This window comes from Halococcoides cellulosivorans, assembly GCF_003058365.1.
Classification (GTDB): Archaea; Halobacteriota; Halobacteria; order Halobacteriales; family Haloarculaceae; genus Halococcoides; species Halococcoides cellulosivorans.
The window spans coordinates 785,524-898,550 of the sequence record NZ_CP028858.1; the positions used below are offsets into that span (position 1 = coordinate 785,524).

106 protein-coding genes, 3 tRNA genes and 1 pseudogene (2 of these 110 only partly in view) are annotated in these 113,027 nt (G+C 66.5%); 51 read left to right on the forward strand and 59 right to left on the reverse strand.

Going from position 1 to position 113,027, the window contains the following annotated elements; all coding sequences use genetic code 11:
- Nucleotides 1–96: the 3' end of a nickel pincer cofactor biosynthesis protein LarC gene (larC, locus tag HARCEL1_RS03775; RefSeq protein WP_108381262.1), read on the forward strand. Its footprint begins 1,155 nt before the window's first position; only the last 96 of its 1,251 coding nucleotides appear in the window; its start codon lies off the left edge, out of view; it ends in the stop codon at nucleotides 94–96.
- Here the strand turns inward: larC and HARCEL1_RS03780 are convergent, their stop codons facing one another.
- The gene (locus tag HARCEL1_RS03780; protein ID WP_108381263.1) at nucleotides 97–1,137 is read right to left on the reverse strand and encodes a nicotinate-nucleotide--dimethylbenzimidazole phosphoribosyltransferase; all 1,041 of its coding nucleotides are present in this window, start codon (nucleotides 1,135–1,137) and stop codon (nucleotides 97–99) included.
- Nucleotides 1,138–1,298: 161 nt separating this feature from the next.
- Here HARCEL1_RS03780 and radB point away from each other — a divergent pair, with 161 nt between their 5' ends.
- Nucleotides 1,299–1,976, forward strand: coding sequence for a DNA repair and recombination protein RadB (radB, locus tag HARCEL1_RS03785; protein ID WP_108381264.1), 678 nt, complete (start codon nucleotides 1,299–1,301; stop codon nucleotides 1,974–1,976).
- A gap of 263 nt (nucleotides 1,977–2,239) precedes the next feature.
- On the opposite strand, the gene phoU is transcribed toward radB, so the two are convergent.
- From phoU to HARCEL1_RS03810, 5 genes are all read right to left on the reverse strand, one after another.
- Nucleotides 2,240–2,920 (reverse strand): phosphate signaling complex protein PhoU, encoded by a 681-nt coding sequence (gene phoU, locus HARCEL1_RS03790; RefSeq protein WP_108384066.1) that lies wholly within the window; start codon nucleotides 2,918–2,920, stop codon nucleotides 2,240–2,242.
- 87 nt (nucleotides 2,921–3,007) lie between these two features.
- Nucleotides 3,008–3,805 carry a phosphate ABC transporter ATP-binding protein PstB gene (gene pstB / locus HARCEL1_RS03795; protein ID WP_233357435.1) on the reverse strand — a complete coding sequence of 266 codons (798 nt, stop codon included), beginning with the start codon at nucleotides 3,803–3,805 and terminating at the stop codon, nucleotides 3,008–3,010.
- A 78-nt stretch (nucleotides 3,806–3,883) separates the two neighbouring features.
- Complete coding sequence (gene pstA / locus HARCEL1_RS03800; RefSeq protein WP_108381266.1) at nucleotides 3,884–5,581, reverse strand: phosphate ABC transporter permease PstA; 1,698 nt, start codon at nucleotides 5,579–5,581, stop codon at nucleotides 3,884–3,886.
- A 25-nt stretch (nucleotides 5,582–5,606) separates the two neighbouring features.
- Nucleotides 5,607–6,527 carry a phosphate ABC transporter permease subunit PstC gene (gene pstC, locus HARCEL1_RS03805; protein ID WP_108381267.1) on the reverse strand — a complete coding sequence of 307 codons (921 nt, stop codon included), beginning with the start codon at nucleotides 6,525–6,527 and terminating at the stop codon, nucleotides 5,607–5,609.
- 55 nt (nucleotides 6,528–6,582) lie between these two features.
- Nucleotides 6,583–7,539: a PstS family phosphate ABC transporter substrate-binding protein gene (locus HARCEL1_RS03810; protein WP_108381268.1), complete on the reverse strand. Its 957-nt coding sequence runs from the start codon at nucleotides 7,537–7,539 to the stop codon at nucleotides 6,583–6,585.
- A gap of 290 nt (nucleotides 7,540–7,829) precedes the next feature.
- Here HARCEL1_RS03810 and HARCEL1_RS03815 point away from each other — a divergent pair, with 290 nt between their 5' ends.
- Nucleotides 7,830–8,834, forward strand: coding sequence for a phosphate signaling complex PhoU family protein (locus tag HARCEL1_RS03815; protein ID WP_108381269.1), 1,005 nt, complete (start codon nucleotides 7,830–7,832; stop codon nucleotides 8,832–8,834).
- A gap of 78 nt (nucleotides 8,835–8,912) precedes the next feature.
- The gene (locus HARCEL1_RS03820) at nucleotides 8,913–9,776 is read left to right on the forward strand and encodes a CheF family chemotaxis protein (RefSeq protein WP_108381270.1); all 864 of its coding nucleotides are present in this window, start codon (nucleotides 8,913–8,915) and stop codon (nucleotides 9,774–9,776) included.
- 25 nt (nucleotides 9,777–9,801) lie between these two features.
- Here HARCEL1_RS03820 and HARCEL1_RS03825 read toward each other — a convergent pair whose 3' ends face one another.
- On the reverse strand, nucleotides 9,802–10,713 hold the full coding sequence (locus tag HARCEL1_RS03825; RefSeq protein ID WP_108381271.1) for a hypothetical protein: 912 nt from the start codon (nucleotides 10,711–10,713) through the stop codon (nucleotides 9,802–9,804).
- A 93-nt stretch (nucleotides 10,714–10,806) separates the two neighbouring features.
- On the opposite strand from HARCEL1_RS03825, the gene HARCEL1_RS03830 reads away from it, so the two are divergent.
- Together HARCEL1_RS03830 and HARCEL1_RS03835 are read left to right on the forward strand one after the other, a co-directional pair.
- Nucleotides 10,807–11,163 (forward strand): DUF5830 family protein, encoded by a 357-nt coding sequence (locus HARCEL1_RS03830; protein ID WP_108381272.1) that lies wholly within the window; start codon nucleotides 10,807–10,809, stop codon nucleotides 11,161–11,163.
- 335 nt (nucleotides 11,164–11,498) lie between these two features.
- On the forward strand, nucleotides 11,499–14,549 hold the full coding sequence (locus HARCEL1_RS03835) for an adenosylcobalamin-dependent ribonucleoside-diphosphate reductase (RefSeq protein WP_108381273.1): 3,051 nt from the start codon (nucleotides 11,499–11,501) through the stop codon (nucleotides 14,547–14,549).
- A 9-nt stretch (nucleotides 14,550–14,558) separates the two neighbouring features.
- On the opposite strand, the gene HARCEL1_RS03840 is transcribed toward HARCEL1_RS03835, so the two are convergent.
- A complete protein-coding gene (locus HARCEL1_RS03840; RefSeq protein ID WP_108381274.1) occupies nucleotides 14,559–16,082 on the reverse strand; it encodes a molybdopterin-dependent oxidoreductase in 1,524 nt (507 codons plus the stop codon).
- A gap of 110 nt (nucleotides 16,083–16,192) precedes the next feature.
- On the opposite strand from HARCEL1_RS03840, the gene HARCEL1_RS13890 reads away from it, so the two are divergent.
- Nucleotides 16,193–16,306, forward strand: coding sequence for an HVO_2523 family zinc finger protein (locus tag HARCEL1_RS13890; protein WP_325047900.1), 114 nt, complete (start codon nucleotides 16,193–16,195; stop codon nucleotides 16,304–16,306).
- Here the strand turns inward: HARCEL1_RS13890 and carA are convergent, their stop codons facing one another.
- Nucleotides 16,307–17,350 (reverse strand): glutamine-hydrolyzing carbamoyl-phosphate synthase small subunit, encoded by a 1,044-nt coding sequence (gene carA, locus HARCEL1_RS03845; protein ID WP_108381275.1) that lies wholly within the window; start codon nucleotides 17,348–17,350, stop codon nucleotides 16,307–16,309.
- A 101-nt stretch (nucleotides 17,351–17,451) separates the two neighbouring features.
- Between carA and HARCEL1_RS03850 the strand changes: the two genes are divergently transcribed.
- A complete protein-coding gene (locus tag HARCEL1_RS03850) occupies nucleotides 17,452–17,865 on the forward strand; it encodes an Lrp/AsnC family transcriptional regulator (RefSeq protein ID WP_108381276.1) in 414 nt (137 codons plus the stop codon).
- 18 nt (nucleotides 17,866–17,883) lie between these two features.
- On the opposite strand, the gene HARCEL1_RS03855 is transcribed toward HARCEL1_RS03850, so the two are convergent.
- The 3 genes from HARCEL1_RS03855 to HARCEL1_RS03865 form a co-directional block, all read right to left on the reverse strand.
- Nucleotides 17,884–18,636: a DUF3307 domain-containing protein gene (locus HARCEL1_RS03855; RefSeq protein ID WP_108381277.1), complete on the reverse strand. Its 753-nt coding sequence runs from the start codon at nucleotides 18,634–18,636 to the stop codon at nucleotides 17,884–17,886.
- Nucleotides 18,633–19,295 (reverse strand): SatD family protein, encoded by a 663-nt coding sequence (locus HARCEL1_RS03860; protein WP_108381278.1) that lies wholly within the window; start codon nucleotides 19,293–19,295, stop codon nucleotides 18,633–18,635. Before HARCEL1_RS03860 ends, HARCEL1_RS03855 begins: the two co-directional genes overlap by 4 nt.
- A gap of 738 nt (nucleotides 19,296–20,033) precedes the next feature.
- Nucleotides 20,034–20,106, reverse strand: a tRNA-Gln gene (locus tag HARCEL1_RS03865).
- Between the two features lie 112 nt (nucleotides 20,107–20,218).
- On the opposite strand from HARCEL1_RS03865, the gene HARCEL1_RS03870 reads away from it, so the two are divergent.
- The 9 genes from HARCEL1_RS03870 (at nucleotide 20,219) to HARCEL1_RS03910 (ending at nucleotide 27,132) form a co-directional block, all read left to right on the forward strand.
- Nucleotides 20,219–21,061, forward strand: coding sequence for an MBL fold metallo-hydrolase (locus HARCEL1_RS03870; RefSeq protein ID WP_108381279.1), 843 nt, complete (start codon nucleotides 20,219–20,221; stop codon nucleotides 21,059–21,061).
- A gap of 36 nt (nucleotides 21,062–21,097) precedes the next feature.
- On the forward strand, nucleotides 21,098–22,303 hold the full coding sequence (locus HARCEL1_RS03875; RefSeq protein WP_108384067.1) for a coiled-coil domain-containing protein: 1,206 nt from the start codon (nucleotides 21,098–21,100) through the stop codon (nucleotides 22,301–22,303).
- A gap of 52 nt (nucleotides 22,304–22,355) precedes the next feature.
- A complete protein-coding gene (locus HARCEL1_RS03880) occupies nucleotides 22,356–23,156 on the forward strand; it encodes a CPBP family intramembrane glutamic endopeptidase (protein WP_108381280.1) in 801 nt (266 codons plus the stop codon).
- 47 nt (nucleotides 23,157–23,203) lie between these two features.
- A complete protein-coding gene (locus tag HARCEL1_RS03885) occupies nucleotides 23,204–23,872 on the forward strand; it encodes an adenylate kinase (RefSeq protein ID WP_108381281.1) in 669 nt (222 codons plus the stop codon).
- Nucleotides 23,873–23,900: 28 nt separating this feature from the next.
- Nucleotides 23,901–24,773, forward strand: a complete 873-nt coding sequence (locus HARCEL1_RS03890) for a DUF106 domain-containing protein (RefSeq protein WP_108384068.1) — start codon at nucleotides 23,901–23,903, stop codon at nucleotides 24,771–24,773.
- A gap of 76 nt (nucleotides 24,774–24,849) precedes the next feature.
- Nucleotides 24,850–25,440: a (d)CMP kinase gene (gene cmk, locus HARCEL1_RS03895; RefSeq protein ID WP_108381282.1), complete on the forward strand. Its 591-nt coding sequence runs from the start codon at nucleotides 24,850–24,852 to the stop codon at nucleotides 25,438–25,440.
- Complete coding sequence (locus tag HARCEL1_RS03900) at nucleotides 25,441–26,304, forward strand: RNA-guided pseudouridylation complex pseudouridine synthase subunit Cbf5 (RefSeq protein WP_108381283.1); 864 nt, start codon at nucleotides 25,441–25,443, stop codon at nucleotides 26,302–26,304.
- A 150-nt stretch (nucleotides 26,305–26,454) separates the two neighbouring features.
- On the forward strand, nucleotides 26,455–26,994 hold the full coding sequence (locus HARCEL1_RS03905) for a flavodoxin domain-containing protein (RefSeq protein WP_108381284.1): 540 nt from the start codon (nucleotides 26,455–26,457) through the stop codon (nucleotides 26,992–26,994).
- Between the two features lie 67 nt (nucleotides 26,995–27,061).
- A tRNA-Pro gene (locus HARCEL1_RS03910) sits at nucleotides 27,062–27,132 on the forward strand.
- Nucleotides 27,133–27,381: 249 nt separating this feature from the next.
- Here the strand turns inward: HARCEL1_RS03910 and HARCEL1_RS03915 are convergent.
- Nucleotides 27,382–28,182 (reverse strand): annotated as a pseudogene (locus HARCEL1_RS03915) (hypothetical protein); the annotation flags it as partial.
- A gap of 385 nt (nucleotides 28,183–28,567) precedes the next feature.
- Between HARCEL1_RS03915 and HARCEL1_RS03920 the strand changes: the two are divergent.
- From HARCEL1_RS03920 to HARCEL1_RS03930, 3 genes are read left to right on the forward strand one after another with little or no spacing between them, the layout of a single operon-like run.
- The gene (locus HARCEL1_RS03920) at nucleotides 28,568–30,328 is read left to right on the forward strand and encodes a type II/IV secretion system ATPase subunit (protein ID WP_108381286.1); all 1,761 of its coding nucleotides are present in this window, start codon (nucleotides 28,568–28,570) and stop codon (nucleotides 30,326–30,328) included.
- Nucleotide 30,329: 1 nt separating this feature from the next.
- The gene (locus HARCEL1_RS03925; RefSeq protein ID WP_108381287.1) at nucleotides 30,330–32,384 is read left to right on the forward strand and encodes a type II secretion system F family protein; all 2,055 of its coding nucleotides are present in this window, start codon (nucleotides 30,330–30,332) and stop codon (nucleotides 32,382–32,384) included.
- A 2-nt stretch (nucleotides 32,385–32,386) separates the two neighbouring features.
- Complete coding sequence (locus tag HARCEL1_RS03930; RefSeq protein WP_108381288.1) at nucleotides 32,387–33,898, forward strand: hypothetical protein; 1,512 nt, start codon at nucleotides 32,387–32,389, stop codon at nucleotides 33,896–33,898.
- A gap of 8 nt (nucleotides 33,899–33,906) precedes the next feature.
- On the opposite strand, the gene HARCEL1_RS03935 is transcribed toward HARCEL1_RS03930, so the two are convergent.
- A complete protein-coding gene (locus tag HARCEL1_RS03935; RefSeq protein WP_108381289.1) occupies nucleotides 33,907–35,382 on the reverse strand; it encodes an ATPase domain-containing protein in 1,476 nt (491 codons plus the stop codon).
- Nucleotides 35,383–36,539: 1,157 nt separating this feature from the next.
- Here HARCEL1_RS03935 and HARCEL1_RS03940 point away from each other — a divergent pair.
- Entirely contained in the window at nucleotides 36,540–42,326 is a 5,787-nt protein-coding gene (locus HARCEL1_RS03940) for a GLUG motif-containing protein (protein ID WP_159077008.1), read from the forward strand.
- Between the two features lie 11 nt (nucleotides 42,327–42,337).
- On the opposite strand, the gene HARCEL1_RS03945 is transcribed toward HARCEL1_RS03940, so the two are convergent.
- From HARCEL1_RS03945 to HARCEL1_RS03990, 10 genes are all read right to left on the reverse strand, one after another.
- Nucleotides 42,338–43,666 carry an anaerobic glycerol-3-phosphate dehydrogenase subunit C gene (locus HARCEL1_RS03945; RefSeq protein ID WP_108381291.1) on the reverse strand — a complete coding sequence of 443 codons (1,329 nt, stop codon included), beginning with the start codon at nucleotides 43,664–43,666 and terminating at the stop codon, nucleotides 42,338–42,340.
- Entirely contained in the window at nucleotides 43,663–44,925 is a 1,263-nt protein-coding gene (glpB, locus tag HARCEL1_RS03950; RefSeq protein ID WP_108381292.1) for a glycerol-3-phosphate dehydrogenase subunit GlpB, read from the reverse strand. The genes HARCEL1_RS03945 and glpB overlap by 4 nt, the downstream gene beginning before the upstream one ends.
- A complete protein-coding gene (gene glpA, locus HARCEL1_RS03955) occupies nucleotides 44,915–46,627 on the reverse strand; it encodes an anaerobic glycerol-3-phosphate dehydrogenase subunit GlpA (protein ID WP_108381293.1) in 1,713 nt (570 codons plus the stop codon). Before glpA ends, glpB begins: the two co-directional genes overlap by 11 nt.
- Nucleotides 46,628–46,776: 149 nt before the next feature.
- A complete protein-coding gene (locus HARCEL1_RS03960) occupies nucleotides 46,777–48,084 on the reverse strand; it encodes a PQQ-binding-like beta-propeller repeat protein (protein ID WP_159077009.1) in 1,308 nt (435 codons plus the stop codon).
- Nucleotides 48,085–48,246: 162 nt separating this feature from the next.
- Nucleotides 48,247–49,581 (reverse strand): outer membrane protein assembly factor BamB family protein, encoded by a 1,335-nt coding sequence (locus HARCEL1_RS03965; RefSeq protein ID WP_108381295.1) that lies wholly within the window; start codon nucleotides 49,579–49,581, stop codon nucleotides 48,247–48,249.
- 77 nt (nucleotides 49,582–49,658) lie between these two features.
- Nucleotides 49,659–55,235, reverse strand: a complete 5,577-nt coding sequence (locus tag HARCEL1_RS03970; protein WP_108381296.1) for a S8 family serine peptidase — start codon at nucleotides 55,233–55,235, stop codon at nucleotides 49,659–49,661.
- A gap of 186 nt (nucleotides 55,236–55,421) precedes the next feature.
- Complete coding sequence (locus HARCEL1_RS03975) at nucleotides 55,422–55,721, reverse strand: hypothetical protein (protein ID WP_233357398.1); 300 nt, start codon at nucleotides 55,719–55,721, stop codon at nucleotides 55,422–55,424.
- 2 nt (nucleotides 55,722–55,723) lie between these two features.
- Nucleotides 55,724–56,017, reverse strand: coding sequence for a winged helix-turn-helix domain-containing protein (locus tag HARCEL1_RS03980; RefSeq protein WP_108381297.1), 294 nt, complete (start codon nucleotides 56,015–56,017; stop codon nucleotides 55,724–55,726).
- A 177-nt stretch (nucleotides 56,018–56,194) separates the two neighbouring features.
- A complete protein-coding gene (locus HARCEL1_RS03985) occupies nucleotides 56,195–56,617 on the reverse strand; it encodes a type IV pilin (protein ID WP_159077010.1) in 423 nt (140 codons plus the stop codon).
- Between the two features lie 137 nt (nucleotides 56,618–56,754).
- Nucleotides 56,755–57,102, reverse strand: a complete 348-nt coding sequence (locus tag HARCEL1_RS03990) for a DUF192 domain-containing protein (RefSeq protein ID WP_233357399.1) — start codon at nucleotides 57,100–57,102, stop codon at nucleotides 56,755–56,757.
- 88 nt (nucleotides 57,103–57,190) lie between these two features.
- On the opposite strand from HARCEL1_RS03990, the gene HARCEL1_RS03995 reads away from it, so the two are divergent.
- Nucleotides 57,191–58,021, forward strand: coding sequence for a deoxyribonuclease IV (locus HARCEL1_RS03995; RefSeq protein ID WP_108381300.1), 831 nt, complete (start codon nucleotides 57,191–57,193; stop codon nucleotides 58,019–58,021).
- A 21-nt stretch (nucleotides 58,022–58,042) separates the two neighbouring features.
- Here HARCEL1_RS03995 and HARCEL1_RS04000 read toward each other — a convergent pair whose 3' ends face one another.
- The 3 genes from HARCEL1_RS04000 to HARCEL1_RS04010 all read right to left on the reverse strand — a co-directional run bounded on the left by HARCEL1_RS04000 (nucleotide 58,043) and on the right by HARCEL1_RS04010 (nucleotide 60,627).
- Nucleotides 58,043–58,591, reverse strand: coding sequence for an SPFH domain-containing protein (locus HARCEL1_RS04000; protein ID WP_159077011.1), 549 nt, complete (start codon nucleotides 58,589–58,591; stop codon nucleotides 58,043–58,045).
- Between the two features lie 89 nt (nucleotides 58,592–58,680).
- On the reverse strand, nucleotides 58,681–59,268 hold the full coding sequence (locus tag HARCEL1_RS04005; RefSeq protein ID WP_108381302.1) for an SPFH domain-containing protein: 588 nt from the start codon (nucleotides 59,266–59,268) through the stop codon (nucleotides 58,681–58,683).
- 69 nt (nucleotides 59,269–59,337) lie between these two features.
- Entirely contained in the window at nucleotides 59,338–60,627 is a 1,290-nt protein-coding gene (locus HARCEL1_RS04010; protein WP_108381303.1) for a receiver/sensor box histidine kinase, read from the reverse strand.
- Between the two features lie 133 nt (nucleotides 60,628–60,760).
- On the opposite strand from HARCEL1_RS04010, the gene HARCEL1_RS04015 reads away from it, so the two are divergent.
- The 5 genes from HARCEL1_RS04015 (at nucleotide 60,761) to HARCEL1_RS04035 (ending at nucleotide 65,723) form a co-directional block, all read left to right on the forward strand.
- On the forward strand, nucleotides 60,761–61,552 hold the full coding sequence (locus tag HARCEL1_RS04015; protein WP_108384070.1) for a class I SAM-dependent methyltransferase: 792 nt from the start codon (nucleotides 60,761–60,763) through the stop codon (nucleotides 61,550–61,552).
- Nucleotides 61,553–61,636: 84 nt separating this feature from the next.
- A complete protein-coding gene (locus HARCEL1_RS04020) occupies nucleotides 61,637–62,587 on the forward strand; it encodes a TIGR00269 family protein (RefSeq protein ID WP_108381304.1) in 951 nt (316 codons plus the stop codon).
- 96 nt (nucleotides 62,588–62,683) lie between these two features.
- Nucleotides 62,684–63,193: a DUF7097 family protein gene (locus HARCEL1_RS04025; RefSeq protein WP_174182919.1), complete on the forward strand. Its 510-nt coding sequence runs from the start codon at nucleotides 62,684–62,686 to the stop codon at nucleotides 63,191–63,193.
- 44 nt (nucleotides 63,194–63,237) lie between these two features.
- Complete coding sequence (locus HARCEL1_RS04030; protein WP_108381306.1) at nucleotides 63,238–63,795, forward strand: GMP synthase subunit A; 558 nt, start codon at nucleotides 63,238–63,240, stop codon at nucleotides 63,793–63,795.
- A 74-nt stretch (nucleotides 63,796–63,869) separates the two neighbouring features.
- Nucleotides 63,870–65,723 carry a DUF2070 family protein gene (locus tag HARCEL1_RS04035; RefSeq protein WP_108381307.1) on the forward strand — a complete coding sequence of 618 codons (1,854 nt, stop codon included), beginning with the start codon at nucleotides 63,870–63,872 and terminating at the stop codon, nucleotides 65,721–65,723.
- Between the two features lie 429 nt (nucleotides 65,724–66,152).
- On the opposite strand, the gene HARCEL1_RS04040 is transcribed toward HARCEL1_RS04035, so the two are convergent.
- Together HARCEL1_RS04040 and HARCEL1_RS04045 are read right to left on the reverse strand one after the other, a co-directional pair.
- A tRNA-Met gene (locus HARCEL1_RS04040) sits at nucleotides 66,153–66,227 on the reverse strand.
- Nucleotides 66,228–66,280: 53 nt separating this feature from the next.
- A complete protein-coding gene (locus HARCEL1_RS04045; protein ID WP_108381308.1) occupies nucleotides 66,281–67,687 on the reverse strand; it encodes a single-stranded-DNA-specific exonuclease RecJ in 1,407 nt (468 codons plus the stop codon).
- 88 nt (nucleotides 67,688–67,775) lie between these two features.
- Between HARCEL1_RS04045 and HARCEL1_RS04050 the strand changes: the two genes are divergently transcribed.
- Nucleotides 67,776–68,084 (forward strand): cyclin family protein, encoded by a 309-nt coding sequence (locus HARCEL1_RS04050; RefSeq protein WP_108381309.1) that lies wholly within the window; start codon nucleotides 67,776–67,778, stop codon nucleotides 68,082–68,084.
- 29 nt (nucleotides 68,085–68,113) lie between these two features.
- Here the strand turns inward: HARCEL1_RS04050 and HARCEL1_RS04055 are convergent, their stop codons facing one another.
- The 8 genes from HARCEL1_RS04055 to HARCEL1_RS04090 form a co-directional block, all read right to left on the reverse strand.
- The gene (locus HARCEL1_RS04055) at nucleotides 68,114–68,590 is read right to left on the reverse strand and encodes a phosphopantetheine adenylyltransferase (protein WP_108381310.1); all 477 of its coding nucleotides are present in this window, start codon (nucleotides 68,588–68,590) and stop codon (nucleotides 68,114–68,116) included.
- Nucleotides 68,591–68,660: 70 nt separating this feature from the next.
- A complete protein-coding gene (locus tag HARCEL1_RS04060) occupies nucleotides 68,661–69,122 on the reverse strand; it encodes a winged helix-turn-helix domain-containing protein (protein WP_108381311.1) in 462 nt (153 codons plus the stop codon).
- Nucleotides 69,123–69,185: 63 nt separating this feature from the next.
- Complete coding sequence (locus HARCEL1_RS04065; RefSeq protein ID WP_108381312.1) at nucleotides 69,186–70,268, reverse strand: glutamate--cysteine ligase; 1,083 nt, start codon at nucleotides 70,266–70,268, stop codon at nucleotides 69,186–69,188.
- 29 nt (nucleotides 70,269–70,297) lie between these two features.
- Nucleotides 70,298–70,942, reverse strand: coding sequence for a fibrillarin-like rRNA/tRNA 2'-O-methyltransferase (locus tag HARCEL1_RS04070; RefSeq protein WP_108381313.1), 645 nt, complete (start codon nucleotides 70,940–70,942; stop codon nucleotides 70,298–70,300).
- Entirely contained in the window at nucleotides 70,939–71,766 is an 828-nt protein-coding gene (locus HARCEL1_RS04075) for an NOP5/NOP56 family protein (protein ID WP_108381314.1), read from the reverse strand. The genes HARCEL1_RS04070 and HARCEL1_RS04075 overlap by 4 nt, the downstream gene beginning before the upstream one ends.
- A gap of 47 nt (nucleotides 71,767–71,813) precedes the next feature.
- The gene (locus HARCEL1_RS04080; protein WP_108381315.1) at nucleotides 71,814–72,131 is read right to left on the reverse strand and encodes a cupin domain-containing protein; all 318 of its coding nucleotides are present in this window, start codon (nucleotides 72,129–72,131) and stop codon (nucleotides 71,814–71,816) included.
- 42 nt (nucleotides 72,132–72,173) lie between these two features.
- Nucleotides 72,174–73,697 carry a hypothetical protein gene (locus HARCEL1_RS04085; protein ID WP_233357400.1) on the reverse strand — a complete coding sequence of 508 codons (1,524 nt, stop codon included), beginning with the start codon at nucleotides 73,695–73,697 and terminating at the stop codon, nucleotides 72,174–72,176.
- Nucleotides 73,694–74,410: an ABC transporter ATP-binding protein gene (locus tag HARCEL1_RS04090; RefSeq protein ID WP_108381316.1), complete on the reverse strand. Its 717-nt coding sequence runs from the start codon at nucleotides 74,408–74,410 to the stop codon at nucleotides 73,694–73,696. The genes HARCEL1_RS04085 and HARCEL1_RS04090 overlap by 4 nt, the downstream gene beginning before the upstream one ends.
- Nucleotides 74,411–74,557: 147 nt before the next feature.
- On the opposite strand from HARCEL1_RS04090, the gene guaB reads away from it, so the two are divergent.
- The 3 genes from guaB to HARCEL1_RS13300 all read left to right on the forward strand — a co-directional run bounded on the left by guaB (nucleotide 74,558) and on the right by HARCEL1_RS13300 (nucleotide 76,744).
- Nucleotides 74,558–76,042 (forward strand): IMP dehydrogenase, encoded by a 1,485-nt coding sequence (guaB, locus tag HARCEL1_RS04095; protein ID WP_108381317.1) that lies wholly within the window; start codon nucleotides 74,558–74,560, stop codon nucleotides 76,040–76,042.
- Nucleotides 76,043–76,130: 88 nt separating this feature from the next.
- Nucleotides 76,131–76,340 (forward strand): DUF7557 family protein, encoded by a 210-nt coding sequence (locus tag HARCEL1_RS13295; protein WP_159077012.1) that lies wholly within the window; start codon nucleotides 76,131–76,133, stop codon nucleotides 76,338–76,340.
- Complete coding sequence (locus tag HARCEL1_RS13300; RefSeq protein WP_159077013.1) at nucleotides 76,340–76,744, forward strand: type II toxin-antitoxin system VapC family toxin; 405 nt, start codon at nucleotides 76,340–76,342, stop codon at nucleotides 76,742–76,744. Before HARCEL1_RS13295 ends, HARCEL1_RS13300 begins: the two co-directional genes overlap by 1 nt.
- A 118-nt stretch (nucleotides 76,745–76,862) precedes the next feature.
- On the opposite strand, the gene HARCEL1_RS04105 is transcribed toward HARCEL1_RS13300, so the two are convergent.
- Nucleotides 76,863–77,405, reverse strand: coding sequence for a CBS domain-containing protein (locus HARCEL1_RS04105; RefSeq protein ID WP_108381319.1), 543 nt, complete (start codon nucleotides 77,403–77,405; stop codon nucleotides 76,863–76,865).
- Nucleotides 77,406–77,517: 112 nt separating this feature from the next.
- Between HARCEL1_RS04105 and HARCEL1_RS04110 the strand changes: the two genes are divergently transcribed.
- The 3 genes from HARCEL1_RS04110 to HARCEL1_RS04120 all read left to right on the forward strand — a co-directional run bounded on the left by HARCEL1_RS04110 (nucleotide 77,518) and on the right by HARCEL1_RS04120 (nucleotide 79,620).
- The gene (locus HARCEL1_RS04110; RefSeq protein WP_108381320.1) at nucleotides 77,518–77,892 is read left to right on the forward strand and encodes a translation initiation factor IF-5A; all 375 of its coding nucleotides are present in this window, start codon (nucleotides 77,518–77,520) and stop codon (nucleotides 77,890–77,892) included.
- Nucleotides 77,892–78,713: an agmatinase gene (gene speB, locus HARCEL1_RS04115; protein WP_108381321.1), complete on the forward strand. Its 822-nt coding sequence runs from the start codon at nucleotides 77,892–77,894 to the stop codon at nucleotides 78,711–78,713. Before HARCEL1_RS04110 ends, speB begins: the two co-directional genes overlap by 1 nt.
- Before the next feature lie 61 nt (nucleotides 78,714–78,774).
- The gene (locus tag HARCEL1_RS04120; RefSeq protein WP_108381322.1) at nucleotides 78,775–79,620 is read left to right on the forward strand and encodes a hypothetical protein; all 846 of its coding nucleotides are present in this window, start codon (nucleotides 78,775–78,777) and stop codon (nucleotides 79,618–79,620) included.
- Nucleotide 79,621: 1 nt separating this feature from the next.
- Here the strand turns inward: HARCEL1_RS04120 and HARCEL1_RS04125 are convergent, their stop codons facing one another.
- From HARCEL1_RS04125 to HARCEL1_RS04150, 7 genes are all read right to left on the reverse strand, one after another.
- Nucleotides 79,622–81,298, reverse strand: a complete 1,677-nt coding sequence (locus HARCEL1_RS04125) for a PKD domain-containing protein (protein ID WP_108381323.1) — start codon at nucleotides 81,296–81,298, stop codon at nucleotides 79,622–79,624.
- An 87-nt stretch (nucleotides 81,299–81,385) separates the two neighbouring features.
- On the reverse strand, nucleotides 81,386–81,559 hold the full coding sequence (locus HARCEL1_RS13305) for a hypothetical protein (protein ID WP_159077014.1): 174 nt from the start codon (nucleotides 81,557–81,559) through the stop codon (nucleotides 81,386–81,388).
- Nucleotides 81,559–83,547, reverse strand: coding sequence for a ferrous iron transport protein B (feoB, locus tag HARCEL1_RS04130; protein WP_108381324.1), 1,989 nt, complete (start codon nucleotides 83,545–83,547; stop codon nucleotides 81,559–81,561). The genes HARCEL1_RS13305 and feoB overlap by 1 nt, the downstream gene beginning before the upstream one ends.
- On the reverse strand, nucleotides 83,544–83,768 hold the full coding sequence (locus HARCEL1_RS04135) for a FeoA family protein (RefSeq protein WP_108381325.1): 225 nt from the start codon (nucleotides 83,766–83,768) through the stop codon (nucleotides 83,544–83,546). Before HARCEL1_RS04135 ends, feoB begins: the two co-directional genes overlap by 4 nt.
- Nucleotides 83,769–83,878: 110 nt before the next feature.
- The gene (locus tag HARCEL1_RS04140; protein ID WP_108381326.1) at nucleotides 83,879–85,318 is read right to left on the reverse strand and encodes a cellulase family glycosylhydrolase; all 1,440 of its coding nucleotides are present in this window, start codon (nucleotides 85,316–85,318) and stop codon (nucleotides 83,879–83,881) included.
- A 218-nt stretch (nucleotides 85,319–85,536) separates the two neighbouring features.
- Nucleotides 85,537–87,291, reverse strand: coding sequence for an endo-1,4-beta-xylanase (locus HARCEL1_RS04145; protein WP_108381327.1), 1,755 nt, complete (start codon nucleotides 87,289–87,291; stop codon nucleotides 85,537–85,539).
- A gap of 175 nt (nucleotides 87,292–87,466) precedes the next feature.
- Nucleotides 87,467–87,904, reverse strand: coding sequence for a type IV pilin (locus HARCEL1_RS04150; RefSeq protein WP_159077015.1), 438 nt, complete (start codon nucleotides 87,902–87,904; stop codon nucleotides 87,467–87,469).
- A gap of 134 nt (nucleotides 87,905–88,038) precedes the next feature.
- Between HARCEL1_RS04150 and HARCEL1_RS04155 the strand changes: the two genes are divergently transcribed.
- The 5 genes from HARCEL1_RS04155 to HARCEL1_RS04175 all read left to right on the forward strand — a co-directional run bounded on the left by HARCEL1_RS04155 (nucleotide 88,039) and on the right by HARCEL1_RS04175 (nucleotide 91,469).
- The gene (locus HARCEL1_RS04155; RefSeq protein ID WP_108381329.1) at nucleotides 88,039–89,307 is read left to right on the forward strand and encodes a saccharopine dehydrogenase family protein; all 1,269 of its coding nucleotides are present in this window, start codon (nucleotides 88,039–88,041) and stop codon (nucleotides 89,305–89,307) included.
- Nucleotides 89,308–89,480: 173 nt separating this feature from the next.
- Nucleotides 89,481–89,702 (forward strand): hypothetical protein, encoded by a 222-nt coding sequence (locus HARCEL1_RS04160; protein WP_174182920.1) that lies wholly within the window; start codon nucleotides 89,481–89,483, stop codon nucleotides 89,700–89,702.
- Nucleotides 89,699–89,932 (forward strand): hypothetical protein, encoded by a 234-nt coding sequence (locus HARCEL1_RS04165; protein ID WP_108381331.1) that lies wholly within the window; start codon nucleotides 89,699–89,701, stop codon nucleotides 89,930–89,932. The genes HARCEL1_RS04160 and HARCEL1_RS04165 overlap by 4 nt, the downstream gene beginning before the upstream one ends.
- A gap of 125 nt (nucleotides 89,933–90,057) precedes the next feature.
- Entirely contained in the window at nucleotides 90,058–90,714 is a 657-nt protein-coding gene (locus tag HARCEL1_RS04170; RefSeq protein ID WP_233357401.1) for a carboxypeptidase-like regulatory domain-containing protein, read from the forward strand.
- Nucleotides 90,715–90,959: 245 nt separating this feature from the next.
- The gene (locus HARCEL1_RS04175; RefSeq protein ID WP_159077016.1) at nucleotides 90,960–91,469 is read left to right on the forward strand and encodes a universal stress protein; all 510 of its coding nucleotides are present in this window, start codon (nucleotides 90,960–90,962) and stop codon (nucleotides 91,467–91,469) included.
- A 165-nt stretch (nucleotides 91,470–91,634) separates the two neighbouring features.
- Here the strand turns inward: HARCEL1_RS04175 and heR are convergent, their stop codons facing one another.
- Nucleotides 91,635–92,447 carry a heliorhodopsin HeR gene (gene heR, locus HARCEL1_RS04180; protein ID WP_159077017.1) on the reverse strand — a complete coding sequence of 271 codons (813 nt, stop codon included), beginning with the start codon at nucleotides 92,445–92,447 and terminating at the stop codon, nucleotides 91,635–91,637.
- Between the two features lie 321 nt (nucleotides 92,448–92,768).
- On the opposite strand from heR, the gene HARCEL1_RS04185 reads away from it, so the two are divergent.
- Entirely contained in the window at nucleotides 92,769–93,059 is a 291-nt protein-coding gene (locus HARCEL1_RS04185) for a hypothetical protein (protein WP_108381334.1), read from the forward strand.
- A gap of 29 nt (nucleotides 93,060–93,088) precedes the next feature.
- Here the strand turns inward: HARCEL1_RS04185 and HARCEL1_RS04190 are convergent, their stop codons facing one another.
- A complete protein-coding gene (locus HARCEL1_RS04190; RefSeq protein WP_108381335.1) occupies nucleotides 93,089–94,123 on the reverse strand; it encodes an NAD(P)/FAD-dependent oxidoreductase in 1,035 nt (344 codons plus the stop codon).
- Nucleotides 94,124–94,288: 165 nt separating this feature from the next.
- Between HARCEL1_RS04190 and HARCEL1_RS04195 the strand changes: the two genes are divergently transcribed.
- A complete protein-coding gene (locus HARCEL1_RS04195) occupies nucleotides 94,289–95,317 on the forward strand; it encodes a DUF4352 domain-containing protein (RefSeq protein ID WP_159077018.1) in 1,029 nt (342 codons plus the stop codon).
- A gap of 15 nt (nucleotides 95,318–95,332) precedes the next feature.
- On the opposite strand, the gene HARCEL1_RS04200 is transcribed toward HARCEL1_RS04195, so the two are convergent.
- Entirely contained in the window at nucleotides 95,333–96,001 is a 669-nt protein-coding gene (locus HARCEL1_RS04200) for a helix-turn-helix domain-containing protein (protein ID WP_108381337.1), read from the reverse strand.
- A gap of 59 nt (nucleotides 96,002–96,060) precedes the next feature.
- On the opposite strand from HARCEL1_RS04200, the gene HARCEL1_RS04205 reads away from it, so the two are divergent.
- Nucleotides 96,061–97,428: a cytochrome P450 gene (locus HARCEL1_RS04205; protein ID WP_108381338.1), complete on the forward strand. Its 1,368-nt coding sequence runs from the start codon at nucleotides 96,061–96,063 to the stop codon at nucleotides 97,426–97,428.
- Nucleotides 97,429–97,470: 42 nt separating this feature from the next.
- Here the strand turns inward: HARCEL1_RS04205 and HARCEL1_RS04210 are convergent, their stop codons facing one another.
- A complete protein-coding gene (locus tag HARCEL1_RS04210) occupies nucleotides 97,471–98,400 on the reverse strand; it encodes a hypothetical protein (protein ID WP_108381339.1) in 930 nt (309 codons plus the stop codon).
- 148 nt (nucleotides 98,401–98,548) lie between these two features.
- On the opposite strand from HARCEL1_RS04210, the gene HARCEL1_RS04215 reads away from it, so the two are divergent.
- On the forward strand, nucleotides 98,549–99,736 hold the full coding sequence (locus HARCEL1_RS04215; protein WP_108381340.1) for a redox-regulated ATPase YchF: 1,188 nt from the start codon (nucleotides 98,549–98,551) through the stop codon (nucleotides 99,734–99,736).
- A 79-nt stretch (nucleotides 99,737–99,815) separates the two neighbouring features.
- Nucleotides 99,816–100,262, forward strand: a complete 447-nt coding sequence (locus tag HARCEL1_RS04220) for a pyridoxamine 5'-phosphate oxidase family protein (protein ID WP_108381341.1) — start codon at nucleotides 99,816–99,818, stop codon at nucleotides 100,260–100,262.
- Between the two features lie 78 nt (nucleotides 100,263–100,340).
- Here the strand turns inward: HARCEL1_RS04220 and HARCEL1_RS04225 are convergent, their stop codons facing one another.
- The 6 genes from HARCEL1_RS04225 to HARCEL1_RS04250 form a co-directional block, all read right to left on the reverse strand.
- Nucleotides 100,341–100,613: a hypothetical protein gene (locus tag HARCEL1_RS04225; protein WP_108381342.1), complete on the reverse strand. Its 273-nt coding sequence runs from the start codon at nucleotides 100,611–100,613 to the stop codon at nucleotides 100,341–100,343.
- Between the two features lie 30 nt (nucleotides 100,614–100,643).
- A complete protein-coding gene (locus HARCEL1_RS04230; RefSeq protein ID WP_108381343.1) occupies nucleotides 100,644–101,114 on the reverse strand; it encodes a hypothetical protein in 471 nt (156 codons plus the stop codon).
- Nucleotides 101,111–101,662: a hypothetical protein gene (locus HARCEL1_RS04235; protein WP_233357402.1), complete on the reverse strand. Its 552-nt coding sequence runs from the start codon at nucleotides 101,660–101,662 to the stop codon at nucleotides 101,111–101,113. The genes HARCEL1_RS04230 and HARCEL1_RS04235 overlap by 4 nt, the downstream gene beginning before the upstream one ends.
- Nucleotides 101,659–102,384, reverse strand: a complete 726-nt coding sequence (locus tag HARCEL1_RS04240) for a DsbA family protein (RefSeq protein ID WP_108381344.1) — start codon at nucleotides 102,382–102,384, stop codon at nucleotides 101,659–101,661. Before HARCEL1_RS04240 ends, HARCEL1_RS04235 begins: the two co-directional genes overlap by 4 nt.
- Nucleotides 102,385–102,447: 63 nt before the next feature.
- Nucleotides 102,448–102,978 carry a peptide-methionine (S)-S-oxide reductase MsrA gene (msrA, locus tag HARCEL1_RS04245; RefSeq protein ID WP_108381345.1) on the reverse strand — a complete coding sequence of 177 codons (531 nt, stop codon included), beginning with the start codon at nucleotides 102,976–102,978 and terminating at the stop codon, nucleotides 102,448–102,450.
- A 102-nt stretch (nucleotides 102,979–103,080) separates the two neighbouring features.
- Nucleotides 103,081–103,665, reverse strand: coding sequence for a 50S ribosomal protein L15e (locus HARCEL1_RS04250; RefSeq protein WP_108381346.1), 585 nt, complete (start codon nucleotides 103,663–103,665; stop codon nucleotides 103,081–103,083).
- Between the two features lie 239 nt (nucleotides 103,666–103,904).
- Between HARCEL1_RS04250 and HARCEL1_RS04255 the strand changes: the two genes are divergently transcribed.
- The 4 genes from HARCEL1_RS04255 (at nucleotide 103,905) to HARCEL1_RS04270 (ending at nucleotide 105,815) form a co-directional block, all read left to right on the forward strand.
- Nucleotides 103,905–104,327 (forward strand): prefoldin subunit beta, encoded by a 423-nt coding sequence (locus HARCEL1_RS04255; RefSeq protein ID WP_108381347.1) that lies wholly within the window; start codon nucleotides 103,905–103,907, stop codon nucleotides 104,325–104,327.
- Between the two features lies 1 nt (nucleotide 104,328).
- The gene (locus tag HARCEL1_RS04260; RefSeq protein ID WP_108381348.1) at nucleotides 104,329–104,565 is read left to right on the forward strand and encodes a DUF3194 domain-containing protein; all 237 of its coding nucleotides are present in this window, start codon (nucleotides 104,329–104,331) and stop codon (nucleotides 104,563–104,565) included.
- 72 nt (nucleotides 104,566–104,637) lie between these two features.
- Nucleotides 104,638–105,087: a bifunctional nuclease family protein gene (locus HARCEL1_RS04265; protein ID WP_108381349.1), complete on the forward strand. Its 450-nt coding sequence runs from the start codon at nucleotides 104,638–104,640 to the stop codon at nucleotides 105,085–105,087.
- A gap of 50 nt (nucleotides 105,088–105,137) precedes the next feature.
- Complete coding sequence (locus HARCEL1_RS04270) at nucleotides 105,138–105,815, forward strand: HAD family hydrolase (protein WP_108381350.1); 678 nt, start codon at nucleotides 105,138–105,140, stop codon at nucleotides 105,813–105,815.
- Here the strand turns inward: HARCEL1_RS04270 and HARCEL1_RS04275 are convergent.
- Nucleotides 105,812–107,344, reverse strand: coding sequence for an alpha-isopropylmalate synthase regulatory domain-containing protein (locus tag HARCEL1_RS04275; protein ID WP_108381351.1), 1,533 nt, complete (start codon nucleotides 107,342–107,344; stop codon nucleotides 105,812–105,814). The genes HARCEL1_RS04270 and HARCEL1_RS04275 overlap by 4 nt on opposite strands.
- A gap of 196 nt (nucleotides 107,345–107,540) precedes the next feature.
- On the opposite strand from HARCEL1_RS04275, the gene HARCEL1_RS04280 reads away from it, so the two are divergent.
- On the forward strand, nucleotides 107,541–108,290 hold the full coding sequence (locus HARCEL1_RS04280) for a cobalt-precorrin-7 (C(5))-methyltransferase (RefSeq protein WP_108381352.1): 750 nt from the start codon (nucleotides 107,541–107,543) through the stop codon (nucleotides 108,288–108,290).
- Between the two features lie 7 nt (nucleotides 108,291–108,297).
- Here the strand turns inward: HARCEL1_RS04280 and HARCEL1_RS04285 are convergent, their stop codons facing one another.
- The 3 genes from HARCEL1_RS04285 to HARCEL1_RS04295 all read right to left on the reverse strand — a co-directional run bounded on the left by HARCEL1_RS04285 (nucleotide 108,298) and on the right by HARCEL1_RS04295 (nucleotide 110,086).
- Nucleotides 108,298–108,483, reverse strand: coding sequence for a hypothetical protein (locus HARCEL1_RS04285; protein WP_108381353.1), 186 nt, complete (start codon nucleotides 108,481–108,483; stop codon nucleotides 108,298–108,300).
- Nucleotides 108,480–109,274, reverse strand: a complete 795-nt coding sequence (locus HARCEL1_RS04290) for a creatininase family protein (protein WP_108381354.1) — start codon at nucleotides 109,272–109,274, stop codon at nucleotides 108,480–108,482. The genes HARCEL1_RS04285 and HARCEL1_RS04290 overlap by 4 nt, the downstream gene beginning before the upstream one ends.
- Nucleotides 109,275–109,348: 74 nt before the next feature.
- Nucleotides 109,349–110,086 carry a beta-ketoacyl-ACP reductase gene (locus tag HARCEL1_RS04295; protein ID WP_108381355.1) on the reverse strand — a complete coding sequence of 246 codons (738 nt, stop codon included), beginning with the start codon at nucleotides 110,084–110,086 and terminating at the stop codon, nucleotides 109,349–109,351.
- 280 nt (nucleotides 110,087–110,366) lie between these two features.
- Between HARCEL1_RS04295 and HARCEL1_RS04300 the strand changes: the two genes are divergently transcribed.
- Entirely contained in the window at nucleotides 110,367–111,479 is a 1,113-nt protein-coding gene (locus HARCEL1_RS04300) for a glutamate-cysteine ligase family protein (RefSeq protein ID WP_108381356.1), read from the forward strand.
- 80 nt (nucleotides 111,480–111,559) lie between these two features.
- A protein-coding gene (locus HARCEL1_RS04305; RefSeq protein WP_108381357.1) for a DEAD/DEAH box helicase crosses the window boundary here: on the forward strand, nucleotides 111,560–113,027 show its 5' portion. 1,385 nt of this gene lie beyond the right edge of the window; only the first 1,468 of its 2,853 coding nucleotides appear in the window; it begins with the start codon at nucleotides 111,560–111,562; its stop codon lies beyond the right edge, outside the window.

Here is a 113,027-nt window from a genome sequence, read left to right on the forward strand (position 1 = left end):
GCCGAGTACGACGACGCGCTCCGGATCGCCCGCGAGACCGGCCGGCCGGTGCGGGCGGTTATGGCGCTCGCCGAACGGGCCTGCGATCGGTCCTGATCACTCTCCGACTCGTCTCGCGTGCTCGGCAGCGGGATGGCCGTCCGGGACGTCCGCGAGCAGTCGGTCGTAGACGGTGGCGATCCGGTCGTGGAGCGCACACATGTCGTGATTGGGGTGGGAGGCGACGAGCGCGAGTGCGCCGCCCATCCCGACGCCCTCTTTGGCCTCACCGCGAGCGAACGCCGCCATCGCCGGATGGTCCCGGCTGTCGAACTCGGGGTCGGTGACCGTCAGCGACAGGTCGAAGGCGTCCGCGAGTCGTTCGACGTCGGCCGACGGATCGTCGGCGACGAACACCGTCGTCCACTGTGAGAGGTCGTCCTCGACGCCGAACTGTCGGACGAGCGCCGCGACGGCGCTCATCTGTGTCCCACCGCCGAGTCGAACGGTCGTCCCCGACTCGATCGCTCCGACGGCGAGCCCCGCGAGTCCGGCCAGCACTGGATCGCCAACGCACCGGACGGCGTCGAGTGGGTCGCCTGCGGCACCACCCTCGGAGAGGTCGCTCGCGTCGAGGGCGTCCGCGACGACACGCCGTTTGAGAGCGATCGGGTTTGCCGGGAGTGACGAGGACACTGGGGTCGGCTCACCGAGTGCGGTCAGGACGGCCATCGCCGTCGTCGTCCCGCCGGGAACGGTCTCCGCGAGGACCACCTCCTCGTCCGGGAGCGACCGTCCGAAGGCCCGGGCGGTCTCGAATTTCTCCCGCGCGTGGGCGACAGCGATCGGCTCGCGGATGTCGCGCCCCGCGTCGCCAGGGAGGGCGACCGTCGATGCGGTCGTCGGACTCGCCGTCCCGGCATCGACGACGACCGTCTCGAAGCCGAGGAGTTCGGCCGCCGCCCGAGTGACGACCGCCGGTGTCGGACAGCCCGACGGGCTCACCGGGACGACAGACGCTTCCGTCGGTTCGCCGTCGCTGAGGATCTCGGCGTCGGCACTCGGGGTCTGGACCACGAGCTCCGGGGTCGCTCCTGCTGCACTGATTCCGTCGATGCGTGCGGTGGCCGTCGAACCGATGGTGAGGACGAATTTCATGAGGGATTCGGGACTGCGCTCGCAGTCGTTCCGTGGGCTGTCGTGACTTGTCCGAACGGATAGGCGGTCCGATTCGCGCGGTGGCGGCGGGTCGACAGGTGTTTCGAGCGCTGGGCCGACCGAGTGCGTGGGCTTTTCCCGCCGCCGACCGATCGTCCGGTGTGTCCGGGCCGATTCCGACCGGGTGTGCCCCGATCGACGACCTCCTCGGCGGCGGGGTCGAACGCGAGGCCGTCACGCAGATCTACGGGCCGCCCGCCAGCGGGAAGACGAATCTCGTGCTCTCGACGGCGGTCGAGGTCGCGAGCGGCGGTGATCGCGCCCTGTTGATCGACACCGAGGGGGTCTCGGGCGACCGTCTCGCCCAGATCGCGGGCGACGATATCGAGTCCGTTGCCGACCGGATCGTCGTCTCGGAAGCCATCGATTTCGAGGCCCAGCGCGAGGCCGTTCGCGACGCCGAAGAACTCGCCGGGCAACTCGAAGTTATCGCACTCGACAGCGCGACGGGATTCTATCGGCTGGAACGCGACGCCGACGACGAGGGCGAGACGCTCCGCGACGTCACCCGCCAGATCACCCATCTCCTCGGTCTCGCCCGCAAGCACGACCTCGCGGTCGTCGTCACCAACCAGGTGTACAGCGATCCCGACGGCGACCGTCCGCGCCCGCTCGGGGGCCACACGCTCGAACACTGGTCGAGCGCCGTGCTCCGCCTCGAACGATTCCGTGGTGGGAATCGTCGGGCGACCCTGGAGAAACATCGATCGAGCGAGACCGGCGAGAGCGTGCGCTTCCAGATCACCGATTCGGGACTCGACGGTGTCGAGGAAGTCTGAATGGCGCGGTGTGGTGTTGCGGTAGTGGTCCGTTTGTACGGCGGCCGCGAGGCGGCTGAGCCGCCTCGCAATCGCGGCGCGGAGCGCCGCGCGGCCGCCGTTTCACCGAGCGTGAGCGATCGCGAGGCTCGAACGAAGTGAGAGCCTCGGAAACGCGAACGGCGCAGCCGTGAGCAAAGCGAACGCTCGGGTCTTTTTCGCCCACGTTTTTCAAGGAGTGGTTCGCGAGCGAAGCGAGCGAACCCGACGCAGAAAAAGGTGGTTTAGTAGATAAGCTCGTCGTCGTTCTCGATCATATACAGCGTCCGGGCGGCGATGTTGACCGCGTGGTCTCCGACGCGTTCGAGGTCCCGAATCGTCAACAGGAGTCGCGAGACGTCGTTCATCAGGTCCTCGATGTCTTCGTCCCCGACCTCGACGTCGACCTGGCGCTCGATGAGGTCGCGGACGACGATGTCGGAGGCCTCCGCACAGCGCTCGTCGACGGCGTCGTCGCGCTTCGCGAGGTCGCGACACAACTCGACATCGTCGGTCTCGTAGGCGATCATGGCGTCTTCGACCATGCTGACGACCTCGTCACCGATGGCCTGGACGTCGACCCCGGGGTAGGCGTCGCGGTCGGCTTCCAGGGTGTACTCTCCGAGGTTGGTCGCCAGATCACCGATCCGTTCGAGGTCGGTCAGAATCTTGAACGACGCCGCGATGAATCGCAGATCGCCCGCGACCGGTTGCTGGAGCGCGATCAGATCGACACAGCGCCGTTCGAGGTCGAGATACAACTGGTTGATCTCCTCGTCGCCGTGGATCAACTCCTGGGCGGTCTCTTCGTCCTTTCGCTGGAGGGCATCGAGCCCCATCTGGACCCGGTCGAGAACGACCTCGCTCATGTACAGCACGTCCTCACGGAGGTCAGCGAGTTCGTCTTGATATCCTTCGCGTGGCATATGTTGGCGACTGTCGGAGACGACCATGTAAGTTTCTGTCGGCCCGCCAGTGGAATCTGCCTGGCGTATCGACGGGTCGTCGCCTCGTCACCCGAACTTGCCCGTGATGTAGTCCTCGACGCGCTGACTCTCGGGGTTCTCGAAGATCGTGTCGGTGTCGTCGTACTCGACGAGTTCGCCACCGGTGAGAAAGACCGCGGTGCGGTCGGAGATCCGCGCCGCTTGCTGCATGTTGTGGGTGACGATGACGACGGTGTACTCCTCGGCGAGTTCCTCGATGAGGTCTTCGATCTTCGCGGTCGCGATCGGGTCGAGCGCGCTCGCGGGTTCGTCCATCAGGATGACGTCGGGGTCGACTGCGATCGCGCGGGCGATACAGAGTCGCTGCTGTTGCCCACCGGAGAGTTCGAGCGCGCTCGCGTCGAGTTGGTCCTCGACTTCCTCCCACAGCGCGGCCCGCCGGAGCGCCTGCTCGACGGCCTCGTCGAGGTTCTCGGTCCGGTCCTGAATGCGCAGGCCGTACGCGACGTTGTCGTAGATGCTCTTGGGGAACGGGTTGGGGTGTTGAAAGACCATCCCGATCTTGCGCCGGAGTGCGACCGGGTCGACGTCATCGTCGTAGACGTTCTTGCCCCGGAAGGACAGATCGCCTTCGACGCGAGCGGCGTCGATCAGGTCGTTCATCCGGTTGATACACCGGAGATACGTCGACTTGCCACACCCGGACGGACCGATGAGAGCGGTCACGCGACGCTCCGGAATCGACATCGAGACGTCGTCCAGCGCCTGGACGTCGTCGTAGTAGACGCTGAGATCGGTCGTCTCGATGACGGTGTCGGCGGGGTCGGCGTCGGCGGTCGGGTCGCCGACGGTCCGGTCGGCCATCGCCGCTCCGCCGTCGTCGGTCGTGTCGGTACTCGATCGGCCAGCGAATCGGTCTGCGGGATCGTCTGATGTCATGGGTCAGTCGAATTTGTGTCGCAAGACGATCGCGGTCGCGTTCATCACGAGCAGGACGACCAGGAGCGTCACCACGCCGGCGGCGAGGACGCCGTACCGGAACTCTTCTGCCGGTTCGAACGCCCAGGTGAAGATCTGCCTGGGCATCGCACTCCCCAGGTCGAACACGCCGTTCGGTGCCATCCGGACCGAGGCGGCGATCCCGACCAACAACAGCGGTGCAGTCTCACCGATCGCACGCCCGAGTGCGAGGATCGTCCCCGTCAGGATGCCCGGCATCGCTTTCGGCAAGACGACCGTCCGGACGGTCTGCCAGCGCGTCGCGCCCATGCCGTAGGCGGCCTGACGCGTCGAGTCGGGGACGGCCTCGATGGCCTCCTGAGCGGCGATTACGACGATCGGGAGGATCAGGAGTCCGACCGTCAGCCCACCGACGAGGATCGATCCGCTGGGGAACTGCACCCAGTTGATGAACACGGCGAGTCCGAGCAGGCCATAGACGACGGACGGAACGCCCGCGAGGTTCGCGATGTTGATCTCGATCAGCGTCACGACCGTTCCGGCCAGGCCGTTGCTCGGGGCGTACTCTTCGAGATAGATCGCCGCGCCGACGCCGACGGGGAAGGTCGCGACGATGACGACGATCAACAGCATGACCGACCCGACGAGTGCGGGGTAGATCCCCGCCTCCGCGGCGGTCGTCGAGGGGGCGTTCGTGAGGAACTGCCAGTCGAGCCAGGTCTCGGGCCCGGCCAGGCCGAGGACAGCCGTGATCGCCGTGCCAGTGACCGCACCGGCGACGAGGGCGACCGGAATCCAGAGCCCCGCGAGGCCGGATCGCCGGCGAACGACTCCCTCGACGTAGACGCCCATCGGGACGACCGTCGTCGTGGCGGCGACGAGCCAGATCGTCGGATCCGTTCCCGTCGGGATCGCCAGGACGGCCGGCGCGACGGCGCCCGCGAGAAGGCCCACGCCTGCGATCAGCCCCTCGCGGCGCGACTCGCGACTGCGGCCGAGGTACCAGCCCCCGAGGGCAGCGATTGGAAGCGTGAGTGTCGCGATGATCTGGAGCGGTTCGATCGGAAGATACGGCGCGGAGAGGATCAGTTCGGGAAGACTCGCGAGGCGGAGGGTGAGTCCCGGAACGGTGACGGAGACGCCCGGGAGCGCGATCTGTGTCGGATCGGGGCCGAGCAGGCGAGCGATGGCGACCGGTGGTGTCCCGAAGACGATGACGACGGTCGCGATCGCACCCCCGATCGCGCGTTCGAGCGAGGCCGACGGTCGAACGCGGGCGTGGCCGGCGAGGAGCGCCCCCGTGACGGCGACCGCGACGACGAGTGCGAACCACTCTCTGACGGGGAACACCTCCGCGAAGACGACGAGTAGACCACCCGCGACGAGCAGGCCGACGACCGGGAGTCCCGTCGTGGTGTAGGCGACCTCACCGGCCCGGGACTCGGACCGATAGAGGTAGGCACTCACCGCGAGGGTCGGGACGGCGAGCGTCACGAAATAGACCAGATGCCATCCCGGGTCGGCCGTCAGTGGTGCGAACGCGTCGTTGGCAACGTACAACAAGAGTACGAGCACCGAGACGAGGCCGACGGAGGTCGCTCCCAGACAGAGCGCCTCGAACATTCGGCCTCGTGTCTGGCTGACCTGCGTCGAGTCGCCGTACCAGTCTGCAGCGGCCATCAGGCACCCCTCCCTGTGGCGTCGCTCATTCGTACTCCTCCCGGTAGTGAGCGGCGATGCGGTTGCTCGCCAGGTTCATCGCGAACGTGATGACGAACAGCGTGAGACCAATCGCGAACATGCTGTCGTAGATGACGCCGGCGGCATTCTCGGCGTTGACGAGGTGGATCATCGCGGCGGTCATCGGCTGGTTCGACTGGAAGAGATTCGAGAGCGGGGCGGTGATATCGAGTAGTTGGGGGCTCTGGCCCATCGCGACGGCGACGATCATCGTCTCGCCGATCGCTCGCGAGATGGCGAGGATGTACGACGAGAAGATGCCCGAGACCGCTGCCGGAACGACGACGGTGGTCGTGACCTCGAATTTCGTCGCGCCGAGGCCGTAACTCGCCCGGCGAAGCGAATCGGGCACCGCGCTCATCGCGTCTTCGCTCAGGCTGGAGACCATCGGGATGATCATGATCCCGACCATGATCGACGCGCTGAGCACGTTGAACGTATCGACGGGAATCCCGAACGCCGCCAGGAACGGTGTGACATAAACCAGCGCGAAGTAGCCGTAGACGACCGTCGGGATCCCGGCGAGGATCTCCAGAGCGGGCTTGAGGACTCCCCGCGCCCGCTCGCTGGCGTACTCGCTGAGGTAGATCGCTGCGGCGAGACCGATCGGAAGCGCGACCGCCGCCGAGAGTACGACCACGAGGAGCGTCCCCGAGAGCGCGGGCAAGACGCCGAGTTGGCGCTGATCGATGATCCACTCCGTCCCGGTCAAAAAGGCGATCGGGTCGTAGGCGGCGAAAAAGTCCAGCGCACCACGCACGAGCACGACCACGATGCCGAGTGTCACGAGGATCGTGAGAGCCGCGCACGCAAAGAGGGCGTATCGGTAGAGACGCTCCCGTCGAGCGCCGTCGGGTGGAGTCGTGATCGCCCGTTCGGTACTCATCGACGGTCCCTCCCGTGGGGGTCGGTCATCGTCGGACGATTCCAGTCCGGTCCCGTCATGGTCGTTCGCGAAGCAGTTTCGAGAGGTTCTCGTCTCTGATCGACTCGCTCACGGGCACGTATCCGACCTCGCTGACCCAGTCGGTCGCGGCCCGTTCGAGATAGAAGGCGACGAACTCGAAGACGGCGTCCCGGGCCAGTGCGTCACGATCCACGTAGATGAACAGCGGGCGGGTCATCGGATACGTGCCCTCGACGGCGTTGTCCAGGGTCGGTGCCCCACACCCGTCGCCGCCGTCGACCGGGACGGCTTTGACCCGGTCGCTGTTCTCGGTGTAGTACGCGTACCCGAAATATCCCATCGCGTGGGGGTCGTCCTCGATCCCCTGAATGATGATGTTGTCTTTCTCGGTCTGTTCGTGGTTCGGGGTGTGATTCAGATCCTCACCGACGACGTGGTTGTCGAACCAGTCGTACGTCCCGGAGGTCGGCGCCGGCCCGAACAGTTTGATGGGTTCCTCCGGCCACTCCGAGCGGACGTCAGACCACCGCTCGGCCCCGCCTTCGCGCCAGATTTTCGAGAGTTCCTCGTATGTGAGACAGTCCACCCAGTCGGCGTCGTTGTTGACCGCGACGGTCAGTGCGTCACGGCCGACCTGGAACTCGACGGGGTCGATATCGTTGTCGGCACAGTTCGATCGTTCCGCGTCGGTGATCGGCCGGGAGGCCCCGTTGATGTCCGACGTACCGGGACAGAAGTGGTTCTTGAACCCGCCACCAGTCCCGGTCGAGTCGACGGTGACGTTGACCGGGTGCTCCTCCATGAAGCGCTCGGCCATCAGATCGGAGATCAGATACACCGTACTGGATCCCTTGACGACGACCTGTCCAGTAGGGTCTGACCTGTCCGATCGGACGTTTCTGACACAGCCACCGAGCGCCCCCAGTCCACCGGCCCCGAGTCCGAGGAGCAACTCGCGGCGGCTGACCGAACACGCGATCTCGCGTGCCATCGTCGAACCTGAGACGAGAGTCGAATAAGTATGCTACTATTATAGCTCATATCTCTATATAGTTATATATACTTCTATTTCTTCTCGTCTTCGAGACAGTCGATGGCCATCGAGGCAACGGACGTGGCAGTCAATTCAGTACGTCTCTGTACCGGAGTACACCGATCTGAACGGTCTCAAAGGTCCACGAAACTGGGATGTGGGAATTTCGCCATCCCGACGGTGGGCGATTCGCAGATGGAGTATATAGAAATGAGTGGATTTACGTTTCTCGTCCGACATCGACGCTTATGGAGACGCGGAAGGTCCAACTGACGGGTGGGTCGACGTACACTGTCTCGCTTCCCAAAGAGTGGGCGACCGCGAACGATGTCGAAGCGGGGAGTGAAATCCAGTTCTATCCGGAAGACGAACGGCTGGTCTTGAGCCCCGAGCGTAGTGACGACCAGTCGACAGGGTCGTTCGACGTGGGGTCACGAGACGGCGCGGCCGCACTCACGCGCGTGGTCATCACCATGTACGTCAGCGGGTTCGACGAGATCCGTCTGACGGCCGACCGACTCACGGCCGATCAGCGCCAGGTCATCCGCCAGGCGACACAGGGGCTGGTCGGCCTGGAGATCATCGAGGAGACGCCCGAGCGTGTCGTCCTCCAGGATCTCCTCGACTCCTCGGAACTCGAAATCGAAAACTCCCTGGAGCGAATGCGTCTCGTCGCACTCACGATGGTCCGGGACGCAGTGACCGCACTCGTCGAGCGCGACGAGGGCCTCGCACGCGACGTGATCGACCGTGACGACGACGTCGACCGACTCTGGTTTATGGTCTCGCGGATATTCCGGACGGTGTTGCGCAACCCTGCCGCGTCGACGACGGTCGATCTCGACCGGGAGACGGTGTTCGATTACCAGTCCGGGGCCAGACAACTCGAACGCGTCGCTGACCACGCGACGAAGATCGCCGGCGTCGCCCGTGACGTCGAGACAGTCCCCGAGTCCGTCGTCGCAGACCTCCAGGCCCTCGAAACGGAGGCGACCGATCTCTGTGAGACGGCGGTCGACGCCCTCCTCGAATCCGACACCGAGGCTGCGACTCGCGAGGCCGAATCGGTCCTCGAACGACTGCCCGAGGTCACCGATCGGGCCCGCGATGTGAGCAACAGCGTCGTCGAAGTCGACGACTCCGAGCGCGCCCAGCGCCTCGGTCTCGTCGTCGACTCACTCTCTCGGACCGCCGATTACGGCGGTAACGTGGCCGAGAGCGCGTTTCTCAGCGCGACGCCACGCCCGGAGTAGCACTCGCGGAGCCACTCGACTCACGGGAAATCGGCCCAGTTCTTTACATAGCGACGGACCGTAGCTCTGAGGACAGCGATGGCAGAGGGCGAATCGAAAATTGCCGAGCACAAGGGCCAGGTGATGCACGCCGTACGCGAGGGGCGTGAGGTCCACGACGCCGAGTGGCGACCGGTCCGGATCGTCCTCACGACCGAGCGCCTCGTTCTGGTGGGCGAAGAACAGACCGCCATTCCGCTCGACGACGTCGAACGCTCCGAAGATCGGTACGACGTCAATCAGGCCGCCGCGACGACGGCCACCTACACCGCGATTTCGGTCGGTGAGGACGTCTATCTGATCGACGCGACCGAACAGCAGTCCTTCGAGACCGACTACTTCCAGGCGCTGATCGACGGCGAGATCATCCGCGCGAAACATCCGGCGATCGTCGGCGGCGTCGTCCAGGATTCGCCCTGGTCGAAAGCGAAAGTGAAGATCACCGACGAGGCAGTCAAACTCGCCCTCGCAGACGGTTCGCGAGCGGTGATCGGGCGTGACGACATCGGTGACGTCGAGACCGAGACCCGAGAGATCGACGGCGAACGACGGGAGGTGTTCGAGGTCGAACACACCGATCCGGAGGGCCGGAGTGTCGAGACTCACGTCACCGGCGCGGATCGCCACCTCGCGGTGCTCGAAACCGTGCTTCGACAGGGCGTCGAACAGATCGAAGCGAATCTCGATCTGAGTGGGATCGAAAAACGGGTCGTCATGGCGTTGCACTCGGGGGTCTCGTCGTTCGATCTTCCCGAGTTCGTCGACGCCGACGTCGAACGCGTCGAGGAAATCTTCGATCAGTTGATCGAGTACGACGTCGTCGAGGTCGACCGTGAGCGCACGGAAGTCGAATTGACGCCGGAGGGGCGGCGTGTCGCGGGCGAGACGATGGGCGAGCAGTGAGTCGAGGGCCGCCTCGATCGACCGCTCACCCGAGTAGGGCCGGGAGGAGATCGCTGAACAGGTGCGCCGCGATCGCCAGGACGACGACGCTCGCGATCACCTGCGAGGCCGCGTGGACGGTTCGGCCCCACGCCTTGGTCATCTTGAACAGCGATCCCGCACCGCCGCCGATCAGCGCCATCGTCGAGACGATCGCGACCGCGTAGGCCAGCACCGCCCCGGCGACGAGCGTCCAGTGTTCGCCCATCGCGACCGTGACGAACGCGATCATCGACACCGGTGGTGAGAGCGTAAAGAGTGCGCCGACGGTCCCGATCTTCAGATAGCCCAGCGCACCGTGATCGTGAGTGTGATCGGTGTCGTCGGGGTGTGCATGATCGGTGGATTCGAAATGCGCACTGCCGTCGGCGTGATCGTGATCGACGGACCGATCGGACAGCCAGCGAGACACCCGGCCCGGAAGGTGGACGTGCGTGTGAGCGTGGCGCTCGCCGTCGTGGTCGTGATCGTGTCGGTGGACGAGCGTGCGCGCGCCACTCGCGCCGAGATACAGGCCGAGCGCGGTGAGGACGACGCCGACGAACACCAGGCCCACCTGTTCGTACACCGCCGGGAACTCCGTGGTCCCCAGAACGGCGGTGGCGACGGCGATCCAGACGACCACCAGGACGACGTGGCCCGTCGCGAAACACCCGCCGACGAGCGCCGAGAGCTTCGGATCGCCCGCTTCGTGTGTCAATGCGGTGATCCCCGCGACGTGGTCGGGTTCGATGGCGTGGGTCACGCCCAGCGTCGCGGCGGCCGCGAGCAACCCCACTTCGAGGTGGCCCGCCCACAGTCCGGCCACGACCACGATCGCGGCTACTGCCACCCCTGCGATCCCGATCACCGACGGCGTCGGAACGCGACTACCTCCCGTGGTCGATCCGTCTGTCATCGACCGATCTGTCCGCCGGAGCGGGGGTAATACTTTCGATACTGCTCGTAATATCGGGGCTGGACTTTTGATCGGCCGTCCTGTAGCGGACGTATGGACGCCGATCCGGTCGAACTCGGGGTCGACCTCCTCGCGAACTCCGAGGACGACCGGCTCTCGCTGTCGGCGGCGGTCGACCGACTGGAGGCGATCACGTCCGACCCCGCGATCACGCGCGAGATTCTGGATACCGCGGCGATGCGTGGGGTCATCGACCGGGAGGATGCTATCATTCACGTCACGTCGGGGTCGTTCGTTCGTCTTCAGCGCCAGGTCGTCCGACGCGACGGCGAGTATTCGTGTCGGCGCTGTGGCGCGGGCCTCTCGACGGGCCACTTCGTCGAGTTGGAATCGGGCGATCTGGGCCCGTTCGGGCCGGATTGCGTGCGGAAGATCCTGGGTCGAGACTGAGTGGGGGCCCGCTCAAACCCGGGCGCTCCAGTCGGATTTCGAGACCGATCCCCCGATCGTTTCCGCTCTAATCGGCCCGACGTGGTGGAGTGTCGCGGACGCGCTCACACTTTCACTCCGGTCCCATCTCGTTTAACATCCGGGCCGCCCTGCGCACTGTCGTTCACGAGGACCATCGAATCCGTCTCGAACCACCAGCGGTATAACCCGCTGTGTCCACCCCCACGACACCCACTTCGCAGCATGATGATCCACCCCAGAATTCACCATTCGGTCCGTTCCGACCGCAACGCTTTCGAATCGACGACTGACGCTCTCGCCGGGAGGACCGACGCGTGAGCGAACAGTCCCACTCCGCGGCGGAGGTCACCCTGCCGATCAAACGCACCGAGGGTGACACGCTCGCAGAGCGTTTGACCGACAACGCCTACCACAACATCCTCCCCGCACGGTATCTCCGCAAGGACGCCGAGGGCGACCTCGTCGAACAGCAAGAGGACCTCTTCGACCGCGTCGCGAAAAACATCGCCCTCGCGGAGGCCGTCTTCGAGGCCGAGAAACGCGACGAGACCGTCACCGTCACGCCCGACCAGATCAAGCCCGACCACCCCCGTCGGGACGAACTCGCCGCCGAGGTCTTCGGCGCGGGCGTCGGCGTCGAGGACGACGCCGAGACCGCCCTCTCGGTGTACAACGTCAACAAGTTCGCCTACGAGACGATCGTCCCCGAACTCCCCACCGAGATCCGCGAGCACGTCGAATCGATCGCCGAGGAGTTCCAGGAGTTGATGGAACACCTCTCCTTCATGCCGAACAGTCCGACCCTCATGAACGCCGGCGACGAACTCCAGCAGCTCTCGGCGTGTTTCGTGGACTCTCCCGACGACGACATGGAGGACATCCACGAAACTGTCAAAGAAGCGGCAGAAATTTTCCAGAGCGGGGGCGGAATGGGGTATGCATTCTGGCAATTGCGCCCGTACGGCGACTCTGTCGGCAGTACGGGTGGCGTCGCGTCCGGTCCGATCACGTTCATGCGGACGTTCGACCAGGCCTGTGAGACGATCGCTCAGGGCGGGGCCCGACGCGGGGCCCAGATGGGCGTCATGCGCGTCTCACACCCGGACGTCATCCAGTTCATTCACGCGAAGAACAAAGACGTCTCGCTGGCGCACACCCTGCGCCTGAACGACCCCGACGACTTCACGCACACCTCCTTCGCGGACGCACTCGACGAGGCCCGCGAACTCATCGACGAGGACGGCAAGGTGCCCAAACACCTGCGCAACGCCGTCGAGGGCCACCTCTCGAATTTCAACATCTCCGTCGGGATCACCGACGACTTCATGGAGGCCGTCAAAAACGACGCAGAGTTCACCTTCACCAACCCGCGCACGGGCGAGCCCCACGTCGCGACTGCAGAGACTGCCGAACTCTACGAGATGTTCGGACTCGGCGAGTACGTCGAGACCGGCGAGGTGCTCTCTGTCCCGGCGGTCGAGCTGTGGGAGGACATCGTCGAGGGCGCTCACGAGAACGGCGAACCCGGCGTGATCTACCTCGAACGCGTCAACGAGGAGCATTCGTTCGACGTCGAGGAATATTCCGACCACAGAATCCTTGCAACAAACCCCTGCGGCGAGCAGCCGCTCGAAGAGTACGAGGCCTGCAATCTGGGCCACATCAACCTCTCGACGGTCGCCGCCCAAGACGCCCCGGACTGGCGGGTCTGGTCCGAGCGTCACGCCGACGAGTACGCCGACCGCGAGGCCGCGATCGAGGCGTATCTCGACGAGGCGCTGGACACCGCAGAACTCGATCGGCGCATCGAGATGGGGACGCGCTTCCTCGAAAACGTCGTCACCATGTCGGATTTCCCGGTCGACGAGATCGACGAGACGGTCCGCGCGATGCGGAAGATCGGGCTGGGAATCATGGGCCTCGCCCAGTTATACATCCAGCTGGGCGTCGAGTACGGTAGCGAGGAGGCCGACGAGATCGCCCGCCAGGTGATGACGACGATCAATCACGGCTCGAAGTGGGCCTCCCACGAACTTGCCGAGGAGCGCGGCTCCTTTGCCGACTGGGACGAGTCGAAATACGCCGATCCGACGGCGTACGCCGACTGGTTCGAACACTACGTGGGCGAAGACGCCGCTGAGTGGGCCGACGGCTTCGAGATTCGCAATCACAACACGACGACCATCGCGCCGACCGGGACGACGAGCATGGTCGGCAACACCACCGGTGGGTGTGAGCCCGTCTACAACGTTGCGTACTACAAGAACGTCTCCGACGACGTCCAGGGCGACGAGATGCTCGTCGAGTTCGACGACTACTTCCTGCGTGTCCTGGAGGCCAACGACGTCGACGTCGAGGCGGTCAAAGCGGAAGCCCAGGAACAGATGGCCGCAAACGAATTCGACGGCGTCACCGGCCTGACGACCGTGCCCGACGCCATCGGAGAACTGTTCGTCACGACGGGCGACCTCTCCCCGCGTCAGCACGCTTCGATCCAGTGTGCGCTCCAGGACGGCGTGGACAGCGCCATCTCGAAGACGGTGAACGCGCCGAACGACTCGACCATCGACGACGCCCGGTCGGTCTTCGAGTGGGTGTACGACCACGGCGGGAAAGGCGTCACCTACTACCGTGACGGGACGCGCTCGAAGCAGGTGCTGACGACGCGCGCCCAGAACGCCGAGTTCGCGGATATGGACCCCGAGGAGATCGTCACCCAGATCGAGGACATCTTCGGGGGCCTCGCTGAGTTCCTCGACGACGAGGCGGTCCGGGAGGCAATCGAGGCCGACGTGGAGGACATGCTCGGCGCGGACGGTCAGTACGCCACGAAACGGCCCCGGCCGGACGTGCTCCACGGCGTGACCCAGCGCGTCGACACGGGATACGGCAAGCTGTACGTCAACATCAACGAGGACGATCAGGGCCGGCCGTTCGAGTTGTTCGCGAACATCGGCAACTCGGGCGGGTTCACCGCGTCGTTCACCGAGTCGCTCGCAAAGACCGTCTCGACGGCGCTCCGCAGTGGCGTCGACCCCCACGAGATCGCTGACGAACTCCAGGGGATTCGCTCACCCAAGGTCGCCTGGGACAAAGGCGAGCAGATCCAGTCGATTCCCGACGCGATTGGGACGGCGATGCAGCGGTATCTCGACGACGACATCGAACGCGCGTATCCTCAGCAACGCACGCTCGAAGAGACGGCCGACGACGAGGAGGACGCGACTCAGACGACCGCGGAGGCCGACCAGCAGGCGATCATCGACAACGGCGAGAGCCCCGAGTGTCCCGACTGTGGGTCGATGTCGCTGTACTACTCCGAGGGCTGCAAGACCTGCGAGTCGTGTGGCTGGTCGGAGTGCTGAAGCGCTGATTTAGCGGCCCGAGAGGTCTTCTCGAACCCATCCGAACGACCCGGAGTTCGGCAGTCCGGGGTTCTCGCGGGGCTGGACGGTGCCGTCCGCGGTGACCATCCGAACTTCGACGACGTGCTCGTCGGACGGTGGCTCGTAGGTGTACGCCCACTGCCGCCAGGCGTCGTGTGGCGCGCCGGACTGCGGGCCGATGACGTCTTCTGGCAGGTCGAGTGACTCGGATAGCTCCGCTTCGGCCCACGTGTCGCCACCGTCGATCGACACGTCGACGCGGCTCACGCCGCGTGTGCCGGCGTACGCGTGACCGCCCAGCAGTCGCGTCCCGTCGGCCCGGTCGCGCGTCGTGTGGAGTTTCGCGACGGGGTGGACCGGGCCGGTGCCGTTCCAGCCCCGCTGTTCCCAGTAGCCAGCGCTCGCGGTGTCGAGAAACTCTATTTCGGTGATCCACTTGGTGTTCACCTCGCCCCAGCGGTCGGGAACGAGTGCTCTGAGTGGCGCGCCGTGGCCGCGTGGCAGGGCGTTGCCGTTCATGCCGTAGGCGAGCAGACTCTCTTCGAGTGCCGGCAGGGGAAACTGCACGAAATAATCGTCGGCGCCGTGGAGCATGACACAGTCACAGTCACTACTGATTTCGACCTGGTCGAGGAGTTCCGTGACCGGAACGCCCGTCCAGAGGGCGTTGTCGTGTTTCTCGCCGTTGAGCGGGTCGCTCACGCAGCGGAGTGTGACGAAGCGGTTCTCGGCGGGCATCTCGAGGATGTCCTGGAAGTCGACCTCGACGGGGTCGTCGACTTCGCCGGTCAGCGACAGCGACCACGCCTCACGATCGACGTCCGGGTCGACAGCGCCGATCGACACCTGGTAGAAGTCCTCACTGACGAGCGGATCGAGCCCCTCATACGCGAGTTCGCGGTCCTCGGCGGCCGCAAGCGACGCCTGGATGGCGTCGTGGTCGACGTTCGATCCGGGGACCAGATCGGGACTCCCGTCGCCCGTCGATCGCGTCTGTCCGACGAGGTAGCCAGTCAGACCGACGCCACCGCCCGCGACGGCGGCGAGCACCGTTCGACGGCTGTCCGAGACCTCCTCGTCCGTCGGCCACCCCCAGCGGATCGTGAGGCCCACCGCGACGACGAGTGCTGCAGGGAGTGCCGCGGCCACCGCGATCAGCGGCGCACCGGTCACGCCCGTCGCGAGCAGCCAGGTCCCGACGCCCGTCACGCCGACGGCGAGGGCGTCTCGCACGGACGGCTCGTCGGGGATCGCCAGACGGACGAGCACCGACAGGACTGCGATCGTGAGTGCCGTCGCCATCAGAAAGTTGATCTCCTGGCCGAGGCTGCCGAACGTCTCGATCGCGAAGCCGACGATCTGACCGGGCATCGCCCCAGAGATCGCCCGCTCGACCGGGGCGACCAGAAAGGCGGGCTGGCGGCCCACCGCGGCGTACGACCCCGCGACGGCGGCGATGGCGGCGATCACCGCCGTCCCATCGCGTGCGCCCGGGCTGAGATTCGGTGGCATACCTCACTCATGGGACTCGACTCGAATAACCGTTGTTCGAACTCCGTTCAACATTCGTCCCGACTGGCCGCGACCCCAACGGTCAGGCCTGTGGCGGTCGACGCACAGCCATGACCGCCGGACCGCGGTGTCCAGCCTGTGATCGCCGGCTGATCGGCCGGCACTGCAAGTACGTCTGTCCGACACACGGTGTGATCTACGACTGCAGCGATCCGTTTCGCTGATCAGTTCGCGAGCGCGAGCACGTCGTCGAAGAAATCGAGCGAGTCGTTCGGGCCGGGGTGGGCCTCGGGGTGATACTGCCGAGTCAGAATCTCCAACTCGTCGTTTTCGAGGCCCTCGGGCGTGTCGTCGTTGACGTTGACCTGCGTGACGTTCAGCTTCGGACCAGGTTCGTCGACCGTATAGCCGTGGTTCTGGGTGGTCATAACGACGCGGTTCGAGCGGAGGTCACGCACGGGCTGGTTGACGCCACGGTGGCCGAACTCCATTTTCGCGGTCGCACCACCGAGCGCCTCGGCGACGACCTGCTGGCCGAGACAGATGCCCGCGAGCGGGAGGTCGCCGACGTAGGTGTCGACCAACTCGGCGGCCGCCTCGTAGGTCGCGGGGTCGCCCGGCCCGTTCGAGACGAACAGGACGTCGGGGTCGAGTGCGTCGATGTCGTCCTGGGTGGCATCGTAGGGCAGGACGTGCACGACGGCGTCCCGCTCGACCAGTGAGTCGACGATCGATCCTTTCGCGCCGCAGTCGAGCAGCGCAATGCGCGGCCCGTCGCCCGACTCGTTGTGAACGGTTGCCTCCTCGACGGAGACCTGCGCGCCGATGTCGGTGTGATCGGACATGTGCTTGCAGGCCGCGAGTTCGTCGAGGGCGGCCCCGCGCGAGGCGTCCGGCCCGGCGGAGATGCCACACTTCATCGCGCCCTCGTCGCGGATCTCGGTGACGACGTCGCGGGTGTCGAGGTGATCGACGGCGGGGACGCCCTCCGATTCCAGCCAGTCGGCGACGTCGTCGGTGAACTCGCGGGCGAGCGCTGCCCGCGGGTGGACGCGATCGGACTCGAAGCGCTCCTCCCGAACGCCGTAGTTCCCGATCAGCGGGTACGAGAAGGTGAGGATCTGCTCCTCGTAGGAGGGATCCGTCAGGCTCTCCTCGTAGCCGGTGTATGCGGTCGTAAAGACCAGTTCGCCACGGGCACGTCCAGGTGCACGCGAGCGGGCTTCGATCACGCGATCCCCTTCGATCGCTACGTACGCGGTCGTCATTGCGAGACGCGTATGCCAGAGCGCCGGATAAGCGTTGCTTTCGAAGTAGCGTTTCGAATTTCGAAATCCTGAAGTACGATCTCGGGAAACTTCGACCCTCGATGGACGAGGTCGACCGCGAGATCATATCGATCCTTCGCGAGGACGCCCGGACGCCGTACACCGAGATCGGCGAGCGCGTCGGCATCTCCGAGGGGACCGTCCGCAACCGCGTCGATCGACTGCTCGAGGACGGCGTGATCGAACGGTTCACCGTCGCGACGCGGACGGGCAACGTCAAGGCGATGATCGAACTCGTCGTCGGCATCGACGTCGATACCGACGCCTGCTGTGATCGCCTGGCCGACTGGGGGGAAGTCGATACCGTCTGGCAGGTCTCCGGGGAGTCCGACATCGTCCTCGTGGTGGACTGTCTGGACACCGACGGCGTGAACGATCTGATCACGCGAGCGCGTGAGCTGGAGGCCGTCCAGTCGACGAAGACGCGATTGATCCTCGAAGAGCGGATCGGGTAGCGCCCCGAGTGTAATCGCTCACACCAGACGGGACACGACTGCGACGAGGACGAATGCCACCAGGACGCTCGACAGCGTTCCCACGAGGAAGTACTCGGCGAACGCTCGCTGCTTCAACTCTTCGAACCGGGCGACCGACTTCGCTGCGACGACGAGCGCGACCGCTTGCCACAGTCCGGCCAGACCGAGTGTGAGCACGATCCATCGCTCCAACGTTCCGATGAGTGACCCGACCTCCAGATCGTTTCCCTCGGACTCGGGCCCGTCGTCCGGGAGGATGCCGTCGACGATCGTTTTCCCGCCCTCGTGGGCGAAGACGAATGCGGACAGATACACTGCGCCGGTCGTGACCGTGGGCCAGGGAACGCTCGTCGCGCCGAGGGCAGCGACCACGGGAGCGTTCGCCCACGCCGCGGCGTCGATCAGCGCCCATCCCGCGACGAGAACGAGGAGGTGCGCGCCCTGGTCTCCGAGGAACAGACGGAGCGACGACCCCGTACGCTTTCGGATTCGACCCGACACGGCGTCGATGACGAGATGAGAGCCGACGACGAGGACGAGGAGCGCGACCGCCTGTCGATTCAAGAGTGGGCCGATCGCGACGACGTGGGTCACGGCGACGATTCCGACGTGTGTGAAAAGTGGTCCGAGTCCGAAGTCTCGATCCGCGAGGTCGTCCGTCTGGAAGACGAACTCACCGAGCATGTGGCCCACGAGGAGCAATCCCAGGGCCGTTCCCGCTGGACCGAGGCCGATCAACCACTCGCTCATGGCGTCTCACCGTCGGAACTGCATCGGAGGACCGTCCCCAGCGATCGCTCCACGGCCCGCACCTCCTGGACGTGCCCGGCGTCGATCGACTCGCTGACGGTGGATTTCGCGACGTCGTAGCGATCGGCGACCGCCGTCTGTGTGTCCTCCTCACTCAGTGCTCTCGCGAACTGGGCCTGTCGATCGGTCCAGTCTTCACGGACGCACTGGACCAGGTCGACCATCGTATTCACGTGGTCGTCCACAGCGGGTGACCACCCGGCCACGCGGATCCACGCCCCCTCCTTTTGTGCCGCTTTGATCGCATCGCGGGCCCGGTGGAAGCACGGGCCGTCCATCCCGATCGTCTGGTCGGGATTGATCGCCGTGTCCAGCGTGCCGGTGCCGATGCCGAATCGAAGTCCGACCGGGTGGAACCGATCACTCGCCGCGACCGCCGCGTCGATGGCATCGGTGACGTCGGTGAGGAGGACCTGGAACTCGTCGCCGGTCGTCACGGTGAACTGGGACGCGATCGAATCGCTCGAAACCCGATCGCTGAGCGACGCGACGACCTGCTCGAACTCCTCTTGAACACCACTGCGGTCGTCTAACTCTCGGGACCCACGGATGTCCCCGATCAATGCCACGAACTGCCTGTCGTCGGTGTCTTCACTCATTTGTTCGCCCTATTGGCCGAATTCGAATTCAGTTCGGCGTTATGGCCTAACCCACTTGGCTGTTGTGTCTGCACTCGGAGTTCGGTCGTACTGGCGAACAGCGCATGGGTTCGGTTTGAGAGGCGAATAGGGGTCAGCGTTCTCGAACAGTTCGGCCGGTCTATCGTTCGAATCTGCCGGGCAGCATTGAGATACGGTCTGCATACGGCGAGCGCGAGGCGGCTCTTCCGCCTCGATATCGCGGCGCGTAGCGCCGCGCAAGCGAGCCGTTTCACCGGGCGCGAGCGGTCGCGAGGCTCGAACGGAGTGAGAGCCTCGGAAACGCGAACGGCGATAGCGCGGAACGAAGTTCCGCGGACCATTCGAGCGGGCGCGGCCCGCTCGAATAAGCCGTGAGCACAGCGAGCGCTCGGGTCTTTTTGGTCGAGATTTGTCAAGTCGAGCGGGACCGAAGGTCCCGCTGACCGTGCGAACGGCGGCTTCGCCGCCGTGAGCAGAGAGTGGTCGCCGCAGGCGACCCGACGTGGTTCGAAAGAGCGCTCCGCGCTCTTTCGTCATCACGAGAGAGCTTCGCTCTCTCGAACGACAGAAAAAAGGTCGTGTATTAGTCCCGGGCGGATTCGAACCGCGGTCACTTCACTCGCTTCGCTCGTTTCGTTCCCTGGTTCAGAATCCGCCCGGGCTCAATTCTCGCTCTCTCGGCTCGCGGTTTCACCGCTCGCCGTCGGTCGCTCGAATTAGTCCCGGGCGGATTCGAACCGCCGTCAGTGGCTCCAAAGGCCACTATGATTGGCCACTACACCACGGGACTCCATTCGACCGTTCGTCCCCCCGGGCTTTTATCCGTTCGGATCGTGCGATCGCCCCACACCACCCGACCCACCGGTCGAAACCGTTAGGCCCGTGCTGGCCGACCCGCCGGCATGGCCCACGAACTCGGCACCAGCGACTGGGGCGACTGGCTGCTCGATCGCATCAGATCGGCCGATCCCGTCGGCGTCGCGGTCTGGTATCTCGGCTGTAACGGCCTCGTCCTGAAAGCCAGTGACGGCACGACCGTCTTCGTCGACCCGTACTGCGGGTTGGGCGATCCGCCACGCACCGTCCGGATGCTCCCCGTCCCGTTCGACCCCGACGCGGTGAGGAGTGCCGACGCCGTCCTCTCGACCCACGAACACTCGGATCACGTCCACGGCCCGACCGTCGGGCCGATCCTCGCGAATACGGCAGCACACTTGTACGGCCCACCGGCGGCGACCGCACGCACGCGTGAGGAATCGTGGGGCGAGACCTACGGCCTCGCGAACGCCCGCTCGACCGTCGAGGCTGGCGACACCATCTCGGTCGGATCGCTGACGATCAACGTCGAAGAGTCACACGATCCCGACGCCGAGACGCCCGTGGCGTACGTGATCGAACACGACGCAGGGACGATCGTCCACCCCGGCGACGGCCGCCCCTCCGAGGCGTTCGACGCGATCGGAGACCAGTACGACCCCGATCTGGGCGTCGTCGCCGTCGGGTCGAGTGGCATGCTCGACAAACCCGACGGACCCGAGTACACCCGGTGGTACAACGATCCCAACGAGTGTGCCGAGGCGGCCAACCGACTCGGACTCGACTGTCTCGTGCCGACGCATTTCGACGTCTGGCGGGGGCTGACGACCGATCCGACTGTCCTCCACGACCACGTCCGGTCGTTCGACGCACCCGAGCGCGTTTCGATCCTGGAGATCGGTGACCGAATCGACCTCCCCAATTCGTAGGTAACTTTAATACCAGTCCCGGGCCGAATGTATATCATGAGTGATTCCGAGTCGTACGATCCCGTGACCGTCTCCTCGGACGGCGTGACGGTCGCCAAGCGATTCGAGGCCGACGAGTTCCCCGTTCCCGCGATCGCGTTCCGGATCGAATCGCACCGCTCCGAACCCGTGACGCTGGAACTCGTCGACACGGTCCCAGAAGAGGTCGCCGTCGAGGACCTGGGCTTCCATCCGGAATACGGCAGCGAACACTGGACGATCGACAACGACGAGATTACCTTCGAGCGAGAGATCGACGCCAACGACGACTACACGACGGTCTACGGCATTCGAGCGACCGGGACCGACAACGTCGAGCAGTTCCTGACCGAACCGACCATTCGGTCGATCGACCCGCCTCTGGAGGACGACCCCGACGACATCGTCGACTCCGGAACGGGGACCGACGTGGTCAAGGAGGTCATCTCGGGCGACAGCGACGTGGTCCCGGGCCTGGACGATGACGACGACGAGATCGAGACGCTGGATCTGGCCGATCCCCAGGGTGAAGACGCCGAATCCGACACCGACGACGCTGAGGCCGAGACGGAGACGACGACCGAGTCGGCCGATACCACGTCCGCGGAGACCTCGTCGGAGGAGACGGCGTCCGAAGAGGAGACCATTCAGTCGGTGGCGGCCGCGCTGGCCGCCGAACTCGAGCGTGGTGCGGTCGCGGACCCAGTCAAAGAGACGCTCGCTCGCGAACTCGGTGGGTCGTCCGCCTCGCCGGGCGAGGGGAGTACCGACGCCCGGATCAAACACCTGCAAAGCGAGGTGAGCGACCTGCAGGCCTACACCGACGCGCTCGAAGAGTTCCTCGACGATAACGGCAAGGGTGACGAACTCATCGAAGAGATGCGCGAAGAGGTCGATTCGTTCAGCGCCGACCTCGACGACCTTCGGGCCGGACAGGACGAGTACGAGAGCCAGATCGACGATCTGGAGAGCACGATCGATCAGATCCAGTCGACGAGCGATCGGCTCGAATCCGACATGACCGAGATTCGCGACCGGGTCGACGACGCTCACGACGAGATCCAGACGCTTCACGAGGAGATCGAAGACATGGACGGCGTCGACGACCGCGTCGAGGAGATCGAGTCCCGGATCGACGACGAGGTCGCCGCGCTCGAATCCGATCTCGACGACATCCAGGAGTGGCGCGAGCAGTTGACGTCCGTGATGGGTGCCGGCGAATAGCGTCGTGTGGGGCGACCGGCGGACTTTTTTGCTCGACGGTCGGGGAGTGGGTATGGTGACACTCGGTCCGCGTGAACGCGAGCGACTGGTGGCGCTCGGCTGGGGGACCCTCGCCGTCGTCGTCGCGACGATTCTCGTCGGCGTCGTCTTCGCCTGGAGTCAGTTCCTCGGTCTCGTGACAGACCTCGGGACTGCACCGCTCGCGCTCCCCAGCGTCGTGCAGTTCACGCTGCTCATCGTCGTCGCGGAACTGCTGGGATACGGGGTCGCGTCCCTCCTGATCGTCGTGGTGAGTCGACGGCTCGATCGCCCGCTCGTACGGGTTCGCGTGCCGACGCTGTTCGATCTCGCGCTCGTCGCGGGCGGGTCGGTCCTGTCGATCGCAATACTGTATACGTTCTCCTTTCTGATGCTCTGGCTGGGCATCGACGCCTCCAGTCACCAGATCGCAGAGATGGGCCAACGCTCGCCCTATATCTTTCTCGTCGGTGCCGTCCTCTCGATTCCGGTGATCGGACTGGCCGAAGAGCTGTTCTTCCGGGGGGTCGTCCAGGATCTGCTCGGGGAAGCGACGCCGACGTCGGTCGCGGTCGTCGTCGCGTCGGTGCTTTTCGCCGTACCGCATCTGTTCTCGTATCTGCCCCAGGGCGGCGCGCTCACCGTCGCGGACTACCAGGCGGCGGCCGTGAGTCTCGTCATGCTGTTCGTGATCGGCCTCGTCCTGGGGGCGATCTACGAGATCAGCGACAACGTCGTCGTTCCGACGGTGGTCCACGGCGTCTTCAACGGCTATCAGTTTCTGCTCGTCTTCGTCGTCACGATCGCGGGGCTCGATCAGTTGGCGCTGCTGTAGTCCCGGAGAGCGTAAGGTGGATAACCCGCGGTGGCCAACCCGCGACTATGTCTTCACCACACGTGCTCTTGTTGGGGCCGCCAGGGGCCGGCAAAGGCACTCAGGCGCGACGCATCGCAGACCGATTCGACGTCGAACACGTCACGACCGGTGACGCGCTCCGGTCGAGCAAGGAGATGAACATCTCGCATCTCGACTGCGAGTACGACACGCCCGGCGAGTACATGGACCAGGGCGATCTCGTCCCCGACGCCGTCGTCGACGAGATCGTCGAGCAGGCGCTTGCCAGCGCCGACGGGTTCGTCCTCGACGGCTACCCGCGCAACGACGATCAGGCCGAGGCACTCGAATCGATGACCGATCTCGACGCGATTCTCGCGCTCGACGTGCCCCGGGACGTGCTCGTCGAACGGCTCACCGGCCGGCGGGTCTGTGAGGACTGTGGGACGAACTTCCACGTCGATTTCGACCCGCCCGACGCGGAGGGCGTCTGTGACGAGTGTGGCGGTGCGGTCGTCCAGCGCGAGGACGATCAGCCCGACTCGGTCCGGAACCGCCTCGACGTGTTCGCGGAGACGACGGCCCCGGTGATCGACCGGTATCGCGATCGCGAGGCGTTCGTCGATATCGACGGTGACCGCACGCCCGACGCGGTCTGGGCGGACATCGAGTCGACGATCTCCGAGGCGATCGGGGCCGTCGAGGGACAGCGTTGAGCGACCGATGAGCGACACCTCGGGGCCGATGGGAGCGACGACGCGGACCGTCGAGCGTCTGGCATCGGAGAGTTCGGACCTCGAAGCGGCCATCGAGACGGTGCTCGACGTGGCCGACGACAAGGGCGTCGTGACGTGGGGGGACGTGAGCGACGACATCTCCTCGGGGACGTGGGGTCGACTGATCGAAGAGGGTGTGCTCGTGGACGCGGACGGATCGGGCTTCGTCATCGGGGATCCCGACGGCGTTCGAGAGGCGCTCGACGACGCCGACGAACCCGACGACGACGAGGAGGAGAGTTCCTGGACGGTCTACGACAAGGCCGCGCTGGTCGCGATCGTCCCGCTCTTTATCGGTTACTCCTGGGAGCCCATGCGGAACGCCGTCGGCACCGTCATGGACGTGCCCTTCGGGTTCATGGCCGCCAACATGCCGTTCTATCTCGTCATCATGGTGATGGCGACGCTCACGGGTCTGTATTCCGCTCTCCTCCAGGACAACCTCGCCGGCGACGCCGACATGAGCGAGCAGCAAGAAAAGATGAAAGAGCTCAAAGAGCGCCGCAAGCGCGCCAAAGAACGCGGTGACGACGAGGCGCTCAAGGAGATCCAACAGGAGCAGATGGAGGCGATGGATCTCTCCGCGATGAAATCCCAGATGCGCCCGATGCCGTGGATCATGGTGTTGACGATCCCCGTGTTCCTCTGGCTGTACTATCAGGTCGGGAAGATGGGCACTCCCGACGGGCCCGTCGCGGTCTTTCCGATCGTCGGTGAGGTGGCGAGCTGGGAGGCCAGTATCGTCGGCCCGATCCTGGTCTGGTTCTTCTGGTATTTCCTCTGCTCGATGAGCTTCGGGCAGATCCTCCGGAAGGCCCTCAACGTTCAGACCGGGGCCTGACCCCCACCGATCGTCACCGCGCAGTCGTCGGCGCGCACAACGCAATCCCTTTTGTGGTGGATCGACCAGACCGAATATGTTGATCACCGTCTCTGGGCTCGCCGGCAGCGGCAAGAGCACGCTCGCCGGGGCGCTGGCCGACGCGCTCGATTGCGATCACGTCAGCGGGGGCGATCTCTTTCGCGAGGTGGCCGCCGAGCGCGATCTCACGCCGCTCGAACTGAACAAGCGCGCCGAAGCCGACGATTCGATCGATCTCGAACTGGATCGACGTCTCCGCGCGACCGCTCGCGACCGCGATCACGCCGTCGTCGAGTCCCGCCTCGCGGGCTGGATGGCCGCCGACCACGCCGATCTGAAGATCTGGCTGCAGGCCTCCGAGTCCGTCCGCGTCGACCGTATCGCCGAGCGCGAGGACAAGTCTGTCGCGACCGCTCGCGAGGAGACGCGCGCCCGGACCGAGAGTGAGGCCCAGCGGTATGCCGATCTTTACGACATCGACATTCAGGACCTCTCGATCTACGATCTGACGATCAACACCGCCCGGTGGGGCCCCGCGGCGACGACCGATCTCGCTGTCGCCGCCGTCGAGGCCTACGACGCCGACGCCGACGAGGGTCGCACGCCGATCGAGGACGTCACGATCGCGACGCGACTCGACGCATAGATGCTCCGAGCCCCGCCCGCCGAGCGCGCGCCACGCGATCGCCTGCAGTTCGGCGTGATCAATCTCGACAAGCCACCCGGGCCTTCCGCGCATCAGGTCGTCGCGTGGATGCGCGACTTCGCGGGTGTGGATCGCGCGGCCCACGCCGGGACGCTCGATCCGAAGGTCACGGGCTGTCTACCGATCCTGCTCGGTGACGCGGTCCGCCTCGCCCGCCTGTTCGACGACGCCGCCAAGAGCTACGTCGCAGTGTTGGAGGCACACGACCGCCTGCCCGAGGACCTCCAGAGCGCGGTCGCATCGTTCGAGGGTGAGATCTACCAGAAGCCACCGCGGAAGAGTGCCGTCAAACGCGCCATGCGCACCCGTGAGATCCACGCGATCGACGTGCTCGACCGCGAGGACCGCCGCGCACTTCTGCGGGTCGATTGTGCGAGTGGCACCTACGTCCGGAAACTGTGTCACGACCTCGGGTTGGCGCTCGGGACCGGCGCGCACATGGGCGACCTCCGGCGTGTCGCCGCCGGCGAGTTCGACGACCGCGATCTGGTGACGATGCACGATTTCGTCGACGCGCTCGCCGCGGCCGAGGACGGCGATTCCGACCCGCTCGATCGGATCGTCGCGCCGGCGGAGGTCCTGCTCGACGATCTCCCGACGGTGACGATCGCCCCGAGTGCGGCCCGCGAGGTCGCCGAGGGCGCGCCGGTGTACGCCCCGGGCGTGATCGACGCCGAGTCCGCCGGCGACGCGTTGGTCGTCTGTGCGACCCCCGCGGGCACGGCGGTCGCGCTCGGACGGCTCGTGGGTGATCCCGACGCTGACTCGGGGGTCGTCGTGGAGTTGGAGCGGGTGCTCGTCTGAGGCCCGAACGGGCGTCGATCGATCACAACAGTGATCGCTTCTCCGGCAATATTTCGTCGCGATGGACGTCTCGATCAGTTCCGACGATCGGCGGCCGAGGGTGCCGACCGACCCCGATGATCGGTGGATATCGACCGGGGGTGACCGGTGATGGCCGAGATCGCGATCTGCTATGCCACCGTCGAGGGCCAGACCGAGCGCATCGCGTGCCGGATGGCCGGGCAGTTCGAGGCGCGTGGACACGAGCCAACAGTCGTGAACGTCGACCGACTGCCCGAGGGGTTCGATCCCGCTACGTTCGACGACGTGATCGTCGCTGCCTCGGTGCACTTCGGCGACCACGCCGCGGTGGCCCGGTCGTTCGTCGCCGAGCATTTGGACGCGCTGGACGCCGTCCCGTCGGTGTTCGTCTCGGTCAGTCTCGCCGCTGCGGAATCCGACGCCGAGGGACAGGCGACCGCCGAGGAGTACCGCGAGACGTTTCTCGCGGAGACTGGCTGGTCGCCCGAGTACGCAACGAGCATCGCCGGATCGTTGCGCTATCCCGAGTACGGACTGCTCAAGCGGCTGCTGATGCGATTCAAACTAGGCCGGGAGGGCAAGCCGACCGACACCAGCCGCGAGTACGAGGCGACAGACTGGACGGCCCTGAATCAGTTCACCGAATCGATCGCCGACCGTGTGGCGTGACCGAATCCGGCGCTGATCGACGGAAAGCGACAGCCTTAATCAAACGCCCGGCATCGAATGGAATGGCGGGACCGTAGGGTAGCGGTATCCTCGGCGCATGGGGTGCGTCGGACCCGTGTTCGAATCACGGCGGTCCCATACCACCTTTTTACTGCGGTGGGTTCGCAAGCGAACCCACCTTGCAAAAATCTGGACCAAAAACACCTGAGCGCTCACTTCGTTCGCGCTCAGTGAAACGGCTCGCTTGCGCGGCGCTACGCGCCGCGATATCGAGGCGGCAGAGCCGCCTCGCAGCCGCCGTATGCGGACCGCACCGTTCCGCACCGGACCGTTCCGCTGCGCGACCCAACGCCTCCGTCCGCGTCAATTGGCCGGTGGTGACTCGACCGGTTCATCCTCGCTCTCAGCGAATTCGAGATTCTCGTGCTTGTACGTGTAGACCCTGATGTCCTGGTCGTCGCAATACGAGGCCAACAGCGCCGCCGGGATGTTCTCGAGGGCCATCGGGGTATCATCGAACGAACTCGGGAACGCTACCCTGACAGCCTCGCCGTTGATCTCCTGCCCGTACAGTTCGACCTGCGTCTCGGGTGGCAACACCTCGACGACGATGGCTTCCGAGGCATCCGAGTCGCCTGCCTTCTGGACTCTGTCGCCCGGTTCGAACGGATTCGAGGGCTTCTGGTTGAGAAACGCGGTGTTCGGTCCGAGGTCGTTCAAATCGTTCATCGGGCGCGTCGGGATGTGCCGAAGCTTGTCCGGCTCGTCCCCTGAATACTCCTCCTGGGTCTCGACTTTCGAGACCAGCGTTCGGACGAACTCCCACCCGATCAGGATGAGACTGTCCTCCTTGTCGCGATGCCACGCCATCACGATGATGTCGTCGTCGGTGTCGCCCTCGACGAGCGTCTGGGGCCGAAACGCCGACACGTCTCGGGAAGTTTTCACGTCGATGTCGTACCCGAACACGCGGAAGTCGTGGCTCGTGTAGTTTTCCTCGTTGCACCGTCGAATGGCGTCCTCGTTCGCCCACTCCCACATCTCCGTCGGTAGATACTCCCGACAGAACTGCTCGAAGGCGAGTTCGCCGAGGTTCCCGACGCGCTTGACCCTTTTATCACTCTCGTGTTGTTTGGCCTGGTAGTCCGCTCGCGTGCGATCGATTTCGTCGGGAGAGAATTCGTACACGTCTCGTGCGATACACCAATATGATATGAAACTACCTGATCGAACCGAATTTGTATTCGCGACTGGTGGGCTCTCAGAACTATGCATCTCATCCTGCTTGATATAGTGAATTGGGCGGGATTGCTCCCGATATGCAGTGCAGTCGTTGACCGTGGATCGCAGCTGATCACACCTTTCAATGACAGAAGACTATTCCCTCTCCAACACCTTTAATTCTGTATGAACTGGGCCGCCTCCACTGAAGCCCGCTCGTTGCGGGTGAACGGTCGAGAGCGTGGACTGCGGTCCGTCTCGTCTCGGCGACGCCCTTTGCCTACTTCCCACCTGGCGGGGCCACTGCTCGTCGCCTCGACCCACGGCCGGTGGCCAGGCCAGAGGGCCCGAAATGACCAATAGCGGGGACCCGCCCCAGGAAACCGACTCGGACGCCGTTCCATACACCGACGTCGAGTCCGCCGCCGAGGCCCACGCCGAACTGGACCGGGACCCCCGAACGGCGACCGCACCGACGGACTCGCCCGACGCGGATCGCGTCCAGGAAGACGTCCTCGATGCGGTTCACGCACACTTCGAGCCACGGGCGGACTTCGAGGACGCTATCGGCCCGCCCGACCCGTCGTTCGTCGACGCGGAGTGGTTCGATTTCGGCTATCTCGACGGACTCGAAGAGGTCGAACGCACCTGGGTCAACGAACCGTACGCCTACGTGACGGTCCTGTTCGACGAATCGACCAACACGAATCGGTATCACGTCGTCGAACCGACCTTAGACGAGTTCGAGGAGTTCGTTCGCGAGGACCTCGTCCGCGCACTGCGGACCGAGTTGATGTACACCGAGATCGACGGCGATCTGGACCGGGAGACCGTCTTCGATGCGGAAGCCAAGCGGATCATGCACGAGCAGGCCGAAACGGTCTCGAACGGCTCCCTCCGGAAGATCCTCTACTATCTCCACCGCGATTTCGTGGGCTCTGGGAAGATCGACCCGATCATGCGCGACCGCGACGTCGAAGACATCTCCTGTGACGGGGCGGATCGACCGGTGTTCGTCTACCACAACGGGTTCCGCGACCTCGAAACGAACCTCTCGTTCGGGGATCAGCGACTCAACGCGTACGTCATGCGACTCGCCCAGCGTGCGGGCAAACAGCTCTCGGTGGCGGACCCGCTGGTCGATGCGGCGCTCCCGGACGGGTCACGGGCCCAACTCACGCTCGGTGGCGAGGTGACGACTCACGGGTCGAACTTTACCGTCCGGAAGTTCGCGGAGGTGCCGCTCACGCCGATCGATCTGATCGAGTGGGGCACCTTCTCGCTCGAACAGATGGCGTTTCTCTGGCTCGCCGTCGAGAATCACGCTTCGCTGTTCTTCGCGGGCGGGACGGGGTCGGGGAAGACCACGAGTCTGAACGCCATCTCGCTGTTCGTCCCGCCCGAGAGCAAGGTCGTCACTATCGAGGACACCCCCGAGATTACCCTACCGCACGAGAACGCGATCCAGAGTGTCACGCGCGAGCCGATCACCGCTGGCGGGAGTGGCGCGATCGGCATGTACGAGTTGCTCCAGACTGCGCTCCGGCAGCGCCCGGAGTACCTCGTCGTCGGTGAGATCCGCACCGAGAGTCAGGTCGCACACACCTTTTTCCAGGCGATCGCGACGGGCCACACCGCCTTCACGACCTTCCACGCCGACTCGATCCGGGGACTGTTGAGTCGCCTCCAGAACGAACCGCTCGATGTCCCCAAGCAGATGATCGGGAACCTCGATCTGATCTCGCTGCAAAAACAGGTCCAGATCGACGGCAAGCGCGTCCGCCGGACCAGCCGTCTCGTCGAGGTCGTCTCCGAGGACGTGAGTGCCCGCGACGTGTTCCGGCGTGACGCCGCCACCGATACGATCGAGCAGGTCAACGAGTCGGCCCTGCTCGCGAACATGGCCGACGAACTGGGCTGGCCGGAGGGCCGTATCGAGCGGGAACTGCAGCGTCGCGAGGAAGTCCTCGAATATCTGCTCGACGATGGTGTGACCGACTACGACGCCGTCGCACGGACGATCCAGGGGTTCATTCGCGACCCCAGACACGTCCTCGAACGGGTTCGAGCGGGGAGTTTCGACCCCGACGACCTGCCCGAGGAGGCCGAGTGACGTGCGCGAACACGAGGGGTCCGAGGAGACGGACTCCGAGTCTGGGATGGTGCCCGAAGCGGCGATCAGCCAGCCTTGGAGTGATGAGCGCGACGCCACCGCGACGGACGCCAGCGAGATCCGGGCGGCGTACGGCATCGTCCGCGCGCACTTCAAGACCAACCCGGATCGATATCGACTCCACCAGCGCCTCCTCAAGCAGGCCCGGTACACGGAGACCTACGACGTCTATCACGCACGGTCGATCAGACTCGCCGGTCTCGGGGCGGGTCTCGGCGCAGTCGTCGTCGGGGCCGTCGTCGCGGTACTCGTGGTGACGGGCCTGTTTCGGGGACTGCTCGAACCGGTGTTCGCACTCACCCAGCCGACGTTGGCCCTCTTTGCAGCCTCGCCGCCGTTCGTCACGGCGGTCGTCCTGTCGCTATTCGTCGGCGCGTCGGTTGGCCTGGCGGTCGTCGTCGCTCGGGCGATCCGCCCGAAACAACGACTCGAACGACGACGGCGGAACATCGATCACAATCTCCCCTACGCCATCATGTTCATGTACGCGCTGTCGCGCGGCGGGATGAACGTCGTCGAGGTGTCGCGACGCCTCGCGGACGCCGAGGACATGTACGGCGAGGTCGCCAACGAGTTCGAGGCGATCGCCCGCGAGATCGACCTGTTCGGGAACGGCCCGCTCCAGGCGCTCGAAAACGTCCAGGCGATCACGCCCAGCGAGAACCTGCGACGGTTTCTCGACGACCTTCACGGCGTGCTGGAATCCGGTGGGGACCTCGACGACTTCCTCGAACGCGAGGCCGAGCGCCACACCGAGACTGCTCAGGCCGAACAGGCGGCGTTTCTCGACACGCTCGGGACGATGAGCGAACTGTTCGTCGTCGCCTTTGTCGCGGCTCCACTGCTTCTCATCGTCGTCTTGATGGTCGTGAGCTTTCTCGGGGCCGATACCCTCGCGATCATCGGCGTGCTCATCTACGTCGCCTTCCCGCTCGGGATGGCTGGATTCTTGCTCGTCGTCGATCGCCAGTCACACGGTGACAGCGTCGTCACACCTCTCCGCGAGACGTGGGCACCGCCTGCGCCGAGCGATCGCGTCGCAGACGACGATCGATTCGAGACGTACGACCAGCAACCGTTCTGGAGTGGACTCCGGGCGTTCGTCACCAGTCAGGTCGCGTCGATGCACCGTCGACCGCTCCGCACGCTCTGGCTGACGGTGCCCGTGGCCCTCGCGATGGGCACACTCGCGGTCGTATTCGGGCCCGCGATGCCGAGCCTCGATGCGTTCGTCGACACGCCAGTCGCGACGACGACGGGCCTCGTCGTCGTGCCAGTGGTGGTGGCGCTGGTGCCGCTGACAGTCCTGCACGAACGGAATCGACGGCGGTCGAAGCGCGTCGCCCAGCGACTGCCGGACGCGCTCGACGTGCTCGCGAACGCCAACGAGATGGGGATCGGCCTGGTCGATGGCTGTGGGCTGGTCGCCCAGTGGGGCGAGGGCCGCCTCGCGACGGAGTTCCAGCGCGTGCGCAACGACCTCGCGTGGAACCACGACATCGAGCGCGCACTGCTCGCGCTCGCGAATCGGATGGCGGTGCCCCAACTCACCCGGACGATGACGCTGATCGCCATCGGGAGTCGCTCCAGTGGTGACCTCTACAACCTGCTGGAGATCGCCGCGACCGACACCCGGTCCCGGGCGGACCTCGACCGCGAGCGCCGCCGGCAGGTCTCGGCGTACGTCGTCATCGTCGTGATCGGCTTTCTCGTCTACCTCGTCGTCATCCTGATGGTGAGCGTGAGCTATCTCGAACCGATCGGCGAACTCACCGCGGGCGTCGCCGGTGGGCCCGACGCCCCCGAGATGTTCTCGGGCGTCGGGGCTGCCCCGGTCGGGACCTACCGAATGTTGTTTTATCACTCGGCGCTCATCCAGGGCTTCGGCAGCGGCCTGATCGCGGGCAAACTCGCCAACGACGACGTCGTGAGTGGCCTGCCGTACGCGCTCGGACTGGTTGGCCTGACGGTCCTCGCCTTCGTGGTGGTGATCTGAGCGTGCGGTCGAGAGTCCTGGGCGCTCGCACCGATCGCGCCGTCTCGCCGGTCGTCGGGGCGGTCCTGCTCTTTGCGCTCGCGATCGCGCTCCTCGCGATCGTTCAGACGGCCGTCGTCCCCTCGCTCAACGCCCAGGCCGAGTTTCAACACCACGAGCGCGTCCAGGTAGACGTCGTCGCGCTGGACGGCGCGACCGACCGGGTCGTCGCGAGCGGCATCGGTGAATCCGTGCCCGTCGAGGCGGGCTTGCGATATCCGCCCCGGATGTTCTTCGTGAACCCGCCGCCCGTGACGGGGACGGTCCGGACGACCGAGCCGGAACCGCTCGCCATCGCGAACGCGTCGGCCGACGGCGCGGCGGGTGCGTACTGGAACGGGACGACCCGAACGTTCGACACGCGGTCGCTCGTCACCATGGCGGAGTATCACGAACACACTGCCGGGGCGACGGTGTACGACTCCTGGTCGGTGTCCAATCGCCTCACCAACGACACTGTCGTGGTGAGCGGCGACAGTGTCGTCGACGGTCGACGGGTGACGCTGACCACGCTCGACGGCGATCTCTATCGGACCTCGACGACGACCGAGACACTCGATCTCGTCCCGACGAGCGCGCCCGCCCGGACGGTGACGGTCCGGGCCACCGACGGGCCGATCACGCTGACGCTCCCAACGGAACTGACCGAGACCCAGTGGACGACCCTGATGGACGACGAGATCGACCGGACGGGCGATCGTACGAACGACCGGTACGTCAGCGAGGTTACCTGTGACCGATCGCCGCCCGATCCCTGCGGGCAGGTGACGATCACGCTCGAAGACGGAGCGCGGTACGAACTGCAACTCGGCGCGGTGGCCGTTGGCGGGAACGGAACCCACGCGACCCCGACCTACGCCGTCGATATCGCGGGTGACGAGACGAGCGTCTCCGAAAACGGCACGCGAAAACTCGTCGTCGAAACCCGCGATCAGTTCGACAACCCCGTCAGCGGCGTCGAGACGACCGCGACCCTCGACGGGCCCGGCCGACTCCGGACGCTGGAGTCCGCGACCGGCGCGGACGGCCGGGCCGCCCTCGTCTACGAGGCCCCCGAGAACGTCGCCGCCACGACCGACGTGTCGGCGACCGTGGGATTCGGCGAGCGGCCTCGCGAGCGGGTCACGTTCGATCTCCGCGTGCTCGATCTGGACGGCTCCGGGCAACGCTCGCCCACGGCGACGATCACAGCCGTCGATGACCGCTCCGCCGGCAATCAGGACCGATACGACGTGACTGCCGACCTCGCGGACGCAGACGGTGACCTCGACCGGGCGGTGTTCGAACTGCGCACCCCCGACGGCACAGTCCTCGACGACGCGACCACTCAGATCGGTGGCTCCTCGGCGACTGTCTCCGAGACCCTGCGCGTGACCGCGGTGGATCGCCACGACGAGTATCGCATCGTCGTCCGAGCGGTCGACGCGGCGGGCCACACCGCGATCGACGACCGTCTCGTGGACGGCAGCGGCTGATCGCGCTCTCACTCCATCGGCTTATCGCCGGCGTCGTCGACGAACTCGGGGCTCCCCTGGAGGATTCCGCGGAGATTCGTCAACGGGTCGCCCACCGTGATTCCGTGTTCGGTGATGTCGAACGCTCTGAGCGTCCGTTCGAAGCCGCTCATCCGCTTTTTCAATACGCCGATGGCCTTGCGCAACTCGCCGTGGACCTCGAGATACCGCAAAAAGACGATGTTGTCGGCGATATAGCTGAGGTTCCGCTCGGTCGCTTTGAATTCGCCGGTGATGTTCGTGACCTCTTCGACGAGGATGACGGTGACCCCCATGTTCTTGAGGTACCGACAGAGGGTGTGGAGCTCCTTCACGAGTTCGTCATTGTCGCCCCTCAAAGAGAGTCGGTAGCCGGCGGTCCCGTCGATCATGACGATCCGGGCATCGCGGTCCTCGACCTCCTCGCGAACCATGTTCGCGAACTCGTCAGAGGACATCGACATCGCCTCGATCTCCTCGAACTGCAGCGTCCCCCGGTCGAACATCTCTGTGACGGGAATGTTTATGGCGTTACACCGACCCGTGAACGTCGCGAGAGATTCCTCGAACTCGAAGATGACCGACCGCTCGCCCCGTCCGGCGGCCTCTTTCATGAACTGCGCACCCAGGGTCGTCTTCCCGACGCCCGTCGGCCCGCTGATGATCGTGATCGTCCCGCGTTCGAGTCCACCGTTCAACACCTGATCGATGCCGGGCACGCCCGAGGGCAGCTGGTCGGGGTCGAACTCCCGGCGGTGCGCGCTCGGTTTCAACTTCGGGTAGACGACGAGACCCTCGTCGGTCATCCGGACTGCGTGTCGCCCACCGTCCATGTCCGAGCCACGGATCTTCGCGACTTCGATCGTCCGTCCTGAACTGGTATGCTGGAGGTTGATCACGCCGTGACTGATGAACTGGAGGTCGTCGTCGGGCGTCATCGAACTGATCTGGGAGGTGAACAGGACGGTCGCATCCTGCTCTTTGAGCAACTGCATGAACCCCGTCACCTGCTTGCGAAACTCCTGGTCGTCACCGATCAGATAGCGTAACTGCGTGACGGGATCGACCAGGACCCGGTCCGGGTCCACGTTCACGACGCGGTCGCGAATCTCTGCGGTGACGGAATCGTCCTCGACTTCGTCGGCCTCGAAGACGTCGTACGACTGGTCCTCGCTGAACACCTCTGCGGTCGGCGACAGGTCGAGAAACTCGACCTCGCTGAGATCGAACCCCAGCGATTCGGCGTTGCGGGTGATATCGTCTTCGTCCTCTTCGAGATTGACGTACAGCGTCGACTCGCCGTTTTCGATCCCCTCGGTGAGAAAGTGCAGCCCCAGCGTCGTCTTGCCGGCCCCGGGTTCGCCACGGATCATGTACCCGCGACGGGGGACGAGGCCGCCGTGGAGGATGCGGTCGAGGCCGTCGATACCAGTCGAGACGCGGTCTGCGCTGGCGCTGTCGGTCATGGGTGGCGGCCGACCGGGTGTGCTGATCCGCGATCGATCGTGTGCTCCATTCCCACACTGTTATGCCGACAGTGACAAGAAGATTGGGGCGGGGTGGGGCGTCTCGGAACGATACCGATCGGACGGCGACCTGGACAGTGTCCCGTCCCACGGTTCGATCTGGACGGTGGTCCTGAGGCCCATCGGCGCCGATCCAGGTGCGTCATGTACACCACGTGCGATGGGTCTCTCCCCCGTGATTCGGTGTCGGTTCGTCCACCGACGTGGGAAGGCTCGATGGTATCCAATCGGGCGGTCGACACACCCGGCGAGTAGACTTATGCCATATTGGGTAGACTACGTGTCATGGCATTCATTCGTAACGATCGGTGTGTTTCGTCGCCTGGCCGCACTCGTGTCCATCCTCGTCAACCGATCGGCGCGCGGACTGGAGAGGGGCGATGACACCGCGTTCGCACGTGCTGTCGGTGGTCCTGGTGGTCGCCGTGGTCGCTGGCGGACTGGCGGTCGTGCCAGCGGCCAGCGCGGCCCAGGTCGACGTCGCGGCGAGTGACCTGCCAGGGTCGGGGACGAGTAGCGATCCCTACCAGATTTCCAACGCCTCGGAACTCCAGGCCATAGAAGACGATATGGGGGCGCATTACGAACTCGTCTCGGATATCGACGCATCGGGAACGAGCGAGTGGAATAGTGGGGCCGGATTTGACCCGATCGGGAACTACTCCAATCCCTTCACTGGAACGTTCGACGGGAACGGTCACGAGATCAACAATCTAACGATTAGTCGCTCTGGGCAAGACCATGTTGCTCTGTTCGGAAGTATTGAAAATTCAATAGTGACAGGAGTAAAACTCGAAAACGCCGATGTTACGGGTGATTTTCGAGTCGGTGTCTTGATTGGATATACAAAGTCTGGTACCGTTTCGGAGGTCACGGCATCAGGGACAGTTCAGGGAAGTAGTTATGTCGGCGGAATCGCCGGATATCATAACGGTGGGGAGGTCATTGCCTCGAACTCGACTGCAACTGTGGTGGGCGGAGACTATTCAGGCGGCCTCGTCGGGATCAATTTTGGATTCGTCAATACCTCGTTCGCGACGGGGGCTGTCGATGGCTCACAAAACGTGGGTGGAGTCATCGGACGAAATCTCGGCACAGTGAATACGTCGTACGCGACTGGGAGCGTGACTGGCACCTCGATGGTGGGTGGCTTGCTGGGCTCCGTCTACGGCGGCACGCAAACCAGATCCTACGCGACTGGCACTGTCTCAGGTGACTCTGACGTGGGCGGCCTCATCGGGTATTTCGACAGCGGAACGACGTCGAACGCCTACTGGGACGTGAACACGACCAGCCAGTCGTCGTCGGCCGGCGGAACTGGCCTCACGACCGCCGAAATGACCGGGACCGGTGCCGATGCGAACCTGGCTGGATTCGACTTCACGACCACGTGGGACACGAATGCGGTGGACACAGCCAACGGGTACGTGCTCCCGTATCCCACACTGACGGCCAACACGCAGGATCCGGCACCGAGCCAGACCCTGTACGCAGGCGGTGCAGGCACTGGCAGTGACCCCTACGACATCGCGAACTGGACCCATCTCGACAACGTGCGCCAGAACCTCGACGCGAACTACACCGTCGTCGCCGACCTCGACGAGACCACGTATGGCTACGATTCGGTGGCGAACGGATCCGCCAACGGCGGGCAGGGCTTCGCCCCGATCGGGAACGCCACCACGGGATTCAAGGGAACGTTCGACGGCAACGGCTTCACCATCGAAAATCTGACAATCAATCGATCGAGCCAAAGCGACGTTGGCCTGATTGGGTACGCTGATACCGGTGGGACGATCACGAACACGAGTCTCGTCGCCGTCGACGTCACGGGGTCAGGGGACGTGGGGAGTCTCGTCGGACACGCCTCGAGCGCCACGGTGACTGCGAGCAACGCGACCGGGGCCGTCACCGGGACCGGGAGCCAGTACACCGGTGGTCTCGTCGGGTACGCACAGTACAGCACGGTGAACAGGTCCTACACGGCTGTGAACGTCACTGGCCAGAACAACGTGGGTGGTCTCGTCGGCACCACTGCCGACGAGTATACAGTGATCGAACAGTCCTACGCGACCGGGACTGTGTCCGGCGACACCTGGGTGGGTGGCCTCGTCGGCGTCAATCGCGGCCCGACGAACGAATCGTACGCGATTGGCACCGTGACTGGTTCCAGTGACGTGGGCGGCATCGCCGGTCTGAATTACGGCACGATGAACGAGACCTACTGGGATGTCAGAGCGACGGGACAGACCACCTCGGCGGGCAACGCGACCGGACTCAGTTCGAGGGCGATGACTGGCCCACGCGCCTCGACGACCATGGCGGGCCTGAACTTCACGGCGACGTGGCAGACCGCCCCAGATAGCGCAACCAACGGCTACGTCGTTTCCTACCCGACGCTGCAGACCAACACACAGTCGCCGGCCCCATCCACGACGCTGTACGCCGCCGGGGACGGTACCGAGAGCGATCCGTACGACATCGCGAACTGGCATCACCTCAATAATACGCGCGAGAATCTCGCCGGCAACTTCACGCTCGTCGCCAACCTGACTGAGACGACCGACGGCTACGACTCGGTGGCGAACACCTCGGCCAACGGCGGTGCCGGATTCGCCCCGATCGGATACTACATCGACTCGGTGGACAACGATCCGTTCGCTGGGTCCTTCGAGGGCACCGGCTACGCGATTTCGAACCTGACGATCGATCGACCGACAGAGAGTCAGGTCGGTCTGTTCGGCGCTACAGGCACCAGCGCCACGATCACGAACGTCACTCTCGACGCGGTCAACGTCACTGGGGACCAGCAGGTCGGTGGCCTCCTCGGAGACAATGACGGCACGATCGACGATTCGGACGTTCGTGGCACCGTCACTGGCGTATTCAAAGTCGGTGTCCTCGCCGGCGAGAACGCCGGTACGGTCCGCGACTCGTACGCGACCGGCGATGTCAGTTCGAGTAATCGAATTGTCGGTGGGCTCGTCGGGTACAACACCGGACCGGTGACGACCTCCTATGCGACGGCGAACGTCACGGGCACCTACGCGGACGACGCCGGTGGCCTCGTCGGACAGAACGACGGCCCGGTGAACGAGTCATACGCTGTCGGGAACGTTTCCACTGGCGGCAGTAACGTCGGGGGCCTCGTCGGGAGCAACTACGCCACGGTGACTGACGCCTACTGGGACGTGAACACGACCGGCCAGACCACCTCGGCTGGCGGGACGGGGCTCACGACGCGCCAGCTTACGGCGAACACCAGCCTCGCCGGCTTCGAGTTTACGAACACCTGGAGCGTCGTGAACACCTCCGCCCAAGTTTCCTATCCGTACCTGCTGAACAACACGCAATCGCCGGCACCGGGCCTCCAGCAGGCGCCACTCTACGCTGGCGGCTCGGGCACTGCGGGCGATCCCTACGAAATCGCCACCTGGGGGCATCTCAACAACACGCGCGAGAACCTCGACGCGAACTACACCGTCGTCGCCGACCTCAACGAATCGACGACTGGCTACGATTCGGTGGCGAACGGATCCGCCAACGGCGGGGCCGGGTTCGCTCCGATCGGCGATTCCAGCACGCCATTTACCGGGACGTTCGACGGCGACGGATACATCATCGCGAACCTGACCATCGACCGGTCGAGTGAGAATTTCGTCGGTCTCTTCGGCAACGTGAGCAGTCGTGGAGCGATCGAGAACACCACTCTGGACAGCGTCTCCATCACCGGTGGGCAAGAGACCGGTGGTCTCGCTGGCCGACTGTACGGCACGGTGAATCGCTCGTCGGTTGACGGCACTGTCGACGGAACCGACTGGGTCGGCGTGGTCGTCGGCACCAACTACGGAACGGTGACCGACACGTACACGACGGGGTCGGCCACGGTGTCGACCCAGGACGTCGGCGGCCTCGTCGGCTGGAACGACGGAACGATCGAGGACTCGTATGCGAATAGCACCGTGACTGGCCCGGCGTCGTATTCTGATTCCGGGACTGGTGGGCTCGTCGGGCAGAACAAGGGGACCGTCGCACGATCGTACGCGACGGGTGGTGTGTCCACCGGCGCCGGTGACGTCGGGGGCCTGGTCGGGGTCAGCTCCGGCACGACGACCGATTCGTACTGGGACGTGAACACGACCGGTCAGGACAGTTCGGCTGGCGGGACGGCGCTGACGACCGCCGATCTGACCGGCTACTCCGCGCCCCACACCACGGCCCTTGACTTCGCGACCACGTGGGCGGTCGTGACCGACGGCGGCACCGCTTCGTACCCGTATCTGCAGGCCAACTCCCAGGCTCCCCGGCCAGGGCTGCGGACGCTGTACGCTGGCGGTTCGGGCGCAGACGCCACTCCCTACGAGATCACCGACTGGTCCGAACTCGACGCGGTCCGGGAGAATCCCGGCGCGAACTACACCGTCCTCGCCGACCTCGACGAGACCACGGCGGGCTACGATTCGTTGGCGAACGGATCCGCCAACGGCGGGCAGGGCTTCGACCCGATCGGCACCGACACAGACCGGTTCCTCGGCACGTTCGACGGCCAGGGCCACACGATCGCGAATCTGACGATCGACCGGTCGAGCGAGGATTACGTCGGTCTGTTCGGGGCCGTCGGGAAGAGCGGCGAGGGAACGGTCGTGGACCTCCATCTCGCGGCGGTGAACGTCACCGGTGACCGCTACGTCGGTGGTCTCGCTGGCGGGCACGGACGCGCAGTCCTGACGATCGAGACCGTTTCTGTCTCCGGGACGGTCGACGGGACCCGGTGGGTCGGCGGCCTCGTCGGTGCCAATCACGGCCTGATCGACACTGCCACTGCGACGGCGACGGTCGACGGGACGCGGTATATCGGTGGTCTCGTCGGGTCGAACGGCGGGACGGTGACCGCATCCGCAGCGAACGGTTCGGTCGAGGGCTCGACCGAGGTCGGTGGGCTCCTCGGAGCGAACGGTGGCACGGTGAACGAATCCCACGCGACTGGCCCCGTCACCGCGACCACTAGCGTCGGTGGTCTCGTCGGATCGAACACCGGCACGGTGAACACGTCGTACGCGACGGGGACGGTCTCGACGCCGTCGGGGAGTTCGAACCCCATCGATATCGGTGGCCTCGTCGGAACGAGCCCCGGCGGTCACGTCGAGCGCTCGAACGCGAGCGGACTCCTCGAGGCCCCGAACGCGACGCGCGTCGGTGGCCTCGTCGGATCGACCGTGGCCGAGGGTGGCCCGAAGACGGTCCTGCTGTCGAACGCGACCGGTGACGTCTCCGGTGGCGACACCGTCGGCGGACTGATCGGGACCAACGAGGGCGATCAGGTCACCGAGAGCTACGCGACGGGTGCCGTGACTGCGAGCAACGACACCGCCGGTGGCCTCGTCGGCATGAACACCGACTACGACGGAGCGAGTCTGTACAATGCGACCGTCTCGGACACCTACGCCACGGGTGCCGTGTCGGCGGGTGGCACGGACGTCGGCGGACTCGTCGGCAACAACACCGTCACGGACGGCGGCGAGAGCGTGATCGACGACTCCTACGCCGTCGGGGCCGTCTCCGGGTCAGCGTCCGTCGGCGGCCTCGTCGGCACGAACGATGGGACGGTCGCCAACGCCTACTGGGACACCCAGACGACCGAGCAAGACAGCTCTGCCGGTGGCACCGGACTCTCGACGGCGGATCTGAAAGGCTCGGCCGCGTCGGAGAACACGAATCTCGACTTTACGACCACGTGGGCCGTCATCTCCGGCGACCAGATCTCCTACCCTTATCTGTCGAACAACACCCAGTCACCAGCGCCTGGCCTGGGAGCTCCCCCAACCGAGGAGTCTGACGACACTGGGTCCAGTCGGACGGGACCGATCGTCATCGAGGATCCCGGCGACCAGACTGACCGTGGCGACCGTCGCGTCGTCCGGTCGAGGGTGGAACGTTCGGCTCCGGATGCGGCGTCGGTGACGGTGCCCGACGGATCCGCAGGAGCGACGGTCTCCGTCGACGGGAGCAACGAGACTGGCGAGGTCGAACCGCTCGCCCGGGCCGGGAACGTCTCGGTCGATGCCCTCGAACTCGACGTCGAGACCGACCGTGATCTCTGGCTGAACGTGACGACCTACGAGAACGACCGACGGCCGATCCGCGCGAACGGATCGAGTCCCGATTCCGCGTCCGCGGTGAGCGACGCGGCGCGAGCGTTCGAATCCGAGACGGGCACGGTTTCGGCGGGCTACGTCGAGGTGGCGCACAATCTGAACGAGGGCGACGTCTCAGAGGTCCGATTTAGCTTCACGCTCTCGAAGTCACGCCTCGACGCGCTCGGTGTCGACCGGGAGAACGTCACCCTGTATCGACAGGGCCCCGACGGCTGGGCCGACCTGCCGACGGAGTTCGTCGAGACGAGTGGCGACGAACACCGCTTCGCGGCGACGACACCCGGCTTCTCGGTGTTCGCGATCGGGACGGGCGCTTCGCAGTTCGAGGTGCGTGACGCCGCACTCGCCGAGTCGACGATCGAGGCCGGCGAAACGGCCGACGTCACCGCGACGGTCGAGAACCGCGGCGGGTTCGAGGCATCGACGACGATTCGCGTGACCGCGGACGGTGAGGAAGTCACGAGCGAGTCGATGACGCTCGACGGTGGCGAATCCACGTCTGTGGCGTTATCCTTCGACCGACCCGAGGGCGAGTACGACGTTGCCGTCGCGAACCAGTCGCTCGGCACACTCGTCGTCGAGGGCGTGGCGACGGCCGACCCGGACGACGATCCGACACCTGGCGGCGAGGGCCAGGGTGGTCGTCCGCTCCTCCCGATTATCGCGCTCGTCGTGCTCGTGGCGGTCGCTGTCGCCGTGGTCTACCGTCAGACTGATATCGGTGAGTGACGACCGGCGCGTCACACCAGCACGCGTTCGAGCATCTCGAAGGGGTGGACGACTTCGTGGTCGGTGCCGTGGGCCATCTGCATCGCACACGTCGGGCACTCGGTCATCCCGCGGTCGGGGTTGGCAGCCTCGATGTGCTCGAACATCTCCCGACCGACATCCATCGACGTCTCGTAATGCTCTGCTTTCCAGCCGTAGGTCCCCGAGATGCCCGAACACGAGTCACCCACGTCGACGACCTCGATGCCCTCGACCGCGTCGAAGACCTCCTCGACCTGCCGGTCGAGGCCCTGATTGCGCGAATGGCAGGGCGCGTGATAGGCCAGGCGCTCGCCATCGAGCGACCCCTCGATTTCGGCGGCCAGATCCTCGTGAATTCGCAGGTATTCGAGGGCGTCGTAGGTGTGTGCCGCGACGCGATCGACGCCGTCGAGATCGAACAGATTGGGGTACTCCTCCCGGAGCGCGAGCGAACACGACGTGCACGTACAGACGATGTCGTACCCCGCGTCGATCGCCTGGCCCAGACTGTCGACGTTCACCCGGGCGTGGCGACGGGCGTCGTCCAACCGTCCGTTCGCGAACATCGGCGTCCCCGAGCACTTCTGTCGCGGGACCGTGACCTCGTAGCCCAGCGACTCGTACACCCGAACCATCGCCTTGGCGACCCCGGTGGTGTTGAAATTCGAGTAACAGCCGTGGAAGTACGCGACGCGTTTGGCGTCGCCGTCGGAACTCTCCGCCTGCCCTCCACGCGCCTCCCGCGCTCGCCGTTTCGAGGTGGCTTCGCCACCTCGCTTTTTCCACCAGTCACGGAACGTCTGCGTCGCGAAGTCGGGAAACTCCCGTTCGCTCGGAATCTTCAGGGTCTTCTCCATCGCCCATCGGACCGCACGATTCCCCATCACCAGGTTCGCCGTCCGGGGAAACCACGACGCCAGACGCGCCGATGTCCGGTAGTTGGCGAGGATGCGATTGCGGACCTTCTCGATCGAGAGCGGTTGCTGTTCGCGGACGTACTCGGCGCGAGTCTGGTTGTGGAGCGCCGCGAACGGCACGTCCGAGGGACACGCGTCGTCACACCGCAGGCAGTTCGAACAGTCGGTGATCGAGTCGTCGATCGCGTCCTCGTCGGCGTTGAGGCGGCCCTGTTCGGGCCCCTGGAACTTCGGGCCGGGAAAGTCGTCGTCGACGGCGGCGACCGGACACTCGGCGTCGCAGGCCCCGACTTTCGTACACGCGTCGGTCGAGAGCCGGCGATCCTGAGTGCGTTCGCGATGCGGTGTGCTGTCGTCGTTCGGCCGGTCCCCGGGCCGACCAGCATCGTCCGCGTCGCTCATGCGAGCACCTCCCGGGCAGCGGCCGTTCCGGCAGCGTACCCCGTCGCGATCGAGACGCCACTACCCGAGAGCTCGGCGGCTGGGTCGAAGCCCCCGAGCACCGACCCCGCGGCCCGGAGGGTGTCGTACTCGGGCGTTCCCGACCGATCGAGCGGGCGAAGTCGATCGTCGACGGTCACGCCCGCCCGCGCGAAGGCGTGGTCGCCGAACGGGTCGGCCGCGGCCCAGGTCGGATCGTCGGGCTGGGCGACGTGACAGTCGAAAATCGACTCGCAGAGACGTCCGTCGTCGGTGATCCCACCGCCGGCGACTCCGCCCGTCGCGAGCACGACCTCGTCGGCGGCGTACGGAATCCGCTGGCCCGATCGATCGACGGAGACCCGGTCGATCGATCCACGCGTTGCGTCGAAATCGACCACTGGACGACCGGTCTCGACCCGGGCACCGGCGGCCTCGACCGCTGCGTAGAGTCGTCGCTCCAGGCGGCGGCCGAGCACGCTCGGCGGGCCCATCGGCACCTCGAAGACCGTCGCGTCGAGGCGGTCTTCGAGGGTCGCGCGCACCGCCGCGGCCTCGTCGATCCCGAGCACGGCGGGCAGGCCGATTCGCTCGGCGTCGCCGACGTGGGGCGCGATCGCGTCGGCGAGTGCGGCCCGAATGGAGCGCCCCTCGACGCGCTCGTTGCGATCGAGCAGGTGGGCGAACCGCCGCGCCGTCGGGTCGTCTCGGACCACGACGGGGAATGCGACGGTCGCGGCCCGCGCGTCGAACGCACACGATCGCGTGACGCTCGCGGCGACCGTCTCCGCGTCGAACGCCGTCTCCCGCTCGAACCCGACGAACAGTGTCGCGCGGTCGTCGCTGGCCAGCCCCGGCGCGACGCTCGCGGGGTAGCGTGCGGTCGGCTTGCATTCGCCGCCGTAGGTGACGACGAGCGCGTTCCGATCGGTGTGACCTCCGCAGTACGCCCCGCCGAGCGCGTCGTCGATCATCGCGAGGCCGCTTCGAACGGCTGATTCGCCCACTATCGAATACGGGTGCTCGGCGGGGAGGTCCTCCATCGCCGCGAATGGATCGACGACCGGTTCGTCGCTCTCGGGGAGCGACCCCAGCACGTCGAGCAGGCCGCTCGCGTGATGCAGCGTGGTCTCGGCGGCGCTCACGAGGCGCACGTCGACGCCCTCCCGCGCAGCGGCGAGCGTCGCGGTGAGCCCCGAAATCCCGCCGCCGATCACCAGGACCTGCTGGTCAATCGCCATCCTGGCCCTCCCGGTCGTGGTCGTTCGTCGGCGGCCCTCCTATTGTGTCGGGCGGACCGGCGTCGAAGGCGTCGAACGCTGTCGATCCCGTCTCGATCGGATCGCCGTCGTGGTGCATCGTCATGGCGTGCATGGCGTAGGTGATCGCGGCCTGTTCAAGCTGTTCGCCACGGAGTTCGTGGCGCTGGCCCGCCCAGCGCTCGTCGCGAAACGCCGCGAGCGCATCGCGAGCGCGGTCTGGGCCGGTCGTGCGGGCGAGTTCGCTCGCGAGGCGGTGTCCACAGAACCCGCCCTGGCAGGTGCCCATGCCTGCCCGGGTGCGGATCCGGACGGCGTCGAGGTCTGGGGCCTGCTCGATGGCGTCGCGGACTTCCGCGCGCGTGACGGCCTCACAGGAACAGACCACGGGATTGGGGCCGTCGGTGTCGAGCACGGCCTCGGTTCGGGAGCCCAGGCGCTCGGCGCTCCGGCGGGCGACCGGCGAGCGCAACTCGAACCGTTCCATCGCTCGATCGAGGTCTGCCGGGTGCTCGCTGCCCGGGAGCGCTCGCTCGGCGGTTCGGCACGCGGCACCGATCCCAAAGCGGTCCGCGAGGTGGTCGACGACCGCTTCGGCCATCAGCCGATAGGTCGTCAGCTTTCCGCCGACGATCGTCGTCAGGCCCGGACGGCCCTCATCGGCGTGATCGAGTACCGAAAAGCCCCGCGAGACGTCACTCGGGTCCTCGGCCGCCGCGGACTCGCCGTCCACCGGCCCGTCGCTCGGTTCGTACAGCGGGCGAACGCCCCAGAACGATCGGAGCATGCGCGCCGATTCGAGCGCGGGGACGAGTTCGCTCAACTCCTCGACCAGCAGATCGCGCTCCCAGCGCTCTTCGGCGTAGTCGTCGGGGTCAGCGACGCGTTCGTCGGTCGTCCCCAGGATTGCGGTCGTCTCGTGGGGCACGAGGATGTCCGCGTCACCCTTGGGCCGACAGCGGTTGATCACCGTGTCCACAGGGCGGACGTTCGTCACCGTCATCGCGCCCTTCGAGGGCGTGACCGGCACGTCAACGCCCGCCCGTGCGGCGAGGTCGCCGGCCCACGCGCCGGTCGCGTTGACGACGTGGTCGGCCCGGATCGTCGCCGTCCCCGGACCGTCGCGATCGACGCGCGCGCCGACGACGCGGCTGTCCTCGACGATCAGATCGGTCACGGGGGTGTGGGTCTCGATCCGGGCGCCGTGGGCCTCGGCGCTCACGGCGTTCGCGACACACAGCCGGAACGGATCGATCGCGGCGTCGGGCACGGCGAGCGCACGCGCAACGTCGTCCGCGAGTTCGGGTTCGCGCTGACGGGCCTCCCGGCCCGTGAGTTCGGTCGCCGGAATGTCACACGCGTCGAGGCCCGCGCGCTTGCGCTCGAAATACGCGTCGTCGTCTTCGGGCCGAGCCACGAACAGGCCATGGGTGTCCTCGATACAGTGGTCGGCGATCGATCGGAGCACGCGATTCTCGGCGATGCACTCGCGGGCGCTCTCGCGGTCGCTGACGGCGTATCGGCCCCCGCTGTGCAACAGGCCGTGCATCCGGCCCGAGGTGCCAGCGGTCAGCGTGCCGCGTTCGAGGAGTGTGACCTCGAACCCCCGCATCGCCGCGTCGCGAGCGATCCCGGTCCCCGTCGATCCCCCGCCGACGACGAGGACGTGCGGTGGCGATGGCATCGAAACACCGCCCGAAATGGCCCGAACGCACTTGACCGTTTCTCGCCGTCGGCGGTGGTTCGGAGCGGCTCCGCGAGGCAGGGCTTTTCAGGGACTCGATGCCAGCACTCCCTCGTTTCGGTGGCACTCGCGACTGTCGTGATTCGGCGTCACTCGAAGGCGTACAGGGAGTCTCCGCTCGCGATGACGACCGAATCGTCGGTCACGACCGGGTGTCGGAGGTGGCCCGGCAACGACCACGGCCCGTACTGCTCGCCAGTCTCCCGATCGAAAGCGTACAGACGGGCGTCGTCCGGGTCGCGGTCTTTGGGAGTGGGGAGCGGACTCAGTGGGCCTTGAGCGCCGACGAAGACACATTTGTCGCCGAGGGCCGGTGCCGTCCAGTAGACGGCGAACTGATCCGGCGTGACGCTCCACAGTTCCTCGCCACTCGCAAGGTCGTAAGCGCCGAACCGTCCCTCGCTGAACCCCGCGAAGACGGTTCCGTCGTGGATCGCTGGCGTGTAGGTGGCTTCGAGGTATGTTAGGTCCTCTCCGTAATCCCTTGTCGAGATCGTCCATCGGCGCTCTCCCGAGTCGATATCGACGCCAACGAGTCCACTGCTCGTCGCGACTGCCGCGACGCCGTCGGCGACGGCGGGTGCCAGTAGACGATCGTTGGCGTATGTTTGGTCCGTCTCCGGGAACGGGACCCGCCACTCGACGGTTCGGTCTTCCAGATCCAGCGCGACCAGTTCGGAAGCCTCGTCGAACAGTACCCGGTCGTCCACGACGCGTGGCGGTTCCATCCCGAGGGACCCGACCTCTGGCCACTTCCGCCAGCACTCGTCGCCGCTCTCGATCCCGTAACACCGGACGACCGAATCGAGGCCATCCGAATCTTTGTCCACAATGTAGATCTGGCCGCCCGAGACCGCTGGTGTCGACTTAACCGGTACCGGCACCTCTTCATCGTGATGGAGGAGTGTACTCGTACGGGCCTCCCAGACGGTGTTTCCAGTCGTCGGGTCGATACTGAGGAGTCGGGACTTCGAGGTTCCAGCGTACAACCGCCCGTCGACGAGCACGGCTTCGGTCGTGATCTCGTGGCCAGGCGTGACTTGCGCGGCGTGCTGTGTCCCATCCGCCGCATCGATGGCTTCGACGCCGCGCTCGCCAGCAATGAAGACGACGCCGCCAGCGGCCGACAGGTACCGATCGTCGCCGCCCGAGCGCACTGCCGTGTCCCACGCTGGCTCCACGGCGGGCCCTGGTCCGGTGACACCGGCCGCGCGACCCTGGTTGGTGACGGACCCGCGGAACGTGTCCCACCCGTCGAGAGCGCCGTCGGCCGGTAAGTCGATCGCTAGCGTTTCGGTGGGCTCGTCGTCGGTCGTCGTGGTCGGCGTCGTCTCTCGGATCACCTGGCAGCCGGACAGGCCGGCGGTGATCGCAGCGAGCAGCGTTCGACGGCGCATCGACCCAACCGAGGGCGCCCCGCTACTCATGGGTTGGTAATTCACATTGGGTGTCTGTGCCGTGCTATTCGTTGTGGCCCCAACTATTCTCTTCATCGCAGAGAATGGCCTGCTTCGTCCTGCCGTTCGGAAGGGGTGGCCGAACTGTAGTCGCTCGCTCAGTCACTCGAAGGCGTACAGGGAGTCCCCACTCGCGATGACGACCGAATCGTCGGTCACGACCGGGTGTCCGAGGTGGCCCGGCAACGACCACGGTCCGTACTGCTCGCCAGTCTCCCGGTCGAAAGCGTACAGACGGGCGTCATCCGGGTCGCGATCGCCGGGGTTGTACGGCACATTCTCCGGCCCCTGAGCGCCGACGAAGACACATCCGTTGCCGATGGCCGGTGCTGTCCAGTAGACGACGGGCGGATCTGGCGTGGCGGTCCACTGCTCCTCGCCACTCGCGAGGTCGTAAGCGCCGAACTGACCGCCGCAGAGCCCGGCATAGACGGTTCCGTCGTGGATCGCCGGTATGTAAGCATTCGGGAGTGGGGTTGAGTCCGGTATCCAACACCGTGCGGCGATCCGCCAGCGGCGCTCTCCCGTGTCGACATCGACGCCAACAAGACCACGCGTCGTCACGGCCACCGCGACGCCATTTGCGACGGCAGGCCCCAACGTCCGTGTGTTCGTGTTCGTCAGATCCGTTTCCGGAAACGGGAACCGCCACTCGACAGTTCGGTCTTCCAGACTCAGCGCGACCAGTTCGGTGCCTTCGTCGAGCAGCATCCGGTCGCCAACGACGCGTGGCGGACCCCACCCGAAAGACCCGACATCCGGCCACTCCCACCAGCACGCCTCGCCATTCTCGGTCGCGTAACAGCGAACGAAGGCACGATGCCCGTCTGGACTTCTATCCAGAATGTAGACCTGTTCATCCGTGACTGAGGGCGTCGATCCAACCGTTTTCGGCCTCTCCCTGTCGTGATAGTTGAAAAGGCTCGTACGGGCCTCCCAGACGGTCTTTCCAGTCGTCGGGTCGATACTGAGGAGTCGGGACTTCGAGGTCCCAGCGTACAGTCGCCCGTCGACGAGCACGGCCTCGGTCGTGATCTCGTGGCCCGGCGTGACCTGCGCAGCGAGCTGTGTCCCATCCGCCGCGTCGATGGCCTCGACGCCTCGCTCGCCGGCCACGAAGACGACCCCACCAGCGGCCGACAGGTACCGATCGTCGCCACCCGAGCGCACTGTCGTGTCCCAGGCAGTCTCAACGTTGGGCCCTGGTCCCGTGACGCCGGCCGCCCGGCCCTGATTGGTGACCGATCCGCGGAACGTGTCCCACCCGTCGAGAGCGCCGTCGCCCGGCAGGTCGATCGCCAGGGTGGTGGGCTCGTCCTCAGTCGTCGAGGTCGGCGTCGTCTCTCGGATCACCTGGCAGCCGGACAGGCCGGCGGTGATCGCAGCGAGCAGCGTTCGACGGCGCATCGACCCGACCGAGGGCGGCCCACTACTCATGAGTTTGGGACTCCTCCGTGCTCGGCCACGTGCCGTCGGCGCGTCGACGACCCGGCGTCAGTCTGGCTTCCGACCGACTATCGCCGCCGCGCCAGCAGCGCCGCCGCGGCGAGCACGGCGACCAGGGCGACCGCCCCACCGAATCCGGGCCCGCCAGTCGCCGTGGGCGTCGGGGTGGGGGTCTGTGTCGTCGCGGTCGGACTCGACGTCGCGACCTCCGTCGTGGTCTCGGTGGTCGGCGCTGCCGTCGTGGTCTCCTCGATTGGCGTCTGGACGGTCCCCGAACTGGTAGTTGTCGTCTCCTCATCGCCGATATCGATGGTCGATCCGAATGAGCCACTGCCCGCCGATTCCGCTGAGACGGTCGTGTTCAGCGACTCGTTGGCCGTCGCGACGGTGAGCGTGTACGTGCCGCTGTCGGCGAGCGTCGTCGACAGGTCGACCGACTCGTTCACACCGGCCGTCAGCGTCAGGTTCGTCGTCGCTTCGGTCGTCCCGTCGACGCGGAGTTCGAGCGTCGAACTCCAGTTTTGCGCGCCGAGATTCGTCACCGTACTCGTCGCCGTCACTGCGTCGCCCGCCGTCACGTCACCCGCCGCGATCGAGTCGACGCCGAAGTACCGGTCGCGCTGGGTGAGCGTGAGGTTTGCGGTCGTCGTCCCGTTCGCGGAGAGGTTCACGCTCGTCGTGTTCTCATTGTAGGCCCGCGCCGTGGCGTCGACCGTCAGCGATCGCTCGGCAGGGACGCCGGTGAGCGTGTAGCTCCCGTTCGCGTCGGTCTCGGTCGAGAGATTCGTTCCCTCGACGGTGATCGTCGCGTTCTCGACGGTGGCGCCGTCGGTGTCGGTGACGGTCCCGGTGACGGTGCCGTCGAGCGGGTCGAGGCGTTCGGTGACGGCGACGGTCTCGTTGGGCCCGACGTCGATCGTCCGGTTCGCGTCGACATAATCGGCGTTCGCGAACGCGAGCGTGTAGTTCGTCGCGCGACTCACCGGATCGAAACTCCCGTTCGCGGCGGTGGTCTGGTTGACGGTCGTTCCGTTCGAGAGCGTGACCGTCGTGTTCGCGAGGGCGGCCCCGGTCCGGTTGCTCGTGACCGTCCAGTCGACCGCACCCGGGAGCGGCACGAGTGCCTTGTCGATCGTGACGGTCTCGTTGGCCCCGACGGTGACCGACGACACTGTCGTCTCCTCGAAGTCCGGATGATCGACGGTCAGGTTGTACGCCCCCGCGGGCACGTCGAGACCGTACCCGCTCGCATCGTTGGTCGTCGAATTGACCACCGTCACGCCGTCGTACGCCGTCACGTTCGCGTTCGCGACCACGTCGCCTGTCACGTCGTCGGTGATCGTCCCCTCGATGCGTCCGGGGAGCGGATCGACCGTGATATCGGCCGTCGTGGTTGCGTTCTCGGTGACGGCGACGCCGGTCGTCTGGGTCGATTCGTAATCGGGGTGGTCGACACTGACGGTGTAGTCGTCTGCAGTCGGGACGTCGAGGCTGTACGCGCCGGTCGCGTTCGTCGATGTCGCATTCACCGCCGTCCCGTTCCAGGAGGCGGTGACCGTCGCGTTGTCGAGACCGCTTCCGGTCTCAGTCGCGGTGATCGTCCCGTCGATCTGGCCGGTATCCGCGGTCACGTTGACCGTCGCCATCTGGCTGTCGTTGCCCGTCTCGATACCGTGGGTGTACTCGCCCGCGACCACGCCGACCGGGACGGTCCAGTTCAGCCTGACGGTCGTCCTCTCTCCAGTCGCGAGCGTGACTGTCGTCGAGTTCCGGACCTGGCCGTCGAACGTGTACGCGACGGTCTGGGTGCCGTTGGCCGACCCGTCGTTGGTGATCGTCGCGCTCGTTTCGATGCGGTCGGTCTGGCTCACCGACCCGTTCGCCGAGAGATTGCTCACCGTGAAGTTGGTCGTCGCCGATTCAGCGAACGCCGAGAACTGGCTGAAACTGCCGATGCCGGTCGTGTTCAGCGTCGTGCCGTCGAGGGTACTCGTCCCCGCGGTGGTCCACTGGCTGCCGTCGTACCGATAGAATGCGAGCGTGTCGTTCTGGACGCTCTGGAGTTCAGATTTGTTCTGCTCGACCTGGAGATCCATCGCGGGGCTTGACCCCGCCCGCGAGAGGTTGAGCGTCGGGCCCACGTCGGTCAGGTTACTCGGGTGATCGCCGGGATCGCTCCCCTCGCCGAGCGAGCTATTCTGCCCACTCGCCGACAGGGTCGTCCCCGTCGCGAGCGTCAGGTTCTCGACGGCGACTGCGTCGGCCGAGACATCGTCGAACACCACCGTCTCGTTGGCGAAGCTCGGCTGGGTGACGGTCACGTTGCTGACGGTCGCCTGGGTGCCGTTGCGCAGCGCTACCTCCTGGGTGGTGTTCGTGATCGTCACGTTCTCGACTGTGACGTTCGTGCTCGGCCCCCAGCTCCCGTCGTCGACCTCGATGCCGAGCATGGCATCCTCGACTGTCAGGTTCGAGACTGTGAGGTTCGACCCGGCGGAGACGAACAGACCGTTTCTGACGAGCGTGGCCGATTCGACTGCAACGCCGTCAGTGTCAGACAGCCACAGCCCGACCAGCCGACTTCGATTCACGTTCACGTTGCTGACCGAGACGTTCTCGGCGCTGCCCACGCTAATCGAGTAGTTCGAGTCGGTGACGGTCGTCCCGTCGATGGTGCTGTGATTGGCCTCGAAGGCCAGCAGGCCATAGTTGCTCTCTGTGATCGAGTTGCTGGCAAGTTCCACCTGGTCGTCGGTCACGAAGATCCCATCACTGCTGTTCGAGACGCTGTTGTTCGAGACGGTCTCGACCGTCGCCCCGAAGATCCCAGTCGAACTGTCGGAGACGTCGTTGTCGCGGATCGTATCGACGTACCCGTTCGAGGCCGAGATGCCCGACCCCGACTGCCCGGTGACCGTGTTCGCAGCGATCCGGTCGACGCTGGCCGTACTACTCCCCGAGAGGATGATCGCCGACTCGCCCGCTGTCACCGTGTTGTCGTCGATCGACTGGATCGACCCGGACTCCGCCGCGATCCCGTACACTGGCTCGGTGGTCGCGCCGATCGCGTTGCCGTCGATCGCGTCGGCATCGCCCTCGACGAGGATCCCGATGTCGGAGACGTGATCGATCGTATTCGAACTGATCGCGGTCGCGGCCATCGGCGAGGACTGTTCGATGCCGACGGTCGCGTTCTCGATCGTCGTGTTCTGGACGCGCGCTTCGGACTGGCGGTTCACGATCCCGGTGTGGACGCCGCCCCCGTCGATCCTGAGATCCCTGACGGTGCCGTTCTGGACGCCCGAGGGCACGAATATCCCGTAAGTCGTGTTCGAGGTGCTGTTCTGGAACTCGATCGGGGCCGACCCAGCGGCCATCTCCAGGGTCACGGGCGTGCCCATGTAGTAGCCCGTGGTGATCGGATCGCCCGCGTTGTCGGGGCCGAGTGTCAGTGCCTCGGCATCACGCACGATCCGCGAACTGCTGTCGACCTGAATGGTGGTGTACGGCTCGACGAAATCGAGCACGCCCTGGAGTCCGTCCGTGTCGGGGTCTTGTGGGACGATCACCGGATCGGGGTGGATCCGCGTGGGTGTCGTCGCGGTCTGTCGGACCGTCCCGTTCGTGAAGTTGTGATCGACGCCGACCGTGCCGTAGAACCGGCTCCCGGGGTCGAAGGTGACGTTGACCCGCTCGTCGGGCCCACCCGAGAGTGTGACGTCTTGACCGTTCGAGACCGGCTGGCCCTCGACGTAGAGCGTCCCGGACTCGTATGACGCCTCGGCGTCGATCGCGAGCGTTGCGTTGTACGTCTCGACGTTCGCGGTGCGGTACGTGAGTGTCTGATTCTCGCTCGGTCGCCCGTAATGGGCGGGTGCGTCCACCAGTTCGACCTCGACGGTTCGATTCGCCGTCGAGAGATCGAGGGTCGCGTTGGCCCCTGAACTGACGGTCGTCGAGGCAGTCTGGGCCGCCCACCCGAACGGATCGATCGAGACGTTCACCTCACCGCTCGGGACGGCGAGTTCGTACGCGCCCGTCGCGTTCGTGGTCGTCGTGTACCCCGACGCGGCGGTGACGGTCGCGTTCGGCTCGGCCGTTCCGCCGACGGTGACAGTGCCGTCGATCGTCGCATCGCGCGACTCGACGGCAGCACTGGCGTTGATAATCCCCTCGCCGTAGCGGTTGTCATCCGCGTCCGGGCCGTCGGGATGCTCGGCGGTCGCCGAGAGCCGCTCGCGCACGCCCGCTTCGGAGATGGTCGGGTGTTCGGAGCGGATCAGTGCGGCGACGCCCGCGACGTGTGGCGCAGCCATGCTCGTTCCGTCGAGAGATTTGAATCCGCCCGATGCGTCGGCGCTGAGGACGCCGACGCCGGGCGCGGCGACGTCTGGGGCGTAGTAGGTATCCGGCCAGTGAGCGCGCTGGTATCGGCCCCAGCGTGAACTGCTGTCGACGAGTTTTCCGTTCGAGAAACTGGCAACGTCGCGGTTGGCGTCGACGGCTCCGACCGAGAGCACGTCGTACACTGCGGCTGGATCGTTGACGGTGTCTTCACCGGTGTTACCCGTCGCGGCGACGACGACGATGTCGGTCTGACGGGCGTTTTGCACCGGTTCGACGAATCGAGTGTCGTTCGACGTCCCGAGGCTCAACGATATCACGTCGGGCGTCGTCTCGTTGGTGATCGCCCACTCCATCCCGGCGAGGATCGAGGCGAACGTGCCGCTGCCCTCGTCGTTGAGCACCTTCCCGTGCAGGAGCGTCGCGTTCGGGGCGACGCCGTAGTGGGCCCCGCTATCGGTGGTGTTGCCGACGACCGTGCCGCTGACGTGAGTCCCGTGGCCGTGCCCGTCGTTGGGGGTCGTGCCTGCCCGGGAGCCGTCGGCGTCGAACTCCGCCCAGTGTGTCGGCGCGAGTTCGGGATGGGCCGTCGTGTTGACGCCGCTATCGAGCACGGCGACCGTCGCCGACCCACCGCGCTGATCGTACGTCTCCCAGACCTCCGAGGCGTTGATCATGTCGAGGCCGTACGTCCCATCTGCACCGTTCGACAGCGTCGCTGACGCCGTCGGACTCTCCGAGGGCGTCGCTCCGCCGACGGCCGGTCCCGTGTCGTGTCGGGCCGACGGGCCGGTGTCGGCCGACACCCCGCCAGCAGTCCGGGTCGACGACGCGGTGACGCGGACGTTCTCGTGGAGGCGAGTGACGTGGGCGACACCAGCGAGGGCGTCGAGACTGACGCGGTCGGTGTCGACGCGGACGAGTTTCGCGTTCGCGATCCAGAAGTCTCGTTCGATGGTCACGCCATCGTGGGCCACGGCGAACTGATCGAACGCCGACTGTGTGTCCGCCGCGTGGGCTTTGAGCGCTGTCGTCGCCTGCCGATCTCGTCTGAGATCGGCGTCCTGGAAGCGAACGACTAGTTCGACGGTGCCTGTTCGATCGATGTCGTCATCGATCGACGCGTCGGTGGCTCCGTCGTGGCTGTACTCGTCGGGGTCGAGGTCGTCGTCGGGTGGCTCTGGCAGTGGCGCGGTGGTCGATTGCTCGGCGGACGCGGAGCCTCCGCCCGCTCCAACGGGCGTGAGCGCCACGCTGCTTACCATCACGACGACGAACAGGAGTGCGATCGATCGGGTCATGGGTCGTGTCGGCGGTCACCACCGGTCCGATTCGAGGAGTGCGGATCTCCAATCGTGCGAGTGGGCGTCGATAACCGAGCCATCACCGCCGTACGTGTTGATTCTTTGGGCAGTTCGAGAACAAATGTCTGATACCGTTGCGATCGATCCGCGACTCTGATCGGTGGGTGGTGGCCCTCGACGACGTCAGCGCGCTGTGACGGCCGTCAGAACCACCAGAGCGATGAACTGTAAGGTTCGCATGGCGAGCACGGCGGCCTGGGCGGTGCCCGAATCGGCGTACAGCATTCCCATGCTGAAGAAAAAGTACAGTGCGATGACGTTCTCGACGGCCAGAACGACCGCGAACGTGAGCAGTCCGAGCGTCATCGGTGACTGGAACTGCCGATAGTTTCGTCCCCAGATTACCGCCAGTGCGGCGAGCAAGAGGACGTTCAATCCCGAGAGCGCGGTCGCTGCCATCAGCCATGGTGTCATGCCGGCCATCGTCAGTCACCTCCCTCGCCCAGCGAGACCTGGTCGGTAATGCCTTCGAAGGTATCTCGATGGGCGTCGAATCGATCGGTCAGGAAGTAGAGTTCGCCGTACTCCTCCCCGCCGGCCTCGACGACGTCGTGATCGACGAGCATGTCGAGGTGGTGGCGAGCGGTGTTGTAATCGACGTCGAGCGCGTCGGCGAGGCGATTCGCGTTGCGCGGTCGCTCGTCGAGAAGGCGGATGATCCGCGCGCGGTTCGGCCCGCCGCGGGTGCCTGCGAGGAGGTACCACAGCGCTTTCTCCATCCTGTCGAACTGGAGTTCCCTGGGGAGCCCTAAAGGCTTCCCGGTGCGGGCAGCGGTCGTGGCCCGGGCCCGCCCGGTGTGATCGCCGGCCTGTGATGGGGCTAACACTGTCCGCGCTACGCCGTCCCCACTCAAAACTGTTGTTCGAACTCCGACCCATATCGGTTGGGACTCTCTCTAGAGTTCCCAGGTGGCCAGGGTTCGCGTTCCCTCGACGGTCTCGTAGATCACGTCGATCCGCTCGGGGTTGTCGACCGTCGTCGTGAACTCGTCGCCGTTCGTGATCGACTCGCCCGAATCGGTCCACGCGGTCCGCTCACCGTCGATGACGACGACCGTCCGATCGGCGTCGAGCGCGTCGCCACCGCGATGGGTGACGGTCGCCGTCCCGTCGGTCACGCTGATCGAGACGCTCGCGGCAGGGCCGACACTCGCGCCGCCAGTGGCCGACGACCCGCTGTCCATGCTGAACACGAAACTCCCGACGACTGCCGCGAAGACGACGCCGACGAGCAGCGCCACGACGAGCGCGACGCCCGCGACGGCGATCAGGACCTTCCCGGCGGTACTCCGATTCGACCAGCGGTCTCGTAATGCCATGACGACGCCTCGAAGTCGGTCGATTGTCAGCGTATCGGTCCCCTGTCGGTGGCACCGTGTCGAAATCAGCCCAACAGGACGACCGTGTAGATCAGCGCCGAGCCGATCATGCATTGGCCGAGACTGTGGGGAGGGGATCAGCGGTCGGCCGACCACTCGATTCGATCGCCCGCCTCGACCGCACTCGCGGCCCCGGCGGGCAACTCGATCAGGGTGTCGGCCCGCGCACGACCGAATCCGATCATCGGGCGCAGGGTCGCGACTCGCTCGACGCGGCCCTCGACCAGCCAGAGGACGTCCAGCGCGGTGCCGACGAGCACCATGTGGATGAATCGCGGTGCGGCGCGATCGAACGGAAAGACCAGCCCGTAGTCGTCGGGCACCGACCACCGGCCCATCAGCCCGATGGCCTGTCGCAGGCCCGAGTCGGCGACGGCGACGTCGGTCGCCAGGACGCTGTCGGTCTCGGCGTGACGGATGGACACGGTCGAACGCGCGGGCCGGATCACGAAAACCCTACCGGCGGATCGCCGCGGGCGGCAGGCCTTTGATCGGCCCGACCCGAATCCGGCCATGCGCATTGGAGCCCACACGTCGATCGCTGGCGGCGTCGACAACGCCGTCGACGAACAGCGCGAGTACGGCGGCAACTGCGGGCAGATCTTCACCACCTCGCCACAGGTCTGGGCCGACCCCGAAATCGAGGCCGAGAACGCCGAGCGCTTTCGCTCGGAGTCCGCGACCCACGACGTCGGGCCCTGGGTGGTCCACGCCTCGTATCTCGTCAATCTCGCGACGCCCAAAGACGACCTCCGCGAGCGGTCGATCGACTCGCTGCAGGCCGACTGTGACGCCGCCGCGACGCTCGACATCGAGTTCGTGAACGTCCATCTCGGCGCCCACACCGGCGCGGGCGAGGCCCAGGGCCTTGAGAACGCCGCCAGTGCGATCGATGCCCTCGACGTGCCCGACGGCGTTCGCCTGTTGATCGAGACCGACGCCGGCAGCGGGACGAAACTCGGTGACGACTTCGCACAGCTCGGCACCGTTGTCGAGACGACGACCACGGACGTCGGCGTCTGTCTGGACACGGCGCACGCGTTTGCGGCGGGCTACGACCTGAGCGACGCGAGCGCGGTCGACGAGGCCGTCGCGGCGTTCGACCGTGAGATCGGGCTCGACCGCCTGGAATGTCTCCACCTCAACGACTCCAAACACGACTGCGGGACGAACAAAGACGAACACGCTCACCTCGGAGAGGGGCTGATCGGTGAGGCGGGGATCGCGGCGGTTCTGACACACGAGGCCCTCCGCGACAAGCCGTTCGTCCTCGAAACGCCGACCGAAGACGGTCGCGGGTTCGAGTGGAACGTCGAGCGCGCTCACGAACTCGCGGAGGGGTAGAACGACGGCGGTGTCGCGTCCTCAGGCGCTGGATCGGTCCGCCGCCGGCGCGTCGATCGCCGTGATATCCAGGCGTGCGAGGCTGATGGGGTCGTCGCGAAGCCGTTCGTCGATCGCCCGCCGGAGTCGACGTGCGATGTCCTCGCGATCATCGCTCAGCGCGTCCAGTGACCACGCCGTGAGTTCCTCGCGCCCGGTCCTGACGATGCGTGCGCCCATCGTGTGCATGGGATCGCCGTAGTACAGCGGACTCGTCTCGCCGGCGTGGGGGTTGACGAACCCTTCGACGTCGTCGATTTCGATCGTGCCCTCGACGGAGACGGTCACGCCCACGTCGTCGGACGTGACGGTGTGCACGTCGTATTCGAGGGGGCCCATCTCGGTGTCGACGACCTCGACGGCGTACAGCTCGTTGAAATCGATCGTCCAGCCTGGGTCGACGGGGCCGCGGAGTTCACCGCGGACGAACCGGTAGGCCGAGTCGTCCGGGCCGACGCGGGTCACGCTGAGCAGCGTGCCAACGACGAGGACGGCGATCGCGAGCGCGACGCCGAGCACAAGCAGCAGCATATCGACGACCACGACCGACGGCCCGAAAACGGCCTCGGTCCGTGTCTGTCGATCGGTGCGGTCCCGCGGCCGGCCGTCGCGCCGATCGACTACGCCGTGCCGATCGAGGCCGCGGGCGACGCCTCCGTGACGTCGATCACGTCGACGTCGTCGACGACCCGCCCGCGATCCGCGAGCGCCCGTTCGAGGTGCTCACAGATCCCGACGACGATCTTCTGGGGTTCGACGGTGGCCTCACTGGCGTCGAGGTCTGCGACGGTCCGTTCGAGCGCCTCGGCGGCTAGCACGTCGATTTCCTGGTCGTCGTCCGTGTGCGATCGCCGGGCCCGTGCCGCGCGCTCGACGTCCTCGATGCGGACGTACACGTCGGCGTCGACCGACAGCGAGCGCCCGTCGGCGGTCGTCACCTGCTGGTCGCGGAGTTCGAACAGATGCGATCGCATGTCGAAGACGGCGACCCCGTCGAGCAGCGGGACGGTGAGATGCATGCCAGTATCGAGGATGCGATCGATCTCGCCGGATCGCCAGACGACGGCTCGTTCGGCGTTTCGCACGGGCGTGCCACCGACGAAGAGGACGCCGCTCCCGACGAGGAGGGCGAGCCCCCAGACCAGTGGATTCGTCAGCCACGCTCCCAGTCCACCGAGTGCGAGTCCGATCATCGACGCCCCCGTCATGGCTGACCCTCGTCGGCCCACCGGAAAGGCGCTCCGCTTGGCGGTGGACCGACGTCGATCCCGTCGTGCTCACTGGCCCGGCGGCGCGGCGGTCGTGTGGACGTCGAACCGTGCGCCGCCGGATCGACTCGTCGCAATCTCGATCTCCCAGCCGTGGGCTTCGACGATCTCGGCCACGATCGCGAGGCCGAGGCCAGTCCCCGACTCGCTGCCGGAGTACTCCAGGTCGAACACCCGATCGCGATCGGCGGGGTCGATACCGGGGCCGTCGTCCGCGACGAAAAAGCCCCGATCCGTCCCGCCGACCCGGACGCACACGCCCGGGGGCCCGTGCTCGATGGCGTTGCGAAACAGGTTCTCCAGGACCTGTCGAAGGCGCGTCTCGTCTGCGACGACCGTCGGTTCGTTCTCGACGTCGAGTGTGCCCGCACCGGTGTCGACGGTCTGCCAGGCCGCCCGGGCGACCCGGCTGAGATCGATCTGACTCCGATTCAGCGTGACGGTGTCCTCGCGCGTGATCGCCAGGATGTCGTCGAGCAACTCCGTGATGCGGTCGAGGGCGTGTTCCAGGCGCTCGATACGGTCGTCGTCTCGACTCGCGATCGCGTCGGTGACGCCGATCGCGACCTGGAGTGGATTCCGAAGATCGTGACTCAACACGCGGGTGACGTGCTCGAACCGCTCGTTTTTCCGCCGGAGTTCGCGCTGGATCTCGACGGCGTCGATCGCGTGGGCAGTCGTCGAGCCCAGGTCAGCGAGGATCTCGCGTTCGGTCCCACAGAAGGCGGCCCCGTCGTCGGTCCCGAGCACGAGAAACCCGTAGTGGACGCCGTCGTTCGAGACGGGCACCGTCGCGAGGCGGTGGTCGGGGCCGAGTGTCGTCCGGTCGGCGGGGACGATCTGGACGCCCGGGCCGAACACCGACGGTGGCGGCCGGACGGTCTCCGGCCCGGCGGCGGCCCGGATCTGAAAGGCGTCGGCTTCGATCACGCCGAGTGCGCTGACCGTGTAGGCTGGGGAATCGATCAGTTGGCGACAGACGGCGCGCTCGATGGCTTCGTGGGTCTCGGCGCGAACCAGCGAGCGGTTCACTTCCCGCAGGACGGCGGTCACCTCGTGGACGCGCTCGGCGGTCCGGTCGTGATCCACGTCCGATCCGTCGATACCGGCCTGGATCGCGGCCCGCAGATCGCCGTCGGCGGCCTCACGGCCCACGACGTACGCGGGATTGCCTTCGACGGCGGCGAGCGCGGCGGGCACGTCCTCGACCGGGAGGATCTCGACTGGCGTCGTAAGAGTACTGCCCTGGGGTCGCGTCGATCCGGATCGCACGACGACGATCGAGTCCTCCCTGTTCATCCTCGATCGATGGAGACAACGGGTGAGCGCAAAAGTCTGCTGGCGGATCGGCCGGTGTGACCGCCCCGTCACGCCGGTCGCCGCCGACCGGTCACACCGCGACCCCTTTCCGCCTGGCCCGTCAATCGCGCTCGTGCGCCGGTTCGACGCCGAATACCTTCGATCGACGCGGGCGGGGATGTGGGCCGACGACCGGTCGGCACTCGATTCCCTCGATCTCGCAGAGCGGGACTCGATTCTCGACGTCGGGGCGGGAACCGGTGTGTTGACCCGCGTGCTGCGGGCCGAGTCGTCGGGCCGGGTGATCGCGCTCGACGCCGATCACGCCCTGCTCGATCGGGTCGCCCCACCCCGGATCGCCGGCGACGCGCTCCGTCTGCCATTTCTCGACGCATCGATCGCTCTCGTGGCCTGTCAGGCGCTGCTCGTCAACCTGCCCGATCCGACCGCGGCGCTCACCGAGTGGGCGCGCGTCGCCAGCGATCACGTCGCCGCGATCGAACCCGACAACGCCGCGGTGCGCGTCGAGTCCACCGTGGACGGTGAGGCCGCCCTCGCCGAACGTGCGCGAGCCCGGTATCTCGCCGGCGTCGAGACCGACGCGGGCCTGGGCGCCGACGCAGCGGATCATTTCGAGGCGGCCGGTCTGGACGTCGTCGGTCGGGCGCGCTACGATCACGTGCTCCGGGTCGCACCCCCGTACGACGACCGCGCCGTGGAGGCCGCTCGTCGGAAGGCGACGGGCGCGGGCCTCGCGGTCGATCGATCGACGATCCTCGCCGGGCCGACCGACGAGGCGACCTACGAAGCCCTGGAACGCGAGTGGCGCACGATGGGCCGGGCCGTGATCGACCAGATGGCCGACCGCCGATACGAGCGCACCGAACGGATTCCGTTTCACGTCACCGTCGGGCGCGTCCCCTGACGGCCGTCCGCCGCCCACCCCGCTCCCAGGTGAATTCACCCGGGGTCGAAACCCTCTCCCGCGTCGGTCCGGTATCAGGGGGCGATGGACTGCGATCGGTGTTCGAGCGCGGCCGTCGCCTATCAGGCCTACTCGGGCCAGCATCTCTGTGACGAGCATCTCTCTCGCAGCGTTCGCGACCGCGTCCGCTCGCGCATTCGCGAGGACGACCTGCTGGGTGAGGCCGAGGCCGACGATCCCCAGACGTGGTTGATCGGGCTCTCGGGTGGGAAAGACAGCGCGGTGCTGGGGGCGATCCTGGCCGAGACGCTCGGGGCGGATCGCCGCGTCGAGTTGCGCGGGATCGCCGTCCACGAGGGCATCGACGGCTATCGCGACGAGAGTCTGGAGGCCGCCCGCGCGTTGGCCGAGCAGGCCGACATTCCGCTGACCGAGCGATCCTTTGCGGAGACGTTCGACGTGCGTATGGACGACGTCGTCGAGGACGACCCGAAACAGATGGCCGCGTGTGCGTACTGTGGCGTCTTTCGACGCGCGATCCTCGCCGACGTCGCCGAATCGGCCGACGCCGACCTCCTCTTGACCGGTCACAACCTCGACGACGAGTGTGAGACCGCGCTGATGAACCTCTTCGAGGGCGACGTCGACCAGATGGCCCGTCATTTCGACGCCAGTCTGGGGCCACTCGACGAGCGTGCCGACCCCGGCCCGCACGTCCCACGGGCGAAACCGCTGCGTGACGTCCCCGAAAAGGAGGTCGCGCTGTACGCCCGCCTGGACGGACTGCCCGCTCACATCACGGAGTGTCCACACGCCGCCGAATCGTTCCGCGGCGAGATTCAGGAGTTGATGCTCGACGTCGAGGATCGCCACCCCGGGACGCGTCACTCGGTGATGGCGGGGTACGAACGCCTCGCCCGACTCGCGGCGATCGATCGCGAGGCCGCGACGACGGGTCGGTGTGAGGACTGTGGACGACCATCGGGCAACGACCGCTGTCGGGCGTGTGAACTGCAGGCCGCACTGTCGGCGTGAGCGCTTGCGGTTCGGACGGCGACCGGCCACTGCCCGGACGACGGCAATCAACGGCGGGAGTCGAGGCGTTTTCACCCTCGCGAGCGTAGACTGCGTGTGGCTCGCGAACCGGACGTCTCTGGCGTCGCAGACCCCTACGCCCACGTCGAGCGATGCGATCATCTGACGGACGAGGGCCGGTGTCGCCTCGCGGCACGCGCTCCCGACGCCGATCGGGAGTTCACGCGCCGCCTGCGCGAGCGCGACTATCGGTGTCCGTACGGCGACCCCGCGACCGACGGGTCCTGGCAGGACTGTCCCGAACTCACTCACGTCGAGCGCGCCGATGCGTGCGCGCGCTGTGGACTCGACGAAGTGCGTGACGGTCTCGGTGAGGACCGTCCACTCCTGGAGACCCATCACCTGGTCTACCCCGACGGCGACGGGCCCGCCCACGAGATCGCCGTCACGCTCTGTCGGTGGTGTCACGCGACCGTTCACGATTCGTGGGGCGCGATCGCGGACGACGTCGCGCCCGACCCCGAGGCGATCGCCGAACGCGAACACCGCGTCGGCCGTCAACAACGCGAGGCCGACTTCGAGACCGCCGCCGAACGCCGCGAGTAGCCCGCGATCCGCGAATTTTTGTGCCCGTGGCGGCCACTCCCGGTATGACTCGCATCGACGTCATCGACAATCACGGCCAGTTTACCCATCTCGAACAGCGGGCGCTTCGCGACCTCGGCGTCGACGTCGAAATTCGCGAGAACTCGACGCCGATCGACGAACTCGACGCCGACGGCCTCGTGCTCTCGGGTGGCCCCGACATCGCCGACATCGGCAACTCGAACGCCTACGTCGAGGCGTTCGACGGCCCCGTCCTCGGGATCTGTCTGGGGATGCAACTCATGGCGGCCCATCTCCCCGGCGGAACAGTCGGCAGCGGCGAGTACGGCGGGTACGCCGACGTCACCGTCGAGATTCTCGACGCCGACGATCCGCTCGTCGGATCGCTCGCCCCCGAGACCCGTACCTGGGCGAGCCACGCCGATCAGGTGACCAGCGTTCCCGACGGGTTCGAGCGCACGGCGACCAGCGAGGTCTGTGGCGTCGAGGCGATGAGCGACACCGATCGCGACCGGTACGGCGTGCAGTGGCATCCCGAGGTCGCCCACACCGAGCGCGGTGAGGAACTGTTCGAGAACTTCGTCGCGATCTGCGACCGGTGATCGCCGGTTGGTGGGGCCCCAACGCTCGCGAGAGGTGAACAGGTTTATTCCCGATCACGCGGACCGTTCTGGGGATGACGGCCACACAGGGGGATCTGGCGAGTCTCTCGCAGTTCATCTTTCGAGCACCGCGATGGCATCGGAGTCTGACCGTCGCCGTCGTCGTCGCGGCGCTGGTCGGCGTGGTGGCATTCGACGCTTCGTTCGTGCTCGAAGACCTCTGGCAGGGTGTTTTCTTCGTCGGGATTCCGACGGTCGTCGCGGGCCTGCTGACCGCGCCGATCGATCGCTGGTTCGGGGGCACACTGTCGATCGATCGGTCGGCACTGCTCGCGGTCGTCAGCGAAGCGATCGTCGTCGTCATGCTGCTCGCGGTTGCGGCGATCGGTCTCGTCACCGATCTCGGCCAGTCGGCGGTGATCGACGCGCTGATGATCGCGCTCGCGACGCTGTTTCTCGCGCGCCTGATCGTGATCTACGCGGTCTCGCGCCACCCGATCGTCGTCGCGGCGATTCCGGCCTCGATCCAGACGGTCGCGGCGGCCGCGCTCGTGTTCGTCTACGGCGGGACGTATCGCGCGCTCAACGTCGAGGCTCCGCTGTTCGAGGCGTTTCTGTACCGCCCCGATCACGCCCACCTCCCGATCGCGGGCCAGCCAGACCATTTCCTGTTGCTCGGCGTGCTCTGTGGGGTCTACGGCGTGTTCGGCTGGCTGTATCTCAACGTGCTCGATCTCCCCTGGCGGCTCTCCTTTGGCGTGAGCGCACTCGATTTCGTCGCGGGCTTTCTGGGCCACCTCGCAGACGGTCGTGACGACCTGGAGGAGTTTTTCGCGGCGGTCGGTGACGACGCGCTCGTGCCGGTCACGCTCGCGGTGTTTCGCCGCCCCGACGGCACCGAGAAAGCCCGGTTCGTCCTGCCGATAATTCACCCCGGCCCGATGGGGTCGGTCGGCGGCGGCGTCTGGCCGATCCGCGCCGACGCGCACAGCGAGGGGCTCAGTTTCGCGCCCCACGCGACGGCGGGCCACGACTTCAATCTCGTCTCGAAAGCGGACGTCGAGACGATTCTCGACTGTGTCGAGGACCTCGACGCGCGCATCGAGACCTCGTCGACGGCGTCGGTGGGTCACCGCGTCGGGGCGGGCGACGCGACGCTGACCGGTCACGCCATCGGTGACGGCGCCCTCGTGGTCTCGACGTTCGCGCCCTCCTTTGCGGACGACGTCGACTACGCGGTCGGCCTCGCGGCCGTCGCTGAGGCGCGTCAGAACGGGCTCGAAGACGTCGCACTAATCGATGCGCACAACTCCAACGATGGCCTGCAGGGCGAGAATCTCGGGCACGTCGTCCCGGGGTGTGATCGCGCGTTCGACCTGATCGAGGGCGCGGAGTCGATCGGCGAACGACTCGCGAGCGCCGACCGCGGACCGCTCAGTCTCGGGACCGCCAGCAGCGAGACCCCCTGGGGGACGATCGACGGGATCGGCCCGCTGGGGATTCGCGTCGCCGTGCTCGATGTCGACGGCCAGACCACGGCCTACGTGCTCATCGACGGCAACAATATGGACCCGGGCTTGCGCGATCGGATCGTCGCAGCGATCGATGGGCCCGACCTCGTCGAGGTGATGACCTCCGATACACACGCCGTCAACACCGTCGAGGCCGAAAACCAGGTCGGCGATCCAATCGATCCGGGCGCGTTGACTGCGCTGATCGACGACCTCGTGAGTGAGGCGCTGGCCGACTGCGAACCCGTCGAAGCCGGCATGGCGTCCGATCGCGTTCGCGTCGGTGTGTTCGGGAACGATCGGACCGAGGCGCTCGCGACGATGGGGACGGCGGTCGTGCCGTTCGGGATCGCGCTCGCGTCGACGTTCGTCGCGTTGCTCGCGATCGTGACGGCGGTCTTGCTGGTCGCGATCTGATCGTCGTTATTCGATCGTTTCTTGCCTGGCACTCACGGTCAGCATCGGGTGGCGAGACTCAATAGGGGCCCTGGTCAGTCTCCTGTTGCCCGCTTTCGGTTTCAAGGTTCGCAGTTCGAGATCGCAATTTCACCATGTTCTCTGGCTCAAACCGAAATACCTGTGGAGTAAGCATACGGCGGCCTTCGGCCGCCGTTTCACTGCTGGCGAAGCCGAAGGCTGAGCCAGCAGGTCTTTTTGGTCCAGCTTTTTCAAGGAGCGGTCGCCGTCGGCGACCCGACGCAGAAAAAGGTGGTATAGCGGGAGGTGGATTTGAACCACGGTCACTTCCTCGCTGGCGCTCGGTCGTTCCCTGGTTCAAATCCCCCCACCGAAGTGCGGACGCAGGACTCGTCGCTTTGCTCCTCGTCGTTGCGTCCGCAAAAACAGTAGCGGGAGGTGGATTTGAACCACCGATCTGCGGGTTATGAGCCCGCCGGAATCTCCTGGCTATCCCATCCCGCTGACTTATCGTAACCCAGGTCGACCATTAAGGGTTGTGATTCGGTCGCCGTCTGTCAGTTCGTGGCGCTGTCCGCAGTGTCGGCCGGGCCGCCCTCTGCCCCGCCGACCTGTTCGGCGACGATCGCGTCGACTTCGTCGAGAAAGGCCCGTTCGCTGCCCGCAGGAATCGTCGCGCCGGCGGCGATGTCGTGGCCGCCACCCTCGCCGCCGACGTGGGTGGCCGCCCGGTCCATCGCGACGCCGAGGTTCAGGCCCGCCCGGACGAGTCGCGCGGGTCCGCGCGCCGAGACCTTGCGATCGCCGTCGTCGTCCGCGAACGCGATGATCGGTCGATCCGGCAGTTCCGAGCGCGCGAGACTGGCCACGATGCCGACGATCGTGGGGCGGACCGCGTCCTCCAGATCGACCCACTGGATCGCGGTCTCGGTCGTCGTCCCCCGATCGAGCATGAGGTCGACGCCAGCCGAAAGGTTCTCGCGGTGGGTCTCCAGCAACTCGCGAGCGCGATCGAGGACGTCGCCGCGCTCGCCTCGCGCCAGCGCGATCCCCACTTCGCTCTCGTCGTACCGGGCGGTCGCGTTGAGCAGTGTCGCGAACTCGGCGGCGTCCCGGAGGGCCGTCCCGTCGGGCTCTCGGGCGAGCGTGTAGGCCGTCCCGACGAGGTCGTCGATCCGGTCGGCGGGGACGCCGCGCTCGATCGCGGCCTGGAACAGCGCGCTCGCGATCGTCTGGCGGGTCGCCGGCGCACAGTCGGCCCATCGCTGGTCGGGATCGTCGACGTGAGTGGCCAACCAGGCCGTCACCGTCGCGGGGTCGTCGAGGACGCCCGGAATACTGACGGATGCGCTCGCGAGCACCTGCGGGAGCGGGCGCGTCTGTCGGCCGAACACGTCGAGATCGGTCGTCCGCTCGATCACGCCGACCGCTTCGCCCTCGTCGACGATCGCCGCGTTCGCCCCGACGAGTTCGCCGTCGACCAGTTGGCGATCGCCCACTGCGCCGACGACCGCCTGGGCGGCGAGGTCGCGCGCTTCGGACCCGACGAGTGCGCGTGCCACGAGGTAGACCGCGCCGGCCCCCGACAGGTCGCTCGCGCCGTCGAGGCCGGCGAGCATCGGATTGCAGTGGGCGTCGATCGACGCGTCCGCGATCTGGTGGTGATCGGCGACGACGGGCGTCCAGTCCGACTGGGCGGCGATCGCGTCGAGTTGCCCACTGCCGATGTCGGTGAACCAGACCGTCCCGCCGTCGGCGGCGATCGATTCGATCCGATCGGTCGAGAGGCCGTCGACGACGCGGACGCTGGCCGGAATCTCCGCCCGGTCGAGCGCTTCGGCGGCGATCGCGCCGGCGGTCAGGCCGTCGGCGTCGTCGTGGGTGACGACGCGCACGTCGGCGGCGTCAGCGAGCGTTCGTGCACAGCGCTCGGCGTGATCGGTCAGGGCCTCGACCGGTGCCATCGCTCTGGCCAGGGGTGGGCGCGTCAAAACCGTTCGGAACCGCGCTCGCGATCCGAACGGCTTTGGGCCGACCGCTCGAAGCCAGCGTGTGTACCGCGCCAGCGACCACCGTGCGGCGGCCGACGCCCTGGCGTCGATCGAGGCGGCCGCCGAGGACCTCGATCTGGACGAGGAGACCGCGAGCCGAGCGGCCGATCTCTATCTCTCACACCGCCCCGACGCCGACCGCTCGAAACCCGCGGTGATCGCCACGAGCCTCTACGTCGCGGGCCGGACGACCGGTGAGACCCGATCCCAGCAACGGGTTGCCGAGGTGTGTGACGTCTCACGGTTCACCATCCAGCAACGGTATCGAGACATGCTCGCGGCGGCGGGCTTCGAAACACCTGGCTGGTAGGTGAGTGATTTCGGAAACGCTACGGCGGGTTAGCGACCCTCGCGGTCGGGTGTCAACCGCCCCTGGGCGTCGATCTCGCCGCGAACGATGCGCGTACTCGAAATCGGGTCGCCGTCCTCGGCCGTGACGAAGTCGACGACTTCGACCTCCAGTGGGTCGTGTCCCTCCTCGCGACGGAGTTCGTTGATGCGCCGCCCGCCCGCTTCTGTGTCGGGCGAGACGACCAGCACGTCGAACCCTGGCTCGGTCGCGACGCCGGTCGGGTCGTCCAACTCGACGATTTCATAGGTCCGGCCGTGCGCGTCAGCGATCGGTTCGAGTTCGGCCCGGAGATTCCGTTCGCGTGCGTCGTAGGGCCGCACCGGGCGGTCTTCGGCCCGTGTTTCGGGCGCGAGCGCGTCGCTGGTGAGTCCGACGGTCACGTCGCCCCGTTCGAACGCCCGTTCGAACAGCGCCCGATGGCCGTCGTGGATCGGGTCGAAGGTTCCGCCGAGCGCGACCTGCATACACACCGACTCGGGGCCCCCGGATTAGGGACTTGCGGGTCGATTCGAATCATCGATCGCCCACGACCGCTCACTCGTCGGGGCCCTCGACCGAGATGGTGACGCCCTCGTCTTCGGAGGGTTCGAGACCGAGTTCGGCGTCGAGATCACAGAGCGCGTTCAACTGCTGTTGGATGTCGCCCACGAACGAGCCCACGAGTTCGGACGGCGCGATGGCGTCGTACTCGTATGGATTGTTGCCAGCGCCGTCGGATTCGCGTTTCTGCCGTGTGAGCACGCCTTCGTCGGTGAGTTCGGCGGCCGCCTCCCGGACCGTACTCGGATACAGGCCGGTGCCGTCAGCGATCTCCTGGCTCGTCGCAGCGTGATGCTGGCGGAGAAAGATGTAGATCCGCGCGCGCGTCTCGGTTTCGAGGATCCAGGAGAGCAGGTCGACGACGCGCTCGTCGAACTCCTCGATCGCCCGGTCGGCGCTCTGTTCGAGTTCACAATCGTCGTCCCCCGTCGTATCGTCTAAACTGTCCCCGGACATGTGTCCTCGTGACTCGAACACAAGTTCGGCGGTACCAAGAGGGTTTGGGTGTGTGTCCCTGGCTCACACGATCCGCAGCGCCTCACAGAGCGCGTCCATGCCCGCCGAGTCGCGAATCTCGCGCTGTCTGGCCGCGCCGCTCGGGCCTTCGTAGACCTCACGCAACCCCTCGACGTCGAGGCGGTCACACTCCCGGTCGACGACGTCACCGATCGCAATGGACGCGCCGGTACAGCCCCGTTCGAGCAACTCGGCGTCCCGCCCGTAGCGCAGTGCGCGCCACTTGTTCTCGTCGAGCAGTTCCTGACGGCACGCGCCCGCCCCCGCGCCGTCCTCGTAGCGCTCGGCCAGATCGGTCACGATCGCGTGGGAATACTCCACGAACGCGATCGTGCGCTCGACGTCGTGGTGGGTGTCGGGGACGCGAATCTCGACGGTGCCGTGTTCGCCGTGGGGGCGGACGTCGAACCAGAGTTCGCCGCGATCGTCGATCGCGTCCGTTTCGAGCAGCGTCTTCTCGTAGTCGAGATACGCCTGGAAGTCCTCGAAGGCGGTCGGGACGCCCGTGTTCGGCAGGTTCTCGAAGATCTTCGCGCGTGCGGACTGCAGGCCCGTGTCGATCCCACACCAGTACGGCGAGTTCGCAGAGACGGCCAGCACGATCGGCAGATACCACCGGAGTTCGTTCGCGATCCAGACCGCCTTGTCGGCGTCGTCGACCCCGACGTGGACGTGGACGCCGGCGGTCGTGTTGCGGTGTTGGGGGTACTGAATCCGGTCGAGTTGTTCTTTGTACCGGGGCTTCTCGGCGTGTTCGAGCTCTTGCCAGTTCGCCGCCGGGTGCAGCCCCGCGGCGGCGAGGCCGTAGCCGTGGTCGGTGACGTGCTCGGAGAGGTCCTTACGCGTCGATCGGATCGCCTCGGGTGCGCTGTCGATCGACTCGATCAGCGGCGTCTGCACTTCGAGGACGCATTTGAACAGTTCGTGGTCGATCCGATCGGCGAGGTCACCCTCGGGTGGGTCCTCGTAGACGAGTTCGTCCGATCCCGATGTCGGGCGGTCGGTCGCGGGATCGACGACGAAAAACTCCTCTTCGACGCCGAGTGTCCCCATCCGGTCGAAAGCGGCGGCAGAACTCGTCTCCATCGAGTGACGGTGATTGGCCGCCGGTGGGCCTAAGCGTTCTGCTTGTGGCAGTACCGGGGCCGGGCGATCACGCCGAGGTGATCCTCGTGGAACCGGTCCAGCCGCGCCCGATCGAGGATCTCGTAGCCCTCGCGCAGCGCGTCGAGTTCGGACTCGAACACCGCGTCGGGATCGTCGGTCACGTCGACGCTCCGGGCCTTGATCGCGAGTGCGAGACGACCGTCTTCGCGGAGGAACTCGCGATTCGCGAGTGCGACGTCCGCCTGATCGCGGGTCGCGACGTCCTGGACGATCGTTTCGACTGGTTCGACGACGTGGGCGTACGATTCGGGCTCGCGGGCGTCCGCGAGCAGTGGAAAGAGGCGATCGCGATCGGCGGCGACGGCGACCAGATCCCGCGCGGGCCGGGGCGCGAACTCGACGGCGTACGTCGGGGCCAGATCGGCGACGTGACTCGCGGTCGTCCCCGCCGCCGCACCGAGATAGAGCACTGGCTCGCCCGCCGTAATCGGCAGGTCGAGGCCGACCGCAACCATCGCGGCGAGTTTCGAGCGCCGGGGGTCCCACGCTCGCCACGCGCCGTCGGTCGCCTCCTCGCTGATCGGGGGGCCACGCGTCGCGAGCGTCTCCTGGCCGTCGATGTCGCGGCGCTCGACGCCCTCGGGCAGGCTCATTGCTCTCCCCCCGTGCGGATCTGTTTGATGCGCTCGTCGAGGTCGGCCTCCAGTTCCGGGCGGCGATCCCCGCTGTAGTGATCGATCCGCGCGGCGATCGAGAGTTTGCCCGCGAGCGCGCGGGCCGCCGAGCCACGCTTCTCGGGGCGGGTGTTCGAGACGGCGTCGTGGGTGAAGATCACGCCGTGTTTCGGCGACGGTGCGGAGCCCCGGAGGTGCGCGAAGAGGGCGTCTTCGGCCCCGAGGACCTGCACCGTCCCGCTGGGTTTCCGCGCGAGCGTCTTCAAATCGCCCGCGAGCGCGATCAGCCGTGCGGCGAGGATCGGGCCCGCGAGCGCGGCGAGGTTGGGCGCGACGGACGGCACCGATCTTTCGAGGGCCGATTCGAGGGTGTCGGCCTCTTCGTCCAGATCGACGACTCGCTGGGCCAGTCGCTGCAACGACTCGGGGGCGTCCTCGCGGGCCGCGATGTCGCGGGCGTACGCCAGGCCAGCCTCGCGTTCGCCGAGTTCCGCGCCGGCCCACTCGCTGACGCGCTCGGCGAGTTCGTTCGCCGTCCGCCGGCAGTCGTCGAGCGCGCGGACCTGGTGGATGACGCGCTGGTCGTCCGCCTGCTCGCGCTCGCGAACGGCGTCTCGCGTCGCACCCACCGTCGCCGTGTGGAGTCGATCGTAGTACGCCTCGCGATCCGCAGCGACACCCTGTTCGACGGCGATGGCGGGCCAGTCCCGCGTCGCGTCGGCCGAGCCCTCGCGAATCGCCCGCCTGACCGCGTCCTCGTCGGAGAGATCGCAGTCCTCGAACCAGCCCGCAGCCTCGGTCATGGTCGAGTCTGACGGGCCGCGACCGAAGGCGTTCCGGTCGGGTCCGGTCAGGGCGCGCCCGCGAGCACGAACGTCGCGGGCTCGGCACCGACAGCGATCTCGCGGGTCGCGTCGGGGTCGATCCGGACGGCGTCGCCCGCGCTCATCCCGACCTCCTCGCCCTCGATGGTGACCGTCGCCGTGCCCTCCACGAGCAGATACACTTCTTCTTGCCCGTCGTCGGCGTGATCGTGGGGCTTGCCCGCCCAGCCCGGATCGGCTTCGAGGAGGGTCACACCCAGGTGCTCGCAGTCCAGCGCGTCCCGCAGGAAGGTCATGCCGGGGGCCAGTTCCTCGACGTCCTCGACAGCGGCGGTGTCGTACATCGTCGGCGCTTCGTCCGGAGGTGTCCTAATGGTGGGGGTCGATCAGGCCTGTCGTAGCCGACGCGTCCACCGCCCGACGGCGAGACGCACGGCCCCCAGCCCGATCGTGCCGAGTGCGACCGCAAGCGCGACCAGCGCCGCAAGTCCGATCGGGGGCAGCGGTGCGATCACGAACGCGACGACGAAGATCGCCCCCAGCGGGACCATCGTCGCGACGCCGAACAGGGCGAACCGGACGCCGTCGAACAGGAACTCGCCCGGCGAGAGGCCCGCGAGCGCGACGGTGACGCCGACGACGTACCAGACGATCCCGACGAGCAAGACGGCCCCGACGAGCGCGGGGATCGCCTCGGCCCCCGTCCAGAGGACGACGATCGCGTGGGCCGCGAGGCCGACTGCAGGTCCGAGCACCATCGCGGTTGTCGCGGTCGAGCGGACGATCTGCCCGATCGAGATCGGGTGGGCGCGATCGGCGTCGGGGTCGGCGGCCTGGGCCAGCCAGTTGTAGGTCGTAAAGCCCGAGAGGCCCAACATTGCGCCGACAGAGAGACCGATCGACGGCGCGCGCCCGGTGATCGTGCCGGCGAGATCGATCAGCGCGACGGTGACGATCGCGAGGATCGCCGCCGAGAACCCGACCTTGCCGATCCCACCCGTGCTCCGATGCAGGCTGAGCAGCGTCTTCGTCGCGATCGGGTCACCTAGTCGGGCGTTCCACCGGGCGAACGCGGGGTCGACCGACCGTTCGGCCCGCCCGCTCGCGGGGTCGAAGGTGAGCGCTGCGGTCGCGTAGACGACCGCGAGCGCGCTCGCCGCGCCCGCGACGCGTGCGGGCGTCAGAGTCTCGATCGATCCGACGGGGACGACCAGTCGGGGATCGACACCCGCGAGGAGGCCGCCGACCGCGAGCGTCGCCGCGAGTGCGAGTGCGGCCCGGCCCCAGAGCCCACGACGCGCGAGGCCGATCCCCGCGAGCGTCGTCCCGAGTCCGAGGGCGAACCCGACGAGCAGGCTGACCCACAGCCAGGCGACGCCGAGCGCGATCGCGAGGGGGCCACCAGCGCCACGTTCGATCGCGGCGATGGCCGGCGTCGCGCCGACCGCCATCGGGAAGAGAAAGAGCATCGCGTAGTAGGCCAGATCCTTCAGGACGAACGCGCCGAGTAGCTCCCCGTTCGACAGCGGCAGCGTCCGCCCGGCGAAGACGACCAGCGTGATCTCGCCGAGGAGATCCTGAATCGCGTCGCGGCCGACGAACCCGATCGATCCGGTGTGCAACCCGAAGATCACCGCCAGCGCGCCCAGCCCGCCCACAATGACGTCCGGGTCCGTCCCGGTCTCGACGAAGAGGAGGCTGCCCGCCGCGACGAGCACCGCGATCACGACCGGGAACGCCGCGAAGCGCCCGCCTGCAAAGAGACGGCGATGCAGTCGATACTCCTCGCGCCCCATCGCGGCGAGGACGGCCGCCCGGCGCTCACCGAGGATCGTCGCACCGAGACGGTAGGCGAGACCATTGCGGCCGCCCGGGTGATGGTCTGGACGGTCGCCGGGCTCCGAACTCACGCGCGTTCGCCTCCCACGTGATCGGTGAACACGTCGATCAACCGCTCGTCGATCGCGTCGGGCCGAACGGTCGTCACCAACTCGCCGTCGTGGACGATGCCCACCCGGGTACACCGCTCGGCGGCGACAGAGACGTCGTGCGTCGAGAGGAGAATGGTGTTCCCGTCGGCCCGATACTCGGAGAGAAACGCCTTCACGGTCTCCTGGACGATCGGGTCGAGATTCGCCAGCGGTTCGTCGATGAACACGACCTCGGGTTCGTGCAGAAAGGCCGCGGCGATCATCACCTTCTGTTTTTGCCCACGTGAGAGGTCGGTCGAGAGCGTGTCGATGTGCCCGCCCAGATCGAGGCGGTCGGCCCACTCACGGGTCGCCCGTTCGACCGCGTCGTCGGACATTGCTCGCACCGCGCCGACGAACTGGAAGTACTCCCGTGGGGTGAGGAAACTCGGCGGACTCGACCGTTCGGGGAGGATGCCGACCAGTTCGCGAACGCCGACGGGGTCGGTGACGGGATCGGTCCCGAGCACGCGCACCGTCCCGTCGTCGGGCGTGATCTGTCCGGTGAGAATCGACATCGTGGTTGTCTTGCCCGCGCCGTTGGGGCCGAGGAGTCCAAACAACTCGCCCGCCTCGATCGACAGTGTGAGGCCGTCGAGCGCCCGGATCGACCCGTAGGCCTTGTGGACGCCGTCGCATTCGATCGCCGCCATTGGTCGATGGTGGGGCCGATCGGGCCTAAGCGTGCCGGCGGTCTCGTGATCGGGAGGTAACGGACGGTGACGAGAGGGTCGTGTGAACGGGTCGCTATCTGCGTCCGCGCTCGCAACGTTTTTGGGCCGGAGGATCCGACCGGCGACATGGCACACGGCGATTCCACCCCGTTTTCCGCGAAACTCGACGTGCCGGAGGCACTGACCTTCGACGACGTGCTGCTCCGTCCCAAAGAGAGCCGCGTCGAACCCGACTCCGCCGACGTCAGCACGCGTGTCTCCACGACCGTCGAACTCAACGTCCCCGTGCTCTCGGCGGCGATGGACACCGTCACCGAGGGCGACATGGCGATCGAGATGGCCCGCCAGGGCGGTCTCGGCGTGATTCACCGCAACCTGAGCGAGGAGCAGATGGTCGCCGAGATCGAGCGCGTCAAGCGCGCCGACGAGTTGATCATCCGCGACGTCGTCACCGCCGACCCCGAACAGACCGTCCGCGAGGTCGACGAGATGATGAACCGCGAGGGCGTCAGTGGCGCGCCCGTGATCGGTGAAGACGACGCGGTACTCGGCATCATCTCGGCGACGGACGTTCGCCCCTATCTCGAAGTCGGCGAGTCCGACGAGGTCCGCGAGGCGATGACCGACGAGGTCGTCACCGCCAGCGAGTCGGTCACCGCTCGGGAGGCGCTCGAACTGATGTACGAGCACAAGATCGAGCGCGTCCCGATCGTCGACGACGCGAACCGGCTGATCGGCCTGATCACGATGCAGGGCATCCTCCAGCGCCGCGAGTACGATCAGGCCGCTCGTGACGACGAGGGCCGCCTGCGCTGTGGCGTCGCCGTCGGGCCCTTCGAGTTCGATCGCGCGGTCGCCGCCGACGAGGCCGGCGCGGACGTCATCTTCACCGACTGTGCGCACGCCCACAACCTCGACGTCGTCGACTCCGCCCGCGAGATCAAAGACGCGGTCGAGGCCGACGTCGTCGTCGGGAACGTCGGCACGCGTGAGGCCGCCGAAGATCTGGTCGACTTCGCGGACGGGCTCAAGGTCGGCATCGGTCCGGGCTCGATCTGTACGACCCGCGTCGTCTCTGGCGCGGGCATGCCGCAGTTGACGGCCGTTTCGGAGGTCGCCGACGTGGCGAGTGACCACGACGTGCCCGTCATCGCCGACGGCGGCATCCGATACTCCGGCGATGCGATCAAGGCCATCGCCGCGGGGGCCGACGCCGTCATGCTCGGGTCGTACTTCGCGGGCACCGACGAGGCGCCCGGGCGGGTCATCACGATGAACGGCAAGAAGTACAAACAGTATCGTGGGATGGGCTCGGTCGGCGCGATGAAATCCGGCGGCGGCGAACGGTATCTCAAAGACGTCGACGAGGACGACGACTACGTCCCCGAGGGCGTCGAGGCCGCGACGCCGTACAAAGGGCCGGTCGAGAACGAACTTCACCAGCTCGTCGGCGGGATGAAATCCGGGATGGGCTACGTCGGGGCCGACACGATCGATTCCGTCCAGCAGCGCGCGGAGTTCGTCCGGGTCTCCTCGGCGGGCCAACAGGAAAATCACCCCCACGACGTGATGATCACCGACGAAGCGCCGAACTACTCGCCGGGCGAGTGATCGGCGGCTATCGACTGAGGCCGCGTTGCGGACTGGACTAAACCGGGCCACCCGAACGGTTTTGCTCGTTCGCATACGATGCATACACGTGAGCACCTCCATTCGGGTGTCCGAAGCGACGAAGGACAAACTCGAAGCGATCAAGCGGGAGGACGAAACGTTCGACGAGTTACTCGACCGCATCGTCGTCGATCGATCGTCGGCCGACGTCGAGGCGCTTCTCGGCCGTGCCGAGGGGATCTCCTCGCACATGAGACGGGCCAACGAGGAGCTCTCGGAGTCGCTGGAGGGGCGGTAGTGCTGTATCTCGACGACAGCGTGCTCCGAAAGGCTGTCGAGGATCCGCCCGACCCCACGGTCGCGGCGTACCTTCGGGACCACGCTACCGAGCCGTGGGCGATTCCCGCCACCGTCGCCTGGGAGTATCTCTCCTACTACGCCGACGACGGGCGTCGACGGGACGAGCGCCGCTTCCTGGAACGGACGTTCGAAGAGATCGCCCCGATCGACCTCGCCGTGGCCGCCGAAGCGGCGACGCTCCGGGCCCGTCTCGACGCTATCGATCGTTCGCTCCAGGCCGCCGATCTCCTCCATCTCGCGACGGCACGGTGTGGCGACGGCCGATTCGTGACTGCCGATCGGGACTTCGACGCTCCGGAACTGTACGATCTGCTCGATCTCACCGTTCTCGACGTGGCGTGAAGGGCGTCGAGGCCCCTGTGATCGGGCGTCGTGGACGCCCCTATATTCCGGGCATCTGAAATGCCCCTACTTTCCGGGCGTTGTGGACGCCCCTCTTTTCCGGTCATCAAAGATGACCCTACGACACGTGCGCGGCGATGTCGGCGTCGGTGATGATGCCGGTCGTCGCGCCGTCTTCGACGACGAGCACGGCGTCGTGGTGATCCAGATACGTGTCGATCTCTTCGACGGTGGCCGACGGCTCGACGGTCGTGATCGACTCGTGCATGACCTCCTGAACGGGGAGTTTCCCGACGTCGTCGTCGGAATGTTGGCGGATGTCGTAGTTGCCGATCAGCCCCTTCGGCGTGCCGTCACGGATCACCGGGACCTGCGAGTAGCCTTTCTCGTCCATCACCTGCTTGGCGTTGTGGACGCTGTCGTCGGGTTCGACGCTCACGACCGGCGAATGCATCAGATCCTCCGCTCGAAGAATACTGCCTTCGACGGCGTCGAGTGCCTCGACGATCCGTCGGAGCGTCGACAGCCGCGGATCGACGTCGCCGCCCTCGATCCGGGCGATCAGTGGCTGGGAGACGTCCGCCCGGTCGGCCAACTCGCTTTGGGTCAGTTCGAGGTCCGTCCGGCGCTCGCGCAAGTCGTCGGGCGTCGGCAGGTTCATGCGCGAGGATAACTACGGGTTATACATAAAGCCACCGGCACGCGGGCGCTGCGGTTCGAATCGAGCGACTGCATTCAAATCGTTTATACTCGGCGGGTGGCAATCCCGGCCCATGCCGAGACAGCAGACTCAAGTCCGTGAACTCGACGAGGGAAGTTACGTCAACGTCGACGACACTCCCTGCAAGATCACGTCCTACAGCACGGCGAAGCCGGGCAAACACGGCAGTGCGAAAGCCCGCATCGACGCGAAAGGCGTCTTCGACGGGCAAAAGCGCAGTCTCTCTCAGCCCGTCGACGCGAAGGTCTGGGTCCCGATCATCGAACGCAAACAGGGCCAGGTCGTCAACGTCGAGAACGACGAGGTCCAGATCATGGACCTCGACACCTACGACACGTTCGTCATGCGCGACCCCGAGGACGTGGACCTCGAACCCGACGACCAGATCGAGTTCCTCGACTACGAGGGCCAGCGCAAGATCGTGTGATGGAGTTTCCGGGAGCGACGACGGCGCGTGACGACGCTCGCTACCTGGTGGTGGGCGCGCCGCTGGATCGCTCCGCGAGCGGTCGTCCCGGGGCCCGCTACGGGCCCGAGGCGGTTCGCGCGGCGGGCCGGCATTTCGAGGATTACGACCGAGACAGCGATCGGACCTTCTCGGACTGTGGCGTCGCGGACCACGGATCGGTCGGGTCGCCCGGTTCGATCGGTGACCGCGGCGAGTACGGCGCGTACCTGGAGAGTGTGATCGGGGAGGCCGTTCGTGACGGCCTCGTCCCGTGTGTGATCGGTGGCGAACACTCGGTCAGCCCGCCGGTCGTGCGCGCGGTCGATCCGAGCGTCGTCGTCGTGTTCGACGCCCATCTGGATCTGCGGGAGTCGTACGCCGGCGATCCGTACAGCCACGCGACCGCGACCCGGCGGATGCTCCAGGTGGCCGATCGGGCCGTCGTGCTCGGGGCCCGAGCGGGGGCGGCGAGCGAGTACGACCGCGCCGCGAGCGACGACGTCACGCTCGTCGCGCCCGAGGCCGTCCCGGACTGGACGCCAGATCTGGCCGGCGAACGCGTCTACGTCAGCCTCGACATCGACGTGGCCGACCCCTCGGTCGCGCCAGCAACGGGCACGCCCGAACCGTTCGGGCTTCGGCCCCGGGTGCTGCGAGACGCGATTCGGCGGGTCGCGCCCCACGCCGCCGGCGTCGACGTGGTCGAAGTCACCGATCGCGACCAGGGCCAGACCGCGACGCTGGCCGCGAAACTCCTTCGAACGTTCGTCTACGCGCACGCCGACGCGACCGCGGACTGAGTGCCGTCGTGGGAGCGAAGCCCACGGTAACGCCTATGGGGGCGGCGTCCGACTCGTCGGTATGGAGCGATTGTCCACGTGTTATTTCTGTGGGGCCGGGCCTCAGGAGACACTCGTCGATCGACCGGTCGTCCCCGAGGCCGTCCTCACCGATTCGAGCGCTCAGCGCACGATCGCGCTCTGCCCGGACTGTCGGGCGAAGTTCGACCGCCTCCAGGAGACCATCGCCGACGCTGCGGGTGACGGCCACCAGGCTCGTCTCGACACCGCCAGTGACTCGCTGTCAATTCTCGACGACGATCCGCTTGACGACGTCGACGCGACGCTTTCGCGGTCCGCAGACGCCGATTCGTCCGGCGATGCCGTCGAGGACCTGGACGCGGCCGCCGATGTCGGTGTCGCAGTCGACGATGCGGCTGGAGCCTCCGATCGTGCTCCGGCGGATCCGACGACGGACGCGGCGGACGCTGCCGACGGTCCGGCGTTCGGTGAGGAACCCGCGTCGCCCTCGGCGGATGCGGCGTCCGCTGCCGACGAGCCGATCACGGCGTCGACCGACGGCCCCGACGACGCGCCGGCGGATCCGACCGACGAGTCGTCGTCGGACGACGGTGGGCTGGCGGAGTCGACCGCCGCGGGCGACCGTAGCGACGAGGCGAGCGCCGACGGCGGTGACCCCACGGGGGCGGTCGACGACCCGACGGCGGGGAAACCGTTCGACCGCCAGGAGTACAGCCGCGTGGTCAAACTCCTGCAGAACCGGGAGTTCCCGATCGAACTCGACACGCTGTACGAACTCGCACGCGGGGCGTACGACATCGACGAGGACACGACGACCGAAATCGTCGGCTCGCTGATCGACCGTGGCGTCATCGAGGAACGCGGCGGAAAACTGTTCCGGGCGTAGTTCAGCGACTCTTGGGGCCTTTCGGACCCTTCTCGTGCGGCCCGCCACCGACGATCGTGATCTCGTCTCGGCCGATCAGCGTCGTCCCGTCGGTCAGTTCGCCACGGAGGGCCCCCATCGATTCGTCGCCGTCGAAGCCCGAATCCGCGATCGGGACGTGGACGACGAGGTCGGTGACGCCATCGCCGGTCGCGTCGGTGCGGTGGCCGCCGTGGACGGGTGCGGCGCCGTCGCCGGCGGCAACCACGTCGGGTGCGCCGACCCGGAGGCTATCGACGTCGATCGCCGTGGGATCGACGGTCGTCCCGTCGATCGCCACCGGGAGGACGCCGTTCGATCGGTTGGGATTGATCGGTGTCGGCTCTTCGGGCGGCTTGATCTGAAGTCCGACGCCGAGGGCCACCTCGACCGTCGCGGTTGCGGTCGCCGTCGCGCCCGCGTCGTCGGTCACCGTGAGCGAGACGGAGTGAGCACCTGGCTCCTCGAAGGTCGTCTCTACGGTCACGCCGGTGGCGTCGACCGTGCCGTCGCCGATGAGATCCCACTCGTAGCTGACGATCTCGCCGTCGGGGTCGGTCGAGTCGGCCCCCGAGAGCGCGACTGGCGCATCCGTGACGGGCGTCTCGGTCTCGACCGAGATCGCCGCCGTCGGTGGCTCGTTGACCTGGAGTCGCGTGATCGTCTGGACTGCGCCCGCGAAGTCCTGGTCGGGGGCGACTTCCTCGAAAGACTCTCCGGCATACCGATAGAGTCGCCCGGTCGTGGCCTGGGGAATGCTGTCAGCGAACTCCGCGGCGTTTTGCCCGGTGCCGACGTAGAGCGCGTCGCCGGCGTCGAACAGCGCGACGACCGAGTCGTCGAACCGCTCGACCAACTCGATTCGATCGCCGTCGAACCGACCCAGGTCCGGCCCCATGGTCGTCCCGACCCACAGGGAACCGTCGTAGGTCGCGAGCGTGAGCAACTCGCCGTAAGCGTCCGCCTGATCGGCGCGTGTCCACGCCCCACCGTCGCGCTGGAACAGCGTGCCGCGGTACGCGCCGGCGTATAGCTCGCCGTCGTAGGCCGCGAAGTCGTAGACACAACTCCCGTCGTAGGCACCTTCGACGGTGAACGTCTCGCCGTCGTAGCGTCCGAACACGTCGAAGGCGCTGTCTCCGACGTAGAGGTCGCCCTCGTAGACGGTGAGCGCACCGGCACCGGCGAACGCCTCGGCCTCGCGAAGCACACGAGTCCAGGTGTCTTCGTCGAGGCGGTACACCTCGGCGCCGCCGACGGAGACGCCCGCGTGGACGGCGCCGTCGTAGGCGACGAGTGCGGTGACGTTGTTGCCCAGGTCGCCGCCGATCTGCTGCCAGGACGACCCGTCCCACCGGTAGACTCGCCCGGTGCCCTCTACCATTCGGGTTTCGGTCGTGATCGCGGCGTACAGATCGCCGTCGTGGACGAGCAGGTCGGTCACCGACCCACTCGGTGTCAGGTCTGCCCCGAGTTGGGTCCAACCGTCGCCGTCCTGCTGGAGGACCCGGCCGGGGAGCGTCGTCCCCACCACGAGCGTCCCGGTGCTGGCCGCCGCCGACCCGGCCAGGCCGACTAGCGTCCCGGTCGCGGCCGCGGTGGTCCCGGCGAGAAATGTTCGTCTGTCGAGTCGTATCGTGGAAGAACGGTCTCGTGTCATGGTGACTGCGGCCCGTCCCACACTCGGGACTGTCGGCCTCGTTGTTCGTTTCGGGTCGCGGGACTGTAAATATGTTCGCTGGCAGTATCACGAACGGAGTCGCTCACGCACGACGCGTTCGATCGGCTCGAACAGCCCGCTACAGCCGTCACAGTCCTCACACGACAGACTCGAACAGGTCACGGTCGCTCCACAGCGCGGACAGGTCAGTCCGGTCGTAGGATCGATCTCACAGCCACAGTCGGGACAGTTCACGTCCATCAGCCGATCACTCCGGCGAATGTGGCGATGACTCCGCCGACGGCCGCGTTGACGCGTGGCACGACGTAGGCGAACCCCATCGCGAGCGCCGCGCCGACGCCGAAGGCGACGGCCCAGGAGCCGACCCACATGACCAGACCGGTTTTGAGGTCGCGCTCTTTGAGGATCATCACCATCGAGAGGATGCAGGGCACGAACAGCGTGATGACGACCAGGCCGACGAAGATCTGGGATGGGCCGAGTTCGAGGCCGGTCATCCCCGCCGCGGCGAAGTCCCGGCGAATGAGCCCGAGGAGAAGGATCTGGCCGAACTCCTGGGGCAGGCCGAGCAGCCCCGTCAACGGCTCCAGCCCCGCCTCGATGGCGTCCAGCCCACCCGCGTAATCGAGTGCGGAGACGCCGATCGCAGTCACGCCAAAGAGTGGGGCGGCCTCTCGGAGGAACATCTTCGTCCGGTTGTACGTCTTCCGGAGGACGTTCCGGGGCTTGGGGATACGCATGCGCGGGAGTTCCGTGACGAGCGCCTCGCTCTCACCGGGCAGCGTCCGATCGAGGACGACGCCCGCGACGCCGAGCACGCCGAGGAGGACGCCCACGTACGCGACCCACCAGCCCATGCCCAGGCTGGCGAGCAGGCCCATGATCACGCCGAGTTGCGCCGAACACGGGATCGCGAGGCCGAGCAGTGCCGTCGAGATGAGTCGCTCGCGGCGCGATCCGACCATCCGCGTCGTGATCACCGCCATCGTCACACACCCCACCCCGACGATCATCGGCACGATCGCGCGGCCGTTGAGTCCCACCCGGTTCAGCCCGCGATCGGTCAGCACGGCCAATCGCGGGAGCATCCCCGAGTCTTCGAGGACGCCGATCACCAGGTAGAAGGCGATCACGAGTGGCAAGAGCACGCCCAGAATGTACTGGACGGTGACGGTCACCAGCCCGAGGTTGTCGTTGACGAGCAGGAACTCGATCGGCTCGACCCAGTTCGCCGCCGGGAGGACCGACGTGACGACCCCCTCGACGGCCGGGTTGTAGTACTCTCCGAAGACGACGATTTCGAGGAAGTCGACGACCTTCTGGGCGACGACGACGCCGATGAGATAGAAGATCACGCCGAGGATCGCGAGTGCGATCGGCGTGCCCGTCAGGGGGTCGATCATCAGATCGCTGAACCGCTCCGCCAGCGGTCGCCCGCGGTCGCCACGATGCTGGACGGCGTCGATCACGTCACCGACCCGCCGGCGGCGATTGCCGTAGACGGCTTCGCGCTGTCCGGAGGCGAACACGCCGCCGTCGGCGGCGACGCCGTCTTGATCGGCAGCGTCGTCGGCCGCCGCGTCGTCCGGGCCAACTGGGTCGTCGAACCCGTCGTCGGCGTCCGCGACCGCCCGCGCCGTCGGCTCGTCGTCTTCGACGAGCAGCGTCTTTCGCGCGCGGCCGACCTCGACGGCCGGCAGATCGGAGAAAAACCGCTCGATGCCGGTTTCGTCGGGCGCGCTCGCTTCGGGGAGTCGATCCCGTAGCTCGCCGATCCCGTCGCCGTCGACGGCGACCGTCGGGACGACCGGCACGCCGAGTTCGGCCTCCAGCGCCTCGACGTCGATCTCGATCCCGTCGGCCGCAGCCTCGTCCATCATGTTGAGCGCGACGACCGTGGGGATCCCCATGTCGAGTAACTGCAGGGTCATGAAGAGGTCGCGATCGAGCTGGGTCGCGTCGACGACGTTGATCACCCGATCGGCCTCGTTCAAGACGATGTCGCGCGTGACGCGCTCTTCTTCCGAAAACGAGGAGATGCCGTGGGCGCCGGGCGTGTCGGTCAGCCGGTAGTCGTCGCACTCACCCTGGGTCGTGTCGACGGTCGTCCCGGGATAGTTCGAGACGTCGACGTAGCTGTCCGCGAGCGCTCCGAAGACGACGCTCTTGCCGACGTTCGGTGCGCCCACCAGCGCGACCGTTTCCCGGTGCTCGACGTCGTCGCTCATGCGTGGCGATCGATCGTGATCTCGTCGGCCAGCGCCGATCCCAGCGCGAGTTCGGTTCCGTTGCGCCGGAGGATGACGGGCCCGTTCGTGAGCTGTCTCCGACACTCGACCGGGCCGTCGAGAAAGCCCAGCCGAAGGAGCCTCGCGCGCGTGTCGTCGTCGGGGACGTCACGCATCTCGATCGACTCCCCCGGATCGGCGTCGGCCAGCGCGGTATCCATTTAGGTCCACCTAAGTAAAAATTAGGGTGGCCAAAGATAAAGGCTCGATCGGGTTCCCGGCTCGTGAAAATTGCCGCTATTCGCGGTCCCTGTGGCGTCTGGAACGCGAATTACACCGTTTCGAACAGGGCGAGCACGTCCTGGAGATCGACGCCACCGTCGCCGTCGATGTCGAACAGCGCGGCGTTCTCCTGGACGGACGGCGAATCGGTGTGCTGGAAGAGCGTGTTCACGTCCGGGAAGTCGAGTTTGTCGTTCGCGTTGAAGTCCTCGTACAGGCCGTCACCGTCGACGTCCTGGGGGACGGTGCCGTCGATCGCGGGTGGTGTGGGCGTCTCCGTGGTCGTCCCGGGCGTCGTCTCGTCGGTCGGCACGTCGCCATCGGGTTCGTTCACGCCGCGGTACGTTTCGAGTTCGGCCCGCCAGAACTCTCCGAATTCGTTGAGCGACCAGTCGTGATTCATCATCGCGGGACTCCACTTGGAGTCGAAACACCAGACCGTCCAGCTGACCTGGGGGTACTCCTCGAAAAAGTCGACGAAGTCCTGGCCTTCCTCCTCGGCGCTCCCGACCAGATACGGCGACCCGTCCTGGGCCCACCCGAACTCGGTCATGAACACGGGGACGTTCTCGGCTGGCGGGCCGAAGTACTCTCCGAGCGGGCGCAAATTCTCGTGGGCGTAGACGTGGCCCACGTAGCCGAGATTGTCGCCGTCGAACTCGTTGGCCTCGTCTTTGGCCCAGTAGGTGTACTGACTCCAGCGGGGCGACCCGATGATGATCGGATTCTGGGGCGCGTTCTCGCGGATCGTATCCACCCAGGGCTGGGCGGCTTCCTTCCAGACGTCCCACCCTTCCTCTTTCGCCCGGTCTTCGGTCACGGCGACGTTCGTCGTCGGGTCGCCCTCGCCCGGGAACGGCCCGATGGGTTCGTTGTACACCTCGTAGATGACGTGGGAGTCCTCGGCGTAGCGTGGTGCGACGGTCTCCCAGAACATCGTCAACTCGGCGTCGGTCTCCTCGCTCGTATAGAGGTACTCCTCGCCCTGTTCGCGGTGGCGGTGGTAGTCGACGATACAGTAGACGTTCCGCTCGGCACAGTACTCGACGGCCGGGTCGACGTACGTCTCCAGGTAGGTGTCGAGTTGGTCCTGGGTGAACCCCGGCATCGGCGGGATGCCACCCGTATTGTGCCCGCCGATGTCGAGGGGCTGGAGCGGCAACCGGATGACCCGGGAGTACCAGCCCCGTTCGGGGTCGGTCGCGCGTCCGATGGTCTCGTCGTGGTCCGGGCGGAAGTCCTTCGAGTCCATCCGCTTGGCGTCGGGGACGTTGACGCCGCGCAGCGTGACCTCGTTGCCCGAGGGGTCTTTCATCCAGTTGCCGTCGCGGTGGAGCCACGGCGTCGCGATGCCGACCGCTCCGGCCGTCCCCAGCGCGAGGCCGCCGACGGTCCCCGCGGCGACGCTCGCGCCGGCGGCTTTGAGGAACGTTCGTCGCGTCGGTCTCGACACTGTGCGATCGGTCGTGGGCCGTGTGCTGTCGGTCATGGCTTGGGGAAGGTGTCTCGGTACCGACCGGCTGGATCGACCTCGCGGGTCAGATCAACACCGGTGACGCGTCTCTCCGAATATTTTGGGGTCCAGGATACTTCAATATACGGCCCGCACAGCGAAAGGAACGACTCGGTCGACACCCACCACTCGCGTCGTGGTGTCGACCACCGCGGAGGCCAGCCAGCCTGTGGACTCGGTCGGAACCGTCCAGATCAGACCATCTCGAACAGCGCGAGCACGTCCTGGGAGTCGAGGTCGCCGTCGCCGTCGAAGTCGTAGTACTGGCTGTTGTCCTGGGCGACCGACTGATCGGTGTTCTGGAACAGTTCGTTCACGTCGGGGAAGTTCAGCGTTCCGTCACCCGAGAGGTCCTCGTACAGGCCGTCGCCGTCGGGGTCGGTCGCCCCGTTGGGCCAACTCGGGCCGTCTCCGGTGCTGGATCCGTCGAGCGAGACTGAGACACTGGTCGTTCCGTCCGAATCGGTGACCTCGACCGTTGCCGTCGCGGACGTCCCGTTCGCGGAGACGGTCACGTCGTGGGTGCCCAGGAAGGCACTCGTCGAGTAGACCCCGGAGCCGTCGGCCGTGCCCGTCTCGGCGGTCCACCACTCGTCGAAGACCAGATTTCGCCAGACGTCGAGCGCGGGTTTCTCCGACCAGTCCGCCCGGAAGAACGGTGCGTCTTTCTCCTGGCCGGCATCGTCGCCCCAGTGGAGGGGATCCCAGAAGTTCCAGACGAGGAACTGCTCGGCGGCAGGGTGGCTGAAGAAGATCTTCAGGGCCCGATACATGAAGTCGGCCTGTTCTTGCTCGCTCCAGTTGCCTTTGTACATGTCGAACTCCGACATGCGCAGGCCCGCGCCCTTGCCGGCGAACCGCTCGAACTCCTGCCAGAATCGGTCCTGAGTCAGGGTGTCCCAGGACCCGAAGTGGGACTGGAAGCCGATGCCGTCCAGGTCGATCCCTCGATCCTCGATCAGGTAGTCGATGGCGGCCTCGTACTGGTCTTCGATCTTGCCGATCCGACCCACGAGGGTGTTGTACTCGTTGACGGCGATCCCGATGTCGTCGTACTTGTCGGTGACCTCCTGGGCTTTCTCGAACCAGTCACCGAGGACCTGGGCGGTCGCCTGGTCGACCGAGGAGTCGTCGAACCCACTGCCCTCGACCGCGTAGATCATCTCGGGGACGTTGATGAACTCGTTGGCGATCTCCCACTCCATGACGCTTTCCCCGTAGTAGTCGATGATTCGCTCGATGTGACCAAGCGTTCGGTCGATGATGAGCTGGGGGTCGTGGTCGGCCTCGCTGAAGTCGTCGTGGCTGAAGTCCGTGTCGTTGGGGCCCATCCCCATCGCTTCAGCGACGTCCGGGGGGACGCCGTAGGCGTCGACGTTGCCCCAGACACAGACGTGTCCACGGACGTCCATGTCGCGTTCGTTCGCCCAGTCGACCGCCCAGTCGGCCACCTCGTTGCCAGCGGTCTCGTCGGGGTTCTGCCAGTCGTTCTCCCAGATGTTCCACTTCGTGTAGTTCTCGAAGACGATCGTGTTGAACAGTTCTTCGGTGTACTGGCGATACGTCTCCATGTCCTCCTCGTCGGCGGTCTTCTGTTGGCCGTCGACGCCCTGGTACTCGATCGGGTCGCCCCACTGTTCGGCCCGATAGAGGAACTCCGCGTTGACTGCCGTCCCGAACGTAAAGTCGTGGTCTTGCTGTTCGATCTCGACGGTCGCGTCGGGAACGGTGTTGCCCGATCCGTCCTCGACGGTGATCTCCAGGTCGCCCGTGCGGTGCTCCTGGATGCGCGTCTCGGCGTCCGATTCCCACGCTGCCGCCGTCCCGGTTGCCCCCAATCCGACGACGCTGGCCCCTGCCGCCGCGCCAGTCATCTGGAGCAGCGAGCGACGATCGATGTCGGCCCCCTCTGACTCGTCCACGTCCTCCGGTGTTCGATCCAGTCCCATATCACCCGTACTTTGTGCTCTGGGATCGTAAAATTATCGCTCGGAGTGTCGAATTCAACGGTCCCGATAGTACGACATTCGGGGTCGTTCTCGTCTGTCTGCTCCGCGTCGGAACGCCGTCGGGGGATCGTGACGCCGCCACTGCGTCGGTCCTGGCGAGTGACAACGGAGGAGACTATCCCGTCCCGTTCCAGGTACTCATCGTCGTCCGTCCCCCGCTCTCGTTGAGGTAGTTGACGCGTATCGTCTCCTCCGGGCTGACCTCCTGGTCGTAGGCGCCGTTGGGGCCGATGCGGACGACGGTGCCCGGACCGACCGGTGTCGACTCGTTCATCTGGTCGTTCAGCGCCGCCCAGGTCGCCCGTCTGTCTGCACCTTCGATTTCGATCTGTCCGGCGGGGATCGGTTCGCCGGAGTCGAACGTGATCAACAGCATCGATTGGGGCTCGAAGTACTGGTACGAAAAGGTCGCGTCGGGGCCCTCGGTCTGGGACTGAACGTAGAGGACGTTGACGCCGACGACGGCGATGACGAGCAGGGCCATGACGACGATCGTGAGGAGACTCGTGAGTTCCGAGACCGCACGATCGTCGTCCGAACGGGGCCCGGGCATCGTCATCAGTAGGGTGTGGAGGCCCTTAACGATGGCCGCCGTCGCGGGGCGACTGCGTCGGGGTCGCCAGGCGGGAGGGCTCGGAACTGGCGACCCAACAGTGTTGACCCTGGGGCCCGAACCCCGACGCTATCATGCCCGACGATGACACGCAACGCGACATCCTCGTCTGGGGCGCGACCGGCGTCGCCGGCGAGTTCGTCGCTGACGTCCTCACCGAGCAGTATGCGCCACCCGAGATATCGATCGCGCTCGGGGGTCGGGACGAACGCCGTCTCCAGGCGATCGCTGCGGAACTCGCGAATCGGCACGACTGGGACGCGATTCCGATCGTCGTGGGGGACGCGACCGATCGAGAGCGCCTCCGGGAAGTTGCCGCCCAGACCGACGTCGTCTGTAGCACCGTCGGGCCGTACGCTCGCCTCGGGACGGATCTCGTCGCGGCCTGTGTCGAGACCGGCACTGACTACTGCGATCTCACCGGCGAGATCCACTGGGTTCGCGAGATGATCGATCGGTACCACGACGCCGCCGTCGACGCGGGCGCACGCATCGTCCACTCGTGTGGGTTCGACTCCGTCCCGGCGGATCTCGGCACGCTGCTCGTCCAGTCCGCCGCGATCGAACGGTACGACGAGCCCTGCGAGACCGTCCGGATCTTCGTCGAATCCGGGAGTGGGACCGTCAGCGGTGGGACCGCCGCCAGCATCGCCGCGATGTTCGACGCCGTCGCGTCCGATCCGCTCGCCCGCCAGACGCTCGCGAACCCCTACTCGCTGGCCCCGCCGGGCGAGCGCGCCGGCGTCGATCCGGGTGCGTCACGTCGTCCGCACAGGGACGCACTCCGCGGGGCCTGGACCGGCCCGTCGCCGATGGCCGACGTCAACGAGCGCGTCGTCCGCCGGTCGAACGCACTGTTGGACTATCCCTGGGGCCGGGAGTTCCGCGTTTCAGAGCGCATCCCGACGGGCTCTGGGATCGGCGGGGCCGCGCGGGCGTCGGCACTCGCCGGTGGCCTCGGACTCTTTGGCACTGCGATGGCGGTCGGCCCGGTCCGGTCGGCGCTCCAGCGGTGGGTGTTTCCCGCTCCCGGCGAGGGCCCCACGCGTGCGGAGACCGCAGACGGGCACTTTTCGATCCGCGTGATCGGGCGCGGGACGGCCCCAGACGGGCCCTTTACCGTGGCGGCGACGATCGGCGCGCCCTGGGATCCGGGCTACGGCGCGACGGCGCGGATGATCTCTGAGTGTGCGCTCTGTCTGGTCTTCGACGACATCGACTCGCCGTTCGAGGGCGGTGTCCTGACGCCCGCCTCTGGGATCGGTCTGCCGCTGGCCGACCGACTACGTGCGGTAGGGTTCACTATGGCCGTCGATGACGGTCGTGAGGATCGAGGCGAGTGAGCGGCCGCGATAGATGGATCACCGGACCAGCATCCGCGACGACCAGCCGGTTCATCGCTCGGACTGCAATCCCCACGTCGAAAACTCTCGATCTCGGGCTGACTCCACTGTCGAAACTGGATCGCCGCCCGCGAACAATTAAGTCCATCACGCGCATGGCAACTACTATCGCAATGATCGACCGGGCTCGGAGCCTCGACCGCGCGTCCAGCATTCAGTACGCCCTCATGATCGTCCTCGGCAGTGCCTGTTTCGTCGCTGCGCTCGCCCCGATCGGAAACGAGTTGAAAATCGCCGCCGTCTCGCTGTTCTTCGGGATCACTGCCGGCCTGTGGGTCTCACACCTCATCACGGTGGTCTACCCGCGTCACCGATCGGGGGAGGTGGGTGAATGAGCCCACAGTCTGCGGAGGTGAGTGCGTCCGAAGCGTCCGACGTGCCGTCGAATACCGGCGCGTATCTCCTGACCGTCGGGATGGTGACGATCGCGTTCGGGGCGCTGTTCACGCTCGTCTTTTCGGATCTGGTGGCGCTGTTGCTCGTCGGGGCTGTCGCTGTGGTCGCGCTGATCAGCGTGGCGGCCGGACTGTCCACCGATTCGAACCTGCTCTTTCCGCAGGGCTGATCTACCGAGGTGAGTCTCCGCTGGGGTCAGCCGCTCGACTCGGAGGTTCTGAGACGGCGTGTCCCGGCATCTCACGCCTCACGATCGACACTATTTGAGTTTCGAGGGCGTACTACTGGTCAATGATGACATGGTCTCGTCGTGAGTTCGTGCGGCTTGCGACGGTCGGAGCGACAGCGGGGACTGCCGGCTGTTCCGCCCTATCGCCGTCGGGGTCGACAGACTCCGACTCGGGAGCCGAGACTGGGCAACGACCCGCACGCGACGCCGAGCCGATCACGGGGCGAGTCGTCGCTCTCGGCGGCGGTGGGATCGCCAGTGCGACCGTCAGTGCGATTGTGCCGGGTCGGGGAGTCGTCGCCGAGACGACCACTGATGATCGGGGCCGATTCGAAATCGCGGGACCGACTGGGCCGGTTTGGGTGCGCGCGACTGAATCTGCGTTCGTCGGACGGACCGTCGCTGTGGCCCCGGGAGCGAGCCCACGTCTCAGGCTCACCCCTCGTGCTGGAACGGTCGCGCTCAGTTTCGGCGGCGACGTGATGTTCGGTCGTCGGTTTTACTCGTCTGTATCCGCCCGACGAGGGAGCAACCCGCGTCGCGTCGCTCGACGACATTCGGTTGATCGAATGGAGCAGGTCGGCGGCTGGCGGCAACGACTTCGATCACCTCCGTGTGAACGGGTCTGCGAGCGTCGAATTCGCCACGCGTGGCCACTCCGAGGACGTGATTTCGTGGGACGCGATCGAGTAGTCGACCGTTCCGGTGGATCGGTCGTGTGAGCAGGTCATTCACTCGTCGTTGAGGCGCGCTGTTCCCAGTGGCCGTCCTGTGCCCGCTTTCGATGTCTCGACCGGGGATCCGGAATCGAAGTCTGGAGTACGACGAAACTGTCAACATTCCATTCGAAATCGGCCAGGTCGGTCCAGATACCGCTTCCCTGTGACGACTGTTCCCGGGCCCCGGTATCCATCATAAACTTTAATGCAGGTTTATGTGTCTCGCTGCCGTATACCATACTAGAGCCATGACCGACCTCATCCTCCTCCCCCTCGACAGTAGCCCCGCGGCCGAGCAGGCGGCCGACCGCGTGGTCGATGTCGCCGACGAGCGTGACGCGGCGATTCACGCGCTGTTCATCGTCGACAAGCGCGAACTCGGCGATCCCGCGCTGTGTAGCACCGAAGTCCTCATCATGGAGTACGAGGACGGTGGGCACGACCTGTTGACTGGCCTCGAAAATCGGGCCCACGAGCGCGGCGTACCGGTGGAGACTCGCCTGTGCCGTGGCGACCCCTGCGAGGAGATCTGTGCGGCCGTCGAGAAACACGACCCGGACCTGACGGTCCTCGGCGTCGATATCGAGGGATGCAAGTCGGTGACCCGAACCATGCGCCAGCCGGTCGTCAGAGAGGTCTGTGACGCTGTCGAGAATCAGGAGCCGGCGTTGACGGTGATCGGTGACGACCACCAGAACGAGCAGGACTCAGCGCCCCTGGAGGAGATCGAGGCGTTCGACCACGTGATCGTTCACTGAAGGCTCAGGGAGGTCGGTCCATCCAAGAGGGGTGATGGAGGGGTGGAGAATGGCGATCGACCAATCGTCAGCCGTCGGTCCTCACAGCGATGCGTCGCATCCGTTCCCGGGGGCATGACGCGATCGGGCGAGGCGATCGATCTTCGGAGTGGCTCGGCCGGAAACTCAGATCGGTGAGTTCAGTGTCCCGAAGTACACCTGCCACGCCAGGAGGGACTTCGCGACCAGACTCAACAGGATGTACGTCTTCTCGCCGAAGAGATAGTCTTTCCACCGCGAAACCTCCAGATACTGGAGGACCATGTTCAGTGCAAAGAGGTTGAAAAAGACGAAGATACTGATATAGATGTAGATGACAAACTGGGGGAATTCACCGTCGCTGGCCGTGACCGACCCAATGAACGTGACGGCGATGGTGATCCAGGGCACGAGACCGGCGATAACACCCACCCAGTAGGGCGTCCAGTCCGTCTGGTCCGTGGACTCGTTGCGTTGCTCCATCAGGAGTCCAGCCAGGTTCATCACCGCCACGAGTCCGAACAGCGCCAGGAGGGTCCCGAGGTCCCACACGCCGGCCAGCATTCCGATGATGACGATCATCAGCGAGGCGCTGACGGCGTACTCGTACCAGCGATACGGGTTCATCCCGCGATTGAGATACGTGACGTACTTGTCGTATCGGACGGTCGCGATGACGGTGTGTGCGAACGCCGATATGAAGAGAAATCCAGCGACGAGAAGCGGGAGATTGACATCGACGAACGAGACTGTCTCCGGGAATATCGACTGGGTTGCGGGATCGAACGCGTACCTGGTGCGCGTAACCGGCCACAGGACGTTGTCGGCCAGCAGTAGCATCGCCACCCCTTGCAGCGCGTGAAGGACAGCCATGACGCTGTTCCAGAGTCTGAGACGCGTCTCTCGCGCGGATTCGTGCTGTTCGGGATCGGACGAGGTCGAACGGTCCTCGGACGACATTCGCCTCGAATATCTAATGGAGACTGTATATTTCTATGGGTAAATGTATCGTGGTGAGGGTGTTCGTTGGGTGTGCGATGCCCGCGTCGCCGGGTGTCTGCAGTCGGACGGGCCCGATTTACCGGCGATCGGAGGAACGGTATTGGAATCTGGTCGGAATTTGGGCCTCGGCACTCATAGGGCTCGTCATCGCCGGTGGCTACCCGACTCGGGGCGAGCGCTCGTCATCGGCCACTCGACAGTACCGCCCGCCAGCCCAAGACCGTTTTCACCCACATCGCCCGCCGACAGACTCGTCCCGATGGCCGCCCAGCGTTCGCCATGAGCGACGATCCCGAACGCACGCTCGAGGAGTGGAAAACGTCGATGCAGGACGAACACGACACGGCCATCGCGAACCCCGACCCCGACGCGAGCCACGAAATCGAGGGGATCACCCAGGTGAGCTACCGCTACACCTTCGCGTACGACGCCGACAGCGACAGCCTGGAACAGACCGATCGCACGCAGGTCGACGAGCCACGCGAACCGGAGTTGTTCTCGTGTGCCTGTGGCGTCCGGGGGATGACGCGCGCGGAGGCCCGCGACCACCTCGGGGCACTCGACGACTGAGTCCCGATCGTGGGCGATCCGCTCGCCGCTCACAGCGACGCGACGACCCGATCGGCAGTGTCGAGGCCGCTGCGCAACGCGCCGTGCAGTCGCGGGGTCCCGATCGTCCAGTCCCCCAGACAGTAAATAGCGTGGTCCTCGGCCGCACGGAGCAGGTCTCGCGGTGGGTCGTCTTCCGGCTGGGCGTACCGCCAGCCCTGGTGGTCCGTCCAGTCGGGCGTTGCCAGACGCTCGTCGCCGAGCACGTCGCCGGCCATCCTCGCGAGTACGGCCACGTTCTCCTCGGGTGGGTCGTCCCAGTGAGCGACCGACCAGTCGTGGCTGGCCTGGACGATCAGTAGCGATTCGCCGTCCGGAACGTGGCCACGCTTGCATTGCTCGCGGGCGATCCAGCCGATCGGGTGGCCCTCGTCGGTGTTCACCAGCGCGTAGTACGGCCGCTCGATGCGGAACGGGTAGTGCAGGACGGCCGTCCAGACCGTCCGAAACGCGACCCCTTCCAGCGCGTCGATCAGATCCGCTCGCAGTGGGTCGTCCCAGTCACTCTCCGCGAGCAGCGCGGCGGTCTGGGGCGCTGGCGGGTTGCAGAGGAGGATATCGAAGGGCCCGCGTCGCTCGGAGCCGATCGAGACGGTCCAGCGGTCGCCGTCGCGGTCGATCGCCGTCACTCGGGTGTCCCGGTGGACCGCCGCGTCGGTCCGGCCGACGAGTCGTTTGGCGATCTGGGTCAGGCCACGCTCGTAACTCCACTTGTGATCGTCGGCGTCTCGGCCGGGCGAGACCGTGCCCTCGCCGTCGAAGGTGTGGATCGGCTCGCCAATGTCGACGAGCCCGTCGGTGTCGAGCGTCTCGGTCACGAGTTCGACCACCCGGTCGTCGTCGGCTTTGAGGTAGTTCGCGCCGTAGTCGTAGGTCACGTCGCCGTTGCGGCGTGTCGCGGCGCGGCCACAGAGGCCGCCCGACTTCTCGAAGACCGTGATCGTTGCGTCGTCCAGCCACCGGTCCAGCGCCCACGCCGCTGCGGCCGACGCCGCGCCAGCGCCGACGATGCCGATCCGTGTCACGGACGCGATTCGAACCGGCGTCGCATAGTCGTTCGGAGGGTCGAGACTTCGTGGACTCGCCCGCCTTCTCGCCCTCCGCCCGGGCCTGCATCGAGAGCGACCGGCGCGAGTCGCGGCGGTGGCGAATATCACGTGCATTAAATGCTGTACGTGGGTAGTGGCGCTATGCACCGTTCGAGGCGGGGACTGTTGCAGGCGTGTGGGGCCACGTTGATGGCGATTGCAGGCTGTTCCAGCCCCGAAAGCGACAGCGAGGGCGTTACTTCGACCCCCGAGGATTCCGACTCCGCTGGCGAATCAGGAGCTCCAGAGGAGGCCATCGACCTCGAATTCGGTGAGGGTGCGGAGTTCACGAACGACGGTGACGTGAAACTGCAGGTGATACTGTCGAATCCCCAACTCGTCGAAACGGCCCCGGTCGTCACCGACTCTCAGATTTACGTCGACTCGCCAGAGTCGAAGCCTCAGTTTTTCACTGTCCAGGTGTTCGTCGCCAACGAGGGCTCAGCGACTCTTTCACCACCGAAGGGGCTCTATTTTCGGGTTGATGGGGAGGAAGTCGACCGGAGTTTCGTCAGAACGTCGGGCCAAACGTATCGCGATATCGGCGACCTCTCACCGGGCGACAGCGCGACGGGCACCATCGCCTTCCCCGCTCCAGCGGGGCCTGCCACCGGGACCGTGGCACTCCGGTTCCAGACGCTCCTGGAGTCCCCTCCTGCCCGGTGGACGTTCGATTTTGCAGACGTTCCGCAGACGTCGACCGATCTGTCTCGGGATGGACTCGGTGCGTCTGTGACCGTCGATGCTGGGCCGTACGCCTACGAGTTCACGCCACTCGACGCCCACGAGACGACCGCGTATACCGATGCCAGCGGGACCGAACACACCGCGTCCGCTGGGTCGACGTTCGTCGTGGTCGAGGCCCGATCCGAGAACGTCGGTGACGAACCCGTGAAGCTGCCAAATCCGTACAGCGTTCGCCTGGCGGCTGACGGGTCGATATACCGGGGCCAGCGGTACGCGAATGCCGCGGACCGGTACGAAGGACGGGTCGATCCGTATCGACCAGGCGACGATCAAGCGGGAAAACTCCTGTTCGAGGTTCCCGACGCGGCGTCGAGGTACACACTCCGGCTTGCGATCGGAAATGACACGTTCGTGACGTGGCCACTCGACGTCGATACCAGCTAACGCGTCCGGCCGTGCTCACGACGGACCACGGCCCAGCACGTCGTCGAGGATCGCTCGTTCGCCTCTGGCCACGAGTTCCGACGCCGTCGCCTCGGCGACGTCCAGCGTCGCGGCGACCTCTGCGAGCGAGCACGTTGCGGGCACGTCGTAGTACCCCATCGCGAGCGCGGTCCGGACGGCCTCGCGCTGGCGGTCCGTGAGACCGCTCGCAGGGGTGTCGAAATACCGGTCGTAATCCCCGACGTCGACGACCGTGACGTCGACGCCGGGTGGCTGGTCATCGATGGCAGCCGTGATGTCCGCCTCGGCCCCGAGGATCGTCATCCGCATGCGTCCGCGGTCGTCGAACACGACTGGTGGGACGGTGACCAGATTGCGCGCCCGGAAGGCCGCTCGCCAGTCGCGATCGATCGCCCGGCACTCCTGGACGACGTAGACGTGAAACACGCCGTCGTCGCTCGGACTCATGCGATACGCCGCGACCGAGTCGACGTCGTCGATGGCGTCCCGATACCGCTCACGGTCGCCGTACACCCGAAAGAGGAGATACTCGTGATCCGCGTCACCGGCGAGGTTGAACGTCAGCATCTCCTCGCGCTCGACGGCGTCGGTCTCGCGAATGAACGCCTGCATGGGATGGCGGAACTGTTCGGGCAGGTCGATCCAGGCCCGGAGATATCGCATATAAAGAACCGAGGCAGATCGGGGGAAACCGCTTGTGGTGGCGGCGAGCAACGCACTGTATGGCCACCGACGACCGCGCGACCGCCGCCGACGACCCAGAGAACTATCCACTGCCACCGGGGCCGGACGGCTGGCCGCTGATCGGCCAGACGTTCGCGATCTCACGGGATTTCAGGACCGCCTACGAGCAGCGACTGGTTCCCCACGGCGACGTCGTGCGGTACACCTTCGTCGGACGGCGATGGGTGACGGTCATCCATCCCGATCACGTCCAGCGGGTCTTGCTCGACGATTGGGAGTCGTTCGGCAAGTACGGCTTCGAGGACTTCGGTGGGGAGTTCGCCAGCGAGGGCGTCCTCTTCGCGGAGGGCGAACAGTGGCGCAGCCAGCGCGAGGCGATGCAGGACGCGTTCACGATCGATCGTATCCAGGGGTATGCCGACGCGATGACGCGGTTCACCGCCGACCTGGTCGACTCGTGGGCCGAGGGCGACGTCGTCGCCATCGACGAGGCGTTCGCGGACCTGACGCTGCGGATTCTCTGTCACAGCCTGTTCGATCTCGACGTCGCCGCCGAGGCCCAGATCGTCGGCGAGTTCACCGCGTCGATGAACGAGATCAGCCGACCATCGGGGCTGACCTCCTACCTGCCGCTCTGGGTGCCGACGCCTGAGAATCGCCGGTACAAACGTCTGCTCGACGCGTTTCGGGAGTTCGTCGTCGAATTGATCGACCGTCGTCGGGGCCGAGCCGAGGAGTTCGACGACCTGCTCTCGATGATGCTGGTTGCCGAGGACGATGCGGGCCGAACCATGTCCGAGACGGAGCTTCGCGACCAGATGGTTACGTTCCTGTTTGCGGGCCACGAGACCACGGCGCTGGCGCTGTCCTTTGCGCTCCTCGAAATCGCGAACTCCGATGCGGTCCGTGAGCGTCTCGACGCGGAGTACGAGGCGGTCCTCGACGATCGCGATCCCACCCCGACGACGATGGGCCGCCTCGATGCGACCGACCGGGTAATTCGAGAAGCGCTCCGTCTCTATCCGCCGGCCTACATTCAGTTCCGTCGGGCGACCGAGGACGTCGTCATCGACGGCTACCGGATCCCCGAGGGGACGCGCATGACGATCCCACAGTTCCACATCCATCGCGACGAGCGCTGGTACGACGACCCCGAGCAGTTCCGGCCCGAGCGCTGGACCGACGAGTTCGAAGACGAGCTACACGATTACGCGTACTTCCCGTTCGGTGGCGGTCCGCGCCACTGCATCGGGATGCGATTCGCGATGATGGAGCTCAAACACGTGTTGCCGGTGCTCCTCCGCCGGGTCGAGTTCGATCTCGTCTCCGATCCGGAGCCGGACCTCGACCCCGCTGCGACGCTGCATCCCGCCGATCCGATCGAGATGCGGATCTCGAAGCGCTGAACCGGCTCGGGCTTCCGCCGTGTGGGTCCCTGCCGATCGCCGTCACTCGTCGGCCAGGACCCGGTGCAACAGCGTCCCTGCCGAGAGGACGACGCCTGCCGCCGTCATGACCGTGACCGTACTGTTGGGGGAGGTATCGAGCCACGAGTCGTCCGACGTGGTTTTCGGCACGGCTGGATCGGAGTCGCTGTCTGGCTTCCTGTCCGCCGGGTCACCGAGGGTCGCATTGTCCGGGGCCAGTGTTCGCTCGGCCGTCACGGGATCCGCGTCCGCTGCCGAGACTGATTCGTTGACGATCACGCCGGGAAACCGGTCCCCGCGATCGACCGTGACCGTCCGGTGACCGTCGTCGATGGAGTCGATCAGGCCGAGTCTCACTGGGCTCGAGGATTGGCTGGGTGGCTGGACTTCCATCCTCACCGACGGAGCGATCTCGACGCCCGTGTGGTCTGCACCCGGATATTTGACGTATCCGTTGGCGTTCGTTCGGAATGCCCCCGGCGCGAGCCCCGACCCACTGGGGTGCGCTCGAAGGTTGAACGGGAGATTCCTGATCGGCGCGCCGTCCGGCGTGACACACTGGATCTGGACGACTTCGGGGGCTGGGAGAGTGAGCGTGCCGACGTCGGTCCAGTCGGATCCCACACGGATCGTCCCGAAATCGTAAATGTCCGGGCGCTGGTTGGGGGTTTCGTGTATTCGCTCCCCATCTGGGATGTCGAAGAAGACCACCTCGTACTCGCCGCTGTCTCGAAGCTCCTGTTCGAATGTCCCGTTTTTGGACAGTGGGCAGAGCCAGCTCTCGAACGGTCTATCGACAGTATAAAACTCGATTCGAGACCCCGAGAGCCCCACGTCCGCCTCTGAGACGACCTGTCCGGTCACCGTCGGGTCGGCTGCCCGGACTGACCCGACCGCCGACACACCGACTGCCGCCCCCACCGTCGCCAGGACCTGCCGTCGAGACAGCATGATGCGGTGATTGTTGCCGAAAGGTTCTAAGCGTTGGCGGTTCCGTTCGGTGGGTGGGTGGGTGGGGGTTCTTCTTTGAGACTGGTCCACAGACCCACGCTGCGTGGAGATCCGAACGATTTTGCCCGCGCTTCCATTCCGATCGCCAATGAGCTACACCATCGGTCTCGTCGGCACGCCCTCGGCCGGCAAGTCCACGTTGTTCAACGCCGCGACGGACAACGACGTCCCCGAGGGTGCGTACCCCTTTACGACGATCGACCCCTCGATGGGCGAAGCGTACGTCCGCGTCGAGTGTGCGGCCCCGGAGTTCGGGCACTCCTGTACCCCGAACCACGGCGTCTGTCGTGACGGCGTCCGCTACGTCCCGACCAAACTCGTCGACGTCGCGGGGCTGGTTCCTGGTGCCCACGACGGCAAAGGCCTGGGCAATCAGTTCCTCACCGATCTCAACGAGGCCGACGTGCTCGTCCACGTGATCGATTTCACCGGCGAGACCGATCTGGAAGGCGAACCAGCCGACGATCACGACCCCCGAGAAGACATCGACGTGCTCGAACACGAACTCGATCAGTGGTATCTCGACATCCTGGAGAAAGGCCTCGAACGGTATCGCTCGGGCTATCACGGGGCCGACGGCGACGTCGAAGACGATCTGGCCGAGCAGATGTCCGCCTTCCAGATCAGTTCGGACGAGATCACACAGGTCATCCTCGGGCAGGGTCTCGATCCCGATCCCGACACCTGGGACGAGGACGATCGTCTCGCTCTCGCGCGGGCGATCCGCACACGGACGAAACCGATGGTGATCGCCGCGAACAAGATGGACACCGCTACTGCCCAGGCCAACTACGAGGCGATCACGACCGATCCCGACTACGAGCACCTCACCGTCGTCCCGGTGTCGGCCCACGCCGAGAAGGCACTCAAGGGCGGGGCCGACGCGGGCGTGCTGGCGTATCGCCCTGGCGACGCCGATTTCTCTGTGACTGGCGATATCGGTGCCGAGCGGCGGGCCGCACTCGACGAGATTCGGGCCTTCCTCGATCGGTTCGGCGGGACGGGCGTCCAGTCGGTGCTCGAAACCGCGCTGTTCGAGGAGTTGGGTGCGATCGCGGTCTTCCCCGGGGCGGAATCGCCGAAACCCGACGGCACGTTCCTCCAGGACTGTTTCGTCCTGCCCGACGGGTCGACCGCCGAGGACTTCGCGTATTTCCTGCACACCGACATCGGCGACGGCTTTCTCCACGCTCACGACGTCCGGTCGAGCCGGCAGATCGCCGCCGATCGGACGCTCGACCACCGTGACGTCGTCGAGATCACGACGACGAACTGAGGGCGTGGGGCGGCGGTCAAAGCGAGACCCCGGCACGACCGGCGAGCACGCTTTTGTCGCTGGCGGGCCACGCGGAGGCATGGTCGAGTACAACGGAGCGTACGACGAGCGCGACTGCGCGGCGTTTCTCGACGAGGCGGTCGTCCCGATGCGCGTGAGCACGCACCGCCCCGACGGGTCGCCCTGGATCGTCACGCTGTGGTATCGCTACCGCGACGGCGTCTTCGAGTGTGCGACCCGGGCCGACGCGGCCATCGTCGACTTTCTCGATCGGGACGATCGGGTCGGGATCGACGTCTCGACGAACACGATTCCGTATCGCGGCGTGCGCGGGACCGGGACGGTGACGATCGATCCCGACGAGGAGTTGGAGGTCCTCGGTGCGCTCGTCGATCGGTACCTCGGTGATCGTGATCACCCGCTCGCGCAGACACTCCTCGACGAGGACCGCGAGGAAGTCTGTCTCCGGATCGACCCCGACGAACTGTTCAGCTGGGACTACTCCGAGCGGATGGAAGCGGCTTGACTGCGGGTGAGTCTCCGGCGGCAGTCGCCGCCCGACTCGGCGGCAGATCGCAGGCATCGACTCCGAGCAGTGACTGCGCTACTGGTCGCAGCGACAGCCGTCTGTGGCCCCGCCCGGCCCACGCACCCGTCGCCAGGCAGTGATCGTGCCTGCCAGGACCCCGAGTGTCAGTGCCGTCACGAGAATCTGGGCGATCGTCCCGCCGAGAGCCGCTGCCGCACCGGCCGAGAGTCCGCCGCCAGCGACGAACGCTGCGGGCGCGGTGAACAGACAGCAGAGACTCGCGACGCCGCCGATCGCCAGGATCGACCGCGTCGACCCGGACTCGTCGCAGGCGTCAGCGGACGACATGATGTCGGATCATAGCGCGAGTCCCCACATCTAATTTTGGGTGCCGGAACCCGACGATCGCCCACAGGCGTCACACCGTCGGCGCTGATAGGCCAGCAGGCCGACGAACGCGACCACGCTGACCGCACCGAGCAGCGGTCGCAGCGGGTCGAAGTGGGTCATCAGCGCCGAGGAACTGAACAGTGCGAGCAGGACGGCGTTACAGATCGGACAGCCAAAGGCCAGGAAGCCGCCGACGACCCCACCGGCGGCGAAGCGGTCACCGATCGGCTCCTCGGCCAGCGTCCGCTGGGAGACGAACGCCCCCGCGAACGCCGCGGTCGCGAACAAAAACAGGTAATCGGCGGGCGTGCGCTCGACCATCCGGACGTAGATCGGGTTCGGGAGCAATCCCGTCACCGTTCCGAACACCAGCCCCGTCACGACGGCGACGCCGACCCCACGAACCAGTGGTGAATCGATCGTCGCCAGTCCGTCCTGCAGTCGTAATCGCAGTGTCATGCGCTCATCCCGTCGATCGCACACGTCCGCGGATCGCCCGCGCGGCCGACGAACACGAGCAGGAGGACGATCCCGCCGAGTCGGAGGAGGTTCCCGTCGAAGGGTAGCGCCGCCATCGCGCCGACGAACCCCAGCGCGCCCAGGACGCCCGCCCCACAACTCGCACACCCGGCGGCGAGCACGCCCGGGACGACTCCCAGCAGCGTCGACGCGCCCGTCTTTCGCGCCCGACCGAGGATCGCGACGGCGTTGGTCACCGCGACCCCGGTCAGGACGGCGTAGCCCGCGACGAGCGCCAGTCCGATCGCCCCCGTGGACAGGTACACCTCCCGGGTCAGGGCGGTGACGGCGTAGAGTATATCGGCCGGATCGCGGGCCACTATCTGGAGCGTGAACTGGGGGAACGTGCTCGACACCAACAGAAGGTACGTCGACAGGCCCCCGATCGCCGCGACCAACAGGCGTCGATCCGACGTGAGCGGGTACGCGAGTCCGTCCCGGAGGTTCCGCGGAAACCTCTCGCCGATCGGTCTGATCCGACTGCTCACGCCGCTAACACCCGCTCGATCGCGTCCGCGACGTTCTCGGCGGGATGGGCCCCGACGAGTGTTCCGGCCGCGTCGGCCTCTCGGTTGTAGATCACGAATCCAGGTGTGCCCTGAATCCCGGATTGCTGGGCCGCGGCGACGTCGGCGTCGATCGACGCCTGGAGCGCGTCGGTCCGGGACTGCCGGCAGTCTTCGACGGCCGCGAGCGGAACGCCCTCGGTCCGTGCGGTCACGTCGGCGAACGTCTCTTCGTCGGCCCACTCCGTCCCAGACGACTGTTCGTCGAACGCTGCGCCGTGCCAGCGCCAGTAGGCGGTGGGCTCCGACGCGGCGACCTGCGCCCAGACACACCGACTCCAGACCGCCGCCGGATCCGAGTACGCGCCGATGTTGGGATAGGAGAGGCCCACGAGCCGCGCCGTCCCGGTATCGACGTACTCCGTCCCGATCGTCGGGAGCGTCTCTGCCTCGAATTTCGCACAGAACGGGCACAGGAAGTCCGTCCAGTAGTAGATGTCCACGGGCGCGTCTGACGATCCGGCGATCGGTCGCCCGTCGAGGCTGACGCCGAACCCGGTCGTCGCCTCGCTGGTGTGGGCCTCGCTCGGCACGTACCGACCGGTCGATCCCGAGCGTGTCGCGACGTAGGCAACCGTGCCCCCGAACGCGAGGATCGACCCGCCAGCAGCGAGTGCTCGGCGTCTCGATAGCTCGCGAGCCATGAGTACGTCTGGTTCGGCTGGCCGACGAATGCCCGTTCCGGTCGTGACAACTGTCGCGCCTCGTCAGTCGCTACTGACCAGCGCGTCGAACCGCTCACGAACTGTCTCCACTTTCGGCTGGGCGTGCATCTGACAGTAGGCGTCGGCGGGGTTCTTTTCGAAGTAGTCCTGGTGCTTATCCTCGGCCCGATAGAAGTCGTCGAGCGGTTCGATCTCCGTCGCGATGGTATCGCTGTACTCCGGGGCGAGCGCGTCGACGTACCGCTGGGCGGCCTCGCGCTGATCGTCGTCGTGATACAGCACGATCGAACGGTACTGTCGCCCGACGTCGGGGCCCTGACGATCGACCTGGGTCGGGTCGTGAATGGCAAAGAAGACCTCCAGCAGGTCGGGATAGGTGACGGTGTCGGGATCGAACTCGACCTGGACGACCTCGGCGTGGTCGGTCCCGCCGCCACAGACCTGGCGATAGGTCGGATCGGGTTCGTCGCCGCCGGCGTACCCCGAGGTCACCGATTCGACGCCCGCGAGTTGCTCGAACGCGGCCTCGACACACCAGAAACAGCCGCCGCCGAAGGTGGCTCGTTCTGTCATACGCTCTCAAAGAGGTCCGGTCCGATGGGCGTGACGGATGCGGCAGGAACTGGGCGGTCGCTGTGGCGGGGGTGGAGTGTGCGCGAAAAACCGATTCGCCGATCAGTGCGATTCGCCGCTCGCACCGCTCGGACGGGCCTTCTCGGAGCCCTTGCCCTTCGAGGAGAGGCCGCGATTCTTCCGCCCGGCCCCGGTCAGGCCGCGCAGCGCGCGTTCGTTCTGGTCGGGCTCACAGATCCAGTTGAGGTCGTCGTCGTTTTCGATCGCCGGATGGTTGGGATCGAGCAGGATGACCTCGAACCACTTCTGCGAGCCGTCCTCGCCCACCCAGTGGGAGTTGAGCACGCGGAGATTGGGGTGGGTCTTGGTGGCGCGCTCCTCGGCGACGCGCTGGAGGTTCTTCCGGCGGGTGATGCGCGTGACGCCCTGTCGTTTGGAGCGTCGCCCGGCGGTGAATCGCTCCTTGCGGGCGCTGCCCTTGCGGACGCTCGCGCGAACGACCACGACGCCCTGTTTGGCCTTGTAGCCCTGCGAGCGTGCCTTGTCCAGGCGGGTCGGGCGCTCGATGCGCTCGATCGAGCCCTGATCGCGCCAGCGCTGCTGTCGTTCCCACTGCAACTGTGCCACTTTGCCGTCGTCCGGGTTCTGCCAGGCCTCCCGGATGTGTGCGTAGACGCTTTTCGCCATGGTTTCACCACGGGCGTTCGTGGTTCAGTCCGTCCGGATCGCCCGTCGGGACCACATTCCGGCCTGCGAGAGCAGGTGCCCGCTGGTAGCCCGCCGACCAACGAGTTGTCCAATCGTTCCCGTCCCGGGGGTTAAGGCTATCGGGTTCGACCGCTCGGGCGGTCAATAGAGCGACCCCCTGGGGGTGCTGACGAGTCCCGAAGGGCAGGCTTTTCCCGGCGGCCCCCGACCGTCCGAGTATGCAGGGCAACCTTCCGCCTGAAGCACAAGAGAAGATCGAGGAACTGCAGGATCTCCAGGAGACCGCCCAGGAGGTCGCAACCCAGAAACAGCAGGCCGAGACCGAACTCACCGAGGCTCAGAACGCACTCGACGCGCTCGACGACGTCGATTCGGGCGCCGCGATGTACAAGCGGATCGGTGAACTCCTCGTCGAAACCGAGTACGACGACGCCGAGGAGACTCTCGAAGAGAAAGTCGAGGATCTCGAAGTCCGCGTCGAGACGCTCGACAAACAGGAAGAGCGCGTCCAAGAGCAGTTCGAGGAGCTCCAGGGCGACCTCGAAGAACTGCTCGGCGGGATGGGCGGCGGCATGGGTGGCGGCCCGCCGCAGGGTCCCGGCGGCGCACCCCCGGGCGCGGGCGGCCCCGGCGGCGACTAGGATGACCGACGGGGGGACGGACGCGACGGCTGCCGTAACGGCCGCCGCGGACGCCGCTCACGAGGTCGTCTTCTCGCGATACGATCGCACCGACGTCGACGACGTCGACGTCACAGTCAGCTTCGAGGACGACGAGCTCACCGTCGAGGTGATCCTCGAAGCCCCCGGCGACGCCGACCGCGTCGCTGACGACGCCGCGCTGGCGGCCCGGTCGGCTGCCGACGACCTGCTGGATTGACCGAAATCTTTCAGGTCCGCTCTCGCTTTTCGCCGGCGGTGACCTTTAGACAGTGCCACACGAACGGTTGGCATGGCACACGAGGCCGTCGTCGAGGGCGTGGGGGTTGGCGTCGGCGAGGAGGGCAGCGGCGCACCGGTCGTGATCCTCGAAGCCCGCGAGGAGTTCGTCCCGATATTCGTCTCCTCGGATCAGGCCCAGTCGATCCAGCTCGCCCTCGCGGGCGAACCGTTCGAGCGCCCGCTGACTCACGACCTCCTCGTGGATATGGTCGCGGAGTTCGGCGCGGCGATCGATCGCGTTCGGATCGACGACCTAGCGGACGGCACCTACTACGGGAAAATCGACGCCGAACAGTACGACGAGGGCGATGCGACGCCCGCGGTGTTCGACGCGCGCCCGAGCGACGCCATCGCCATCGCGCTCCGGGTCGACTGTCCGATCGTGCTCGGAGATGGGGTCATCGACGAGGCGGGCCGCCCACCCGAGGCGTTCGAGGATCCCGACGGCTTCGACGCCTGAGGACGGGCGGATCCCCAGGGTCAAATAGCTCCACCGCCGACCTCCGTTCGATGGACTATCGGGCGGTGCTGTTCGATTACGACGGTGTGATCGCGACGCCCTCGCCGCACGACGTGCTCGTCGCGGGCACGCGAGCGGGCTGTCGGGCGGCGGGCATCGACCCATCGCCCGAGACGGTCGAATCGCTCGTCGCGGGCGTCACCGTCGCGGACCTTCGAGCGGTCGCGGACCGGCACGGCGTTCACCCCGGTCGGCTCTGGTTTCACCGTGATCGACACTCCTCGCGCGCCCAGCGCGGGGCCCGCCGGGCCGGGTGGGTGACGCCCTATCCCGACCTGGACGGTCTCGACGCGCTCGCCGACGCGGGCGTTCACCTCGGGGTGGTCTCGTCGAACCAGCGCCAGACCGTGCGATCGGGCCTCGCGGATTTCGGCCTCGCGGATCGGTTCGTGACGGTGCACGCGCGACCGCCGACGATCGCGAGCCTCTCACAGAAAAAGCCCGCGCCGGACTACCTCGACCGGGCGATGGCCGCTCTCGATGTCGAGCCGAGCGAGACGCTGTTCGTCGGTGATCGCAACGGCGATATCAGGGCTGCCCACGCCGCGGGCGCGGACGCTTTCTTCGTCCGGCGCGAGCACCGCGCCGACTATGCGCTCAGCGACGACCCGGAGTACGAACGGGCGGACCTTCGTGACCTCCCCGCGATCGTCGGCGTCGAAAATTAGTCGTCCGCCGGCACGGCGTCGTCGGGCACGCCCAGTCGATCGATCGCGTACAGCATCGCCTCGACCGACGCGCGCGTGATGTCCGAGTCGCTCTGGGCGACGGTCACCGATCGGTCGCCGCGGGACATCGTCACTTCGACGGTGACGACCGCGTCGGTCCCACCGGTGATCGCGTCGACGTGATAGGAGTCGAGTGCGGCCGCGGCGGCGTGGCCCGCGAGCGCCTCCTCGACCGCCGAAATCGCGGCGTCGACTGGGCCCGTCCCCGTCGCGGAGACCGGATCGCGCTCGTCGCCGTCGACCGAAATCACGACCGTCGCCGTCGGCGTCCCGACGCCCGCGACCGTCGTCAACTCGACGAGTTCGACCCGGCGCTCGTGGGTCTCGCCGGTGGCCTCCTCGGCGATGGCGAGCAAGTCGGCGTCGGTGACGCGTTTGTCCCGTTCGCCCAACTGTTTGACGCGCTGGAAGACCGCTTCGAGTTCGTCGTCGTCCACCTCGACGTCGTGTTCTTCGAGCGCGGCCCGCACGCCCGATCGGCCGGCATGTTTGCCCAGCGCCAACCGACGCTGGCGGCCCACCGTCTCGGGTGGATAGGGCTCGTACATCGCGTCGTCTTTGAGCGTTCCGTCGGTGTGGATCCCCGACTCGTGAGTGAAGGCGTTCTCGCCCACGACGGCCTTGTTCGGCGGGAGGTCGATCCCCGTCGCGGCGGCGACCGTCTGGGCGAGCTCGTAAACCTGTTCGAGCGCCATCGTCTCGATGCCGTACCCGTGGGCGAGCGCGATCGCGACCTCTTCGAGTGCGACGTTGCCCGCGCGCTCGCCGATGCCGCCGATCGTGCCGTGGACCATGTCTGCGCCTGCGGCGAGGCTCACGAGGACGTTCGTCACCGCGAGGCCCAGGTCGTCGTGGGTGTGCGTGCTCACCGGCCCCAACTCGGCAAGTCGCGAGACGTACGCGAGCGTCCGATCGGGCGTGGCGTGGCCGACGGTGTCGGCATAACAGATCCGGTCCGCGCCCGCGTCGATCGCCGCGCCGAGCAGGTCTTCGAGGTAGTCGGGATCGGCCCGCGAGCCGTCCTCACCGATCACCTCGACCCAGAGATCGTGATCGGTGGCGTACTCGACGAGTTCGACGGTCTGCTGGCGGTTCTCCGCCCACGAGGTCGCGACTTTCTCGCGGACGTGGCGATCGCTGGCGGGCACGACGAGGTTGATCCCGTCGACCCCACAGCCCATCGCCTGGTCGATGTCCCGTTTGACACCTCGGGTGAAACTCGTCACCGTCGCGTCCAGATCGAGGTCGGCGACGCGCGCGATGGTCTCGCGTTCCTGCTGGCCGGTTGGGGCGCTGCCCGCCTCGATCACGTCGATGCCGGCGTCGTCGAGCCCGCGAGCGATGTGCGCTTTCTCGTCGGCGGACATCGAGACGCCCGGGGCTTGCTCGCCGTCGCGCAGCGTGGTATCCAGCAACTGTACCTTAGAGAGCTCCGACAGCGCGCGCGTGTCCGGGTGGCGACCGAACAGCGCGGTATCGGGTCCGTTATCGCCCGAGAATTTCGCGGCCAGCCGCCGTGAGGCGACTTCCTCTATCCTCCGAATCGGGAGACTGCGTCATCGTACCCCAACAGTGGGGACCATCCGTTGAATACTGTTTCGGGTCCGGCCGATTCGGTGGGGACCGATCGGAATTGATTCGGCCCCGCGGTCGATGGTGGCGTGCATGCCCGACGAGCTCACCCGACTCGCCGCTCGAACGCCCGAACCGCCCGCCGCGGCCGGCAACGCGGCGGACGACGCGGTCCAGGCCGTCGGCATCGGACCGGGCGCTCGTGAGTACCTCCTTGCGGCCGCCGAGCGCCACATTCGGACTGCCGACGTGGTCGTGGGCTTCGAGAGCGTCGTGGACTATGTCGCCGACCTGCCGACGGGCGACGTGCTCACCTGTGGCTACGACGACCAGCACGCGACGCTCGATCGGTTCGCCGAGCGGGTCGCGGCGGGCGAGGACGGCACGGCCGTCCTGATGGGCGACCCCAACCACTCGGGCTATCAGTTCCTCGGCCGGGTCGAGGACGCTGTCGACACTCCCGTTCGAGTCGTGCCCGGGATCTCCTCGATCCAGGTCGCCGCGAGTCGCGCCCGAACGCCCATCGAGGACAGCCGATTCGTCACGCTGCACCGACGCGGGACGCTGGACGAGGAGCGCGCGACACTTCGGCAGGCAGTCGGAGAGGACCACTTGCTCGTGATCCCGCGGCCGTACGACTGGATGCCCGGCGACGTCGCTGGCGATCTGATCGACCACGGGGCCGATCCCGGCCTCGACGCGCTGGTCTTCGAACACCTGACCCACGAGGCCGAACGGCGTCACGACACGACGCTGGGCGATCTGGCGGGCCACGCGGGCGGCGACGGGCCCGACGACTCACCGTTTTCGGATCTGTCGATACTCGTGGTCCGGGCCGAGTGATTACGACTCAGGTCGGACCGTCCGCGGTGAGAAACTCCCAGGCGTCGTAGACCAGCGCGACCGCGAGCAACAGCGTGATCGCGATCGCGGATCGCCGGCGCGTGCGGACCGCTTCGACGGCGGCGATCGCGAGCGCAATCACGAAGGTTGCGTGATCTGGCTGAGCGAGGTGAGCGAGCACGCGCCTGGTCATCGATCGCTCGCGTCTCGACCGCGGACGAACTCGTGGGGCACGAGATCGTCGAACGGCTGGTCGGCCAGCCACTCGACGAGCGCGACGAGTTCGTCGCTGGCGGCCTCGAACAGGCGCTCGCCGATTTCGGCCGAGGCCTGGGTCTGATCACCGAGCACACCGCTCGCGGTGTTGTCGATCGAGTCGTAGAACGTGCGCGCGCCGTGGACGCGTCCGACCGACGCTTCGACCTCGACGAGGCCCTCGTCGCGGGCCCAGTCGATGCGGTCCTCGTGGACCAGATCGGGGTGGAGATGCTGGATCAGCGCGGTCTCTTTGGGCCCGCCGTGTGGCCCGGGATTCTCGAAGGCCTCCTCGATGAGGTCCGGAATCGACTCGTTCCACATCCACTCGATCGCATAACAGACCTCGTCGTTGCGCAGCGTGTGCCCCACTTCGCGGAGGTGATCGACGTTCCCGCCGTGGGCGTTGACGTAGACCACGCGTCGAATTCCCTGATCGGCGATCGAGCGGGTGATGCTCTCGACGTACGCCCGAAAGGCTGCGGGCGAGGCCGACAGCGTCCCCGGGAACTGGCGGTGATGGCGACTCATGCCGATCGGGATCGTCGGCGTGACGATCGCGTCGGTCCGGTCGCACGCCGCCCGGGCGAACGCCTCGGCGATGAAGTGATCGGTGCCCTCGGGGAGGTGCGGGCCGTGCTGTTCGGTCGATCCCAGCGGGACGAGCGCGACGGGGTCGTCGTCGAGGTGGTCGCCCACGTCCGGCCAGGTCGTGTCGGCGAGTTTCATAGTCGTTCCAATCGCCCGAGAGAGAAGAATGCACGGGCGGTCGCCGCCCGTCGGGGCGGACGTGATCGACTGACCTACAGGTCCTTGCCGCCGTTGACGTCGATCACTTCGCCCGTAATAAACGAGGACTTCTCGCTCGCGAGGAAGCCGACGACGTCGGCAATCTCCTCGACGGTACCGTACCGGCCCAGCGGCGTGTCACTTTTGACGGCCTCCTCGATATGCTCGGGGATGTCCGCGAGCATGTCCGTCTCGACGAAGCCCGGCGCGACACAGTTCGCCGTCGACCCGGAGCGTGCGAATTCGAGCGCGAGCGTCCGGGTGAACCCGAAGATGCCCGCCTTCGCCGTCGCGTAGTTCGCCTGGCCCTGGTTGCCGTCCTTGCCGATGATACTGGAGATGTTGATCAGACGCCCCTCGTCGGCCTCGACGAGGTCGTCGTAGAGCGCTTGCGTACAGTGAAAGGCCCCGTCGAGGTGGACGTCCAGCACGGTGTCCCACTCCTCGTGGGTCATCTCCTTGAAGAAGGTGTCCTGGTTGACGCCCGCGTTGTTGACGAGCACGTCGACGGGCCCGAACGCCTCGTGGGTCCGATCGGCCATGGCCTCGACGGCCTCGACGTCGGTCACGTCAGCCTGGACCGCGATCGCCTCGCCACCGGCCGCTTCGACGCGCTCGACGGTCTCGGCGGCCGAATCTTCCGACTGGCGGTAGTTGACGACGACGTTCCAGCCGCGCTCGCCGAATTCGACGGCAATTCCGCGTCCGATGCCCCGCGACGCGCCGGTGACCACACAGGTGTTTGACGTCACGACGTGTCGGCGTCGGCGGTTCCGGACCTAAAGCGTTTCCCCATGCAGCGGTACAGTAATTCTATGGCATTATATTCCTTATATTGTTGCGCTAGTGGGATTCGTAAGTTTAATAAGTTTTTGAACGTCTCGTAATATCTCGAAAAATCAAATGTTTGTATCGAGAACTACAGCAGAGTATTGCGGACGGCCAAAGATTGAATGGGGGTCACGAACTACCTGGGATTGGTAGTCGGTCACACGATCTGCCAGCCGAGCGGACGACCGCGAGAGACCCACCATGTCAGGACGGACCGACCAGATCCGCCGAAGCGTCGAGGTCGAGTACTGGGTGATCGACGACGAGGGGCGACTCACGGACCCTGGCCCCGCGATCGACGCACCGGGGGCCGAACGCGAGTTCGTCGACCCGATCCTTGAGATCAAGACCACACCCTGCGACGGCCCCCGAGAACTCCGGGAGGAACTGTACGAGCGCATCGAGAGGGCCGTCACGCTGGCCGACGAGGCGGATCGACACCTCGTCCCACTCGCGACGCCGCTCCAGACCGCGGGATCGATCACCGAACTCCCCGCCGACCGCACGCGGATCCAGAACGCCGTCGTCGGTGACGCGTTCGGGTGGGTCCGGCGGTGTGCCGGCACACACGTCCACGTCGAGCAGACGCCCGGCGCCGCAGCCGACCAGCTGAACGCGCTGATCGCACTCGATCCGGCGCTCGCGCTGGTGAACTCCGCGACCCACGCTCGTGGCGAGCGCATCGCCGCCGGCGCGCGGTCGGTCTGCTATCGCCGGCGGGCGTACGACGCGATGCCCCACCAGGGCCGACTCTGGCCGTACGTCACCGACACCGACGAGTGGGAACGCCGTGTCGAGCGCCGCTACGAGGAGTTCATCACGGCCGCCCACGAGGCCGGCCTCGACCGCCACTCGGTCGAGGCCGCCTTCGACCCCGAGAGTGCGATCTGGACGCCCGTGCAGTTGCGGCCCACCTTCGGCACCGTCGAGTGGCGCTCGCCCGACACGGCGCTCCCGAGTCAGATCTGTGCGCTGGCCGATCAGGTCGCGTCGGTCGCCGCCCACGCCGGCCGGGGCCCCGTCGAGGTCGGCGGCGAGACCGGCCACGTCACGAGCGAGGGGATCGTTCTGCCCGCCTTCGACGCCCTCCTCGAACGCCTCGACGCCGCCATCGAGACCGGTCTCGACGACGTGGTCGTCCGCCAGTATCTCGACGAGATGGGGTTCGATCTGTCTGCGTTCGACCCGATCGCCGCCGCGTTGCCCGATCGCGAGACGATCACGGTCGAACAGGCGCGTGCCCTCCGCCTTGAGTACGCCGACCGACTCCGGGCGGATCTCGAACGGGTGCAGCCGACGCTCGCCGACGACTGACTACGGGGCGAGGACCGAACGATCCTGGGACCGACCACCACGACCGCGGGTTTTTGCTCGCGCACACCTAGCTAGTCCCGATGGCAGAGTCGGCGCGCGGGGATCCGGCGGCGTTCGCGGCGCTCGGTGAGCGCGTCCGCCGGGCGCTGTCCGATCGGGGCTTCGAGACACCGACGGAGCCCCAGCGCAAAGCGATCGGGCCGATCGCCAACGGCGAGCACACCCTCGTCGTCGCGCCGACGGGGACGGGCAAGACCGAGACCGCGATGCTCCCGGTGTTCGACGCGCTCGCCGGCACATCTCGATTCGGCATCGGCGCGCTCTACGTCACGCCGTTGCGCGCGCTCAACCGGGACATGCAGGATCGCCTGGAGTGGTGGGGCGAGCGGCTGGATCTCGACATCCAGGTGCGTCACGGTGACACGAGCGATTACCAGCGCCGCAAACAGGCGACCGACCCGCCGGACGTCCTCGTGACGACGCCGGAGTCGCTGCAGGCGATGCTCACCGGCGAGCGCATGCGCGAGGCGCTTGCGGACCTGTCTCATGTGGTCGTCGACGAGGTCCACGAACTCGCGGCCTCGAAGCGCGGGGCCCAACTCGCGGTCGGCCTCGAACGCGTCCGCGAAGTCGCGGGCCCCTCTCAGCGGATCGGCCTCTCGGCGACCGTCGGCGATCCCGACGCTGTCGGGGCCTTTCTCACCGGTGATCGGGGCTGTCGCGTGGTCGAGATCGACGTGGGGTCGCGACTCGCCGTCGAGGTGGTCCAGCCCGACCCCACCGATCGCGACGAACGCGTCGCCGCCGCGATCGGGACCGACCCCGAGACCGCGAGTCACGTCCGCGTGATGGCCGACCGCGTTGCGGACAATCGTGGGACGCTCATCTTCGTCAACACGCGCTCGACCGCCGAGGCGCTCGCGGCCCGGTTCGCCCGCCTGGCCGACAGCGACGCCGGGCCCGACATTGGCGTCGGCGTCCACCACGGCTCGCTCGCCCGCGAGGCCCGCCACGATGTCGAAGACACGTTCAAGGCGGGCGATCTCGACGGCCTGATCTGTACGTCCTCGATGGAACTCGGGATCGACGTGGGTCACGTCGATCACGTCGTCCAGTATCGCAGTCCACGCGAGGTCCGCCGCCTGCTCCAGCGCGTGGGGCGCGCGGGCCATCGTCGCGATCAGGAATCGCGCGGAACGGTCGTCACCGATCGACCGGAAGACTCCCTGGAAGCGCTCGCGATCGGGCGACGCGCCCACGCGGGACTGGTCGAACCCGCGAAGATCCACCACGGGAGTCGCGACACGCTCGCCAACCAGGTCGCGGGCCTCGTCATGGACTTCGGTGAGATCGAGGCGGGACGGGCCTACGAGATTCTCACTCGCGCGACGCCGTTCGCTGACGTCGACCCCGAGACGGTGCGAGCGATCGTCCGCCAACTCGCGCGCAATAACGTCGTCTGGCTGGAGGAGGACGCCGACCTCATTTCGAAGCGATCGGGGACCTGGCAGTACTTCTACGAGAACCTCTCGATGATCCCCGACGAGG

Coding starts and splice junctions, on each gene's coding strand:
- HARCEL1_RS04185 (WP_108381334.1), top strand. CDS start 92,769: ATGAGCGACGATCCCGAACGCACGCTCGAGGAGTGGAAAACGTCGATG.
- HARCEL1_RS03900 (WP_108381283.1), top strand. CDS start 25,441: ATGCTCCGAGCCCCGCCCGCCGAGCGCGCGCCACGCGATCGCCTGCAG.
- HARCEL1_RS03875 (WP_108384067.1), top strand. CDS start 21,098: ATGAGTGATTCCGAGTCGTACGATCCCGTGACCGTCTCCTCGGACGGC.
- HARCEL1_RS03840 (WP_108381274.1), bottom strand. CDS start 16,082: ATGCCACCGAATCTCAGCCCGGGCGCACGCGATGGGACGGCGGTGATC.
- HARCEL1_RS03855 (WP_108381277.1), bottom strand. CDS start 18,636: ATGAGCGAGTGGTTGATCGGCCTCGGTCCAGCGGGAACGGCCCTGGGA.
- HARCEL1_RS04140 (WP_108381326.1), bottom strand. CDS start 85,318: ATGACCGACAGCACACGGCCCACGACCGATCGCACAGTGTCGAGACCG.
- HARCEL1_RS04080 (WP_108381315.1), bottom strand. CDS start 72,131: ATGTACGACACCGCCGCTGTCGAGGACGTCGAGGAACTGGCCCCCGGC.
- guaB (WP_108381317.1), top strand. CDS start 74,558: ATGGCACACGGCGATTCCACCCCGTTTTCCGCGAAACTCGACGTGCCG.
- HARCEL1_RS04220 (WP_108381341.1), top strand. CDS start 99,816: ATGGTCGAGTACAACGGAGCGTACGACGAGCGCGACTGCGCGGCGTTT.
- HARCEL1_RS04155 (WP_108381329.1), top strand. CDS start 88,039: ATGCCCGACGATGACACGCAACGCGACATCCTCGTCTGGGGCGCGACC.
- HARCEL1_RS04070 (WP_108381313.1), bottom strand. CDS start 70,942: ATGAGCCTGCCCGAGGGCGTCGAGCGCCGCGACATCGACGGCCAGGAG.
- HARCEL1_RS04160 (WP_174182920.1), top strand. CDS start 89,481: ATGATCGACCGGGCTCGGAGCCTCGACCGCGCGTCCAGCATTCAGTAC.
- HARCEL1_RS03960 (WP_159077009.1), bottom strand. CDS start 48,084: ATGCGCCGTCGAACGCTGCTCGCTGCGATCACCGCCGGCCTGTCCGGC.
- HARCEL1_RS04005 (WP_108381302.1), bottom strand. CDS start 59,268: ATGACGGGGGCGTCGATGATCGGACTCGCACTCGGTGGACTGGGAGCG.
- HARCEL1_RS04255 (WP_108381347.1), top strand. CDS start 103,905: ATGCAGGGCAACCTTCCGCCTGAAGCACAAGAGAAGATCGAGGAACTG.
- HARCEL1_RS04090 (WP_108381316.1), bottom strand. CDS start 74,410: ATGGCGGCGATCGAATGCGACGGCGTCCACAAGGCCTACGGGTCGATC.
- HARCEL1_RS03920 (WP_108381286.1), top strand. CDS start 28,568: ATGACCAATAGCGGGGACCCGCCCCAGGAAACCGACTCGGACGCCGTT.
- HARCEL1_RS03830 (WP_108381272.1), top strand. CDS start 10,807: ATGGACGCCGATCCGGTCGAACTCGGGGTCGACCTCCTCGCGAACTCC.
- HARCEL1_RS13305 (WP_159077014.1), bottom strand. CDS start 81,559: ATGGACGTGAACTGTCCCGACTGTGGCTGTGAGATCGATCCTACGACC.
- HARCEL1_RS03985 (WP_159077010.1), bottom strand. CDS start 56,617: ATGGCATTACGAGACCGCTGGTCGAATCGGAGTACCGCCGGGAAGGTC.
- glpA (WP_108381293.1), bottom strand. CDS start 46,627: ATGCCATCGCCACCGCACGTCCTCGTCGTCGGCGGGGGATCGACGGGG.
- HARCEL1_RS04270 (WP_108381350.1), top strand. CDS start 105,138: ATGGACTATCGGGCGGTGCTGTTCGATTACGACGGTGTGATCGCGACG.
- HARCEL1_RS04175 (WP_159077016.1), top strand. CDS start 90,960: ATGACCGACCTCATCCTCCTCCCCCTCGACAGTAGCCCCGCGGCCGAG.
- HARCEL1_RS04200 (WP_108381337.1), bottom strand. CDS start 96,001: ATGCGATATCTCCGGGCCTGGATCGACCTGCCCGAACAGTTCCGCCAT.
- HARCEL1_RS04110 (WP_108381320.1), top strand. CDS start 77,518: ATGCCGAGACAGCAGACTCAAGTCCGTGAACTCGACGAGGGAAGTTAC.
- HARCEL1_RS04030 (WP_108381306.1), top strand. CDS start 63,238: ATGACTCGCATCGACGTCATCGACAATCACGGCCAGTTTACCCATCTC.
- HARCEL1_RS04075 (WP_108381314.1), bottom strand. CDS start 71,766: ATGACCGAGGCTGCGGGCTGGTTCGAGGACTGCGATCTCTCCGACGAG.
- glpB (WP_108381292.1), bottom strand. CDS start 44,925: ATGGCGATTGACCAGCAGGTCCTGGTGATCGGCGGCGGGATTTCGGGG.
- HARCEL1_RS04195 (WP_159077018.1), top strand. CDS start 94,289: ATGCACCGTTCGAGGCGGGGACTGTTGCAGGCGTGTGGGGCCACGTTG.
- feoB (WP_108381324.1), bottom strand. CDS start 83,547: ATGAGCGACGACGTCGAGCACCGGGAAACGGTCGCGCTGGTGGGCGCA.
- carA (WP_108381275.1), bottom strand. CDS start 17,350: ATGACGACCGCGTACGTAGCGATCGAAGGGGATCGCGTGATCGAAGCC.
- HARCEL1_RS03825 (WP_108381271.1), bottom strand. CDS start 10,713: ATGACAGACGGATCGACCACGGGAGGTAGTCGCGTTCCGACGCCGTCG.
- HARCEL1_RS04000 (WP_159077011.1), bottom strand. CDS start 58,591: ATGCTGCTGCTTGTGCTCGGCGTCGCGCTCGCGATCGCCGTCCTCGTC.
- HARCEL1_RS04250 (WP_108381346.1), bottom strand. CDS start 103,665: ATGGCGAAAAGCGTCTACGCACACATCCGGGAGGCCTGGCAGAACCCG.
- speB (WP_108381321.1), top strand. CDS start 77,892: ATGGAGTTTCCGGGAGCGACGACGGCGCGTGACGACGCTCGCTACCTG.
- HARCEL1_RS03945 (WP_108381291.1), bottom strand. CDS start 43,666: ATGAGCGACGCGGACGATGCTGGTCGGCCCGGGGACCGGCCGAACGAC.
- HARCEL1_RS03820 (WP_108381270.1), top strand. CDS start 8,913: ATGGCAGAGGGCGAATCGAAAATTGCCGAGCACAAGGGCCAGGTGATG.
- HARCEL1_RS04240 (WP_108381344.1), bottom strand. CDS start 102,384: ATGGCTCGCGAGCTATCGAGACGCCGAGCACTCGCTGCTGGCGGGTCG.
- pstC (WP_108381267.1), bottom strand. CDS start 6,527: ATGAGTACCGAACGGGCGATCACGACTCCACCCGACGGCGCTCGACGG.
- HARCEL1_RS04045 (WP_108381308.1), bottom strand. CDS start 67,687: ATGGCACCGGTCGAGGCCCTGACCGATCACGCCGAGCGCTGTGCACGA.
- HARCEL1_RS04260 (WP_108381348.1), top strand. CDS start 104,329: ATGACCGACGGGGGGACGGACGCGACGGCTGCCGTAACGGCCGCCGCG.
- pstA (WP_108381266.1), bottom strand. CDS start 5,581: ATGGCCGCTGCAGACTGGTACGGCGACTCGACGCAGGTCAGCCAGACA.
- phoU (WP_108384066.1), bottom strand. CDS start 2,920: ATGCCACGCGAAGGATATCAAGACGAACTCGCTGACCTCCGTGAGGAC.
- HARCEL1_RS03850 (WP_108381276.1), top strand. CDS start 17,452: ATGGACGAGGTCGACCGCGAGATCATATCGATCCTTCGCGAGGACGCC.
- HARCEL1_RS03905 (WP_108381284.1), top strand. CDS start 26,455: ATGGCCGAGATCGCGATCTGCTATGCCACCGTCGAGGGCCAGACCGAG.
- HARCEL1_RS04265 (WP_108381349.1), top strand. CDS start 104,638: ATGGCACACGAGGCCGTCGTCGAGGGCGTGGGGGTTGGCGTCGGCGAG.
- HARCEL1_RS04125 (WP_108381323.1), bottom strand. CDS start 81,298: ATGACACGAGACCGTTCTTCCACGATACGACTCGACAGACGAACATTT.
- HARCEL1_RS03995 (WP_108381300.1), top strand. CDS start 57,191: ATGCGCATTGGAGCCCACACGTCGATCGCTGGCGGCGTCGACAACGCC.
- HARCEL1_RS04210 (WP_108381339.1), bottom strand. CDS start 98,400: ATGCTGTCTCGACGGCAGGTCCTGGCGACGGTGGGGGCGGCAGTCGGT.
- HARCEL1_RS13890 (WP_325047900.1), top strand. CDS start 16,193: ATGACCGCCGGACCGCGGTGTCCAGCCTGTGATCGCCGGCTGATCGGC.
- HARCEL1_RS03980 (WP_108381297.1), bottom strand. CDS start 56,017: ATGGAGAAAGCGCTGTGGTACCTCCTCGCAGGCACCCGCGGCGGGCCG.
- HARCEL1_RS04300 (WP_108381356.1), top strand. CDS start 110,367: ATGTCAGGACGGACCGACCAGATCCGCCGAAGCGTCGAGGTCGAGTAC.
- HARCEL1_RS04230 (WP_108381343.1), bottom strand. CDS start 101,114: ATGACACTGCGATTACGACTGCAGGACGGACTGGCGACGATCGATTCA.
- HARCEL1_RS03975 (WP_233357398.1), bottom strand. CDS start 55,721: ATGGCCGGCATGACACCATGGCTGATGGCAGCGACCGCGCTCTCGGGA.
- HARCEL1_RS03810 (WP_108381268.1), bottom strand. CDS start 7,539: ATGGCACGCGAGATCGCGTGTTCGGTCAGCCGCCGCGAGTTGCTCCTC.
- HARCEL1_RS03870 (WP_108381279.1), top strand. CDS start 20,219: ATGGCCCACGAACTCGGCACCAGCGACTGGGGCGACTGGCTGCTCGAT.
- HARCEL1_RS03890 (WP_108384068.1), top strand. CDS start 23,901: ATGGGAGCGACGACGCGGACCGTCGAGCGTCTGGCATCGGAGAGTTCG.
- HARCEL1_RS04165 (WP_108381331.1), top strand. CDS start 89,699: ATGAGCCCACAGTCTGCGGAGGTGAGTGCGTCCGAAGCGTCCGACGTG.
- HARCEL1_RS04215 (WP_108381340.1), top strand. CDS start 98,549: ATGAGCTACACCATCGGTCTCGTCGGCACGCCCTCGGCCGGCAAGTCC.
- cmk (WP_108381282.1), top strand. CDS start 24,850: ATGTTGATCACCGTCTCTGGGCTCGCCGGCAGCGGCAAGAGCACGCTC.
- HARCEL1_RS04010 (WP_108381303.1), bottom strand. CDS start 60,627: ATGAACAGGGAGGACTCGATCGTCGTCGTGCGATCCGGATCGACGCGA.
- HARCEL1_RS04280 (WP_108381352.1), top strand. CDS start 107,541: ATGCCCGACGAGCTCACCCGACTCGCCGCTCGAACGCCCGAACCGCCC.
- HARCEL1_RS04205 (WP_108381338.1), top strand. CDS start 96,061: ATGGCCACCGACGACCGCGCGACCGCCGCCGACGACCCAGAGAACTAT.
- HARCEL1_RS03880 (WP_108381280.1), top strand. CDS start 22,356: ATGGTGACACTCGGTCCGCGTGAACGCGAGCGACTGGTGGCGCTCGGC.
- HARCEL1_RS04285 (WP_108381353.1), bottom strand. CDS start 108,483: ATGACCAGGCGCGTGCTCGCTCACCTCGCTCAGCCAGATCACGCAACC.
- HARCEL1_RS04035 (WP_108381307.1), top strand. CDS start 63,870: ATGACGGCCACACAGGGGGATCTGGCGAGTCTCTCGCAGTTCATCTTT.
- heR (WP_159077017.1), bottom strand. CDS start 92,447: ATGTCGTCCGAGGACCGTTCGACCTCGTCCGATCCCGAACAGCACGAA.
- HARCEL1_RS04145 (WP_108381327.1), bottom strand. CDS start 87,291: ATGGGACTGGATCGAACACCGGAGGACGTGGACGAGTCAGAGGGGGCC.
- HARCEL1_RS04020 (WP_108381304.1), top strand. CDS start 61,637: ATGGACTGCGATCGGTGTTCGAGCGCGGCCGTCGCCTATCAGGCCTAC.
- msrA (WP_108381345.1), bottom strand. CDS start 102,978: ATGACAGAACGAGCCACCTTCGGCGGCGGCTGTTTCTGGTGTGTCGAG.
- pstB (WP_233357435.1), bottom strand. CDS start 3,805: ATGGCCGACCGGACCGTCGGCGACCCGACCGCCGACGCCGACCCCGCC.
- HARCEL1_RS04290 (WP_108381354.1), bottom strand. CDS start 109,274: ATGAAACTCGCCGACACGACCTGGCCGGACGTGGGCGACCACCTCGAC.
- HARCEL1_RS03970 (WP_108381296.1), bottom strand. CDS start 55,235: ATGACCCGATCGATCGCACTCCTGTTCGTCGTCGTGATGGTAAGCAGC.
- HARCEL1_RS04055 (WP_108381310.1), bottom strand. CDS start 68,590: ATGCAGGTCGCGCTCGGCGGAACCTTCGACCCGATCCACGACGGCCAT.
- HARCEL1_RS04135 (WP_108381325.1), bottom strand. CDS start 83,768: ATGGATACCGCGCTGGCCGACGCCGATCCGGGGGAGTCGATCGAGATG.
- HARCEL1_RS03965 (WP_108381295.1), bottom strand. CDS start 49,581: ATGAGTAGTGGGCCGCCCTCGGTCGGGTCGATGCGCCGTCGAACGCTG.
- HARCEL1_RS03885 (WP_108381281.1), top strand. CDS start 23,204: ATGTCTTCACCACACGTGCTCTTGTTGGGGCCGCCAGGGGCCGGCAAA.
- HARCEL1_RS04060 (WP_108381311.1), bottom strand. CDS start 69,122: ATGTCCGGGGACAGTTTAGACGATACGACGGGGGACGACGATTGTGAA.
- HARCEL1_RS03935 (WP_108381289.1), bottom strand. CDS start 35,382: ATGACCGACAGCGCCAGCGCAGACCGCGTCTCGACTGGTATCGACGGC.
- HARCEL1_RS04105 (WP_108381319.1), bottom strand. CDS start 77,405: ATGAACCTGCCGACGCCCGACGACTTGCGCGAGCGCCGGACGGACCTC.
- HARCEL1_RS04120 (WP_108381322.1), top strand. CDS start 78,775: ATGGAGCGATTGTCCACGTGTTATTTCTGTGGGGCCGGGCCTCAGGAG.
- HARCEL1_RS04225 (WP_108381342.1), bottom strand. CDS start 100,613: ATGTCGTCCGCTGACGCCTGCGACGAGTCCGGGTCGACGCGGTCGATC.
- HARCEL1_RS03860 (WP_108381278.1), bottom strand. CDS start 19,295: ATGAGTGAAGACACCGACGACAGGCAGTTCGTGGCATTGATCGGGGAC.
- HARCEL1_RS04065 (WP_108381312.1), bottom strand. CDS start 70,268: ATGGAGACGAGTTCTGCCGCCGCTTTCGACCGGATGGGGACACTCGGC.
- HARCEL1_RS04150 (WP_159077015.1), bottom strand. CDS start 87,904: ATGCCCGGGCCCCGTTCGGACGACGATCGTGCGGTCTCGGAACTCACG.
- HARCEL1_RS03780 (WP_108381263.1), bottom strand. CDS start 1,137: ATGAAATTCGTCCTCACCATCGGTTCGACGGCCACCGCACGCATCGAC.
- HARCEL1_RS03815 (WP_108381269.1), top strand. CDS start 7,830: ATGGAGACGCGGAAGGTCCAACTGACGGGTGGGTCGACGTACACTGTC.
- HARCEL1_RS04170 (WP_233357401.1), top strand. CDS start 90,058: ATGACATGGTCTCGTCGTGAGTTCGTGCGGCTTGCGACGGTCGGAGCG.